121 protein-coding genes and 1 riboswitch (2 of these 122 only partly in view) are annotated in these 110,259 nt (G+C 57.7%); of the genes, 66 read left to right on the top strand and 55 right to left on the bottom strand.

The features are described 5' to 3' along the window. Both ABJM03_RS04295 and cynS read left to right on the top strand, forming a co-directional pair. Positions 1-1,514, top strand: partial view of a bifunctional protein-serine/threonine kinase/phosphatase gene (locus ABJM03_RS04295; protein WP_348415868.1) — the 3' portion only. Its footprint begins 208 nt before the window's first position; only the last 1,514 of its 1,722 coding nucleotides appear in the window; the start codon falls outside the window, past its left edge; it ends in the stop codon at positions 1,512-1,514. Positions 1,515-1,540: 26 nt separating this feature from the next. Next, positions 1,541-1,984 carry a cyanase gene (gene cynS / locus ABJM03_RS04290; protein ID WP_348415866.1) on the top strand — a complete coding sequence of 148 codons (444 nt, stop codon included), beginning with the start codon at positions 1,541-1,543 and terminating at the stop codon, positions 1,982-1,984. A gap of 103 nt (positions 1,985-2,087) precedes the next feature. Here the strand turns inward: cynS and ABJM03_RS04285 are convergent, their stop codons facing one another. The 18 genes from ABJM03_RS04285 to ABJM03_RS04200 form a co-directional block, all read right to left on the bottom strand. Beyond that, positions 2,088-2,738: a TenA family protein gene (locus ABJM03_RS04285; protein WP_348415864.1), complete on the bottom strand. Its 651-nt coding sequence runs from the start codon at positions 2,736-2,738 to the stop codon at positions 2,088-2,090. Between the two features lie 11 nt (positions 2,739-2,749). Beyond that, the gene (locus ABJM03_RS04280) at positions 2,750-3,499 is read right to left on the bottom strand and encodes an ABC transporter permease (protein ID WP_348415862.1); all 750 of its coding nucleotides are present in this window, start codon (positions 3,497-3,499) and stop codon (positions 2,750-2,752) included. Next, a complete protein-coding gene (locus ABJM03_RS04275; RefSeq protein WP_348415861.1) occupies positions 3,496-4,221 on the bottom strand; it encodes an ABC transporter ATP-binding protein in 726 nt (241 codons plus the stop codon). Before ABJM03_RS04275 ends, ABJM03_RS04280 begins: the two co-directional genes overlap by 4 nt. Then, positions 4,218-4,901, bottom strand: a complete 684-nt coding sequence (tenA, locus tag ABJM03_RS04270) for a thiaminase II (protein WP_348415859.1) — start codon at positions 4,899-4,901, stop codon at positions 4,218-4,220. The genes ABJM03_RS04275 and tenA overlap by 4 nt, the downstream gene beginning before the upstream one ends. Further along, positions 4,898-5,836, bottom strand: coding sequence for an ABC transporter substrate-binding protein (locus tag ABJM03_RS04265; RefSeq protein WP_348415857.1), 939 nt, complete (start codon positions 5,834-5,836; stop codon positions 4,898-4,900). Before ABJM03_RS04265 ends, tenA begins: the two co-directional genes overlap by 4 nt. Before the next feature lie 5 nt (positions 5,837-5,841). Then, complete coding sequence (locus ABJM03_RS04260; protein ID WP_348415855.1) at positions 5,842-6,846, bottom strand: HesA/MoeB/ThiF family protein; 1,005 nt, start codon at positions 6,844-6,846, stop codon at positions 5,842-5,844. Then, positions 6,825-7,421 (bottom strand): thiamine phosphate synthase, encoded by a 597-nt coding sequence (locus ABJM03_RS04255; protein WP_348415853.1) that lies wholly within the window; start codon positions 7,419-7,421, stop codon positions 6,825-6,827. The genes ABJM03_RS04260 and ABJM03_RS04255 overlap by 22 nt, the downstream gene beginning before the upstream one ends. After that, the gene (locus ABJM03_RS04250; RefSeq protein WP_348415851.1) at positions 7,418-8,191 is read right to left on the bottom strand and encodes a thiazole synthase; all 774 of its coding nucleotides are present in this window, start codon (positions 8,189-8,191) and stop codon (positions 7,418-7,420) included. Before ABJM03_RS04250 ends, ABJM03_RS04255 begins: the two co-directional genes overlap by 4 nt. Positions 8,192-8,194: 3 nt before the next feature. Beyond that, positions 8,195-8,392, bottom strand: a complete 198-nt coding sequence (gene thiS / locus ABJM03_RS04245) for a sulfur carrier protein ThiS (RefSeq protein ID WP_348415849.1) — start codon at positions 8,390-8,392, stop codon at positions 8,195-8,197. Next, positions 8,376-9,371 (bottom strand): FAD-dependent oxidoreductase, encoded by a 996-nt coding sequence (locus tag ABJM03_RS04240; protein ID WP_348415847.1) that lies wholly within the window; start codon positions 9,369-9,371, stop codon positions 8,376-8,378. Before ABJM03_RS04240 ends, thiS begins: the two co-directional genes overlap by 17 nt. Next, complete coding sequence (gene thiD / locus ABJM03_RS04235; RefSeq protein ID WP_348415845.1) at positions 9,368-10,177, bottom strand: bifunctional hydroxymethylpyrimidine kinase/phosphomethylpyrimidine kinase; 810 nt, start codon at positions 10,175-10,177, stop codon at positions 9,368-9,370. Before thiD ends, ABJM03_RS04240 begins: the two co-directional genes overlap by 4 nt. A 58-nt stretch (positions 10,178-10,235) precedes the next feature. After that, a riboswitch (TPP riboswitch) is annotated at positions 10,236-10,336 on the bottom strand. Between the two features lie 136 nt (positions 10,337-10,472). Further along, positions 10,473-11,732 (bottom strand): MSMEG_0569 family flavin-dependent oxidoreductase, encoded by a 1,260-nt coding sequence (locus tag ABJM03_RS04230; RefSeq protein WP_348415843.1) that lies wholly within the window; start codon positions 11,730-11,732, stop codon positions 10,473-10,475. Continuing rightward, the gene (locus ABJM03_RS04225) at positions 11,729-12,040 is read right to left on the bottom strand and encodes an MSMEG_0570 family nitrogen starvation response protein (protein ID WP_348415841.1); all 312 of its coding nucleotides are present in this window, start codon (positions 12,038-12,040) and stop codon (positions 11,729-11,731) included. Before ABJM03_RS04225 ends, ABJM03_RS04230 begins: the two co-directional genes overlap by 4 nt. Next, positions 12,033-13,037 carry a sll0787 family AIR synthase-like protein gene (locus ABJM03_RS04220; RefSeq protein WP_348415839.1) on the bottom strand — a complete coding sequence of 335 codons (1,005 nt, stop codon included), beginning with the start codon at positions 13,035-13,037 and terminating at the stop codon, positions 12,033-12,035. Before ABJM03_RS04220 ends, ABJM03_RS04225 begins: the two co-directional genes overlap by 8 nt. Beyond that, on the bottom strand, positions 13,034-13,549 hold the full coding sequence (locus ABJM03_RS04215) for an MSMEG_0567/Sll0786 family nitrogen starvation N-acetyltransferase (RefSeq protein ID WP_348415837.1): 516 nt from the start codon (positions 13,547-13,549) through the stop codon (positions 13,034-13,036). Before ABJM03_RS04215 ends, ABJM03_RS04220 begins: the two co-directional genes overlap by 4 nt. After that, positions 13,546-14,658, bottom strand: a complete 1,113-nt coding sequence (locus ABJM03_RS04210; RefSeq protein WP_348415835.1) for an MSMEG_0568 family radical SAM protein — start codon at positions 14,656-14,658, stop codon at positions 13,546-13,548. Before ABJM03_RS04210 ends, ABJM03_RS04215 begins: the two co-directional genes overlap by 4 nt. After that, positions 14,648-15,646: a Nit6803 family nitrilase gene (locus ABJM03_RS04205; RefSeq protein WP_348415833.1), complete on the bottom strand. Its 999-nt coding sequence runs from the start codon at positions 15,644-15,646 to the stop codon at positions 14,648-14,650. Before ABJM03_RS04205 ends, ABJM03_RS04210 begins: the two co-directional genes overlap by 11 nt. Positions 15,647-15,706: 60 nt before the next feature. Then, the gene (locus ABJM03_RS04200; RefSeq protein ID WP_348415831.1) at positions 15,707-16,189 is read right to left on the bottom strand and encodes an MSMEG_0572/Sll0783 family nitrogen starvation response protein; all 483 of its coding nucleotides are present in this window, start codon (positions 16,187-16,189) and stop codon (positions 15,707-15,709) included. 263 nt (positions 16,190-16,452) lie between these two features. Here ABJM03_RS04200 and ABJM03_RS04195 point away from each other — a divergent pair, with 263 nt between their 5' ends. Further along, entirely contained in the window at positions 16,453-17,823 is a 1,371-nt protein-coding gene (locus ABJM03_RS04195; protein WP_348415829.1) for a PLP-dependent aminotransferase family protein, read from the top strand. A 273-nt stretch (positions 17,824-18,096) separates the two neighbouring features. Here ABJM03_RS04195 and ABJM03_RS04190 read toward each other — a convergent pair whose 3' ends face one another. After that, complete coding sequence (locus tag ABJM03_RS04190) at positions 18,097-18,270, bottom strand: hypothetical protein (RefSeq protein ID WP_348415827.1); 174 nt, start codon at positions 18,268-18,270, stop codon at positions 18,097-18,099. Between the two features lie 437 nt (positions 18,271-18,707). On the opposite strand from ABJM03_RS04190, the gene ABJM03_RS04185 reads away from it, so the two are divergent. The 3 genes from ABJM03_RS04185 (at position 18,708) to ABJM03_RS04175 (ending at position 21,810) form a co-directional block, all read left to right on the top strand. After that, positions 18,708-19,505: a class I SAM-dependent methyltransferase gene (locus ABJM03_RS04185; protein ID WP_348415825.1), complete on the top strand. Its 798-nt coding sequence runs from the start codon at positions 18,708-18,710 to the stop codon at positions 19,503-19,505. After that, complete coding sequence (locus ABJM03_RS04180; protein ID WP_348415823.1) at positions 19,502-20,191, top strand: GNAT family N-acyltransferase; 690 nt, start codon at positions 19,502-19,504, stop codon at positions 20,189-20,191. Before ABJM03_RS04185 ends, ABJM03_RS04180 begins: the two co-directional genes overlap by 4 nt. Before the next feature lie 209 nt (positions 20,192-20,400). Continuing rightward, positions 20,401-21,810: a HAMP domain-containing sensor histidine kinase gene (locus ABJM03_RS04175; RefSeq protein ID WP_348415821.1), complete on the top strand. Its 1,410-nt coding sequence runs from the start codon at positions 20,401-20,403 to the stop codon at positions 21,808-21,810. 75 nt (positions 21,811-21,885) lie between these two features. On the opposite strand, the gene ABJM03_RS04170 is transcribed toward ABJM03_RS04175, so the two are convergent. Together ABJM03_RS04170 and ABJM03_RS04165 are read right to left on the bottom strand one after the other, a co-directional pair. Further along, complete coding sequence (locus tag ABJM03_RS04170) at positions 21,886-22,914, bottom strand: ABC transporter ATP-binding protein (protein WP_348415819.1); 1,029 nt, start codon at positions 22,912-22,914, stop codon at positions 21,886-21,888. Between the two features lie 86 nt (positions 22,915-23,000). Continuing rightward, positions 23,001-23,582, bottom strand: a complete 582-nt coding sequence (locus ABJM03_RS04165; RefSeq protein ID WP_348415817.1) for a YceI family protein — start codon at positions 23,580-23,582, stop codon at positions 23,001-23,003. A gap of 107 nt (positions 23,583-23,689) precedes the next feature. Here ABJM03_RS04165 and ABJM03_RS04160 point away from each other — a divergent pair, with 107 nt between their 5' ends. The 15 genes from ABJM03_RS04160 to ABJM03_RS04090 all read left to right on the top strand — a co-directional run bounded on the left by ABJM03_RS04160 (position 23,690) and on the right by ABJM03_RS04090 (position 38,569). Beyond that, on the top strand, positions 23,690-24,418 hold the full coding sequence (locus ABJM03_RS04160) for an endonuclease/exonuclease/phosphatase family protein (RefSeq protein WP_348415815.1): 729 nt from the start codon (positions 23,690-23,692) through the stop codon (positions 24,416-24,418). A 60-nt stretch (positions 24,419-24,478) separates the two neighbouring features. Further along, positions 24,479-25,213: a CDP-alcohol phosphatidyltransferase family protein gene (locus tag ABJM03_RS04155; RefSeq protein ID WP_348415814.1), complete on the top strand. Its 735-nt coding sequence runs from the start codon at positions 24,479-24,481 to the stop codon at positions 25,211-25,213. Then, a complete protein-coding gene (locus ABJM03_RS04150) occupies positions 25,186-26,814 on the top strand; it encodes a sulfatase-like hydrolase/transferase (protein ID WP_348415812.1) in 1,629 nt (542 codons plus the stop codon). The genes ABJM03_RS04155 and ABJM03_RS04150 overlap by 28 nt, the downstream gene beginning before the upstream one ends. Further along, on the top strand, positions 26,811-27,698 hold the full coding sequence (locus ABJM03_RS04145; protein ID WP_348415810.1) for a lysylphosphatidylglycerol synthase transmembrane domain-containing protein: 888 nt from the start codon (positions 26,811-26,813) through the stop codon (positions 27,696-27,698). The genes ABJM03_RS04150 and ABJM03_RS04145 overlap by 4 nt, the downstream gene beginning before the upstream one ends. Positions 27,699-27,712: 14 nt before the next feature. Next, complete coding sequence (locus tag ABJM03_RS04140) at positions 27,713-28,702, top strand: ABC transporter substrate-binding protein (RefSeq protein WP_348415808.1); 990 nt, start codon at positions 27,713-27,715, stop codon at positions 28,700-28,702. A gap of 14 nt (positions 28,703-28,716) precedes the next feature. Next, positions 28,717-29,448 (top strand): ABC transporter ATP-binding protein, encoded by a 732-nt coding sequence (locus tag ABJM03_RS04135; RefSeq protein ID WP_348415806.1) that lies wholly within the window; start codon positions 28,717-28,719, stop codon positions 29,446-29,448. Then, entirely contained in the window at positions 29,448-30,974 is a 1,527-nt protein-coding gene (locus ABJM03_RS04130; RefSeq protein ID WP_348415804.1) for an ABC transporter permease subunit, read from the top strand. Before ABJM03_RS04135 ends, ABJM03_RS04130 begins: the two co-directional genes overlap by 1 nt. Beyond that, on the top strand, positions 30,971-32,008 hold the full coding sequence (locus ABJM03_RS04125; RefSeq protein ID WP_348415802.1) for a glycosyltransferase family 4 protein: 1,038 nt from the start codon (positions 30,971-30,973) through the stop codon (positions 32,006-32,008). Before ABJM03_RS04130 ends, ABJM03_RS04125 begins: the two co-directional genes overlap by 4 nt. Positions 32,009-32,118: 110 nt before the next feature. Next, on the top strand, positions 32,119-32,796 hold the full coding sequence (locus ABJM03_RS04120; RefSeq protein ID WP_348415801.1) for a TetR/AcrR family transcriptional regulator: 678 nt from the start codon (positions 32,119-32,121) through the stop codon (positions 32,794-32,796). Positions 32,797-33,020: 224 nt separating this feature from the next. Further along, a complete protein-coding gene (locus ABJM03_RS04115) occupies positions 33,021-33,836 on the top strand; it encodes an ABC transporter ATP-binding protein (RefSeq protein ID WP_348415799.1) in 816 nt (271 codons plus the stop codon). A 10-nt stretch (positions 33,837-33,846) separates the two neighbouring features. Beyond that, positions 33,847-34,620, top strand: coding sequence for an ABC transporter permease (locus ABJM03_RS04110; RefSeq protein WP_348415797.1), 774 nt, complete (start codon positions 33,847-33,849; stop codon positions 34,618-34,620). 35 nt (positions 34,621-34,655) lie between these two features. Continuing rightward, positions 34,656-35,681: an ABC transporter substrate-binding protein gene (locus ABJM03_RS04105; protein WP_348415795.1), complete on the top strand. Its 1,026-nt coding sequence runs from the start codon at positions 34,656-34,658 to the stop codon at positions 35,679-35,681. A gap of 82 nt (positions 35,682-35,763) precedes the next feature. Then, complete coding sequence (locus ABJM03_RS04100) at positions 35,764-37,239, top strand: amidohydrolase family protein (RefSeq protein ID WP_348415793.1); 1,476 nt, start codon at positions 35,764-35,766, stop codon at positions 37,237-37,239. A gap of 16 nt (positions 37,240-37,255) precedes the next feature. Further along, entirely contained in the window at positions 37,256-37,681 is a 426-nt protein-coding gene (locus ABJM03_RS04095; RefSeq protein ID WP_348415791.1) for a nuclear transport factor 2 family protein, read from the top strand. Beyond that, positions 37,682-38,569, top strand: a complete 888-nt coding sequence (locus tag ABJM03_RS04090) for a polysaccharide deacetylase family protein (RefSeq protein WP_348415789.1) — start codon at positions 37,682-37,684, stop codon at positions 38,567-38,569. 33 nt (positions 38,570-38,602) lie between these two features. On the opposite strand, the gene ABJM03_RS04085 is transcribed toward ABJM03_RS04090, so the two are convergent. From ABJM03_RS04085 to ABJM03_RS04075, 3 genes are all read right to left on the bottom strand, one after another. Then, positions 38,603-39,286 carry an urea carboxylase-associated family protein gene (locus ABJM03_RS04085; RefSeq protein WP_348415787.1) on the bottom strand — a complete coding sequence of 228 codons (684 nt, stop codon included), beginning with the start codon at positions 39,284-39,286 and terminating at the stop codon, positions 38,603-38,605. Between the two features lie 62 nt (positions 39,287-39,348). Next, positions 39,349-40,473 carry an aminodeoxychorismate synthase component I gene (locus ABJM03_RS04080; protein ID WP_348415785.1) on the bottom strand — a complete coding sequence of 375 codons (1,125 nt, stop codon included), beginning with the start codon at positions 40,471-40,473 and terminating at the stop codon, positions 39,349-39,351. 5 nt (positions 40,474-40,478) lie between these two features. Further along, positions 40,479-40,772, bottom strand: a complete 294-nt coding sequence (locus ABJM03_RS04075; protein ID WP_348415783.1) for a Dabb family protein — start codon at positions 40,770-40,772, stop codon at positions 40,479-40,481. Positions 40,773-41,106: 334 nt separating this feature from the next. Between ABJM03_RS04075 and dctP the strand changes: the two genes are divergently transcribed. The 5 genes from dctP to ABJM03_RS04050 are packed head-to-tail and all read left to right on the top strand — an operon-like array spanning position 41,107 to position 46,471. Continuing rightward, positions 41,107-42,186: a TRAP transporter substrate-binding protein DctP gene (gene dctP, locus ABJM03_RS04070; RefSeq protein WP_348415781.1), complete on the top strand. Its 1,080-nt coding sequence runs from the start codon at positions 41,107-41,109 to the stop codon at positions 42,184-42,186. Then, positions 42,141-42,740, top strand: coding sequence for a TRAP transporter small permease subunit (locus ABJM03_RS04065; RefSeq protein WP_348415779.1), 600 nt, complete (start codon positions 42,141-42,143; stop codon positions 42,738-42,740). Before dctP ends, ABJM03_RS04065 begins: the two co-directional genes overlap by 46 nt. Continuing rightward, positions 42,727-44,052 carry a TRAP transporter large permease subunit gene (locus ABJM03_RS04060; RefSeq protein ID WP_348415777.1) on the top strand — a complete coding sequence of 442 codons (1,326 nt, stop codon included), beginning with the start codon at positions 42,727-42,729 and terminating at the stop codon, positions 44,050-44,052. The genes ABJM03_RS04065 and ABJM03_RS04060 overlap by 14 nt, the downstream gene beginning before the upstream one ends. Before the next feature lies 1 nt (position 44,053). Continuing rightward, on the top strand, positions 44,054-45,640 hold the full coding sequence (locus ABJM03_RS04055) for a gamma-glutamyltransferase (protein WP_348415775.1): 1,587 nt from the start codon (positions 44,054-44,056) through the stop codon (positions 45,638-45,640). A gap of 3 nt (positions 45,641-45,643) precedes the next feature. Continuing rightward, positions 45,644-46,471, top strand: coding sequence for a sulfite exporter TauE/SafE family protein (locus ABJM03_RS04050; RefSeq protein ID WP_348415773.1), 828 nt, complete (start codon positions 45,644-45,646; stop codon positions 46,469-46,471). Here ABJM03_RS04050 and ABJM03_RS04045 read toward each other — a convergent pair. The 5 genes from ABJM03_RS04045 to ABJM03_RS04025 form a co-directional block, all read right to left on the bottom strand. Beyond that, positions 46,468-47,124 carry a GntR family transcriptional regulator gene (locus ABJM03_RS04045; RefSeq protein WP_348415772.1) on the bottom strand — a complete coding sequence of 219 codons (657 nt, stop codon included), beginning with the start codon at positions 47,122-47,124 and terminating at the stop codon, positions 46,468-46,470. The genes ABJM03_RS04050 and ABJM03_RS04045 overlap by 4 nt on opposite strands. A gap of 332 nt (positions 47,125-47,456) precedes the next feature. Further along, positions 47,457-48,488, bottom strand: coding sequence for a ribosome small subunit-dependent GTPase A (gene rsgA, locus ABJM03_RS04040; RefSeq protein ID WP_348415770.1), 1,032 nt, complete (start codon positions 48,486-48,488; stop codon positions 47,457-47,459). 116 nt (positions 48,489-48,604) lie between these two features. Then, a complete protein-coding gene (locus tag ABJM03_RS04035) occupies positions 48,605-49,111 on the bottom strand; it encodes a copper chaperone PCu(A)C (protein WP_348415768.1) in 507 nt (168 codons plus the stop codon). 71 nt (positions 49,112-49,182) lie between these two features. After that, positions 49,183-49,536: a hypothetical protein gene (locus tag ABJM03_RS04030; protein ID WP_348415767.1), complete on the bottom strand. Its 354-nt coding sequence runs from the start codon at positions 49,534-49,536 to the stop codon at positions 49,183-49,185. 103 nt (positions 49,537-49,639) lie between these two features. Continuing rightward, positions 49,640-50,710: a Do family serine endopeptidase gene (locus ABJM03_RS04025; RefSeq protein WP_348415766.1), complete on the bottom strand. Its 1,071-nt coding sequence runs from the start codon at positions 50,708-50,710 to the stop codon at positions 49,640-49,642. Between the two features lie 137 nt (positions 50,711-50,847). Between ABJM03_RS04025 and ABJM03_RS04020 the strand changes: the two genes are divergently transcribed. From ABJM03_RS04020 to ABJM03_RS03955, 14 genes are all read left to right on the top strand, one after another. Continuing rightward, the gene (locus tag ABJM03_RS04020) at positions 50,848-51,519 is read left to right on the top strand and encodes a response regulator transcription factor (RefSeq protein WP_348415764.1); all 672 of its coding nucleotides are present in this window, start codon (positions 50,848-50,850) and stop codon (positions 51,517-51,519) included. Beyond that, on the top strand, positions 51,516-52,859 hold the full coding sequence (locus tag ABJM03_RS04015) for an ATP-binding protein (RefSeq protein WP_348415762.1): 1,344 nt from the start codon (positions 51,516-51,518) through the stop codon (positions 52,857-52,859). The genes ABJM03_RS04020 and ABJM03_RS04015 overlap by 4 nt, the downstream gene beginning before the upstream one ends. Positions 52,860-52,933: 74 nt before the next feature. After that, entirely contained in the window at positions 52,934-53,896 is a 963-nt protein-coding gene (locus ABJM03_RS04010; RefSeq protein WP_348415981.1) for an NADPH:quinone oxidoreductase family protein, read from the top strand. A 124-nt stretch (positions 53,897-54,020) separates the two neighbouring features. After that, positions 54,021-54,524 (top strand): carbon monoxide dehydrogenase subunit G, encoded by a 504-nt coding sequence (locus ABJM03_RS04005; protein WP_348415760.1) that lies wholly within the window; start codon positions 54,021-54,023, stop codon positions 54,522-54,524. A gap of 69 nt (positions 54,525-54,593) precedes the next feature. Then, positions 54,594-55,523 (top strand): ABC transporter ATP-binding protein, encoded by a 930-nt coding sequence (locus tag ABJM03_RS04000; RefSeq protein WP_348415758.1) that lies wholly within the window; start codon positions 54,594-54,596, stop codon positions 55,521-55,523. Next, positions 55,520-56,281: an ABC transporter permease gene (locus tag ABJM03_RS03995; protein WP_348415756.1), complete on the top strand. Its 762-nt coding sequence runs from the start codon at positions 55,520-55,522 to the stop codon at positions 56,279-56,281. The genes ABJM03_RS04000 and ABJM03_RS03995 overlap by 4 nt, the downstream gene beginning before the upstream one ends. Positions 56,282-56,330: 49 nt before the next feature. Next, the gene (locus ABJM03_RS03990) at positions 56,331-57,128 is read left to right on the top strand and encodes a S49 family peptidase (protein WP_348415979.1); all 798 of its coding nucleotides are present in this window, start codon (positions 56,331-56,333) and stop codon (positions 57,126-57,128) included. A 165-nt stretch (positions 57,129-57,293) separates the two neighbouring features. Next, a complete protein-coding gene (locus ABJM03_RS03985) occupies positions 57,294-58,256 on the top strand; it encodes a calcium/sodium antiporter (protein ID WP_348415754.1) in 963 nt (320 codons plus the stop codon). Between the two features lie 7 nt (positions 58,257-58,263). Beyond that, positions 58,264-59,043 (top strand): SDR family oxidoreductase, encoded by a 780-nt coding sequence (locus ABJM03_RS03980; RefSeq protein WP_348415752.1) that lies wholly within the window; start codon positions 58,264-58,266, stop codon positions 59,041-59,043. A 283-nt stretch (positions 59,044-59,326) separates the two neighbouring features. Continuing rightward, positions 59,327-61,189, top strand: coding sequence for an excinuclease ABC subunit UvrC (gene uvrC, locus ABJM03_RS03975; protein ID WP_348415750.1), 1,863 nt, complete (start codon positions 59,327-59,329; stop codon positions 61,187-61,189). A gap of 127 nt (positions 61,190-61,316) precedes the next feature. After that, positions 61,317-61,982 carry a CDP-diacylglycerol--glycerol-3-phosphate 3-phosphatidyltransferase gene (gene pgsA, locus ABJM03_RS03970; RefSeq protein ID WP_348415748.1) on the top strand — a complete coding sequence of 222 codons (666 nt, stop codon included), beginning with the start codon at positions 61,317-61,319 and terminating at the stop codon, positions 61,980-61,982. After that, a complete protein-coding gene (gene moaD, locus ABJM03_RS03965; protein ID WP_348415746.1) occupies positions 61,982-62,227 on the top strand; it encodes a molybdopterin converting factor subunit 1 in 246 nt (81 codons plus the stop codon). The genes pgsA and moaD overlap by 1 nt, the downstream gene beginning before the upstream one ends. Position 62,228: 1 nt before the next feature. Next, positions 62,229-62,678, top strand: coding sequence for a molybdenum cofactor biosynthesis protein MoaE (locus ABJM03_RS03960; RefSeq protein WP_348415744.1), 450 nt, complete (start codon positions 62,229-62,231; stop codon positions 62,676-62,678). A 67-nt stretch (positions 62,679-62,745) separates the two neighbouring features. After that, positions 62,746-63,192: a universal stress protein gene (locus ABJM03_RS03955; protein ID WP_348415742.1), complete on the top strand. Its 447-nt coding sequence runs from the start codon at positions 62,746-62,748 to the stop codon at positions 63,190-63,192. Positions 63,193-63,196: 4 nt separating this feature from the next. Here ABJM03_RS03955 and ABJM03_RS03950 read toward each other — a convergent pair whose 3' ends face one another. The 3 genes from ABJM03_RS03950 to ubiA all read right to left on the bottom strand — a co-directional run bounded on the left by ABJM03_RS03950 (position 63,197) and on the right by ubiA (position 66,459). Next, positions 63,197-63,523, bottom strand: a complete 327-nt coding sequence (locus ABJM03_RS03950; protein WP_348415740.1) for a hypothetical protein — start codon at positions 63,521-63,523, stop codon at positions 63,197-63,199. Next, positions 63,520-65,421, bottom strand: coding sequence for an OmpA family protein (locus ABJM03_RS03945; RefSeq protein ID WP_348415738.1), 1,902 nt, complete (start codon positions 65,419-65,421; stop codon positions 63,520-63,522). Before ABJM03_RS03945 ends, ABJM03_RS03950 begins: the two co-directional genes overlap by 4 nt. A gap of 63 nt (positions 65,422-65,484) precedes the next feature. Further along, a complete protein-coding gene (gene ubiA / locus ABJM03_RS03940; protein WP_348415736.1) occupies positions 65,485-66,459 on the bottom strand; it encodes a 4-hydroxybenzoate octaprenyltransferase in 975 nt (324 codons plus the stop codon). Positions 66,460-66,470: 11 nt separating this feature from the next. On the opposite strand from ubiA, the gene ABJM03_RS03935 reads away from it, so the two are divergent. Genes ABJM03_RS03935 through ABJM03_RS03925 form a run of 3 tightly spaced genes read left to right on the top strand, consistent with a single transcriptional unit; the run spans position 66,471 to position 69,173 of the window. Beyond that, positions 66,471-67,193, top strand: a complete 723-nt coding sequence (locus ABJM03_RS03935) for a 16S rRNA (uracil(1498)-N(3))-methyltransferase (protein ID WP_348415734.1) — start codon at positions 66,471-66,473, stop codon at positions 67,191-67,193. Between the two features lie 30 nt (positions 67,194-67,223). After that, positions 67,224-67,748 carry a hypothetical protein gene (locus ABJM03_RS03930; protein WP_348415732.1) on the top strand — a complete coding sequence of 175 codons (525 nt, stop codon included), beginning with the start codon at positions 67,224-67,226 and terminating at the stop codon, positions 67,746-67,748. Between the two features lie 54 nt (positions 67,749-67,802). Then, the gene (locus tag ABJM03_RS03925; RefSeq protein ID WP_348415731.1) at positions 67,803-69,173 is read left to right on the top strand and encodes a glutamate--cysteine ligase; all 1,371 of its coding nucleotides are present in this window, start codon (positions 67,803-67,805) and stop codon (positions 69,171-69,173) included. Here the strand turns inward: ABJM03_RS03925 and ABJM03_RS03920 are convergent. From ABJM03_RS03920 to ABJM03_RS03875, 10 genes are all read right to left on the bottom strand, one after another. Next, positions 69,170-69,745 carry a DUF805 domain-containing protein gene (locus ABJM03_RS03920; RefSeq protein WP_348415729.1) on the bottom strand — a complete coding sequence of 192 codons (576 nt, stop codon included), beginning with the start codon at positions 69,743-69,745 and terminating at the stop codon, positions 69,170-69,172. The two genes, ABJM03_RS03925 and ABJM03_RS03920, sit on opposite strands and share 4 nt — an antisense overlap. A gap of 157 nt (positions 69,746-69,902) precedes the next feature. Continuing rightward, positions 69,903-70,436: a MarR family transcriptional regulator gene (locus ABJM03_RS03915; protein ID WP_348415728.1), complete on the bottom strand. Its 534-nt coding sequence runs from the start codon at positions 70,434-70,436 to the stop codon at positions 69,903-69,905. A gap of 79 nt (positions 70,437-70,515) precedes the next feature. Continuing rightward, positions 70,516-71,175, bottom strand: coding sequence for a hypothetical protein (locus ABJM03_RS03910; protein WP_348415726.1), 660 nt, complete (start codon positions 71,173-71,175; stop codon positions 70,516-70,518). Continuing rightward, the gene (locus ABJM03_RS03905) at positions 71,172-71,450 is read right to left on the bottom strand and encodes a hypothetical protein (RefSeq protein ID WP_348415724.1); all 279 of its coding nucleotides are present in this window, start codon (positions 71,448-71,450) and stop codon (positions 71,172-71,174) included. The genes ABJM03_RS03910 and ABJM03_RS03905 overlap by 4 nt, the downstream gene beginning before the upstream one ends. Beyond that, positions 71,447-72,055 (bottom strand): glycerol-3-phosphate 1-O-acyltransferase PlsY, encoded by a 609-nt coding sequence (gene plsY, locus ABJM03_RS03900; protein ID WP_348415722.1) that lies wholly within the window; start codon positions 72,053-72,055, stop codon positions 71,447-71,449. Before plsY ends, ABJM03_RS03905 begins: the two co-directional genes overlap by 4 nt. Positions 72,056-72,070: 15 nt before the next feature. Next, on the bottom strand, positions 72,071-73,345 hold the full coding sequence (gene pyrC, locus ABJM03_RS03895; RefSeq protein ID WP_348415721.1) for a dihydroorotase: 1,275 nt from the start codon (positions 73,343-73,345) through the stop codon (positions 72,071-72,073). Positions 73,346-73,436: 91 nt separating this feature from the next. Further along, the gene (locus tag ABJM03_RS03890; RefSeq protein WP_348415719.1) at positions 73,437-73,868 is read right to left on the bottom strand and encodes a hypothetical protein; all 432 of its coding nucleotides are present in this window, start codon (positions 73,866-73,868) and stop codon (positions 73,437-73,439) included. Between the two features lie 97 nt (positions 73,869-73,965). Then, positions 73,966-74,499 carry a hypothetical protein gene (locus tag ABJM03_RS03885; RefSeq protein ID WP_348415717.1) on the bottom strand — a complete coding sequence of 178 codons (534 nt, stop codon included), beginning with the start codon at positions 74,497-74,499 and terminating at the stop codon, positions 73,966-73,968. Continuing rightward, the gene (locus ABJM03_RS03880) at positions 74,496-74,990 is read right to left on the bottom strand and encodes a hypothetical protein (RefSeq protein ID WP_348415715.1); all 495 of its coding nucleotides are present in this window, start codon (positions 74,988-74,990) and stop codon (positions 74,496-74,498) included. The genes ABJM03_RS03885 and ABJM03_RS03880 overlap by 4 nt, the downstream gene beginning before the upstream one ends. Further along, entirely contained in the window at positions 74,987-75,925 is a 939-nt protein-coding gene (locus tag ABJM03_RS03875; protein ID WP_348415714.1) for an aspartate carbamoyltransferase catalytic subunit, read from the bottom strand. The genes ABJM03_RS03880 and ABJM03_RS03875 overlap by 4 nt, the downstream gene beginning before the upstream one ends. 107 nt (positions 75,926-76,032) lie before the next feature. Here ABJM03_RS03875 and ABJM03_RS03870 point away from each other — a divergent pair, with 107 nt between their 5' ends. The 5 genes from ABJM03_RS03870 (at position 76,033) to ABJM03_RS03850 (ending at position 83,196) form a co-directional block, all read left to right on the top strand. Next, entirely contained in the window at positions 76,033-76,809 is a 777-nt protein-coding gene (locus tag ABJM03_RS03870; protein ID WP_348415712.1) for a uracil-DNA glycosylase, read from the top strand. Further along, positions 76,806-77,411 (top strand): LysE family translocator, encoded by a 606-nt coding sequence (locus ABJM03_RS03865; protein WP_348415711.1) that lies wholly within the window; start codon positions 76,806-76,808, stop codon positions 77,409-77,411. The genes ABJM03_RS03870 and ABJM03_RS03865 overlap by 4 nt, the downstream gene beginning before the upstream one ends. A gap of 3 nt (positions 77,412-77,414) precedes the next feature. Continuing rightward, complete coding sequence (moaB, locus tag ABJM03_RS03860; protein ID WP_348415709.1) at positions 77,415-77,957, top strand: molybdenum cofactor biosynthesis protein B; 543 nt, start codon at positions 77,415-77,417, stop codon at positions 77,955-77,957. A gap of 121 nt (positions 77,958-78,078) precedes the next feature. Continuing rightward, positions 78,079-79,539, top strand: a complete 1,461-nt coding sequence (locus ABJM03_RS03855) for an HlyD family efflux transporter periplasmic adaptor subunit (protein WP_348415707.1) — start codon at positions 78,079-78,081, stop codon at positions 79,537-79,539. Between the two features lie 3 nt (positions 79,540-79,542). Beyond that, positions 79,543-83,196: an efflux RND transporter permease subunit gene (locus ABJM03_RS03850; protein ID WP_348415705.1), complete on the top strand. Its 3,654-nt coding sequence runs from the start codon at positions 79,543-79,545 to the stop codon at positions 83,194-83,196. Here the strand turns inward: ABJM03_RS03850 and ABJM03_RS03845 are convergent. Further along, entirely contained in the window at positions 83,193-83,996 is an 804-nt protein-coding gene (locus ABJM03_RS03845; RefSeq protein ID WP_348415703.1) for a protein-disulfide reductase DsbD domain-containing protein, read from the bottom strand. The genes ABJM03_RS03850 and ABJM03_RS03845 overlap by 4 nt on opposite strands. Positions 83,997-84,052: 56 nt before the next feature. On the opposite strand from ABJM03_RS03845, the gene ABJM03_RS03840 reads away from it, so the two are divergent. Continuing rightward, positions 84,053-84,682: a YqgE/AlgH family protein gene (locus ABJM03_RS03840; protein WP_348415702.1), complete on the top strand. Its 630-nt coding sequence runs from the start codon at positions 84,053-84,055 to the stop codon at positions 84,680-84,682. Here the strand turns inward: ABJM03_RS03840 and ABJM03_RS03835 are convergent. After that, on the bottom strand, positions 84,679-85,623 hold the full coding sequence (locus ABJM03_RS03835) for an L-threonylcarbamoyladenylate synthase (protein ID WP_348415700.1): 945 nt from the start codon (positions 85,621-85,623) through the stop codon (positions 84,679-84,681). The genes ABJM03_RS03840 and ABJM03_RS03835 overlap by 4 nt on opposite strands. 138 nt (positions 85,624-85,761) lie before the next feature. On the opposite strand from ABJM03_RS03835, the gene ABJM03_RS03830 reads away from it, so the two are divergent. The 5 genes from ABJM03_RS03830 to ABJM03_RS03810 all read left to right on the top strand — a co-directional run bounded on the left by ABJM03_RS03830 (position 85,762) and on the right by ABJM03_RS03810 (position 89,861). Beyond that, positions 85,762-87,477 (top strand): acyl-CoA dehydrogenase, encoded by a 1,716-nt coding sequence (locus tag ABJM03_RS03830; protein ID WP_348415698.1) that lies wholly within the window; start codon positions 85,762-85,764, stop codon positions 87,475-87,477. 14 nt (positions 87,478-87,491) lie between these two features. Beyond that, positions 87,492-88,553 carry an MBL fold metallo-hydrolase gene (locus ABJM03_RS03825; protein WP_348415697.1) on the top strand — a complete coding sequence of 354 codons (1,062 nt, stop codon included), beginning with the start codon at positions 87,492-87,494 and terminating at the stop codon, positions 88,551-88,553. Further along, entirely contained in the window at positions 88,546-89,010 is a 465-nt protein-coding gene (locus ABJM03_RS03820; RefSeq protein ID WP_348415695.1) for a DUF6173 family protein, read from the top strand. Before ABJM03_RS03825 ends, ABJM03_RS03820 begins: the two co-directional genes overlap by 8 nt. 102 nt (positions 89,011-89,112) lie before the next feature. After that, entirely contained in the window at positions 89,113-89,247 is a 135-nt protein-coding gene (locus tag ABJM03_RS03815) for an aa3-type cytochrome c oxidase subunit IV (protein ID WP_348415693.1), read from the top strand. Between the two features lie 14 nt (positions 89,248-89,261). After that, on the top strand, positions 89,262-89,861 hold the full coding sequence (locus tag ABJM03_RS03810; protein WP_348415691.1) for a hypothetical protein: 600 nt from the start codon (positions 89,262-89,264) through the stop codon (positions 89,859-89,861). A gap of 13 nt (positions 89,862-89,874) precedes the next feature. Here ABJM03_RS03810 and ABJM03_RS03805 read toward each other — a convergent pair whose 3' ends face one another. Then, entirely contained in the window at positions 89,875-90,201 is a 327-nt protein-coding gene (locus ABJM03_RS03805; RefSeq protein ID WP_348415689.1) for an AzlD domain-containing protein, read from the bottom strand. Next, positions 90,194-90,913 carry an AzlC family ABC transporter permease gene (locus ABJM03_RS03800; protein WP_348415687.1) on the bottom strand — a complete coding sequence of 240 codons (720 nt, stop codon included), beginning with the start codon at positions 90,911-90,913 and terminating at the stop codon, positions 90,194-90,196. The genes ABJM03_RS03805 and ABJM03_RS03800 overlap by 8 nt, the downstream gene beginning before the upstream one ends. A gap of 53 nt (positions 90,914-90,966) precedes the next feature. On the opposite strand from ABJM03_RS03800, the gene ABJM03_RS03795 reads away from it, so the two are divergent. The 4 genes from ABJM03_RS03795 (at position 90,967) to glp (ending at position 95,162) form a co-directional block, all read left to right on the top strand. Then, positions 90,967-91,848 carry a formate dehydrogenase accessory sulfurtransferase FdhD gene (locus ABJM03_RS03795; protein WP_348415686.1) on the top strand — a complete coding sequence of 294 codons (882 nt, stop codon included), beginning with the start codon at positions 90,967-90,969 and terminating at the stop codon, positions 91,846-91,848. Positions 91,849-91,969: 121 nt separating this feature from the next. Beyond that, positions 91,970-92,572, top strand: a complete 603-nt coding sequence (gene mobA / locus ABJM03_RS03790) for a molybdenum cofactor guanylyltransferase MobA (RefSeq protein WP_348415684.1) — start codon at positions 91,970-91,972, stop codon at positions 92,570-92,572. Next, positions 92,569-93,060 (top strand): molybdopterin-guanine dinucleotide biosynthesis protein B, encoded by a 492-nt coding sequence (gene mobB, locus ABJM03_RS03785; RefSeq protein WP_348415682.1) that lies wholly within the window; start codon positions 92,569-92,571, stop codon positions 93,058-93,060. Before mobA ends, mobB begins: the two co-directional genes overlap by 4 nt. Continuing rightward, complete coding sequence (gene glp, locus ABJM03_RS03780) at positions 93,057-95,162, top strand: gephyrin-like molybdotransferase Glp (RefSeq protein ID WP_348415680.1); 2,106 nt, start codon at positions 93,057-93,059, stop codon at positions 95,160-95,162. Before mobB ends, glp begins: the two co-directional genes overlap by 4 nt. Positions 95,163-95,191: 29 nt before the next feature. Here glp and ABJM03_RS03775 read toward each other — a convergent pair whose 3' ends face one another. The 3 genes from ABJM03_RS03775 to ABJM03_RS03765 all read right to left on the bottom strand — a co-directional run bounded on the left by ABJM03_RS03775 (position 95,192) and on the right by ABJM03_RS03765 (position 97,242). After that, positions 95,192-96,232 (bottom strand): hypothetical protein, encoded by a 1,041-nt coding sequence (locus ABJM03_RS03775; RefSeq protein ID WP_348415678.1) that lies wholly within the window; start codon positions 96,230-96,232, stop codon positions 95,192-95,194. A gap of 14 nt (positions 96,233-96,246) precedes the next feature. After that, positions 96,247-96,717: a transcription elongation factor GreA gene (gene greA, locus ABJM03_RS03770; protein WP_348415676.1), complete on the bottom strand. Its 471-nt coding sequence runs from the start codon at positions 96,715-96,717 to the stop codon at positions 96,247-96,249. Between the two features lie 144 nt (positions 96,718-96,861). Next, complete coding sequence (locus ABJM03_RS03765; protein ID WP_348415674.1) at positions 96,862-97,242, bottom strand: VOC family protein; 381 nt, start codon at positions 97,240-97,242, stop codon at positions 96,862-96,864. A gap of 87 nt (positions 97,243-97,329) precedes the next feature. On the opposite strand from ABJM03_RS03765, the gene soxR reads away from it, so the two are divergent. The 4 genes from soxR (at position 97,330) to ABJM03_RS03745 (ending at position 102,295) form a co-directional block, all read left to right on the top strand. Next, positions 97,330-97,794 carry a redox-sensitive transcriptional activator SoxR gene (gene soxR, locus ABJM03_RS03760; RefSeq protein WP_348415672.1) on the top strand — a complete coding sequence of 155 codons (465 nt, stop codon included), beginning with the start codon at positions 97,330-97,332 and terminating at the stop codon, positions 97,792-97,794. 130 nt (positions 97,795-97,924) lie between these two features. Further along, entirely contained in the window at positions 97,925-99,577 is a 1,653-nt protein-coding gene (locus tag ABJM03_RS03755) for an electron transfer flavoprotein-ubiquinone oxidoreductase (protein ID WP_348415670.1), read from the top strand. Positions 99,578-99,789: 212 nt separating this feature from the next. Next, on the top strand, positions 99,790-101,511 hold the full coding sequence (locus tag ABJM03_RS03750; RefSeq protein WP_348415668.1) for a tetratricopeptide repeat protein: 1,722 nt from the start codon (positions 99,790-99,792) through the stop codon (positions 101,509-101,511). Then, positions 101,501-102,295: a 4-(cytidine 5'-diphospho)-2-C-methyl-D-erythritol kinase gene (locus tag ABJM03_RS03745; RefSeq protein ID WP_348415666.1), complete on the top strand. Its 795-nt coding sequence runs from the start codon at positions 101,501-101,503 to the stop codon at positions 102,293-102,295. Before ABJM03_RS03750 ends, ABJM03_RS03745 begins: the two co-directional genes overlap by 11 nt. Here ABJM03_RS03745 and ABJM03_RS03740 read toward each other — a convergent pair. Further along, positions 102,288-103,286, bottom strand: a complete 999-nt coding sequence (locus ABJM03_RS03740; RefSeq protein WP_348415664.1) for a polyprenyl synthetase family protein — start codon at positions 103,284-103,286, stop codon at positions 102,288-102,290. The genes ABJM03_RS03745 and ABJM03_RS03740 overlap by 8 nt on opposite strands. A 55-nt stretch (positions 103,287-103,341) precedes the next feature. On the opposite strand from ABJM03_RS03740, the gene ABJM03_RS03735 reads away from it, so the two are divergent. The 3 genes from ABJM03_RS03735 (at position 103,342) to ABJM03_RS03725 (ending at position 104,567) form a co-directional block, all read left to right on the top strand. Continuing rightward, positions 103,342-103,557 carry a DUF2007 domain-containing protein gene (locus ABJM03_RS03735; protein WP_348415662.1) on the top strand — a complete coding sequence of 72 codons (216 nt, stop codon included), beginning with the start codon at positions 103,342-103,344 and terminating at the stop codon, positions 103,555-103,557. Then, positions 103,554-104,294: a methyltransferase domain-containing protein gene (locus ABJM03_RS03730; protein ID WP_348415660.1), complete on the top strand. Its 741-nt coding sequence runs from the start codon at positions 103,554-103,556 to the stop codon at positions 104,292-104,294. Before ABJM03_RS03735 ends, ABJM03_RS03730 begins: the two co-directional genes overlap by 4 nt. A 108-nt stretch (positions 104,295-104,402) precedes the next feature. Then, complete coding sequence (locus ABJM03_RS03725; RefSeq protein ID WP_348415659.1) at positions 104,403-104,567, top strand: DUF465 domain-containing protein; 165 nt, start codon at positions 104,403-104,405, stop codon at positions 104,565-104,567. On the opposite strand, the gene ABJM03_RS03720 is transcribed toward ABJM03_RS03725, so the two are convergent. The 5 genes from ABJM03_RS03720 to ABJM03_RS03700 all read right to left on the bottom strand — a co-directional run bounded on the left by ABJM03_RS03720 (position 104,548) and on the right by ABJM03_RS03700 (position 109,645). Beyond that, positions 104,548-105,435 (bottom strand): EamA family transporter, encoded by an 888-nt coding sequence (locus ABJM03_RS03720; protein WP_348415657.1) that lies wholly within the window; start codon positions 105,433-105,435, stop codon positions 104,548-104,550. The two genes, ABJM03_RS03725 and ABJM03_RS03720, sit on opposite strands and share 20 nt — an antisense overlap. Continuing rightward, positions 105,432-106,370, bottom strand: coding sequence for a transcriptional regulator GcvA (gcvA, locus tag ABJM03_RS03715; protein WP_348415655.1), 939 nt, complete (start codon positions 106,368-106,370; stop codon positions 105,432-105,434). The genes ABJM03_RS03720 and gcvA overlap by 4 nt, the downstream gene beginning before the upstream one ends. A 323-nt stretch (positions 106,371-106,693) precedes the next feature. After that, entirely contained in the window at positions 106,694-107,416 is a 723-nt protein-coding gene (phbB, locus tag ABJM03_RS03710) for an acetoacetyl-CoA reductase (RefSeq protein WP_348415654.1), read from the bottom strand. A 78-nt stretch (positions 107,417-107,494) separates the two neighbouring features. Next, a complete protein-coding gene (locus ABJM03_RS03705) occupies positions 107,495-108,670 on the bottom strand; it encodes an acetyl-CoA C-acetyltransferase (protein WP_348415652.1) in 1,176 nt (391 codons plus the stop codon). A gap of 141 nt (positions 108,671-108,811) precedes the next feature. After that, on the bottom strand, positions 108,812-109,645 hold the full coding sequence (locus tag ABJM03_RS03700) for an EAL domain-containing protein (RefSeq protein WP_348415977.1): 834 nt from the start codon (positions 109,643-109,645) through the stop codon (positions 108,812-108,814). Positions 109,646-109,776: 131 nt separating this feature from the next. On the opposite strand from ABJM03_RS03700, the gene ABJM03_RS03695 reads away from it, so the two are divergent. Then, positions 109,777-110,259 carry the 5' portion of a DNA-3-methyladenine glycosylase I gene (locus ABJM03_RS03695; protein WP_348415650.1) on the top strand. The gene runs 87 nt beyond the window's last position, so 483 of the gene's 570 nt are visible here — the first part of the coding sequence; the start codon lies at positions 109,777-109,779; its stop codon lies off the right edge, out of view.

The following is a 110,259-nucleotide window of genomic DNA, read 5'->3' as shown; positions in this document are numbered from 1 at the left end:
CACTGCTGACAGATTATTACGCGACACCGGAAAGCTGGACAGCTCGCACCGCGGCTTCGACAGTGATCAATGCCACCAACAGCTGGCTGCGCGCGCAAACTGCTGGCTCGAACGGAGGGGATATCGACCGAGGTTATGTGTGCACTCTTGCTGCGATGATCCTCAAGGCGCGGCAGGCCCATCTGTTTCATGTGGGCGACAGCCGCATCTGGCGGGTATCAGGCCGCGCGTTGGAGCAACTGACCGAAGACCACCAAAGTATGGGGGTGCTGTCAGCGGCGCTGGGCGCACGCGATGTTGCAGAGCTTTCCTATAAATCTATCCCGTTGGAGCAGGGCGATGTATATGTGCTGACAACGGATGGGGTGCATGAATTCTGGTCGCCTGCCGATGTTCTTGAATTGATTGCGGGGGGCGATTTGCAAGCCGCCGCTGATGGTGTTGTCGGGGCGGCGCAGTCGGCGGGCAGTCCGGATAATATGACGGTGCAGATCGTCCGGATCGACAGCTTGCCCACAGGGCAAAGCGGTATCAACACCGATGACTTAACCCTGCCATTTCCGGATATTCCCAACGCCGGGGATATCCTTGATGGCCACGAGATCCTGCGGGCCTTGCACGGTAATCACCGGTCCCATTTGTTTTTGGCCAAAGCACCTGACGGCGTGAAAGTCGCCTTGAAGATCCCGGGGACGGACACACGTGATGACCCTGAACAGCTACGGCGTTTTTTGTTGGAGGAGTGGATTGCGAGGCGTCTGTCCAATCCTCATCTGCTTAGCGCGCCTTCGGCGCAGGAGGCCCCGCGCACCTACCTCTATTCCGTGACGGATTACATCGAGGGTCAGACTTTACGGCAGTGGATGGCGGATAATCCGCACCCGTCGCTTGAACAGGTCCGCGATATCATCGAACAGATCATCAAGGGGCTACGTTCTTTTCACCGGCGCGAGATGCTGCATCAGGACATCAGACCGGAAAACATCATGATCACCGATGACGGGGTGGTCAAATTGATCGATTTCGGCTCGGCCTATGTCGCGGGTGTTCAGGAGGCAGCCCCTTTTCCCGAAGAGGCGGGCATCCTTGGCACTTATCAATACACGGCGCCTGAGTATTTTTCGAATGAGGCGGTGAGCTTTCGATCCGATATGTTTTCTGTCGGCGTTATCGCTTACGAAATGCTTACGGGCTCTTTGCCTTATGGCACCCAGATCGCGAAAATCCGCAGCCCGCGTGACCGTATGGCATTGCGATACCGCACAGCACAAAGCGAGGCACGCGCCGTATCGCAATGGATGGACGAGGCGTTGTGTCGCGCAGTCCACGCGGATCCTTACAAACGGTACGACACGTTTTCGGCGCTGCTCATGGACCTGCGGACACCTTCAATCGCCTATCAAAACCGCAGTGCACGGCCATTGATCGAACGCAACCCGCTGAAGTTTTGGCAGGGCCTGTCGCTGGTATTGGCGATCACATGCCTCGCCTTGGCTATCCAGGTTTTAAAGTAACTGCATGCAACAAAATGGAGAACGCTATGCTGACTAAAGACGACGTAACCATGATGATCCTCGAAGCGAAAAAAGCGTCCGGCCTTGGCTGGGAAGATATTGCCGCAAAGATCGAGATGTCGCCGGTGTTCACCCACTCTGCCTGCGTTGGAATGAACGCATTCCCCGCTGACAAGGCCGCGGCATTGGGCGCGCTTTTGTCTTTGTCTGATGAGGCGGTCGAGGTCCTGACGGAAAGCCCGACAAAGAACTTTGCGCAGACGGTGCCGACGGATCCCTGTATTTACCGCTTTTATGAAATTGTGGGGGTTTACGGCCCGACGCTCAAAGCGTTGATCCATGAGAAGTTTGGCGATGGGATCATGTCTGCGATTGATTTTGATATGACGGTTGAACGGGTTGAAAACCCGAAAGGGGACCGTGTCAAAATCGAAATGAGCGGTAAATACCTTGCCTATAACACATGGTAAAACGCTAGGCTCTTGCTAAGGGCACAGCATGAGCATTTTCGCGGGGCGCGGGTTTACGCTGCACCCCGCGAAAGCGCGGCTGTGTTTCGGCAATCTGGTGAGGTTACCGATCTGCATATGCAGCGTCGAAAAAGGCCAGCTCACACATTACCGCAGCATTGAAAGCAGCCGTTGCGTCGCTTTTTTGCAGAGTGTCCAATCCTGCCCAAACGCGATCTAGCTGTGTGCGCAGGTGCTCTACGACGCTCTCGAACCCTGCGCCAGAGTGCAGATCAATCCATTCTGAAAACCAGAACGGCAAATCTGCATCATAGCTTTTATAACGATCTGCCCAAGACAGATAGCTCCACTCTGCGACGACCAGAACCGCGAGCATTTGTTCATAGCGACCGGATTCCCGTGCCGCCCGCATCAAATCCAAAAACGCCGCAGTTGCGGGGGCAAGCGCTGCGGTCTGTTCTTTTGGCGTGACGCCGAGCGCGGCAAAGCTTCGCAGGAAATAGGTGTTTTCCGTACTGGTCACGAGTCCCAGAAACTGGGCCATGGGGACGCTTTCTGCATGGGTCGGTGCATATGCTATGGCCGTTGCCAGCAGGCGCACGAATTCATCTATGAATTTATAGTCCTGAACAAGATACCACCGCATTTTGTTCACCGGCAGCGTGCCCTTGGCCAGCTCATGGCAAAAGGGATGGTCGGTTACGGCATCCCAATCGGTTTGGACTGCGGTTCTCAGGTGGTCGGTCGCGCGCATAATATTGCCTCTTATGATAGGGTTGTGCCTTGGGCGTAGCGGGTCAATCGGGTGGCCAGCGCCCCAACGGCGATATGTAAAATCACGGTGATGCAGGCCAGAACGATCAAACTGGCGAACATCAGATCAATTTTCGCCCGCCCGTTGGCGAGAAGCATCAGATACCCAAGCCCCTTTGACGCGCCGACCCATTCGCCGATAACAGCACCAATCGGTGCGTAAACTGCCGCAAGCTTTAGGCCGGAACCGAGGGCAGGCAGGGCTTGGGGAATTTGGATGTGCCACATGAAGCGCCATTTTCCTGCGCCCATGGAAGCCGATAAATCGCGGTAGCCATTGTCGATACGCCTCAACCCGTCGTGGAAGGCCGATGTGACGGGGAAGTAGATGATCAGCACGGCCATCACGATCTTTGATCCCATGCCATAGCCGAACCACAGGGTCAGCAGCGGGGCCAAGGCGAACACAGGCACTGCTTGCGTGAAGACAAGGATCGGCAACATCAGACGTTCGGCGGTCTTTGACAGCGCCAATTGGATGGCGGTGATCGCTCCGAGCAGCGTACCGATCACCAGACCCAACAGCACTTCGATGATCGTGACCCATGCGTTTTCGGCAATGGCTGCACGGCTGATGTAGCCGGCCTGTGCCACGCGCCACGGTGTGGGCAGAATGAAATGGGGCGCATCTGTCAGGACCGCTACCGCTTGCCACAGCCCAAGCCCGATCAGCACGGCAAATAGGATGTCTCGAAACCTCATGCGGCGCTCATGCGTAGGTGTTCAAGCAGCTTGGCCTGACAGGCGAGTGTTTCCGGCGCGTCGATCTCTCGTAGGGGCGTGGTGGGCGGCACTGGCCAGTTGCATGTCTGTCGGGCGGACATCACGGTGATCTGATGGCCAAGGCGCGCCGCCTCGGCAGGATTGTGGGTCACCAACAAAACCGTGCGATGCTCCAGAACCTCGGCGGCCAGTTCTTGCATGTCTGCGCGTGTGCCGGCGTCTAGCGCTGAAAAAGGCTCATCCAGAAAGACGATGGGACGGTTTTCGAACAATGTGCGCGCCAGTGCCGCGCGTTGCCGCATTCCGCCCGAAAGCGTAGCAGGTTTTTGTCCGGCAAATGCAGACAGGCCCACACGGTGCAAAAGCGCGACCGCCCGGTCGATGTCGGCAGTTTCACCGCGCAGCCGTGCGCCAAGAAGCACATTATCGCGGACCGACAGCCACGGCAGCAACAAATCCGATTGCGCCATGTAGCTTATGCGTCCGTCAAGCGGGGCCTCATCGGAGGCCTTGAATGTTCCGTCAAATGTGCCCCCCGTCTGCAAATCAAGGATCAACCGCAAGACAGTAGATTTGCCGACACCGGAGCGGCCCAGCAAGCAGGTCCATTTGCCACCGGGGATATCCAGATCAAGCTCGAATAAGGGCGTGCGGTTGATCCGGTGACGGCCTCTGATGGATATGCCCGGTGATAGGGTCATTGCGCGTTTAGTCCCATTTGCCAGAACCCGACCTCGAGCCGTGTCGCCATCGCAAAGCGGTCCTGAAGGGCTGTTGCACGGGGGGATTGTGATAGATCGCCAATCCGGCGGCTCACAGATGCATCAATCATCGCGCCTACATTGGTGCAAACGCTCTGATACTCGGGGTCCGCATATGTTGCGATCCAATCGGCATAGGGGGTGTCTGATGCCTGGCTATGTGCCAGCCGCGCCCCGATTTCGCCATAGCCCATCACGCAGGGGCTCAGGGCGGCCATCAGGTCCAGAAAATCCCCCTGAAGACCCGCGTCCATGACATAGCGCGTATAGGCAAGGTTTTCGACAGCTTCGGATGCCGCAAACAGGCTGGCCTCATCAATGCCTTCGGCGGCGCATGTCTTCACATGCAATGACATTTCATGGTTCACCAAGGCATCCACGGTTGCCGCGCAAATCTTCATTTCATCCAGAGTTTCGGATTTGACGACCGCCAAGGACCATGCGCGAGAGAAGTGAACCAAAAACACATAGTCCTGAATCAGGTAGTGTAGGAATGCAGCGCGGGGCAGGGTGCCATTGCCCAACCCTTCGACAAACGGGTGGCGGGTATAGGCGTGCCATGGCTCTGCCGCACCGGCACGCCACAACGCGAAGGTCTGTCCATAATCGGGGGCCATCATTTCACCGTCACATCAATTGCAATGTCGGACACTGGGTTTTGCGAGGGGATCAACCCAGCGCTGTGCAAGAAGGATTCAAAGGCGGCATAGCGGCCGTGATCCATCGCTGTGGGCCGCAAGGCAAACCGGGGCAACGTGTCGACCCATGCCTTGGCGTTCAGCTCGTCCTGCAGCTCGGCAGAGGTCCCCGAGAAGATTTTCCAGCTGTCTTCGGGGTGGTTCACGATGTACTGGGTCGCCTTTTCGGTCGCGGCCAGAAAACGGGCGATCATCTCTTTGTCCATCGTCTCGGTATTGGCGACGTAGATCAGCTCGTCATAGGAGGGCAGCCCCTCTTCCTCGACGAAAAAACACTTCCCCTTTACGCCTTCGATCTCCATCTGGTTGAGCTCGAAATTGCGATACGCGCCGATGACGGCATCAACCTGACCGGACATCAGCGAAGGAGAGAGTGACCAGTTCACGTTGACCAGCTCAACATCGTTCAGTGATAAATCATGGTGGCGCAGAATGGAGCCTAAAACTGCTTCTTCGACGCCGCCCACGGAAAATCCGACCTTTTTGCCCGCCAGATCCGCAGGGGATTGAACCGGACCGTCCGCCAGAACCAGCAGGCAGTTCAGCGGGGTTGCAACCAAGGTGCCGACCCGTTGCAGGGGAAGGCCTTCATGGATCTGCAGGTGCAGTTGTGGTTGGTAGGAAATAGCCAGATCAGCCTTGCCTGCGGCCACCAGTTTCGGAGGGTCGGACGGGTCTGCGGGGGCGATGATTTCGACTTCGAGATCCTGCTGTGCGAAATAACCCAGTTCTTGCGCCACAATGATGGGGCCGTGATCGGGGTTGATGAACCAGTCCAGCAAAACAGTCATTTCATCGGCAGCCATCAGCGGCGTTGCAGCAAAAGAAATCGCAGCGGTGAGGGAGGTCAGTTTCATGTCGTTTATCTTTCTGTTGAAGGCATGTCGCCCAGTGCAATCAATGAGATGTCGCCATCCCAATAAGACCGAAGGTGAGTGGCCGCTTGCCAGGCCCGCAGTCCGGATCGGCAGGCAAAAACGGCACGTTGACCGGCAGCGGGTTGGAGGCGCTGTTCGGCAAATTCCGCGACTGTCAGGCGCTTGGCATTTTCAGTCACTGGTTCAAGGGCTTCGTCCCTGCCGCGCAGCTCGATCACAAGGTCTGTTGCCGCGATATGGCTGGTGTCGATAAAGGCAAGGTCAGGTGCCGTATCGGCGACACCGTCGAAACGAAAGCTGCTCGACCGGAAGCTTTGCATGTCAAGTCGGATCATCTGTCCCAGAGGTGAGGGGGTTTGTCCGATTAGATGGGCCAAGGCCATCTGCGCTTGTGCAGCACCGATCATGCCCACGACCGGCCCCATGACACCGGCGGTTGCACAGGTCGCGGTGCGGTGGGGAAGATCGGGAAATACTGCGCGCAGTGAGGGGGCCGTGCCGCAAAAGCCACCCACGTAACCCCCGTACTCAAGCACCGAGGCGCTGATCAAAGGGATGCGCTGCGCCTTGCAATTGTCCGACAGAATATAGCTCAGCGCGAAGCTGTCGGCGCAATCCAGAACAATTGTGCTTTGCGCGACGTGTGCAGCCACATTTGCGGGGCTCAACATTGTTTCGAAGGTCTCGATGTGGCAGCCGGTGTTCAGCTCGCGCAGTGTTCGCGCCGCAGCAAGGGTTTTGGCTTGTCCAACGTCAGCCTCGCGAAACAGGGTCTGCCGCTGGAGATTGGACAAAGCCACAGTGTCCCCGTCCATCAATGTCAGTCTCCCGACGCCGGCTGCCACAAGATATTGCAATACGGGGGCCGCCAAGCCGCCCACGCCGACCACAAGAACATGTGCCGCCGCAATTTCCGACTGGCCTGTGCTGCCCACCTGAGGCAGGCAGATCTGGCGCGCGTATCTGTTCATCGTGTCGCTGCTATCCATGCGCGCACACGGTCCTCGGGGCATTTGTGCAAGGTGATGTCTGTAACTGCGGCGACCACATCCGCACCTGCGTCAAAGGCACCTTGGGCGCGGTCGATGGACATGCCGCCAATTGCGATCAAGGGCGTGTCGCCACATAGCTCGCGCCAACTGGTCAGTTTGGCGACACCTTGTTGGTGCCATTTCATCTTTTTAAGGATCGTCGGGTAAATCGGCCCCAATGCGACGTAGTCGGGTTCCAATGCCAAGGCACGGCGCAGTTCGGCCTTGTCGTGGGTGCTGATACCAATGCGCAGGCCCGCTGCGCGGATCGCGTTCATATCGGCATCATCAAGATCTTCTTGCCCGAGGTGGATATAATCGCAACCTGCGTCGATCGCGGCCTGCCAATAGTCATTTATGATCAAGGTGCAGCCGTGGTCGGCACAAACCGATTTCGCACGCAGAATATGGGCATCCACAACCTCGGGGGCGGCATTTTTTATTCTGAGTTGCACCAGCTTGATGCCAAGCGGGACCAGCCGCTCGATCCAGTCGGCGCTGTCGAAAATGGGATAGAAACGGTCGAGCGTCATTCCAGAAAGGCCTTTCCGATAACAGGGGTAGAGGGGGCGGCCATGTCGCGTGGCTCCATCGGGTCGGCGGTTTTGGCCAGCTGACCTGCGGCAATGGCGTTTGCAAAGGCCTCTGCCATGGCGGCAGGATCGCCGGCCTTGGCCACGGCAGTGTTCAGCAAAACCGCGTCAAACCCCAGCTCCATCGCCGCGGCGGCCTGTGAGGGAAGGCCAAGGCCTGCATCAATCACGAGCGGCACATCGGGAAAATGCGCCCGCATGGCCCGCAGTCCGAAGATATTGTTCAGCCCCAACCCGGAACCGATCGGTGCGCCCCAAGGCATGAGAACCTCACAGCCTGCGTGCAGCAGCTTATCGGCGACGACAAGATCCTCGGTGGTGTAGGGAAAGACCTCAAAGCCATCCTCGCTCAGGATACGGGCGGCTTCGACCAGCCCGAAAACATCGGGTTGCAAGGTATCTTCTTCGCCAATGACCTCTAGCTTGATCCATTTTGTGTCAAAGACCTCGCGGGCCATATAGGCGGTGGTCACGGCTTCCTTGACGCTGTGACAGCCTGCGGTGTTGGGCAGGATGTGAGTGCCGAGGCTTTGGATAAGTTTCCAGAAATCCTGCCCGGCGCGATCCTGTCCGCTTTCGCGGCGCAAGGACACGGTGGCGACGCTTGCGCGGCTGCGTTTGAATGCTTGGGCCAGAACCGTAGGGGAGGGGTACTGCGCGGTGCCCAGCATAAAGCCGTTGTCCAGATGTGTGCCATAGAATGCGCGCATAGCCTATCCTCCCTGCATGGGGGCAAGGACCTCGACGCTATCGCCGGGATGCAGAACATGCATAGTGCGGGCTGCGGCAGGGACAAAGCTGCCATTGACAGCCGTGGCCACCTTGGCTTCGCCCAGACCTTCTGCCTGCAGGAGGTCTGCCAATGTTGTGGCCTGTGTATCGGTCATGACGCCATTAAGCTGCAGTTTCATCCATCACCTCGGGGGTTGCGTGGTCAAAAATCAGATTTGCCACCATCATCGCGACGCTGGGGGCCAGCAGAAAACCATGCCGGAACAGACCATTGGCACAGATCAGATTCCCCTCGCGTCTGATGCGGGGCAGGTTGTCGGGAAAGGCAGGGCGGCTATCGACGCCGATCTCTATTACTTCGGCCTCGCCGAAGGCGGGGTTCAATGCATAGGCCGCACTGAGCAGTTCGAGCAGGGCGCGTGCGGTTACATGCTGGCCTGCCCGTCCTTCAATCATCGTCGCGCCCAGCATAAAAACATGATCGCCGCGGGGCACGATATACAAAGGCAGGCGCGGGTGCAGCATTCTGATCGGTCGGCTGAGCTGTACGTCAGGGCAGGATAAAACCAGCATCTCGCCTTTCACGCCGCGCAGATCGGACAGGTCGTTTCTGGCCTGAAAGCCGCGGCAATCCACGGTCAGGCCGCGCTGGGCGTATTGCGCGGGGTTGGCATTATCCTGCACAAATTGCGCACCATCTGCGCGCAGGCTGTCGCGCAACCGCGCCAGAGCTGCGCGCGGTGCCAGATGGGCTTCGGTGTCAAAGAATAATCCTCTGGAAAAGCGACCTCCCAGATCGGGTTCAAGATCGGATATCTCGCTGCCCGTCACCTCGCGGAAACCGGTTGTGCGGCGGGCAAAGCGCGCCAGATCGGATTTGTCCCGCGCCGCAGATACAACAAGCGATCCCTGCCGTTGCACTACGCCGGTTTTTGCTTGCCACCAATCGGCTGCTTGCTGGCCCAAACGCACGACTGGCTCTTCGGCGCTTTCGCCTTCGCAAAACGGAGCCAGCATACCGCCGGCCCACCATGAACAGGCATGAGGTCCGGTATCGTTGTGGCGGTCGACAAGGGTGACATCAGCACCACGGTCCAGCAATGCACGCGCCACACACAGGCCCGCAACACCAGCCCCTACGACGGTCACCACGGTCATTGCCACTGCCCATGGAAATGATGGACCGGCCCGTGACCTGTGCCGATTTTTAGACGGTCAGCGGCTTGGATCGCAGATTGAAGGTAAAAATGCGCTGCCTGTACGGCCTCCGCGAGGGGAAGACCCTTGGCCAGCTGTGCGGCAATGGCTGCGGAGTATGTGCATCCCGTTCCATGGGTGTTCCTAGTATCGATGCGGGGGGCGTTATAGCTGCTCACAATGCCATTTGCGTCCACAAGAACGTCTGTGCAGAGGTCGCCCGTGGCATGGCCGCCCTTCATCAAAACGGCCTTTGGTCCCATTGCGATCAGTTGCTGGCCCTGCGCGGCCATTTCTTCCGGGGTCTGTGCCTCGGAAGTATCGAGAAGTCGTGCCGCTTCGGGTAGGTTCGGGGTGAGAAGGCTCACATTTGGCAAGATGTGTTCGATCAGCGCGGCAACTGCTGCATCCTGTAACAGTGTATCGCCGGATTTGGCGATCATCACAGGGTCGGCAACAACGGGGCCTTCAAAGGCTTTTAGCCCTTTGGCGGTTGCTTTAATGATGGCGGCGCTGAACAGCATCCCCAGCTTGATGGCACCGACGTCGATATCGGATAAAACCGCGTCGATTTGCGCGGCAACAATGTCTGCAGGGACTTCATGGACGGCAGTAACAGCGCGGGTGTTTTGGGCCGTCACTGCGGTGATCACGCTGGCGCAATAGACGCCATTGGCGCAGACCGCCTTGATGTCTGCCTGCACACCCGCACCGCCACCGCTATCAGAACCGGCAATCGTCAGGGCAGTTGGTGTGGGTTTCGTCACGGGCACGCCTCCAGAATTTGGGCGTGCCGACGCAAGAATGAGCCTCGTGCGATCTTGGTCGCACAATCTACCCGTTCCCTACGCCGGCATGACCCGGATCAGGTTCGACGGGTCGGTGCTGGCACCTCTCAGCCCTGATGGGCTCCCCGACGGATAAGTTTGTAAATGCTGCGCCCGTGATCGGGCGAAGCAGTGGAATTCTTGGGCTACCCTAAGACAGGGAGCGGCCAACTGCAACGGCCGAAATGGTGGCCGCGCGGGTCAACGTACTACCGCTCGTATAGAAGACGGGTGACTATGACACCATCTTGGCGGCGCTGGCTCTTCGCTCTGAGATGCATTGAGCGAGATAGCCTGCATCCTCGCCAACGGCCAGAAAACGCCCTGACCCCCATGTATTCAGCCAGCCAAGGCCAAGGAAATAGGCCCCGGGAACCTCACAGACGCCGCGATCAAAGACAGGTCTGCCGTGGTCGTCAAAGACATCCAGATCAATCCAGCTATAATCGGGGCGGAAGCCGATGCACCACAGAATTGAAGTGATCCCCTTTTCGGCCAGATCAATCTGGGTGATCTCGGACTCCGGACGCCAGAGTTTTTCAAATGGGGGCTCGGCCGGAGCGTCGATGCCATTGCTTTCAATATAGGCGTCGATCGTTTCGCGGATACCACAATAGCTTTTGTCAGCATCATCAAGGTTAGCCTCCAGATCAGGGAGGAACCGGGCGGTGGTGCCTTCCAATCCGGCCAGCGAGCCATAGAGGTTAAGCCCGTCGCAGGCGAATCTCCTCAGGTCTATTTCATGCCCGCCATCACGGCCCGTCATGTAGTGGTTTGTCTTGGCGCGTGCTTCTATCCCCAAAGGATGCTTGTCTACGGTCAGCTCGTAATGGCCCATTTCATACAGCCAGTCAGTCGCATCGCGCCCGCGGTACATGCGCGGCGAGCGCGGCGCAGGACCAACGGCAAGGTGGACTTCGCGGCCGGCCACGCGAAGATCTTCCATCAACTGCACGCCGGATTGCCCCGTGCCCACAACCAGGGTCGCACCGTCGGGCATTTGCTCAGGGTTGAGATAATCGGTCGTTTGCAATTGCAAAATAGACGGGTCCAGTTTGGAGGCGTAGTCGGGAATGATCGGTTTGTCATAGCCGCCTGTCGCAATCACCACCTCATCGGCAATCCAGTCGCCCGCCGTGCTTTTCACGTCAAATCGCCCGTCAACGCGGCGCGATAGCTTTTGTACTGTTACCCCTTCGATAACCGGAGGGGAGAAGCTGTCGGCGAAGGCCTCGAGGTATTCTACGATCTCGTCTTTGAGCATATAGCCGTCAGGATCGCTCCCCTGATAGGGAAAGTCGGGAAGACGGCATTGCCAGTTGGGCGTTACCAGACAAAAGCTGTCCCAACGTTGGTTGCGCCATGCGTGGGCGATTTTGTGTTTTTCCAGAACCACGTGGTCGATGCCGCGCGCCTTCAGGTGATAGCTGGCTGAAAGGCCCGCCTGGCCGCCGCCAATAATGACACAGGAAATAGAGGTTGCTGACTGGCTCATGATCGGGCTCCGGTATGTGGTGTTGGGGACATCTCGAGGCAGGCAACAACGGCGGTATCGGCAAAAGAACCGTTTGCATAGCGCTGTTCAAGCTTGCGCACCTGCCCAAGTGCAAGACTGCAGGGGTGTCCATAAATCTGCTCGACCCGCTTGCTTGCTTGGGTCAACGCCTTGCGGGTGCGATCCATGAAATCGGCGATGGGGTAGTCGCGACCGGCAGATAGATATTGCGAGATTACCGAGGAGGGGGAGTAGCATTGCTCAACCGCTCCGTCAGGCCATCGGATGCGAAAGTGGACTTCAGGCATATGCAGGCTCCGTCGGGGAAAGGGTCATGTAGGGAGTTTGGCGATAGTCCCAGAAAAGGGCGCTATGACCATTTGCCGATAGGGTGACTTTGTTGCCTGTCGTGACGCGCCCGATTGGGGCGGCGCAGATGTCTCTATCGGTGAAGGTCTGGATCACAGAGGCTGCGTTCTCGGCTGTGGTTGTCATCAAAAAGCCAAAGCTTGGAAAACTGCGCAGCCATTGGGCGAGGGGCACATCGGGCGGTAGCGGGATGGAAGCCACGTCGATTTCGATCCCCGCGCCAGAGCATTCCGCCAGCATCAATGCTGTGCCGGGGATGCCTGCCTGACTGATGTCCTTGCAGGCTGTAACCATGCCTGTTGCCGCCAGTCTGGCCAGCAGTGCTGCGTCATCGCGCAGTCGTTGATGGGGCGCATCCAGCGCAGCCTGCCAATTGTCGAACGGGGCGCGGTATGCGCCACGGTGATCTATGGCACAGATCAGGACCTCTTCGGGGGCGGCATCAAAACTGGTCATCAGCTGCTTAGCGTGGCCAAGGATAGTTACCGACAGGTTCAGCTCGTCCGCGCCAAGGTTGCTATGGCCCCCGACGATCGGCACGCCATATGCCTGTGCGGCGGCGGCCATACCGGCAAGAACAGGCTGTGCGGCTTTGGCATCGGGTGCCCAGATGGCATTGACCACCGCCATAGGTGTGCCGCCCATTGCCAGCACATCAGAGATATTGACCATCACGCCGCACCAACCTGCAAACCACGGATCGGCGTTGACGAAACCGGGGATAAAGCCTTCGCCTGCGAACAGGGTCCAGCCGCCGTTGCCATCTGGTAGGGCGGCGCAATCATCGCCGGGATGGCCTGTGGTCTCTGGGCTGAGGCCCAAGGCGGCAACCGTCGCCGCGATGTCTGTTTTGCTTGTCACGCCACGTGCGCTGGCCAGCTGATCCGTCAGACCTTTCAGCCCCGCCTGGGTCGTGATGTCAAAATCGTCGTTCATTCAGCCACCAGTGCGCGGGGCAGCGGGTCTTTTGCCGGAGGGTAGGCTGCTAGATCGGCCTGCATTTTGACATGGGGAATACCGTGGTGATCCTCATAGGAAAGGCTTTGCCAGTTCAGCCGGTGAAAAAGCGGCTCGTTCTGGGTTTGGACATGAGCGAGGAATTGATCGCACCCGCGCGCATTTGCCGTCGAGACAGCACAGCGTATCAAATTGGCACCAAGCTGTGCGATGCGGCGATAGCGGCGGTCAACGGCCAGTCGTGATCCCCACCAGATCCTGTCGGCTTCTTGATGGATACGCACAGTGCCGACAACCACGCCTTGCGGGTCCAGTGCGACAATCGTGTCGGCATAGGCGTCGATATCGTCACGGTCATCGCTGTCGAAAAGCTGCTGCTCGTCGCAAAACACCGCACGGCGCAGGGCGGCTGCGGCGGCATGTTCGGCAACTGTTTCGGCGACCTTTACCTGATAGGTGATCAGGGCAGCGGGAAGGCTATGAAAGCTCATGCCGCCACCTCTTTGATGCGAAACTTCTCATAGGTCGACAGGGCCGAACATGCACCGCATTTGGCGCACCCTGCTTTGGCTTTTGTCGCGGCTAACCCGCTATCGATGATCATCTTCGAAAGAGGCTCGAGGATCGCGTTCATGAAATCGCTGCTGGGGGAGGGGTGGCTTTCGAGGGGGGTGCCAGACACGGGCACGAAGGGCACCACAAACGGATAGACGCCAATTTTCACAAGGCGGTGCGAGATATCAAGGATCTGTTCCACCGTGTCGCCAAGCCCTGCAAGGATATAAGTCGAAACCTGCCCGGGGCCAAAAATCGGAACGGCCGCTTTGAAGGATTGAAAGTACTTGTCGACGCTCACCTGTGCCTTGCCGGGCATGATCCTTTGGCGCACCTCATCCGATACGGCCTCGAGGTGCATACCCAGTGTGTCAACTCCTGCGTCTTTCATGCGCTGGAGCCAGATGTCATCTTCTGGCGGTTCGCATTGCGCTTGGAGCGGAAGGTCAACCGCGGCTTTGATCGCAGCGGCACTTTCGGCCAGCACGGCTGCGCCACGATCGGGCCCTTTGGGCGTGCCGGTGGTCATTACCATGTGTTTGACACCGTCAAGCTCGACCGCCGCCTTTGCAACTTCGGCCAATTGTTCGGGGGTTTTGTGCGCGATGGTGCGCCCCGCGGCGAGCGATTGCCCAATGGCGCAGAACTGGCAGGTTTTGGTGCGGCTTTGATAGCGGATGCAGGTTTGCAGAACTGTCGTGGCCAATACGTCGCGGCCGTGTAGCACTGCGATCTGGTTGTAGGGCACGCCTTCTGCGGTCACGAGGTCCGAGAATTTCGGTTTGGCCGGAAAAGTCACACGCGCGACGTCCTCGCCATTCTTGCGGATCACCGAGCTGCCGTCCGCGTCGGGGGCATCCACGACATAGGGGCTTTCGAAGGACGGAGCCGTGTGCACGGGGACCATCACGGTCATGTCGCCAATGGTCACGGCCTTATGGTCGGTCGGGCCGGCCCCGCCACGGCGGCTTTGATGGCCTACGGTCGGGTCGACAAGGCGCATGCCTTTGGTCTGAAGCTCGTTGATGAGTGTTTCATTGTACAATGGGGCTCTCCTCGAATGGGGGTTCCACAGGTGCTTGAGGTTCGGTGCCTTGCGTGCCGGTCATCTGGCGGGGCTGGGTGGGGGTTGTGTCGTGTACAAGGTGCAGTAACTCGGGGCGGGCGTAATGCCCGACGCTGTCCATCATGCGCTTGCGTTTGGTGATCAGCTTCATGTCCAGATCGCCGATCAGGATACCTTCGCCTTCGGTAAGCGGGGGCACGACGTGGCGGCCCTCGGGGGTGATCATGCAGGTCATGCAGCCGTCACGAAGCCCTTTTCGCAGCTTGGGGTCATCGCTGATGGAGGTGATTTGCTCTTCGCTCAACCAGCCTGTCGCGTTGATTACGAAACATCCGGATTCGAGCGCGTGGTGGCGCATTGTGACTTCGATCTGTTCGCCAAATATCGGCCCGACAAGGGAGCCGGGGAATTGTGCAACATGGATTTCTTCGTGCTGTGTCATCAGCGCGTAACGGGCCAGCGGGTTGTAATGCTCCCAGCAGGCCAAAGCACCGACGCGCCCCACAGCGGTATCAACGACTTTAAGTCCGGCACCGTCGCCTTGGCCCCAGATCATCCGTTCATGGTAGGTCGGGGTGATTTTACGCCGCTTGAGCGCGATCTGTCCGTCAGCGTCAAACACGATCTGCGTATTGTAAAGCGAACCCTTGTCACGTTCGTTCACACCGAGAACGGTAACAATTCCAAGGTCGCGGGACAGGGCGGAAATCGCGTCTGTTTCGGGAGAGGGGATAGTGACGGCTTCTTCGTAGAGGCGCAGATGTTCAGCGCCCTGAAGCATAGGCGGCAGCACAAAGGAGAAATAAGGATACCAAGGCACAAAGGTTTCTGGAAACACGACAATCTGGGCACCTTTGGCAGCTGCATCCGACATTGCATCTTTGACCTTGGACAAAGTGCCTGCCCGTGAGGTCAGGTCGGGTGCGATTTGCACGGCGGCAGCGCGAACAATTGAGGGGCCTGTCATCTGTGTTTTCCTTTTGTGGTCAGCAGAAACGGCGCGGACCATTGGCCCGCGCCGCAAGCGTCAGAGTGTCCAGGTGTCCAGAATGAACGCGTCATCCCGACGGTGAAGCAACACAATGTCGAGCACGTCCTGAGGTGCGATAGGGATGATGCCGGGCAACAACGACTGTTCGCCATGGCCATAAAGGGCCTGCAAGGCGAAGCGGCAGGCGTAGACTTTGCCGCCTTTATCCATGAATTTTTTCAGGTTGGCTGAAAAGTTCTGGTGGCCGGGGAAGGCGTCATCACCCAATGTCGGAAATCCGCGCTGAATACCCAGCGTGACGCCAGGGCCGTAAAGCAGGATCGAGGTATCGAAACCCTTTTTCAGCAGGCGTTGGCTGACAAGGATATTGACCAGACCGATCGAGCCTTCAAAGGCCACGGTGTGAAAGGTAACGAGTGCTTTTTCGCCGGGCTTGGCCTGCACATCCTCGAAGACTTTGTTTTCGTAATCTACAAAGTAGTCACCGTCCTTGTGTTTCTCCATCTTTACTTCGGGCATGCGGGCTATCTCCTTATCAAAAGTTGCGGCGCATGATTGTTGCGCTTGATTTAGGGAAACTCACCGGAGATTGTTTCACAATTGTATGTATGCCGTTTTCCTATCAATTAGCGTTTACTGCTATTTTTTAGGGCAATAAATTGAAATTTTAGATCTAAAATTAGGCAGTTATTGCCATTTTCTGTGGGGTTGCATTCAATCCATTCAATCTCTATTTAGCTGAATATTGCGTTATATTGATTTAATTGTATGGAGTTGCTGTCATGGATGGCTGGATACCAGAGATTCCTGATTCGACAGGCCCGGTTTATCTCTTGATTGCGGATGCGATCGCGCGCGACATGGAGACAGGGCGGCTTCAATCAGGCGACAGGCTTCCGCCGCAGCGCAGGCTGGCGGATTTGCTGGGGTTGGATTTCACAACCGTATCGCGCGGCTACAAAGAGGCGGCGCGGCGTGATCTAGTCGAAAGCCATGTCGGTCGGGGGACGTTTATTCGAGGAGCCCGTGCAGAGGGGCGGGAAGATGACCCCGTGCGCACCGCGCAGGTGGATCTGTCGATGAATCTGCCGCCGGAGCCTGATGATCCTGATCTTGTCGACCGGATGCGTGGCGGTCTGATGGATGTTTCTGCCAATATGGTGTCGTTGTTGCGTTACCAGTCGGGTGTGGGGAGCGATAAGGATAAGGAGGCGGCCTCGGTCTGGCTGTCTATGCGGGGTATGGTGCCGCGGCTTGACCGTGTGGCGATCACGCCGGGGGCGCATCCTGCGATTATGGCGGCGCTTGGGACATTGACCCGTCCGGGGGATACAATCGCCTGCGAGGCGATCACCTATCCCGGCATTCGCAGAATCTGTAAGCAGATGCGGCTTAACCTTGTGGGTATCCCTTTTGATGATGAAGGTATCTTGCCGGATGCCCTATCGGAAGTGATCGCGGCCCATGGCCCGCAGGCCTTGTATTTGAATCCGACGTTGAACAATCCCACCACGCGCACGATGACGATCGAAAGGCGTATGGCAATCGCTGAGATCTTGCGCCGCCACGGCTTACCTCTGATCGAAGATGACGCCTACGGGTTCGTGCCCGCCCGTGCGCCTGCGCCTTTGGCGACAATGGTTCCCGAGCTCACGTGGCATATCGGTGGGCTGGCAAAATGCATTGGTGCGGGGCTTCGGCTTGCTTATGTGGTGTCGCCAGACAGCCGACAGGCGCTGTCCCTCGAGCAGAACATCAAAACGATGGCGGTGATGGCGTCGCCTGTAACAATGGCGATTGTCACGCGGTGGATATCTGATGGAACCGCCGACCGCATCCGCCGCTTTGTGCGCAAGGAGGCCTCGGCACGGCAAAAGATCGCGGTTACTTGCCTGCCGAACGCGAATTTTGTCTCTGACCCGGAGGCGTTTAACATCTGGCTGACCTTGCCACACGGTTGGCACCGCGCCGATATTCTGGCGCGGATGGCTGGTCGCGGTGTGGGGATTGTGCCCAGCGATGCCTTTGTTGTGGCGGGGCAGGCGCAGGAGCAACTGCGCATCTGTCTTTGCGGGCCTATCGGGCGTGACCAGTTACGCGAAGGGTTAGAGTATCTGGGGCACACATTGGACTATGGACTATGGGCCGAATGAATTGACGGGAATGTTGGGCCGAGGACACATTCCGGTCAGTCGATGTTTCTGCGCGATTTCTTCTAGGCTTGATCGGATCGGGCAGGTGCATGGCTTTGCATCCGTCCGTTCTGTTTCCAGTAGGCTGACACGCCGTAGCGGCAAGGGTGTGCGTCGCAACGTGGCGCTCGTGGCTTTGGGGTAATTTGGTTCGGAGCAGGTAGCCAAGCGCCGCCTCAAAGCCTCATGGGGATCTGGCAACAAACATGCATCTGCGCGATTGTTTATAGGGATTTAGCTGTTTTCGGCGGTAGAGCCGGTTTTGGCGGTCTTCAATACTGAAGGGGCCGCGTTGACATTATCATGGGTCGCAATGCCAAGAAAATGCGCAACCAGATCCAGAGCGCAGTCGCCGCCCAAGCCAGTTTTCAACATGTCTGGGTTGTCGAGGATTGTCAGGGTTTTCATTGCGGCTCCAAATTGATTGCGGTCTCTCGCTTGGGCCATGCATGGCGGGAAATCTGGGCCGAACTTTGTTCTAAACGTGGAATTCCCGAGTGGTGATAAACATTGTGGCGCGGGTCAGGGGCGCTTTGAATGCTGCAGATCGGGCATTGGAAGCAGGTTTTCATTGTGGGTCGAGTTAGCACCTTTGGGTTGTTTGCATCCTTTCGCGGATATTAAGGAAATTGGGTAGGGAGGGGCGATAAACAATCGTATTGCCAATAAATTGTTCAAATCCTCAGTCGTAAGCACTCTTCTTGTGGTAGATTGAATGCGATTGGACGGAAAAGCCCCAAGGGAGGGAATTTAGTCTTGTAATGCCGGTTTTCAAGCGGCACCCTTCAAACATAAACCTCTTGCATAACAAGTAATGCTCGTTTGAGCTTTGGAGTAATTTCCCTATGTCCTCACGCCCCCGTGCTGAGAAAACAGCTTCCCCAGAGACTGATGTTTCCGAAGCAATCGATCAGTCACAACGTGCCGATTGGAGTGCATACGCCAAGGCCTATGATCTTCTATCCCAGCACAACCCAGAGTATCTTGCGATACAGCAGGATTTTGAAAAATACCTCGGGACGATCGAAACACCCCGACGCATTTATGACATCGGTGGGGGCACCGGTAATTACACTGAAATAGCAGCGCGGGTCTTTCCAGATAGCGAAGTGATCCTGGCCGAACCTGACCCGGGTATGATTGCCGCGGCACGTGCGAAATTGGCGCATTACGAAAACGTGCGATTTGAGAACACCGGTCTTGAGCATCTAGAGGCGGATGGCATGGCTGATCTGATCGTCTGCGTGCATGCGCTTTATGCGATGCCGGGGCAGGAACAGCGTCTTGCCGATTTGCACCGTGTGTTGCGTCCGGGTGGCTTGATCTACCTTGTTGATCTGGGGCGCTACATGGATGTCGCGGATTGGCGCCGATATTTGTTTGCAAGCCTGCGGAAAGAGCGTGGTTTGATTGGTGCGCTCAAGGTCATCTGGGATGGTCGCGAAATTGCCAAACAGAACACGGCGATTTTCGAGGCGCAAAAGAAAGGCGTCTATTGGACCCATTCGGAGGAAGAGTTTGCATCGGCCGCGACTGCGGCAGGCTTTGAGATTCTCAGACAAGACACCGTTTATCGGGGCTACAGCGACCTGCTGGTATGCCGGGCTAAAAATAACTGCATCGGGGGCGAGATAGAACAATGAACGAGCAAGTCATCGAAGCGTTAAAGAACGTCCGCTATAAAGTCATGAGCGATGATAACGACCTCGAAGAAGTTTACCGGCTGCGCTACAAATGCTACCGCGCAGAGCGTACCATCCCACAAAATGACCTCGGGATTATGACAGATCCCTTCGACGAGACCAAGAATTGCGTTCATGTGGCCGTTGAGATGGAAGGGCGATTTGTGGCGTCCATGCGTATCCATTTGATGTCAAAGCTCTCGCAAGAGTCTCCCACATTGGAAGTCTTTCCCGAGATCATGGAGAATATCGAGCGAGGCAAGACAGTTGTCGATCTGACCCGTTTTGTGATTGATCCGGCCGCGCGAGAAAAACATGTATCGCTGCATTTTCTGGTATTGCGGATCCCGTTTTTGGCAGCCTCTTTCTATGATGTAGATGTGGCTCTTGCGCCGGTCAGGACCGAGCACACCGCCTTTTATCGGCGCTATCTTGGCTATAAATCCGAACTGGAGCCGCGCAGTTATCCAGGTTTGCGAAAGCCGATACAGCTTTTGACTGCGCAATTTCGGGAACAACGTGACGCTGTTCTCAAGCGCACACCGGTTTTCGGCCCTGTGGATAGCATCCCCAGCTCCCGAATCGATTTTCCCGATATGTCTGCGGTCTATGAGGCATCCAAAAATGGCCGCTTCGCGGCAGCCTGAATTTTCAATTATCTCGCTACAGTAGAAAGCTGCGCCGCAAAGCCTGTTTGCGGCGCCTCGCAGGCGGCGAAAGGACCGGCCGGCGGAGCTATTTGATACAAGTTGTCTTAAAGTAAGGGCAATAAAAAGCCCGGATCGCCTTAAGATCGGCCTAATTTTAACAAGGTTAGATTGTATCTTTCTATCTGTGAGTTCCGGTAGAGGTGAACATGCAGGACCTGAGAAAATATTGGGCGGCGCGGGGCGACTGGTTCAGCTCCCGAGGCCGTGAAGAGCGCATCAAGGATTATATTGCGCTTGCCAATCAGCTTGTCTGGAAGCGGCAGGTGAGCCTTTTGGCTGCTGCGGTTCTGGCTGCGCTCTATCTGGATGCGTTTACTATTTTCACATATTACGCAGTGGTGGCCATCAGTGAAATGCTGGACCTCTACCTTGGCTACAAGGCCAAGGACTGGGACGGGAAGAACCCCGTAATGGGCGGCCGTATTCTCAAGCGTATCGTGTTGAACACAGCTGTTAGTGGCGTAGCGATTTCGGCATTCACGATCAGTATCGCGGTCCAACAGCCCGCCGTCGGGCATTTTCTGCCGCTCTTTTTCCTGTTCTCGGCAGCTGTTTTTGCGGCAATGTACAATAGCCAGATGATGGGCGTCTTGGTCTTGCGCCTGTCTATCTATGCTTTGGCATTCCTGTACATCGCATGCCTTGATGTGATGCGCTACCTGCCACCGCTCAGCTCTCCGATATGGCTGGAATTTTTCACCACTATTTTTGTGCTGTATTTTATCTGTGACATCTCGATGAAATTTTATTCAAATTATCAGGATCGTCTTAGGCAGATGAAATTGCTGCGCGATGAAAATGAGCGTACCAAAGCCGCCTTGGAGGTGAAGTCGCAATTTCTGGCAACGGTCAGCCATGAGCTGCGCACGCCCTTGACGTCGATCATCGGTTCGCTTGAGCTTATCAAGGCCGATAAACGGCAGATCCTTCCCGACGGGTTGAAGCCGGTCATCGGTATCGCTGCGCGTAACGGACAGCGGCTTGCTGCGTTGATCGAAGATCTGCTCGACTTACAAAAGCTTGAGGCGGGCGAGATGGCCTTCCATTTCCAGCCCCTTGATGCGAACGAACTGGTGTCCGAGGCTGTAGACTCAACAGCGGGCTATGCAGGCAAGCTGGGCATCGAAGTGACGACAGCGTTTTGCCCTGAAAGCTGCAGGATCGCCGGAGACCACAACCGCCTCATTCAGGTGATGAGTAATCTGTTGTCCAATGCTTTGAAGTTCTCGCATGATGGCGGGGCGGTACATGTGCGGGTTGAAGTCATTAATTCGCGTGTCCGTATTGCGGTGCAGGATAACGGTGTGGGTATTCCCGAGGGTGCCGAGGAATGCGTTTTCGGCAAATTCAGTCAAGTCGACTCCTCCGATGTGCGCAAGGTCGGCGGTACAGGTCTGGGCCTGAATATTACCAAGCAGATCATCGAGCGTCACAATAGTACGATCAACTATGTCAGCAAATTGGGCGTTGGTTCCACATTCTACGTCGAATTCGACCGGCTGACAGCGGGCGATGGGTCGGACAATGTCACCGATTCACTTGCGAAAGCCGCCTAAATCAATCAACAACCTGTGGGGGCCGGGCCCGGTAACACGGCCATACCTGTAGGAACCGCTGATGCCATGATTGCGCTAGGCGTTTGAGGTGCTCTTGCGTGGTTTTTTGAGGACGGGCATCGGCTCTTTTACCTCGGGATCGATGTTCTTTGGAAAGCTGTCGTTGAGTATTTTGTACCGCATACGCGCGTCCGTGATTGCCCCGTAAGAGGCGATCAATTCACGTATAGGCCCCCCTAGTCGTTCAAGCCCTGAGACAAATGCAAGGATGACGCCGACCTCCGCTTCTCCCTGAATGACCATGTAGCCGCCCCATGCGATCACCCCGAATGGCCCAAGCGAGATCAGGAGGTTGTTGATTGTTTTCATGATGTTTTTTGTCATCAGAAAACGTGTGCGTAGTTGCAAAATGTGGTCAGTGATTTGGGTAAACCCTTCGGGTGGGGGCTTGTCCAGCAGGTCCGGTTCGGCGTTATCTACGATGTAGTTGCCAAGGGCTCGCACGGTGATGGCCTTTTTCGCTGAAAGCTTGTTCATACGTGCCTGAAATATCGGAACGATTACGAACTGTGGCGAATAAAGCGCCAGCGCGATCGCAGCGACTGCGGGTTCGATATAGAACATATACCCCAACACGACAAAAAGCGTGCCAATCTGCAAAAGCGGACCGGAGATGGCGGCACCGGCAAAACCGCCCAGCTTTTCTGTCTCGCTGGACAGCATTGAAACGACGGTCCCCTCATCCACCACATCTTCGCCTTGCTTGCTGGCCTGTAACAAGGCGGGCGGCGTGACCGTATAAATGCAATAATAGACCGAGCGTCGCAGCGCATGCACAATGCGGGCCGATATAAGCTCGCGTTGTACACGCATCGCAAATTTGACACCGGCGGTCAGTAACAAGGCGGCCACGTAAAGTGCGCCCAGCTGTACCAACAATGCGACGTCCTTATTGGCAACCGCATCGTCAAGCAGCCTACGCTGCAGCTCTAATGGCACGGGGGCCAGCGGCAGCAAGGCAAGTGTCAGGCAGATCACGACAACCTGCTGCCACTTCGAGTATTGGAATATATAGCGATAGACGGAAGTCGGCATGGTGGGCATGAGGTTGGTTTTACCTGTTTAGTGTGACCAGCAGAGGTTGGTCGGGAAAGGTGCCGAGGCAGGTCAAAATATCTTGGACGCTATAGCTATTCGATCTTCATCGCTTCAGTTTCGATCGCGATTGCGACCTTATCGCCCACAAGGCCGTTTTCAACAGCATAGGTCATGCCAAAATCCTTGCGTTGAATCTCGGTGCTCATGGATAGGCCCAACACGTCCCGCTTGTGGCCAAACGGGTAGGGTGCCGCCTTGTTGAGGGTAACCTCCAGCGTTACGGGGCGTGTTTGCCCCAAAATGGTCAGATCACCTGTGACCGTCCCATTTGTTGCGCTTGCCGCCTTGCCGCTGGTGGCAGTGAAGGTGATCGCCGGATGGTTATCCACGTCAAGGAAATCACTGCCACGCACATGACCATCACGCGCCGCATTAAAGCTTTCGATGCTGGCCGCATCAATGCTCACATTCACTTCGCCGAGTTCTTGGGTTTCGGCATCGTACATGAATTCGCCGGAGATGTTGGTAAACAGGCCCAGTGTTTTGGCATATCCGATGTGCTCGACTGTAAAGTAGACTGTCGTATGCTTGGGATCGAGCTGGTAGTTCGCCATTTCGGCCTGTGCGGCAGTTGCGATCAGGAATGCGAGTGCAGATGTAGTCAAAAGATGCATAAGTGCTCCGGCTGTTCAGGTCGCCGGCATGCAGGTCCGTCCGGCGTTTGTACCAGTTTACACTAAAAAAACGTTGTAGGCTTCAATCTACCGTGAGGGAGGATATTTTGGTCGATCTATGCTGTTCCACATGGAACATTCATCGCGCAAAGGGGGCGGACGGGCGCGTTGATCCGGAACGTGTTGTGGCAGCTATCGGTTCTGTTCTCGCGCCGCGCGGGTTGGACATTCTGGCACTTCAGGAAGCTGACGAAGAATGCCGCCCCCATGCCCGCATTGTCGATACTGCGCGTATCGCGTCGCTCACGGGGCTTCGTTCGGTTCACAACAGGGCTGAGCTGCGGTGGGGGCCCGAAAGCGACGGTTTTCTGGGAACGATCCTGTTTGTGCATCCGGCGCTTCAACAGACACATGCGGATGTGATTGACTTGCCCGGTCATTGCCACCGTGGTGCCATCAGCATCGAGACATCGCGGGAGGGGCGTAATTTCAGGGTTATGTCCACGCATTTGTCATTGTCTCAACCTCTGCGTATTCTCCAGATGCGGATCATCGGCCAATACCTACGCCGCCGCCCCAAGATGCAGACGATTTTGCTGGGTGATCTTAATGAATGGCGCCCGTGGGGTGGGCTTTGCTTTGCGCCTCGGCTGGTTGGGGCGCGGTTCGAGGGGCCTGTCCGGCGGACGTTTCCTGCTGCATGTCCTTTGCTGCCTTTGGACCGTATTTTGACAGATGCGCCTGGCGGTGTGCGTGATGTCGAGGCGATTAATACGCCTGCGACAAATGCGGCCTCCGATCATCGCCCTCTGGCGGGGGTGGTCACGGTTGTTTAATCTGTCCGGATGCTGGCCTGTTGCATTGGCCAAACCTTTGAGGTGCACTAGGTTAGGCGCATGAAAGCCAGAATGATCCCGGAAGCAACTCTGCACCGCGCGCCCAAATCCGACCGCCTATCCAATCCGGCCTCGGTATTCGGTGTTGTGGCCGCTGGCCTGTTGTTGGGCGTTGCGGTCCTTTCCGAGCTCGCGTTTTCCGCGCCATTGCGGCCTATTCTTTTGTTTCTCGCAATCTCGGGCCTGTGTTTGCGCGGATTGATGAGCAGCTATCCACACTCCAAGCTAGGAAGCTGCAATATCGTGACGTTGCTACGCGCTGCTCTTGTGTCAGTTCTGGCGGGGGCAATTTTTGCGCCAGCGCCGGCTTGGGCGGTGTTTTTTATCGCTGTTCTGGCGTTCTTGAGCGATGGAGCCGATGGTTGGCTGGCGCGGCGTTCGGGCCTAAGCTCTGACTTCGGGGCGCGGTTCGATATGGAAATGGATGCATTGCTGGGGGCGGTTCTGGCGCTTGTTCTATTGGGGCATGGCTTGGTTGGTTTCGGTATTCTTGTTTTGGGGTTTACGCGCTACGTCTTTGTGCTTGCTGGTCTGATCTGGCCTGCGCTTCGGGGGGATTTGCCCGAGAACTACCGGCGCAAGACCATTTGTGTCGTTCAGATCGCAGCATTGATTTTGCTGGTGTTCCCGCTAACCCCATCGGCCGTGGCCCCGTTGATCACCTCTGTGGCAGCTTGCCTGCTTTTGTACTCCTTTGCTGTTGATGCATGGGCCCTGATGCGGCGTGGCGCATGAAGGCTGCGGGCTACCTTGTTTTTGCTGCGCTACTTGTTTTTGTGCTGCTGGCCATGCCTAGCCATCCCGACAGTGTGGGGTGGGGCGCGCTAGGGCGCGCGCCGCTTGAGTTGCCGGTGATCCTGTTCGCGGTGATCGCGTTTGGGCGCAATTGGGGGGTGCAGTTGGTGATTGCGGCGTTGCTGGTGACAGTGACGTTTATCAAACTTGCCGACATCGGAATGTTCACCGCCTATGACCGCAGCTTTAATCCGATTTTGGACACTTTCCTGATAAAGGCCGGTTTGGGATTGCTTCGCGATAGTATCGGTATGCCGCTCACAGTTTTGGCTGTAGCGGGGGCGGCTTTGGCGACGGTGCTGTTGTTCTACATCCTGATGCAGGCGCTGCGGCTTTGGGCGGAAATGTCGGTGCCGCGGTTAGGGCGGCTTGTGGCTGCTGCGGGCGCATTGGCGTTTGCAGGATTGGCTGTGGCTAAAGTGGGGCCTGAGCCTGACCACTGGCGTTTTGCACAAAGCCTGCCGGGGAGTGCGAAAACATCCGCGTTGGCCTTTGCACGGGTATCGCAGATGCGCGAAACAGCGCTCGATCTGGTGCAGTTCCGCGCGGCCGCCGCTCAAGACCGCTATGCGGATGCCACGGGGTTGCTTGACCGGCTGCAAGGTCAGGACGTGATCATCATCTATATCGAAAGCTATGGACGGGCCAGTTTCGAGAACCCGCTGTATGCGCCCACCCATACCACGACATTGCAAGCGCAGCTTGGGCCGCTGCAAGAGGCGGGATTTGCCGTGCAAAGTGGTTGGCTCACCTCGCCCACAGCAGGCGGGCAAAGCTGGCTGGCACATGGGACGCTGTCCAGCGGATTGTGGGTATCAGATAACGGGCGTTACAGCGCAATGTTGGCGAGCGGGAACAAAAGCCTGTTCCATATCGCCCAAGAGGCAGGGTTTCGCACCGCTGCTGTTATGCCTGCCATTACGTTGGCTTGGCCCGAAAGTGAGGCAATGGGGTTCGACGTGATCCTTCCGGCCGCTGACATTCCCTATAAAGGTGCGCGGTTCAATTGGGTCACCATGCCTGATCAATTCACGCTGGCGACCTACCCGGACCTGTTGCCAAAGGATGCGCGCAGCGACTTTATCCAGATCGCGCTGATCTCTTCGCATGCGCCTTGGGTGCCTGTGCCGGATATGATCCCATGGGAAGATGTGTCGGATGGCACTGAATTCAACGAAATGGCCGCTCGCGGGCCAACGCCACGAGAGCTGTGGAAAAACCGCGATGACGTCCGCGAGGCGTATCGGCAGGCGATTGATTACTCCCTGCAGGCCACCTTTTCGTATATCGCCCGCCTTGGCGCTGACGCGCCTTTGGTTTTTGTGCTTGGGGATCATCAGGCTGCAGGGTTTGTTGCAGGCAGTGATAACCGCGATGTGCCCGTTCATGTGGTGGGGCCACCCGAGGTGGTAGAGCGGTTGAACGGCTGGGGATGGCAGGACGGGCTTGTCCCCGGTGGGCCGGTGCGGCGGATGGATCGCTTTCGGAATGATTTCATCGCAGCTTTCAGCGATGAAACCCTAGCGGAGGCCGTGGAATGAAGCGCGCGCTCAACGTGATCGGGTCGCTTTGTGTGCTGGGCGTGCTGTTTTGGTGGGCGGATGCACAAGCCGTGATCGCGCAGCTGCGAGGTGTTTGTACGGGGTGGGTCGCGGCGGCTGTGGCTGCGTTGACAGGGGTGACCGCGCTGATGGCCAAACGCTGGCAGATGCTGGCGCGCAGCTTTGATATCGAAATCGACTACCGCCGTGCGCTGGGCGAATATTACCTTTCACAAATGGTGAATTTTGTCCTGCCGGGGGGCGTGGCCGGTGATGTGACCCGTGCCGTGAGGTTGCGCCAGAACACCACGCTTGTGCGGGCAGCGCAGTCGGTGATGGCCGACAGGATATTGGGGCAGGGGGTTATGTTCGTGCTGCTGGGGGGCGCATTGACGGTTGCCTTGCTTTGGCCGGGGGGCCTCAACTGGCCAAAGGCCGCTTGGGCGGGGATTGGTTTTGGGGCGCTCGCCGTTGTTATCCTGGGTTTTGTTGCGCGCGGCGACCATGGCACAGGGCGCTTCCTGCTCGAGGTGGGGCGGCTTTTCGGCCAGATGCGGTTATGCATATTATCGCTTGTTATAGCGGGTTTGCTGATCTTTTCGTTTTATGCCTGCGCCCGGGCAGCGGGTACCGATATTCCGCCGGCGGGATGGCTGACGGTAATTCCGCTGGTTCTATCGGCCATGCTGATCCCGTTGTCCGTCGGAGGGTGGGGGTGGCGCGAAGGCGCGGCGGCGGCTTTGTTTCCACTTATCGGAGCACCAGTAGCCGCTGGCATTGCAACCGGTATCGTCTATGGCGCTGCGATGATGCTCGCCGCGCTTCCGGGCCTTTATTTCGCGTGGCGCGTTGCTCCGGTGCCATCGCCCGCACATCAACACTAGCAAGGAAAATGACCATGACGAATTTGATTAATCCTACGCGCCGTACCGTCCTGCAAGCAGGGCTGGCGATTGGCGCAAGTGCTGCAATGCCCGCATTCGCCCAAGCACAAACGCCAGTCAATTTTCAGTTGTCATGGCTTCACTCGGTGCAATTCGGGGGCAGCTATATCGCGCAGAACAAGGGTTATTGGCGGGATCTGGGGTTGGACGTATCTTTGACCCAAGGTGGGCCAAACGCCCCTGTCGAGCCGCCTGTTGTTGCGGGACAGGCTTTGGTCGGGATCTCTGCTGCGGATTATACGGCCTCGGCTGTGGCGCAGGGCGCGCCGTTCAAGATTATCGGCGTTGCGATGCAAAAGAACCCGTTTGCCATCACTTCGCTGCCCTCCAATCCGGTCAACACCCCCGGGGATTTGATCGGTAAGCGTATCGGCATGGCTGTGGCCAATACGCCGGTGTTGCAGGCGCTATGTACGATCAACAACATCGACATCAACGAAATTGAAATTGTCCCGACGCAGTATGATCCTGCGCCACTTGTGGCAGGGCAGGTGGATTGTCTGTTGAACTGGGAAACCGATCTGCCTGTGGCCATGACCATTCAGGGGGTGGATAATGTCACTATGTTGTTGGCAGATCATGGCTATGCACTTCATTCCCAAACCTACATCACGACCGAGGATAGTATTGCCAATCGCCGTGCCGATCTTGTGAAGCTCCTAAAGGGGGAGGTCATGGGGTGGAATGACTACTACGCTGATACTGATGCTGCTGCGGATTTGGCGGTCAGTATGTTCCCGGATGCAGGGCTCGATTTGCCGACGCAACAGCTTCAGGCGCGCCGGCAAGTGCCGTTGATGTACTCTGAATTGACGCAGGCGCATGGTTTCGGCTGGTTCACGGAAGAAACGGTCGCAGACAATATAGAAACGCTGGCGCTGCTGGGTCTTGAGGTGGACGCGGGGCTTTGGGACCGGTCTGTGTTGGCTGAAGCCTTGGCATAGGCACCTTGGGTAGGATGGACATTCGCTGCAATCAGGTTGCGAAACGTTTTGGCGATCTTGAGACTGTAGCGCCGATGACGTTGACCTTCTCGGCAGGGCAGACCACGGCATTGGTCGGCCCTTCGGGGTGTGGGAAATCGACATTGTTGCGGATGATCGCAGGGTTGGAGCAGCCCAGCCAAGGGGCAATCCATATTGGTGAACAAACACCGCGTGCTTTGGCCAAACGTGGCGGGCTGGCGATGGCGTTTCAAGACGCGTCATTGTTGCCGTGGCGTTCGGTGCGCGCAAATATTGCTCTTGGTGCGACATTGGCGCGTAAACCTTCAGGGGCTGTGGATGATCTTATCTCACTCGTCGGGTTGGAGGGGTTTGAGGATGCGCGTCCCGCCGCGCTATCAGGCGGGATGCGTCAACGTGTTGCGATTGCACGTGCGTTGGTTTCAGACCCCGACGTGTTGCTGCTGGACGAGCCTTTTGCATCGGTGGATGCAATCACCCGTGCGCGCCTGAACGCCGAGCTGCCTGCGCTCTGGCGGGACACGACAACGGTTCTTGTTACCCATTCCGTGATCGAGGCCGTGCTGTTGTCTGATCGTGTGATTGTCTTGTCCAGACGTCCGGCGCAAATCACGTTGGATATTTCGGTCACGCTTGACGGTCCGCGTGATGAGGCGATGACCCGCACGCAGCCGTTCAAGGACTTATGTGACAGGGTTTTGGTCGCCCTTGAGGACAACGGCTGATGCGGCGTGTGTTGCCGGTTGTGATCGGTTTCCTTCTGTGGGAGCTTTTTGCGCGCCTGAGTGGCCAAGGGGTGTTGATCACTGGCCCTACTGCGATTGGTGTCCATTTGTATCAAAACGCAGGTCTGCTGGCGCGCGCCAGCCTAGAGACCACCCAAAACGCGGCTTGGGGTATCGTTTGGGGCAATCTGGTGGCCGTTGTGTTGGCCATGTTGGTGACGCTCATTCCGCGCAGTGCCCGCGCTGTCGGGTCATTGTCACTGCTGGTGTTCTGCTTGCCGCTTGTGGCAACGGGGCCGATCCTGCGGGTGCTTTATGGCCCTGGAAACGGGCCGCAGATTACATTGGCGGCTCTGGCGGTGTTTTACACAACCTTCCTTTCGCTGCGCATTGGCCTGCGGGCGATCCCGCAGGCGTGGGGTGATCTGGTCCGTCTTTACGGGCGCGGCCCTTGGACGATGTTGTGGTTGATCCGGATGCGGGCCGCTTTGCCCTACCTTTTCGTGGGTCTGCAAATTGCGGCACCTGCCGCCTTTCTGGGGGCGATGATCGGAGAATTCACCGGTGCCGAACGCGGGCTTGGAGTGCTCACGTTGCGGGCGATGCGCGGTTTGGATGTGGATGCGACTTGGTCGCTTGCGGTTATCGCGGCAGCGGTTTCGATACTGACCTATGCCGCGGTGGGGCGGCTGGCAAAAGCGGTCATAGGTTACGCTCCGGTTGTCTTGCTCACGCCGCCACGTGCGTCCGTGCGCAACGTCTGGTGGAAGCAAATGACCGAGTTGGTGCTGGTGGTGCTAGCAGTGCTGACCATTTGGCAGTTTGGGATGGATGCCTTCGGGTTGAGCAGCTTTTTTGCCAAACGCCCGGCTGATGTCTGGGCGTACCTGGCACAACCAGATCCTCGCGCCACTTTGCTTGCCGCGTTTGGGGAAACCCTGATGATGACCATCCCCGGTTATTTGGCGGGATTAGCGCTTGGCGTGGTGACGGCCACAGTGCTTGTGCTGAGGCCGGCGTTGTCGCATGGCGTTCTACCGCTGGCGGTGGCCTTGCGTGCGGTGCCAATTATTACCACCGCACCTTTGATCGTGCTGGCGCTGGGGCGCGGGGCGGCGGGGACAATTACGATCATCGCGGTTATGATCTTTTTCCCGACGCTGGTGGCCTGCCTGCAAGGGCTGCGACAAACGCCGGGGCAGATTGTGGATGTGTTCAACAGTTATGGCGCAGGACGCATTCGGCTTTTGTTGAGCGCACAAATCCCCGCAATGCTACCCGCCTTCTTTGCAAGTGCGCGTATGGCTGTGCCTGCTGCTTTACTGGCTGTGACCACGGCCGAATGGCTGGCCACGGGCAAAGGCATCGGCGTCTTGATGGCTCTGACCGCAAGCACATCGAATTATAATATGCTGTGGTCTTGTGTTGCGCTCTTGTCGCTCGCAGCGGTGGCAGGATATGCCGTGGTCGCGTGGATCGAGCGCGTGGTGCTACGCATCTATGCGAGCGAGCAGGTGACAGGATGAAGGCGGTTTTTGCGATCCCGGGCGACAAGGATCGCCGTACCGGTGGGTTTATCTATGAAGCCACAGTATTGCGGGAACTGAACGCACTGGGCCATGCCACGCAGCATATGGAGCTGCCCGATAGCTTTCCCGATCCTACACCCGAGGATATGGCCGAGACATTGGCAATGCTGCGGCGCGTGCCCGCCAGCTGCCCGATTATTCTGGATGGGCTGGTATTCGGGGCGATTGATCCCGACGGGCTTGCCACGGTGCAGGCACCTTTGATTGCGATGATCCATCACCCATTGGGGCTCGAGACGGGGGTGGAGGCTGCGCGGGCGCAGGTTTTGCTGCATAATGAGGCGGCAGCATTACAGTATGCAGCGCATGTGATCGTACCAAGCCCGCATACCGCGCGCATTCTTGTACATGATTTTGGCGTCGACCCCGCAAAGCTGACAATCGCGCAGCCGGGATTTAACCGGCCAGCAGGGGACAGCGCGCCGGTGGACCCTCCGTTGATCCTGTCTGTGGGGTTGTTGGCTCCGCGCAAGGGACATGATGTTTTGCTTGATGCGCTGGCGCGGATCAAGGATCTGCCATGGCAAGCCGAGATCGTTGGTCGGGCGCATGACATGGACACAGACAGGGCACTTGCACAGCAATGCGAGAGGCTGGGGCTGTCGGAGCGGGTACATTTTATGGGCGAGCTGGCCGCCGAACGATTGGACTGTAGATTTCGCGCGGCGTCCGTCTTTGCGCTGGCCACCCGCTACGAAGGGTATGGCATGGTTCTGAGCGAGGCGATGTTATACGGGTTGCCGGTGGTCAGTTGCAGCGTGGGCGCGGTGCCTGAAACCGTCGGAGAGGCGGGCGTGCTTGTCCCTGCGCAGGACGCCGGTGCTTTTGCGGACGGGCTGCGCCGCGCTTTGCGCGACCGCGAGCAACTCGGAGCCCTTTCTTTGGACAAAAGCCGTTCACTGCCGACATGGAAGCAAACCGCAGGGCATTTCATTACGGTTCTGGAGGGATTTGAGCGGCAAAAACGTTAGAGGGAGCAGTCGAAAGCGGGGAGGCGGGCTTTACGCTTTCATTTACAACCGGCTAAATGTGGGGGGCAGGACAGTAATGCCGCACATGCAGGGGCTAAAAACGTAGGAAGATGACCGGAAAGCAATCCAAACAGCCCAAGACCCCAAGCAAAGGCACAAAGTTTAGAAGCCGCGATGCGGCACGCACGCAGGCCGAAATTCTGGCCGTGGCAGTGGATGAATTTGCCGAGCACGGCTTCCATGGTGCGCGGGTCGACCGGATCACAAAAGCGGCGAAATGCAATTCGCGCATGATCTATCATTACTTTGGCGGCAAAGAGCCGCTTTATATCGCGGCGCTGGAAAGCATATTCCGCCAGATACGTGATCAGGAAGCCGAATTGAATTTCAGCGACGGCGACCCTGCAATAAAGGCCCGCGAGCTGGTCACGTTCACCTTTGATTATTTCAAGAATAACGCCAATTTCCGCAAGATGGTGCGGAACGAGAACGCATTGAATGGTGTGTATATCGCGCGCTCGGCGGCAATGCGCGATATGTCAGAGCCACTTATCGCCGCTATAAGCGATCTGATCGAGCGTGGCTTTTCAAGTGGCGTGTTCACGCGAAAACCTGACCCCGGCCAGCTGTATCTCAGCATCGTCGCGCTGTCCGCTCATCATCTGAATAATGCCGCGACATTGGGGATTGTGGTCGGGCAAGACCTGTTCGATGAGGATTGGCAGCAGGCGCGCCGCGAACACGCAATCGAGATGACACTCGGCTATCTGGGCATCCAGAATCGGTAACGATAAAGACTCTAGTTATGGTTGTGCCGCGAGAGCCGCGGCCGCACTACCTCCTTTCAAGCCATCGAGACGTGCCTAAATTCAGAGCGAGAAATTAGGTTTCTGCCTGCTTTTTGATCTCTGAATTTTAATTCTAAATATTTTTACTTAATTCCGTTTATCGCTGCAGCGCGCTGCCGTTTCATGATCTCATGAACATATCAAATCATGCACAGGGGGCTGTTATGGCCCAAAAAGTAAATGCAGCCCCCTACCGTCATGCGGTCGAGCTACAGGGCGCTTCCGTGGTTTTCGGAAACGGAGAGGGGGCTGTAACGGCGCTTTCGCCGACGTCCCTCAAGATGGGGTCGGGGGATTTTATCGCGCTGGTTGGCCCGTCGGGATGTGGGAAATCCACTATTTTGCGGCTGGTCAGCAACCTGATCCAACCTTCGCAAGGGGTCGTCCTTGTCGGGGGGCGTGAAGCCTCGGCCAAGCAGTTGCGCATCGGCATGGCATTTCAGAACCCGACCATGCTGCCTTGGCTGACGATCGAACAGAACGTCATGATGCCCTTGAAAATTGTCGAGCCGTTCAAGGCGACGTACCGCACGGATCGCAAGGGTGCGTTTCGGGATCGTGTCCATGATTTGCTCAAACAGGTGGGCTTGCAGGATTTTGCAAATCATTACCCATGGCAGTTATCGGGTGGGATGTTGCAGCGATCCAACCTGTGCCGCGCGCTAATCCATGAGCCCGACCTATTGCTACTGGATGAACCATTCGGCGCTCTGGATCAGTTTACCCGCGAAGAACTGTGGCAAATTCTTCAGGATTTGTACCTCGACCGCAAGCCGACTGTGCTTTTGGTCACCCATGACCTGCGCGAGGCGGGGTTTCTGGCCAAACGCATCTGCGTGATGAGCGCGCGGCCCGGCAGGATTATTTCGGACGAAGCGGTGGGCATCCCGCAGCCGCGTGAAATCAGCATGATCTACAGTCCCGAATTTGTTGAAATGACCCAAGGCCTACGCGAGCTGATCGCACAGGTCCGTAAATAGGATGCCAGCCATGACCGAGAAAAACCGCATCAGAGTGATGTCATTTTCCCTGATTTTCGGGTTCTTCCTCATGTGGGAGATCCTGTGTGTTTTGCTGAATGTTTCTGACCTTGTCCTGCCGCGGCCATCGGAGATTCTTGTGACGCTATGGGTCAAGTTTCCGATTTTGTTGCCCCATATTTTGCAGACCCTTTATTCGACCCTCACGGGTTTTGTGCTGGGGGTCGCAATCGGTACAGCGCTTGGCGTGATGGTTGGCACGTCCAAGGTTGCCTATGCAGTGGCCTATCCGCTGCTGGTGGGCTTTTCCTCGATCCCCAAGGTCGCGGTGGTGCCGATTTTCGTCTTGTGGTTCGGGTCCGGCACAACGCCTGCAATCCTGACCGCGATGGTCATTTGTGTGTTCCCGATTGTGGTAAATATCGCCACTGGTCTGGCAACAACTGAACCCGATCTCGAGGATGTGCTCAAGACACTTGGTGCCTCCAAGAAGGAAATACTGTGGAACGTCGGTCTTCCGCGTACAATGCCCTATTTCTTTGCTGCGCTGAAGGTGGCCATCACGCTGTCTTTTGTCGGTGCAGTCCTGTCCGAGACGGTGGCCTCTAACCGTGGCATCGGGAACGTCATGATGACCGCATCATCAAATTTTCAGGTCTCTCTGGTGTTCGCCGGTCTTATTATTCTCGCCCTGTTAGGCGTTGCGCTTTACGCATTGTTTTCCTTGCTGGAACGGCGGGTCACAGGCTGGGCAACACGGGGCAATGACATCTCGATCTCGTAAATTCTCCTCCTCACACCAATACAAGGAAAGCTGAAATGAAGCATATTCTTATCGGGGCCGCGGTCTCCCTTTTTGCAGGTGTCGCACCACTGCTCGCCGAGACTACTGATATCCGGTTCACGCTTGGTTGGAAGACCCAAGGCTCGGATGCGCCCTTTCTGGTTGCGCTGAACAAAGGGTATTTCGAGGACGAAGGCCTGAATGTTTCCATTGATCAGGGCGAAGGCTCTGCGGCGACGGTGACGCGTATCATGGGCGGGGCCTATGATGCGGGATTTGGCGATATTAACGCCATCATCCAGAACGCTGCCGCGCGTCCGGGCGAGGCACCTGTAATGGTGTACCAGTTGTGGAACCGCCCTCCGTTCGCGATCGTGACACCCAAGACTGCCGGCATTGAAACGCCCGCCGATTTCGAAGGCAAAACCCTTGGTGGTGCGCAAGGCACACCGACCACACGGCTGTTTCCCGTCTTTGCCGAGATCAACGGCGTTAACCTTGAAGAGGTTAATCAGGAAAGCATGGCGCCAAACCTGCAAGAACCGATGATGATCCGCGGCGATATCGACGGGGCTTTTGTGTTTACCTCGACCAGCTGGTTCAACCTGATCGCAAACCGTCAAGATCCGGCAAATGACTTTAACTGGTTCAATTTTGAAGAGTTCGGCATGGACTTGTATTCCAATGGCATGATGGTCTCGCAAAAGCTTCTGGCCGAAAATCCTGAAGCGGTCGCCGGGCTTGTACGTGCGTTGAACAAGGCAACAAAGGAAGTTGCACAAAATCAGGACAGTTCTGTCGAGGCGATCATGGCCTATGACAATCTGGTGGACGCCGATCTTGAGCGGGCACGCCTGGAATTCGCGCTGACCAAATTGATGAATGCGCCCGAAGTGGAAAGCATCGGCATGGGGGATCTGGTGGATGAACGTTTGACCCGCTCGATTGCTATTGTCGCAAAGGGCTATGACCTTGACCGTTTGCCCGAAGCCTCCGAAATCTTTGATCGCTCGTTCTTACCTGCGATCGAGGAGCGTAAATTCGAGACGACAATCAACTGATCATAAAAACACTGTGCGGCGGGTCGATGCCTGTCGCACGGTTTCTATTTTGCATTCTCGCATATCTTTCTCAGGGCGAATAATGAGTACAGGTCAAAAACTGCTCAAAGGCGGTTATGTTCTGGTCGACAATGACCGTTTCGAACATGTCTCGATCCTGATCCGCGATGGGGTCATTGCCGCCCTTCTTGCGCAAGGTGAGGCGGGGCCGGAAGCTGCAGAGCATATTGACGTAAGCGACCGCCTGATCTTGCCGGGGCTGGTCAACGGGCACACCCATTCGCATGGTGCTTTGGGGCGTGGTGGCGTTGCCGGTGATCTGACGCTCGAGTCCTTCTTGTCGGGATGTGCATGGTTGAACGGTTCGCGCCGCACCGATGATTTGCGCCTTGCGGCGGAGTTGTCTGCGGTTGAGCTGATCCGCAAAGGCTGTACCGCGTGTTTTGATCTTTTCATCGAATTACCTGCGCCGACAGTTGCCGGAACCCATGCCGTTGCCGAGGCCTATCATGATGTGGGGTTGCGGGCGGTTGTTGCCCCCATGATTGCGGATCAGACGATTTATCAAGCCTTGCCGGGATTGCTGGACAGTTTCCAGCCACCATTGCGGGATCTGGTTGCAGCGATGCGGATGCCGGACTGGCAGGATATTATGGCGACCTGCGCAGAGGCTTTTGCCAGTTGGCCTGTGCCTACACAGCGCGTGCGCCCCGGCCTTGGGCCGACAATCCCGCTGCATTGCACAGACGGGTTTTTACGCGCTTGTGGCGTGATGGCCAAACATGAAGGCCTACCACTTCAGACCCATCTGGCCGAGACCCGCACGCAACAGGTGATGGCGGGCCGCAAATACGGCACCTCCCTGACGGCACATCTGGATCAGCTGGGCGTGCTTGGCCCGCAATTCAGCGGCGCGCACGGTGTGTGGCTGTCGCACGGCGAAGCCGATACTCTGGCCAGTCATGAGGCCTGTATTTGCCACAACCCGATGAGTAACCTACGCCTTGGTTCTGGCATAGCGCCCGTGCGTATGTTGATGGACAGTGGTGTTGGTATGGGCGTGGGAACAGATGCCTCCAATACCAGCGACGGGCAAAATATGTTTGAGGCGATGCGCCTTGCTGCGACCCTGAGCCGTGCCATGACACCGCAATGCGAGGATTGGGTTTCGACACGCGATGCCTTTTCCATGGCGACCACGGGCAGCGCGCGGATTATGGGGCTGAATAAGGTGGGTGCAATTTCCACGGGGTGGGCCGCTGATCTGCTGTTTCTGGATGCCGGCTATTGTCACTACACACCTTTGCGCAACCCATTAGAGCAAGTTGTCTTTTCGGAAAACGGTGCCGCATTGCGTGAGGTGATGATCGCGGGCGAATATGTTTTTGCCAATGACCGTGTGCTGACAATTGACGAGGCGGCGCTTGCAGCCCGCGCCAATGAGGCGGCTGCGCGATTGGACGGCGCAACAGCCGAAACGCGCCTGATGAACGAAGCCGCATCAGCTGTTGTCCAAAGTTTTTGCCGTGCGGCCTGTGCGGCACCCTATCCACAATAGATTGGAAAATAGGACGATGAACCAAAACCCAGATCCCGTAGCTGCTGCAAAAGCACTTGTTGAGACCTATCTCGAGCTTTCGATGGTGCCTGATCCGGAAGGGGCGGCGAAATATGTGAGCGAGGATTTCAAGCTGGTCTTTACGGGCGGGCGCCAGTTTACCGATCCTGCGCAAAGTGCTGGCTTTAATGCCAAAAGATATGCTTGGGTCAAAAAACGGTTCTTGCGCACGGATGCGGCGCTGGATGATGTGACGGGCGATGTGCATGTCTACAATACCGGCTATCTTTATGGTGAGTGGAAAGACGGCACAACGTTCGAGACGAACCGCTATATGGACAAATTCGTTGTGCGTGGTGACAAGATTATCAGCACGGATGTCTGGAACGATAGCGCTGAAATTATCCTGCACAAAGCAGGGCTGGCAGAAGCGGAGCTTTGAATGATGCCGACCGAACACGGCCGTTATGGCTATTCTCCGATCACCCGCCGCGCGGATTATTGCTGGCCGCAGGGTAGGCGGCTGGCCGTCTACATTGGTCTGAACCTCGAGCACTTCGCCTTTGGTGAAGGGCTGGGGGCAGAGCTGGCACCCGGTGGGCCGCAGCCGGATGTGCTTAATTACGCGTGGCGTGACTATGGCAACCGCGTCGGCGCATGGCGTTTGTTAGAGATGTTTGATGCGTTGGACCTCCCCGCGAGCGTGATCGCGAACAGTGCAATGTATGATTATGCGCCTGAACTTATGGCCGCCTTTCGGTCGCGCGGGGACCATGTCGTCGGTCATGGGCGTACAAATTCGGAACGGCAAAGCGATCTGGACAAATCTGCAGAGGCTGCGCTGATTGCCGAGGCGACAGAGGTGTTGACCACAGGCGAGGGCGCACAACCAAAGGGCTGGCTGTCTCCGTGGATCGCAGAAAGCCACGACACGCCCGAGCTATTGGCGCAGGCGGGATATAAATACACGTTGAACTGGTGCATGGATGACCAGCCTGTGTGGATGGCCACCCGTGAGGGGCGTATATTGGCTGTTCCATACCCGCAGGAAATCAACGACATCCCCTCTATTGTCGCACGCAAGGATGGTGCGGCAGAGTTCGCGGATATGATCATTGGCAATTTTGACGAGATGCTGGAGCAATCAGTGCAACAACCGCTGGTCATGGGAATTGCGCTACATCCCTACCTTGTGGGGCAACCTTACCGGCTGCGCCAATTGCGGCGTGCGTTGACCCATATTGCGGCACAACGTGACAAGATATGGCTAACCACCAGCGATGCCATATCGGATTATTGCTATGACGAGATTTCCACTATGATCCCGTGATCTGTTTCGGGGCGGCGGATAGCTCTGCCCGTCCTAATCTACGTGGAATTCAAGCTCGGCAGGCTGCACCCCTATGCCGTTGACCGGGGTCATATCCTGCGGGCAAGCTGACATGACAAAGACCGCATCCGCCAACGCCTTGAGCCTGATGTAATCGCCAGGGCGCGAAACCGGAGGCTCCCAAGTGAACGCGCCCGACTCCGAGACGGGAATGTTCATCCAGATATTGAAGGGGCTTGGCACGTGTTTGGCCTGAAGGCCGATGGCCAATAGGCTGCGGCGAAAATTATCGGCGCAATTGTCATGGTAGCCCTGCGCACCAAGCTGTTGATAGCGATGTTGGTCGCAGCAAGCGATCAAGATGTCATGAACGCCGGCAGAGCTGTCTTCGACGATTTCCACAAGCGAACGGCGGCGGTTGGTCACAAGCACGTCTGATTGCTGCACATAGATTCTCCCAAGGGCCGTGCGGCAATGCTCCATTGATAGGAATTCGGACTCCGATCCGTCGGTCAGGGCAAAGAAATCGCAGACCTGATTGCCTTTGGGATTGTACAGGGTAAGCGTCTGACCCGCTTTCATGCGCACGGCGCATCCTTGGCGCGCGGGGATCCTGTAGCGCTTTGCCAGATCGGGGATGCCATTGCCCGGCACCGGATTGTGAAAGGGACCGGTCGCGCCGTCCGGGGAGGATGGATCATAGGGCGGGCAGGGCATGGTTGTTCTTTCGATTGGATGCTCTGACGGGCGGGGCTCTTTCATCGTGCCCGAAAAGCAGGTTACAGCCCCAGATCGGTAAAGCGGGATTTCAACAAGGCTTCGTCATATTCATCGCGTGCGGTACTGTCGTATACCACGCCGCCGCCTACGTTCATAAGCACGGTATTGTCTGGGCGGCATTGCAAGGTGCGGATGGCCACGTTGAATTCCATAGAACCGTCTGGGGCGATCCAGCCGATCGAGCCGCAATAGGCCTCACGCGGTTGTGCCTCGATCTCGTGAATGATTTGCATGGCCCGCACTTTGGGGGCTCCGGTGATCGAACCACAAGGGAACAGTGCTGCAAACAGGTCTTTGAAGCTTGTGCCTTTGGTGATCTTCGAAGTTATGCAGGAGGTCATCTGGTGCAGGGTCTCGAACCGCTCAACCGCAAAAAGTTCGGGAACGGCAACGCTGCCGATCTGTGACACGCGGCTCATGTCATTGCGCAGCAGGTCCACAATCATCAGGTTCTCTGCGCGGTTTTTTTCGGATGTGTATAATGCATCGCGGATGGCATCGTCCTGGGCAGAGGTATTCCCGCGCGGTGCCGTGCCCTTCATCGGGCGTGTGGTGAGCGTGCCATCCGTAGATAGGGAAAAGAACAGTTCGGGAGAGCGCGATAGCAATGCTGTGCCACCCAGATCAACAAACGCGCCATGGGGGACCGGCTGGCGTTGTTTTAATTGTGCGTAAAGCTGCTCGGTCGATCCTGTGAACTGCGAGGTCAGGGGGAAGGTCAGGTTGGCTTGGTAGATGTCTCCGGCCACGATGTAGTCATGTACAGTTTGAAACGCCTCTTCATAGCGGGGAAAATCCCAAACCGGTTGCGGGCGGTCCAATGTCGCGGGGGGGGCATCCGGTAGGGCCTTCTGTGCGGTTGGCGCGTCATAAACGCCGAAATGCAGCAACGGCAGCTCTCGGATGGCAGGCAGTAGCGGTTCAAGCTTTGGCGACGCCAGATAGCCGAATTCATATGACAGATAGCCCGCCAGCCATTTACCGTCCGATTGCGCCTGCTGCATGGCGGCAAAGGCACTGTCAACTTCTGCGGGGGTATGTGCCGTTATTATGGCTTGTGGCGCGGTGAACGCGGTCCCGCCTGCGATAGGGCCGCGATCAAACAGGACCTTTGCGTCAGCCATCCGTGTCAAAAGTCCGCAGCGATCCGCATTTCACGTAGCGGCCGTACAACATCGATTGATTGCTGGTAAATCGGATGCGCCTTGTAGGCCTGGAGCGCGGCATCATCGGCAAACTCCCCATAGACGACCACATCTACTTCGCCTGACAGTGCATCAACACGGCTGTTTTGGGTGATCTCGAGAACGGATGCATGCGGAATGTCTTTGAGCAGCGACAGGCCGGCGATGATGCGGTCGACATCTTTTTTGTCTGCCGCGCTGAAAAAGACCACGTGCCGAATGAATGTTCTATCTGACAAGGCGAGACCTGCTTGTTTCTACCATAAAAATTTCTCGGATATTTGCCGGACTAGGGGCGGAGTTGCAATAGACCCGTTGTCGCGGGCAGGGCGTTTGATGCAGGCGGCACAGCGATAGGGGCAGCGATGGGGTGCTTTGCGGTTTTCTTGTGCGCTCTGATTCATGCAGTGGTGCTTTGCTAATCGCACACTTTGTATGCGTTATTTGATTTATGTGAGTATTTTGTATACAATTCGGGGGTGCTTTTTGGTTTAAAACCATCCATAGCTTGTTCTGTCGGGAATCTGGCCCCTAGAGATGAGGGAGCTTCAATCACCCTCTAGGAGACTAACAATGGATCGTCGTAAATTTATCGCCTCCGGTGCAACCTTGGTTGCTGCCCCTCTCGCTGCGCCTTCCATTGCGCAAGCGCAAACAACCTTTTCATGGAAAATGACAAACGCTTACGGGCCGGGATCGCCTTTTTATGTTGAAGGTCCCGGTAGCCCGACCGACTTTTGTAAAAAGGTCGAAGCAATGTCGGATGGCCGGCTGAAAATCCAACACTTCGCCGCGGGTGAGCTGATCCCGGCGTTGGAAGGTTTTGACGCTGTGCGCTCTGGCGTGGTGGAGATGAACGCTGCCAACGCATATTTCTGGGCAGGCCGTATTCCCGCTGCGCAGTATTTCACGACCGTTCCCTTTGGCATGAACTTTCAGGGTACGAACGCATGGTTGTATCATGGCGGCGGTCAAGAACTTTGGGACGAGCTTTATGCGCCGCTGGGCCTCAAGGCTTTGCCGATGGGCAACACCGGCGTTCAGATGACCGGCTGGTTCCGTGATCCGATCGAATCTGTGGCCGATTTCGAAGGTCTCAAAATGCGTATTCCGGGCCTCGCGGGTAAGGTCTATGCCGAGCTGGGCGTTGATGTGAAATTGCTGCCGGGCGGTGAAATCTTCCCCGCGCTAGAGCGTGGCGTGATCGACGCGGCAGAATTCGTGGGCCCTTATCAGGACCGTCGCCTTGGCCTTCAGAACGCGGCCAAATATTACTACACAACCGGCTGGCACGAGCCGTCCAACACAACCGAGCTTTTGATCGGGAAGGCCGCATGGGACAGCTTGCCTGCAGACCTGCAGGCGATCGTGACAACCGCTGCAATGGCCGCCAACCTCGAAAGCCACACATGGTCCGAAGCCAATAACGCCGCAGCGCTCAAGGATCTGGTGGATAACGACGAGGTAATTGCGAACACATTGCCTGACGATGTTGTAGCCGAGCTGAAAGCCGTGACAGACCGCGTGCTGGAAGAAGGGGCGGCAGCCGATCCGGCAACGCGCAAAATCCACGACGCCTATATGGCCTTCAAAGCGGAACACAGTGCATGGGCCGACGTGTCCGAAGCACCTTTGTTCAAGCTGCCCGGCTGATTGTGATGGTGAAGGGTATCCAGATTGTGACGGACGTGGCTTCGGCCATCGTCCGTCATATCGGTCATATCAGCGCGTGGCTTGGCCTCGCGCTGGTATGTGTTGTGAGTTTTAATGTTATCTCGCGGTATTTGTTCGGTTTCGGCAACGTGGGGATGCAAGAGGCCGAGTGGCATCTGATGGCTGTTGGAGCTTTGATGGGGATGTCTTACGGGCTGAACCAAGGTGGTGAAGTGCGGGTCGACATATTCTACGCGCGTTTCAGCCCGCGTTTGCAAGCGTGGGTCGATCTTTTTGCAACGCTGCTGCTTGTGGCCATCGCGCTCATCATTGCGTGGCTCAGCATCAAATATGTCCAAAATAGCTATACGATCAACGAAGGCTCACCTGATCCCGGTGGCTTGGCGTATCGTTATGTACTCAAGGGATTTATCCCCCTGTCTTTCGTCCTTCTTGCCATTCAGGGCGTCGCGATGACGGGCCATGCACTTCTTACAATTCTGGCTCCCGCGCGGACAGACAAACACGATGGGGCAGATCATGCCATACACTGAAATACTATCGCTGGTCATGATTGGCAGCTTCTTCATCATGCTGCTGGTGGGCTTTCCGGTGGCTATCTGCTTGGGGACAACGGGCCTTGTTTTCGGCTTTTTGGGGTTCGGAACCTCGCTGTTCGGCCTATTGCCTGCGCGCATATTCGGGGTTGTGACGAATTACACGCTGTTGGCGCTGCCGCTGTTTATCTTCATGGGGATCATGCTGGAGAAATCCAAAATCGCGGAGAGCCTCATTGAAGTCATAGGCTTGGCCATGGGTGGCCTGCGGGGCGGTATGGCCTTGGCGATTATCATCGTCGGTGTCCTGATGGGGGCGGCTTCGGGTGTTGTGGGGGCGACTGTGGTAACGATGGGTCTGATTGCCTTGGGGCCATTGATTAACCGCGGATATGACACGGCTGTTGCCTCGGGGGTCATCTGCGCCTCGGGCACATTGGGCCAGATCATCCCGCCCAGCCTTGTGTTGATCCTGCTGGCTGACATCATGGGCGAATCCGTAGGCACGCTGTTTGCTGCCGCGCTTTTCCCGGGCTTGATCCTGTCGGGCATGTTCGTCGCCTATATCCTGCTTTTGGGTGTGTTCAGGCCGCATCTTGTGCCTGCCATCCCGAAGGAAGAGCGGGCGCTCACATCGCGCCGCGAATTGGGGATGAAGCTGCTCAAGGTCGTCCTGCCGCCCATCGCGCTCATTGTATTGGTGCTGGGGTCGATCATCGGAGGCATCGCCGCCCCGACCGAGGCCGCATCCATGGGCGCGCTGGGCAGTGTTGTTCTGGCTTTCATGACGGGGCGTTTGAGCTTTGCCATTCTAAAATCTGCCGTGCGCGGTGCGTTTGTAACCAGTGCGATGGTATTTCTGATCCTTATCTTTGCACAACCTTTCGGGCTGGCGTTTCGCGGTCTGGGCGGTGAGCGGTTGGTGCAGGACGCATTTGCGCTGGTCCCCGGCGGGCTGGAGGGGCAAATTTTCTTCTTGATGTTCATCCTGTTCATTTTGGGCTTTTTCCTGGAATGGATCGAAATCTCCTACATCGCGCTGCCGCTGTTCTTGCCGATCTTTCATCAGGCAGGGGCCGATATGGCATGGATCGCAATTCTGGTTGCGGTGAACCTTCAGACGTCTTTCCTGACGCCGCCTTTCGGCTGGGCCTTGTTCTTCCTCAAAGGGGTGGCACCGCCAGAAGTATCGACAGGTGCGATTTATCGCGGGGTGCTTCCCTTTATCGGAATACAATTACTTGGTGTGGCATTGGTGTTTGCCTATCCCGGTCTGGCACTTTGGTTGCCACAAGCAATAGGATGGTAATGTGCTGAAATCTTCATTGGGTCTAAATGGCGGCATGACCGCACCGCACCGCGCGGCGGCCTTGGCAGGGCGCGATGTCCTTGCGCAAGGCGGCACCGCGATCGAGGCGATGGTCGCGGCCGCTGCGACCATTGCGGTTGTCTATCCGCATATGAACGGCATTGGCGGCGACGGCTTCTGGATCATCCACAGGCCGGGACAGGCCCCTGTCGGCATCTCGGCCTGTGGCACCGCTGCTGCATTGGCCACCTCCGAGTTTTATGCGGATAAAGGGCATGTGGATGCGATCCCTGCACGTGGCGGTTTGGCCGCCTTGACCGTACCGGGCACGATCAGCGGTTGGGACGCGGCGCTGTCGCTGGTGCCGCAGGAACGGCGTATCCCGCTGTCGCGCCTGTTGGCCGATGCGATTGGTCATGCGAAAAACGGCATTGCCGTGACCGGTAATCAGGCCGATTGTACCGTTGCCAAGCTTGACGGTCTGCGCGATGTGCCGGGGTTTGCAGAGACATATCTGGTTGACGGCAATCCGCCGCAGGCGGGCGCGAAGCTTGTGCAGAAGGCTTTGGGGGAAACGCTCGAGCATTTGGCCGAAAACGGGCTGCGCAGTTTTTATGAAGGCAAGATTGCGCAAACCCATGCTGCATTTCTGGAGCAGAACGGCAGCCCGCTGCGTCTTGGTGATTTCGAGGGTTTTAACGCGCAAAACGTGACCCCCTTAACGGTCAAAACCTCGCAAGGGCAGCTATTCAATATGACCGCGCCCACACAAGGGGTGGCGTCGCTGATGATTTTGGGGCTGTTCGATCGGCTTGGTGTCACGCAAGGCGAAAGCTTTGCCCATGTTCACGGGTTGATCGAGGCGACCAAACAGGCCTTTATCCAGCGCAACGCCGAGCTGGGTGACCCGGACCATATGGCCACCCATGCGCAAGAGTGGTTGACGGATGAAAAGCTGGACGCGATGGCTGCACGCATCGACCGCGAAGGGGCGCTGGATTGGCCGTATGATCCCAAGCAGGGCGATACGATCTGGATGGGCGCGTCTGACAGCGATGGCACTGTCGTCAGCTTTATTCAAAGCGTGTTCTGGGAGTTCGGATCGGGCCTGACCTGCCCCGAAACAGGCGTATTTTTCCAAAACCGGGGGGCGGGTTTTTCTTTGGCGCCGGGACCGAACCAGCTTGGCCCAAACCGCAAGCCCTTCCATACACTTAATCCGGCGCTTGCCCATTTGAATGACGGGCGCATCATGGCCTACGGTACGATGGGCGGCGAGGGGCAACCGCAGACGCAATCTGCTATATTCACACGCTATGCCCAATTCGGGATGGACCTGCAGGCCGCTGTAACCGCGCCGCGCTGGCTATTGGGTAAAACTTGGGGGGACGACACGATGACATTGAAACTGGAAAGCCGATGCGAGCCTGCGCTTGTTGCGGCGCTTGGCGCGGCGGGGCACGATGTCGAAATGCTGCCGGAGTTCAGCGATCTCACAGGACATGCCGGCGCGGTTGTCGTGCATACAAACGGGTTGGTAGAGACCGCCACAGATCCCCGCGCCGATGGCGCAGCATTGAGTATTTGATCCATGGACACACTTACACTTCAACAGGGTCTTGTTATCCTGATCGGGCTGATCGGCTCTTCTGTTCTGGCGGGTATTCTCGCGGGTCTTCTGGGCGTGGGCGGTGGTATCGTTCTGGTGCCTGTGCTGTTCTGGATTTTGGCGCTGGTCGATTTCCCTGCGGATGTCTCGATGCATATGGCGGTTGCGACATCGCTGAGCACCATCATCTTTACGTCCATTTCCTCAGCCCGCTCGCACCACAGGCGCGGCAACATGGACACCAGCATTCTCAAACTCTGGGCTCCGGGTATTTTGGTCGGCGCCTTAGGGGGCGGATTGGCTGCGAAATATGTTGATGCGAACGCGCTCAAGACGATCTTCGGAGTGATCGCAGTTCTGGTGGCGATAAATATGATGCGCAAGAACGTCATCGTTCTGCGCGACGCGCTGCCAGCGTCCAAAGCGACAAATGGGGTGATCTCAGTGCTGGCGGGCTTGTTCTCGGCGCTGATGGGGATTGGTGGTGGCACCTTGGCCGTGCCGATCCTGTCCAGCTTTAGCGTGCCCATTCGCAAAGCTGTGGGGACGGCGTCGGCCATGGGATTCTTGATCGCAGTGCCTGCCACGCTCGGCTTTATATGGGCGGGGTGGAGCGTTCCGGACCGGCCTTTCGGATCGCTTGGCTATGTGAACCTGATCGGGACGATTATTATTCTGCCGTTCACGGTTGGCTTTGCGCCGGTGGGGGCTTCCCTGTCCAGCCGCATTTCTACCGTCTGGGTAAAGCGGTGTTTCGCCGTTTTCCTCGGGATTACCGGCATGCGCATGTTGTTGACCGTTCTGGGCTAACCCATCTGGGATAGAACTTCGCTTGCTGCGCTGACCATGTGTCGGCGCAGCGCCTTCTCTGCTGCTTTGGCGTCGCGGTCCAATAGGGCTGTGACGATTTTATCATGTTCCTTTGAGGATTGGTGCATGCGCTTTTCGGCGCGCAGCTGGGATTTTCGGAATGGCGCAAGCTTCAGTCGAAGTGTCTGCGCGATTTCGATCATGTCCTCATTATGGGTCGCCTCATAGATGCTTTGATGAAAGATGGTATTGGCGGCCTCATAAGCCTCAATTTCTTTCTGCTCTTCCAGTTCGTTCATCTGATTATGCAGTATTTCGAGCTGGGCGCGTTCCCCTATGGTCATCCGCTCCGCTGCGAAGCGCCCGCAAAGCCCCTCGATTTCGCCCATGGCCTCGAACATCTGCTCAACCCGCGGGCGGCTGAGGCTTGCGACCAACACACCTTTGTAGGGGATCCTGTCAACCAGTGAACGTGAGGCCAGCGCGTGCAACGCTTCGCGAACGGGCGTGCGGGAGACGCCGAACCGTTCGGTCAGACTATGCTCATCCAGCTTGGAGCCTGCAGGCAGGTTGCCTGAAATGATCTCGGAGGCAAGTTGGTCCGCGATCGTTTCGCTTTGCAATTTCTTCAATGGGATTGCCGCATCTGTCATTGGATCAATCTTAATGTTCTTGTGGCTAGGGGCATCACAAAACAACAGTAGAGGCGGGAGGGTAGAAAGAAAAGCATTACAAATCCGATGTTTGTAAATATTCCGGCACGTTAGGTGGCAAAGGCGGCGATTTTACGTCAGCTTTAGCGCGGTCATATCGGAAAACATCGCCTGCATGGCCAAGGGAAAACTGCGACGGGAATTCAGATTCTCGACGATTGGTTTGACGCGCTGAATGGCTTGCCCTGCTTGCAAAACGGGCGGTCCACGAAGCGAGGGGCGGCGGATATTTATATGACGCAGGAAAATGCAACCAAAAGCGGGCGGCTGTTTTAACGGCGTTTTTTAGGGGCGGGCCGTTTGTTGTTGCGTGCCCCTGTGACGACAGGGGTGTTGGCGCGGTTTTCATCGTCCAGCTTGCGCCAACGGGCCAGCCGCTCGGGGTCAAGGGTGCCTTCATCCGCAGCGGCCTGCACAGCGCAGCCCGGTTCATGCCGGTGAGTGCAGTCGCGGAAACGGCACTGCGGGGCAAGCTCGGATATTTCGGCGAAAAGGACATCAAGTCCGGCAGAGACATCGCTCACATGCAAGGTCCGCATGCCGGGCGTATCTATCACCCAGCCGCCTTGCGGGATAGGATGCAGAGAGCGGGAGGTGGTGGTGTGCCGCCCTTTTGCGTCATCTTCGCGGATGCCACCGGTTTGTTGGGCGTCATCACCGGTTTTACGGCTGAGTAAATTCAGCAGGGTGGATTTACCCACGCCCGACGACCCGACCAAGGCAACGGTTTGGCCCTGTGCGCACCACGGTGCAAGGGTCGAGATGGCAGAGGCGTCTTTGGCGTTGACGACCACGACCTGTAAATCGCGCTGCAACGCTTTTGCATCGCGCACAAAAGACGTGTGGTCGTCGATTTTATCTGCCTTGGTCAGCACAATCACTGGGGTTGTATCGGCTTCATTGGCCAGTGCGAGATAGCGCTCAAGCCGGGCAGGATTGAAGTCGTCGTTGCAAGAGGTCACGATAAACAATGTGTCGAGATTGGCGGCAATGAGTTGCGGGATATCGCTTCCTGCGGTCTTGCGTTGCAAGAGCGAGTGGCGATCAAGCCTGCGTAATACGGTGTTGTCGTCGGGATCAATAAGCACCCAGTCCCCCACCGCAAATCCCGCAGTGGTCGTTTTGGCTGGCAGCCGCAATTTCACGCGGCCTTGCCCGCTGATGCCGGACATGCGCGCGCGATGCACCGTTGCAATCCGCACTGGATGGGCGTTGTGCTCTGTTGACCCGATTTGGTCATCAAAGAACGGTGTCCAGCCAAGCGAGGGCAGAGGAATGTCGTCAGGATCGGTTTGCTTTTTCACACCTGACTGAATGGCTTGCTGGCGCGAATTTTGCAAGCTCGGGCTGGCGGTTGCTATTCACCGTTTCAAATAGCGAGTGGCGGGCCAGAGAAAATTCTGGCCTGCCATTTGGCTGGTTACTCGGATTTTTCTTCGTGCTTATGCTCTGAATGACCGGAATGGTCGGCATGGGTTTGTGTGCTGCGTTCCTCAACCGTGAATTGGACAGACAGTTCGCCCGCAGATTGGAAAACCAATGTAGCGTCGATTTTTTCACCCAATTCAAAGGGATCGTCGCGCAGCCCCATGAACATCACATGCAAACCGCCGGGTTTCAGCGTAACAGTTTCGCCGGCGGGGATCGTAATGCCATCCTGTTTGGCCATGCGCGCAACGCCGTTTGCGTCGGTTTCCGACAGGTGTAATTCGACCCGTGGAATACCTTCTACGAGGACTTCTTTGAGCACATCATCCGTGCTGCCCGTGTTGGTGATGATCATATAGCCGCCACCGACATTTACATTTGGCGCAGTTTCAAAGGCCATCGGGTGATCAATGCTGAGAGAACCGGCAGTGTATTCATGTGCAAAGGCACTACCCACAGAAAGGGTCGCCGCGATTGCGGCGCAGATCAGGGTTTTCATAATCGTATTCCATAAATTGATGCCACTGTCATAGCGGCGTGATGTGATGTTTGTGAGCGTGGGGTCGTCTGTCACATCATAGGTGGTGCGCGGGCGGGTGGGCTTTGGCTTCTGCGTCGTTTGGGGGCCGAAGGCCGATCCTGCGCCACGCGCAAGACCGCCGACACTTGTGCTGCACGCCATTCCACCACGGGCGGGACCAACAACATTGTATCGCCAATCCTGCAGCTTTCGCAGCCCCCAGCCGGCGCTGTGCCGGTCTCGCCACACAGTTCGGCCACTGTGCCGCCCATCGCGAGATATTCGGCCATTTCAGGGGTGAGGGGCTGGGCACCTGTACGGTGCGCAAAAGGCAAGCTGAGCAAGGCTACCGAGACGAGACCCAGCAGAAAACGGTATAAGGATATTTGGATCAAGGCGCTCATCGGCTGGCAATCTAGCCTGCTTCGCAGGGAGCGACCAGTCAAATAGCTGCGGCAAAGCCGCGCCGGGAGAACCTTCCCCCGGCGCGGTAAGGAGAGACCTGTATCAGGCTTCTTGAGGTGCCAGTGTTCCGATGGTGATATCTAATGCGAGCTCTTTACCCCGGCGCAGTACGGTCACGGTTGCGGTGTCTTCCGGGGCTTTGGAAGCGACCGCACGGGTGAGATCACGCAGGTCGCTGATCTCGGTCTGGTCAAAGCGCAGCACAATGTCGCCTCGTTGTAGGCCGCCCTTATCGGCGGGGCTGTCTTTGCTCACACCGTCTATGACGGCTCCTTTGGATTGTGTATAGCCAAGCACCTGAGCTACTTCGTCGCTCATCGGTCTGATGCTGACACCCAGCCAGCCGCGAGTGACTGTGCCGTCGTCAGATAGATCGGCAACCACATCCCGCACCAGATCTGAGGGCACGGCAAAGCCGATCCCGACAGAACCACCACCGGGTGAAATGATGGCGGTGTTTACGCCGATGACCTCGCCTGCGTTATTAAACAACGGGCCGCCGGAATTGCCGCGGTTGATGGCGGCGTCAGTTTGGATGAATTCGTCGTAAGGACCAGCGTGTATGTCGCGCGCCATGGCCGAGATGATGCCACTGGTCACGGTAGAACTAAGGCCAAAGGGGTTGCCTACGGCCACGACTTCATCGCCTGCACGCATCTGGTCGGAATCGCCGAAGCTGACAAAAGGAAGGTCCACATCGGCTTTGATGGATAGCAGTGCAATGTCAGTGGCCGGATCACTGCCGATCACCTCGGCGTCGAACTTGCGCCCGTCGGCCAATGTAATCTCGACCAATTGCGCATTTTCGACGACATGGCTGTTGGTGACGATCTGGCCTTCATTTGAAATGATAAAGCCGGAGCCAAGCCCGTGCGCCTGTTTGTCTTGGGGGTTTTGTTGCTCAAACCGCTTTCGCAGCTCTTCGGGCAGATTGCGGGGAAGATTATCTGCGGCGGGGCGTGTGCTTGTGACTTCAATGAAAACGACAGCGGGGCCGACCTGCTCAACAAGGTCGCCGTACCCGCCGGCAGGCACCGCAAATGCAAGCGCAGGCGCAAGCGTGAGGGAGGCGGTCAGCGGGAGAAGAGCGTTTCGGGTAAGCAAAGATGTCATTATATGTCCTCGTGCTTGTGGTTGTTGATGAGGTACATTTGGGCGCACAGGGATTACAGCACAGCCTGCAAACGCTATACAAAGATGTAATTTCGCGCAGGGTGCAGTGACGCGGTGCAGGGCTTATATGGGATGCCATGAAGATATTAGTCATCGAAGACGACGCCACCACCGGCACCTATATCGCGCGCGGTCTACGCGAGGAGGGGCATGTGGTCGATTTGGTAACGGACGGGCGCGAGGGGCTGGTGGCGGCTACTTCAGCTGCGCATGATGTGTTGATCGTAGACCGGATGTTGCCGAATGTGGACGGGCTGACCGTGCTGAAAACCCTTCGCGGGGCAGGGAACTGCACGCCGGTATTGTTTCTGACCGCGATGGGGTCGGTCGAGGATCGCATCGGCGGGTTAAATGCCGGAGCGGATGATTATCTGGTCAAACCCTTTGCCTTTGGTGAGCTGTCGGCACGGGTTGCAGCCCTTGGCCGCAGGCCACAAACCTCCGAGCAAGAGACAGTACTGGAAGCAGGAGACCTAACGCTGGATTTGCTCACCCGCAAAGTCGTACGGGCAGGTCAAGAGCTGGACCTGCTGCCACGAGAGTTCGCATTGTTGGAGTTTTTGCTACGCCGCAAAGGGCGTGTGCAGACGCGGACCATGTTGCTTGAGGGGGTGTGGGACCTATCCTTCGACCCGATGACCAATGTGGTCGAAACCCATGTGAGCCGCCTGCGGGCCAAGGTCGATAAGCCCTTCGGCTCCGAACTGATCAAAACCGTGCGCGGAGCAGGCTACAGGATCGACGGGTGACTCGGCTTTGGCGCTCGATGCCGCTGCGGCTGGCTTTGGTGTTGGTGGTGATTTTCGGCACGGTTAGCCTGTTCAGCCTTGCGGCGAGCTATGCTTTTACGCGCTCTGTGTTCGAACAGGGCATCCGTGATGATCTGGCACAGGATCTGGCGGGTTTTCGTGCCGCGCCGTCTGCGCGCGCAGTGGCGCTTTTGGTGCAGGGGGAATCCTCGGGCACGAACCCGGACCGCGTCGTGCTGAGCTATGTCTCCCCCTCTGGCCAGATCTATGGCAACGGGGCCATTGCACGCGGGGATGAAGGCTTTCACATTATTTCGCTGGACGAAGGGCATTCCACCTTTGATGGCGATTACCTTGCGCTGAATGCGCGGTTGTTCGGCGGGCAGCTGACCATCGCGCGCAGCCGCGCCGAGATCGAGGCGTTGCGGCCTGTGTTCCTCAATATTCTCTGGATCAGTCTTATCCCGACGGTGTTGATTGCCTTGTCTGGCGGTCTGATCCTTGCGCGGCGTTCGCAGCGGCACGTCGAGGTGATCCGCGCGACGCTTGAACGGGTAACAAGCGGCGATTTGGCGGCGCGTGTAGTCACAGGGGCGGGTTGGTCGGATGATTTGCTTCGCATCGGGACATCCGTGAATGACATGGCCGGGGCGCAGGAACGTTCGGTGACCGCATTGCGTCAGGTGTCATCCGATATTGCCCATGACCTCAAGACGCCGGTTCAGCGGGTATCATTGCAGCTTGAGGAACTGTCACAGGTGCTGGATAGCGCAGAGGCGACCGAGCTGGTGGATCGCGCCCGCGCGGAGGTCGAAGGCATCTCGGCTGTGTTCGCGTCCTTGTTGCAATTGGCGCAGGTTGAAGACGGTGCACTGAAGGATAAATTTGCACCAGTCGATCTTGCGGGGCTGTGCCGGACGATGGTCGAGTTGTATGAGCCGAGCGCCGCAGCACGCCGGCAGACGCTTTGCTTTGAAGGTCCCGAAACCTTGGTGCTGCAGGGAGAGAAGACCCTGCTGGGGCAGCTGTTGGCCAATCTGATCGAGAACGCGCAGCACCATACCCCGGAGGGGACCGCGATCACGGTCTCATTGGCACAAGCGCAAGGCGGTCCGCTGCTGTGTGTGTCGGACACGGGGCCGGGCATCCCCGAAGCCGAACGTGCGCGGGTGACGCAACGTTTGTACCGTCTGGACCGCAGCAGAAATACGCCGGGCAATGGTTTGGGGCTAAGCCTTGTTGAAGCGGTGGCGCTTTTGCATGGTGCGGATTTCACCTTTGAGGATGCGCAGCCGGGGTTGCGGGTCGCCTTACAGTTCAGGCCGCAGACCGCCCTATAACGATAACGGGCGTCTTGCATGTGTGGCTATGGCAGGCCAGTCTGATGGCCGGTTCTAATGTAAGGGGCATGGCCATGCGCGCGATGCAATTGATCGCATATGACACGGATTTGCAGCTGAGCACAGTTGACGTCCCCGAGCCTGCCGCAGGCGAGGTTGTCATCCACGTGGCGGCCTGCGGGTTGAACTTTGCCGATACGTTGATGATCAAAGGCAGCTATCAGGAAAAACCGCGACTTCCCGCGACCCTTGGTCTGGAGCTGGCAGGGACGGTCAGCGCGGTTGGCGCCGGGGTGACCGGCTTTGAGGTAGGGGCGCGGGTGGCAGCCTATGCTGGCGGGGGAGGCCTGGCCGACTATGCGGCGGTGCCCGCAAAGCTGTGTGTGACGATTCCGGACAAGATGCCTTTTACCGATGCGGCAGGGTTTTTGATCGCTTACGGCACCAGCCATCTGGCGCTGCACGATAGGGCGCGTATGCAAAAGGGTGAGCGGTTGCTGGTTCTGGGTGCTTCAGGGGGTGTTGGGCTGACTGCGGTCGAGCTGGGTCATTTGATGGGTGCCGAAGTGGTCGCCTGCGCGCGCGGCGCGCAAAAGCTTGAGCTATGCAAAGAGATGGGCGCGGACCATCTGATCGATTCCGACACCGATGACATACGCGACAGGGTCAAGGCGCTGGGCGGGGCGGATGTGGTGTATGACCCGATCGGCGGTGAGCAATTCACCGCAGCCATGCGCGCCTGCAATCCCGGTGCGCGGTTGTTGCCGTTGGGTTTTGCCAGCGGGAAGGTTGCGCCCATTCCCGCCAATATCCTGTTGGTCAAGAATATGAGCGTTCTGGGCCTTTATATCGGTGGCTATGCCAAGCTGAACCCAAAGGCACTGACCGACAGTTTCGACACGCTGATCGGCTGGTATAACGAGGGGCGGATTGCGCCGCATGTGAGCAATGTGCTGCCTTTGGAAGATACGAACGCGGGGCTGGACCTGCTGCGCAGACGGCAGGCTACAGGCAAGGTCGTGATCGCAGTTAACTAGAGGCGGCGGGCGGCCGGTTGTGGCGTAGGAAAAGCCGGTCGGGTTTGTCGTGGTGATCAACACCGTTGCAGCAAGGCATAAAAATCCATAGCCTGACAAAGAGGAATTTGAGGAGGACGCCCCGATGCAGATGTCAGATACGCGCCAGATTGCGGCCACGCCGGCACAGGTTTACGCTGCGCTGCTTGATGCTGAAACGCTTCTGGCCTGCGTGCCGGGTGCCACTCAGGTGGCGGGATCCGCCGAGGAGGGGTTCATCGCCACGGTGGTGCAGAAAGTCGGGCCGGTAAAGGCCACTTTCAAAGGAGACGTCAATCTGACTGATCTGGTGCCCAACACTTCCATGCGGATCGAAGGGTCCGGCAAAGGTGGTGCTGCGGGTTTTGCCAAGGGCGGTGCAACGGTGCAGCTTGCGGCACATGAAGGTGGTTGCACGCTTAGTTATGATGTGGATGCCAAGGTTGGCGGCAAGCTCGCGCAGCTGGGTAGCCGGATTATTGACGGCTTTGCCAAAAAGATGGCCGAGCAATTCTTCTCCAATCTGCAAGAGCATCTCGAAGGCCCGGTAGAGCCTGCCGCGGAGGCACCCGAGGCCAAGAAGGGTTGGTTCGGACGCGATAAATCCTGACGTGCGGTTGCTCTTGTTGTACTGGCGTATTCCGGTCTAGGGTCCCGCTGGCCCAAGCCGGAGACTGCAATGCCCCCCATCGTCGAAATATCCGCCCTGCGCAAAGCATATGCAAACGGGTTTGAAGCGCTTAAATCTGTTGAATTGCAGATCGAGGAGGGGGAAATCCTTGCGCTGCTCGGGCCGAATGGCGCTGGTAAAACCACTCTGATCTCAACAATTTGCGGCATCACGACAGCGACCAGTGGCACGGTGCGTGTGGGCGGACATGATACCGTTTCGGATTTCCGCGCCGCGCGTGCCATGATCGGTCTGGTCCCGCAAGAGATCAACCTCGAGCCGTTCGAGCGGGTGCATAACACTGTAAAATTTTCCCGTGGGCTGTTTGGTAAATCGCCCGACAACGCGTTGATCGAGAAAATTCTGCGCCAATTGTCGCTATGGGACAAACGTAACAGCCAAATACGCGAACTGTCGGGCGGCATGAAGCGGCGGGTGCTGATCGCCAAGGCGCTAAGCCACGAGCCGCGCGTGCTGTTTCTGGATGAACCCACCGCAGGCGTAGATGTCGAACTGCGCCGCGATATGTGGGAAATCGTGGCCGAGCTGAAAAAGGCTGGGGTCACCATCATACTTACGACCCATTACATCGAGGAAGCCGAGGCCATCGCCGACCGTATCGGTGTGATCGCGCATGGCGAGATCCTGTTGGTCGAAGACAAAGACAAGCTGATGGCGCGCATGGGCAAGAAGGAGTTGGAGGTCCAGCTTTCTGCGCCAATCACCGCGCTGCCCGAGCGGTTGAAGTCGGATGCTGTGCGCCTGAGCGATGACGGCAGTGCAATTATCTACACCTATGACACGATGGGTGAGCGCACGGGGATCACCACACTGTTGTCCGAAATCTCAGCCAGCGGTTTGGTGTTGCGGGATGTAGTCACGCGGCAATCAAGCCTTGAGGATATTTTTGTAGGTTTGCTGGAAGGGGATGCATCATGAACTGGACAGCCGTAAAATCCATATACGTGTTCGAAATGGCGCGTTTTTTCCGCACAATCGCGCAAAGCTTTATCTCGCCTGTGTTGTCCACATCGCTATATTTTGTCGTCTTCGGCGCAGCCATCGGCAGCCGGATCGAAGAGGTCGAAGGCGTCAGCTATGGTGCGTTTATCGTGCCGGGCTTGATCATGCTCAGCGTGATCACGCAGTCGATCTCGAATGCTAGTTTCGGCATCTACTTCCCTAAATTCATCGGCACGATCTTCGAGTTGTTATCGGCTCCGGTGAATTTTCTGGAGATCGTCATGGGCTATGTCGGTGCCGCGGCAACCAAGGCGCTGTTTATTGGCACGATTATCCTAGGCACGGCCTATCTGTTTGTGGACTTCGAGATACGGCATCCCTTTGCCATGGTGGGATTTCTACTTTTGACCTGCATCAGCTTTTCGTTAATGGGCTTTATCATCGGTATCTGGGCCGGTAATTTTGAACAGCTACAACTGGTGCCTTTGCTGATCGTCACACCATTGGTGTTCCTTGGCGGATCCTTCTATTCGATCACGATGTTGCCGCCGGTGTGGCAGGTGATTTCGCATTTTAATCCGGTGGTCTATCTGATTTCGGGCTTTCGTTGGTCGTTTTTCGGGGCAGCGGATGTGCCGATTGGCCTAAGCCTTGTGGCCATCGCAGGCTTTACAGCAGTTTGCATGGGGGTGATCTGGTGGATTTTCAAAACCGGCTGGCGCATCCGGCAATAATCTTGGACATCGCCTTGTTGCCGGACGCGGGGGCCTCTACATGTTGCCTATGAAACAATGGCTTCCTTTTATGAAAAGCGACCCCAGCGTCGCAGTGATCCGCCTGTCAGGGATGATCGGCACTTCGGGGCGCGGCGCGCTCAATGACGCAAGCCTCGCTCCGGTGATCGAACGGGCCTTTTCCAAAGGCAAGCCGGTTGCAGTGGCGCTTGAGGTGAACTCCCCCGGTGGGAGCCCTGTGCAGTCTTCGCTCATTGGTGCGCGCATCAGGCGTCTGGCCGAAGAAAAGAACATCCCTGTCATCGCCTTTGTCGAAGACGTTGCAGCCTCGGGCGGTTATTGGTTGGCCGCAGCTGCGGATGAGATTTACGCAGACCCAAGTTCGGTCGTAGGCTCCATCGGTGTGATTTCCGCCAGCTTTGGTTTGCACGAGTTGATGGCGAAAAACGGGGTGGAGCGGCGCGTGTATACGGCTGGCAATTCCAAATCCATGCTTGACCCGTTCCGCCCCGAGAAGGCTGAAGATGTCGCGCGGCTCAAAGAGCTGTTGGAGGATATCCACGTCAATTTCAAAGACCACGTGCAGACCCGCCGCGCAGGCAAGCTGACGGAGGACCGCGATCTGTTCACCGGAGAGATATGGCTGGCACGCAAGGCAATCGAGGTCGGACTTATTGACGGGATTGACCACCTCAAGCCACATCTGACCAGACGCTTTGGCAAGAAGGTAAAACTGCGCCGCTTCGGCGCTAAAAAAGGTCTGCTGAGCCGTTTTGGCGCGCAGATCGTCGGGGATGCGCTGCATGGCATCGAAGAACGTGCGCAATTCGCGCGTTTCGGGCTGTAGTATGATCTTTAAAATCGTGGCTCTTTTCCTCGTCTTTATTGGCGTATTGGGGTGGTTTGGTAAAATGCACTGGATAGGTGGCAAGACATTGAGCCAGAAAAAGTGCAAAAGCTGCGGCCGTTACCGGATTGGTAAAGGACCGTGCAGCTGTGGAGGGAAACGGGGATGATTACTGCGTGGTTGCTGTCAGGTCTTGGCTTGCTGATTTTGCTTTTGGCAGGCGATGCGCTTGTGAAAGGCGCGGTAAACCTGAGCCTGCGGATCGGAATTCCGGCTCTCATCGTGAGCCTGACAATCGTGGCCTTTGGTACCTCTGCACCCGAGCTTTTGATCGCGATCAAAGCGGTGATGGATAATGTGCCGGGCATTGCGTTGGGGAATGTCGTCGGTTCCAATACCGCAAATATCCTGCTGGTTCTGGGGATTCCGGCCTTTCTGGCCACGATGCACACATCCGAGTGCAACACCAAGAAATCGTTTAACCATATGATCGCAGCCACACTGCTGTTCATCGTACTGGCGTACCGCGGTGTGTTTGATTGGATTTCTTCGGTGATCTTGTTGGTGGCCCTTGCGGCGATACTGTTTGACGCTGCGCGTGACGCGTTGGCGCATCAACGTGAGGCAAATGGCGCCCCCGCCATAGACGAAGAAGAACTGGAAGGTGTCGACCCCGAAATGCCCGGCTGGCGTATCGGGGTTTTCTTGTTGCTGGGGCTGATCGGCCTGCCTTTGGGCGCGTCGTTGCTGGTGGATAATTCTACGATCATCGCCAAGGCATTTGGCGTGAGCGATACGGTCATTGGATTGACCTTGGTGGCGATCGGCACCTCATTACCAGAGCTTGCGACCACGGTGATGGCGGCCCTGCGCCGTCAGGCAGATGTCGCATTGGGCAATGTTATCGGCTCTAATATGTTCAATTTGTTGGCGATTATCGGTGTGGCTGGCCTTGTTGGGCCGATACATGTTGATCCGGCGTTCCTGCAATTTGATTTGTGGGTGATGCTTGGCGCTTCGTTGTTGCTGATCCCGTTTGTTTATCTGTGCAAAAACATCACCAGGCTGTGGGGAATTGCGCTGACCGCGCTATATGCTGCTTATCTATTTGTGGTTTTAGCGGGCTAGACACTTCATGAAACGAGCATTGGTAACTGGCGCAGGACAGCGTCTTGGGCGTGCTATGGCACTTTATCTCGGGACGCGCGGATATGATGTGGCCGTGCATTATGCTACCTCGGATACTGGCGCACAGGAAGTAGTGGCCGAGCTGGAGGCGATGGGCCAGCGCGGTGTTGCCTTGCAGGCGGATCTGCTGGATGTCGCACAAATGGAGGCTTTGCTGCCTGAAGCTGCCCGCGCACTTGGTGGGCCGGTGACCTGTCTGGTCAACAATGCCTCGGTTTTTGAATATGACACGATCACCACAGCCACGTCCGAGAGTTGGGACAGGCATATCAACTCAAACCTACGGGCTCCCTTTGTGTTGACCCAAGCCATGGCCGCACAGGGATTGAGTGCGCAGAAGGATGCGCAGGGGGAAGCCATCGCCTGTGGTCTTATTGTTAATATGCTCGACCAGAGGGTGCGCAAGCTAACGCCTGAGTTTATGACCTACACGCTTGCCAAAATGGGGTTGTGGGCATTGACGCAAACCACCGCCCGCGCTTTGGCTCCGCAGATCCGGGTGAATGCGATTGGCCCGGGGCCGACGTTGCAGGGTGAACGGCAAACGCAAGACCACTTTGATGCACAACGGGCTGCGACGGTTCTGGAACGGGGTTCAAATCCTGAAGATATCACTGCTGCGCTTGGCTATTTTCTGGATGCTCCGGCGGTGACAGGACAGCTGTTATGCGTAGACGGCGGGCAACATCTGGGATGGAAGACACCGGACCTGATCGGGGTCGAGTGATGGATAGGGCAAAAAGTTCTGCACGGTCAGGGGCCAGCAGGCGCAGAAACGCCTTATTTTATGGTGTTATTGGCATGGTTACAAAACCTAAATAAAAATAGCACGCGAAATCAGTTGCTTGCGTACGTGCCTAAAAAGTAGACAAATTAACGAAGCGTTTACAATTCAACGGAAAATACACTCCAGACAGAAGTTATATGCAGAGTTATCCACAGGAATAGTGGACATGTTTTTGGTTGCAGCAGCTGCTAAAACATGAGGAGTAAAAGGGAATCATAGACCCATGCCCGAGATTGAAGCAGTCCCTACCGGTCACGCCGTTATTCAGGGTTATCTCAAAACGCTTGATGGCTCGCCAGGCGTCTACCGGATGCTCGATAGTGAAAGCCGTGTGCTTTATGTAGGCAAGGCACGCAATCTGCGAATGCGGGTCAGCAACTATGCCCGCCCCTCGGGACATAGTGCACGGATCGCGCGGATGATCGACAATACTGCGTCGATGATGTTCCTTACCACGCGCACAGAAACCGAGGCGCTTCTGCTTGAGCAAAACCTGATCAAACAGCTCAAGCCCAAGTTCAACGTGCTGCTGCGGGACGACAAAAGCTTTCCCAATATTCTGGTCACAGACAGTCACGATTACCCGCAGATCAAGAAACATCGCGGCGCGAAAAAAGAGAAGGGATCGTATTACGGTCCTTTCGCCAGCGCGGGGGCCGTGAACCGCACGCTGAACCAGTTGCAGCGCGTGTTCTTGTTGCGCGATTGCAGCAATGCCCAATTCGAGAGCCGCACGCGCCCGTGCCTGCAATACCAGATCAAGCGATGCTCGGCACCTTGCGTGGGTAAGATCACTGCCGAAGATTACCGCCAGACGGTGCAGGACGCGCAGAAATTTCTTACGGGCAAAAGCACAGGCATCCAGACGCGGCTGGCGCAAGAAATGTCAGAGGCATCCGAGCAGATGGAGTTTGAGCGCGCCGCCGCCTTGCGTGACCGGATCAAGGCGCTGACCCAAGTGCAGACAACCCAAGGCATCAATCCCAAAGGGGTGTCAGAGGCTGATATCATCGGCCTGTACATGGCCGATGGGCAGGCCTGTGTGCAGGTGTTCTTTATCCGCTCGGGTCAGAACTGGGGCAACCATGATTACTACCCGCGCGTGGGTGATGACGTGGAGGCACCAGAGGTGCTTGAGGCCTTTATCGGGCAATTCTATGATCAACGCGAACCACCGCGACAATTGATCCTGAGCCACGGTTTGGAGAATACCGAACTGATGGCCGAAGCCTTGGGCAGCAAGATTGACCGCAAGGTTGAAATTCTGGTTCCACAGCGTGGTGAAAAGGTCGAGCTGGTCGAGGGCGCGCTGCGCAATGCCCGCGAAAGCCTTGCGCGCAAAATGGCGGAAAGTGCGACACAGACCAAGCTTCTCAAAGGGTTGGCGGATGCGTTTGAATTGCCAAAGGTCCCCGAACGTATCGAAATCTACGACAACTCCCACATTCAGGGGGCGTTTGCGGTGGGGGCGATGGTCGTCGCCGGCCAAGAGGGGATGCTGAAAAGCCAGTACCGTAAATTTAACATCCGCGGGGATGAGCTCACCCCCGGCGATGACTTTGGCATGATGAAAGAAGTGCTCAAGCGTCGGTTCAAGCGCCTGATCAAAGAAGACCCCGACCGTAAAGAGGGGCATTGGCCTGATCTTTTGTTAATTGACGGCGGCGCAGGGCAGGTGAGCGCCGTGCGTGAGATTATGCGCGAATACGGCGTTGAGGATATTCCGATGATCGGTGTCGCCAAAGGTGTGGACCGTGATGCGGGTAAGGAAGAATTCCACCGCACGGGCAAGCCGGTCAAGGCGTTACGGCATAATGATCCTGTGCTTTACTTCGTGCAGCGGATGCGTGACGAGGCACACCGCTTTGCCATTGGCACACATCGGGCCAAGCGGGCCAAATCGGTTGGCGCGACGCCGTTGGACGAGGTGCCGGGCGTCGGGGCTGCACGCAAACGCGCGCTGTTGGCGCATTTCGGCTCGGCCAAGGCGGTTGCCCGCGCAAACTTGCACGATCTGAAAGCGGTTGAAGGGGTGTCTGATGCGTTGGCGGATACGATTTATGCGTATTTTCACGAAAAAGGTTAGCTTGGGGTCAAACGGCACCCGCTTTGCGGGTGTGGCAGGAGGAAATAGTGAAGGGATCGTCGATCTTGTGATCATGCAGTTCGCCTTCGTGCTTTTACGTATTTGCGACGCAGTGTAGGGTGTTTGCATGAATTGGAACTTGCCTAATATCCTTACGGTCATTCGCTTGCTCGCTGCGCCGGGTGTGGCGGTGATGTTTTTGTACTTCACCCGCCCCTATGCGGATTGGTTTGCGCTGATGTTGTTTGTGTCAGCTGCTGTGACAGATTGGCTTGATGGTTATCTTGCACGTGCGTGGCATCAAGAAACCAAATTGGGCGCAATGCTGGACCCGATTGCCGATAAGGCGATGGTGGTCATCGCGTTGATGGTCATCATAGGCTTTTCCAGCTGGTCGCCTTCATTGGTGCTACCCGCGACGGTAATTCTGTTCCGCGAGGTGTTTGTTTCCGGCTTGCGCGAATATCTGGGTGATACGGCAGGCACGTTGAAGGTTACGAAGCTGGCCAAATGGAAGACGGCACTCCAGATGACAGCGATTGCCGTGCTGTTCAGCCAGGGCGTGTTCGAGCATTATCTGGGGGCCAGCATTTACGGCATGGATAGCGCGCTGGTGCAGGACATTCTCAACGGTGTCGAGGAAGACGTGTTGGGCCTGGCGTGGAAAGCAACAGCAATGGAATGGGCTGGCCGGATCGGCGTCTGGTTGTTGTGGTTGGCTGCAGGGCTGACCGCGATTACCGGCTGGGATTACCTGATGAAGGCGATGCCTCACTTGAAGGAGACCCGCTGATGGATGTCGTATACTTTGCATGGGTACGAGAACGGATCGGCCTGCCGCGCGAAGTGGTCGATACGCAGGCGACAACGGTCGCTGGCCTTGTGGATGAGCTGCGCGCCCGTGAAGAGCGGTATGCCTTGGCCTTCGAAGACATAAGCGCATTGCGCGTTGCGCTTGACCAAGAGCTTTCGGATTTTGATGCCCCGCTGGCCGGTGTGCGCGAAGTGGCGTTTTTCCCACCGATGACAGGCGGCTGAGATGCGGATAAGTGTACAGGCCGACAGCTTTGATCTGGGCGCTGAATCCGCTTCCTTTGCCGCCGGTCACCGCGATATGGGGGCGATCGTAACCTTCACAGGTATCGTGCGTGATCTGCCTGATGACCCGCTTGAGGCTATGGAGATCGAGCATTACCCCGCCATGACCGAAAAGGCGATCACAGCCATGGTTGTCGAGGCGATTGAGCGGTTCTCGTTGGGCGATGCATTGGTGATCCACCGCCACGGGCGTCTGGTTCCGGGCGAGATGATCATGATGGTTGCCACTGCTGCGCGGCACCGCAGACACGCCTTTGAGGGGGCTAGCTTTTTAATGGATTACCTCAAGTCGCGCGCGCCTTTCTGGAAGCGCGAAATCTCGGCCAGCGGTGCTGCATGGGTCGCTGCAACCGACGCGGATGAGGATGCCTTGTCACGCTGGGAGCGTTGATACAGATCAAAGTCGGAACCGGCGATATACGATAGGGTACATGTATTATCACATAGGAGGATAAGGCATGATTTCATCCATTGTTGTCGGTATCGACGGTTCTGATGCAGCAGGTCGCGCACTGGAGATGGCATGTAGTTTTGCCAAACAGTTCGGTGCTGCGCTCCATATTTGTCATACCCCCCGCGAGGAAACCGTCACTTACGCGGCCGAAGCGATTTCGGGATTTTATGTCGGGCCAAATCCGGCAGAGCATGAATTGCTTCGCGAGGCTGCGCAAAAGATTGTTGAGGCGGGCCGCGCATATGCGGTTGAGCAAGAGATCACCAAAACAAGCACGCATATCGGCCATGGTGATCCCGCGCGTGACCTGTTGGAGCGCGCAGAGGCCGTGCATGCCGATCTCATTGTGACAGGGCGTAGAGGTCTGGGTGATTTGGGTGCCTTGGTGCTTGGCAGCATATCGCATCAGGTCAGCAAACACGCCAGCTGCGCCTGCCTTACCGTGCCATAAACTGTTAACCTGCGCGCTGGCTTTCGATGTAGGCGCGCATTTCCTCGGCTTCGTGCCGCGCATCGCGCAGACCGTCCATTGCGGCGCGCAGCTCGGCTTCGGTTTGGGACAGCTGGTTGGTCAGCTCTGCTTCGCGCTGCTGCAAATAGGTGATCGCCTGATCGCGGGTTTCTTCGGCTTCATGCAGCTCTTGGCTCATGCGATCAAGCTGGGCCACATCATCCGCGGCGACGCGGGTAAAACGGTGCAAAAGCCAGTTCGCAAACCAACCCATGCAGAAGGCCACAAATAGAATGATGGCTGTCGCAATGACAAATTCAAATCGGCTCATTCGGTAGCGCTTTCTTCGGTCGGCGTGTCATTGCCTGTATCACCTGTTTCGGCGGTGGATTCCAGCGTTGTTTGCCCTGGCGTTGCAACTGTATCCGGGCGGATCAGGCGGAACTCGATGCGGCGGTTCGCTTCGCGGCCTGCTTCGGTGTCATTGTCAGCAACAGGAGCTTCTTCGCCGTAGCCGGTTGCGGCATAGGATGAGGTCGGCACGCGGCGCGCGCGCAGTTCGTTGAGAACCGATTCAGCGCGGCTTTGGCTGAGGGCGAGGTTCATCTCTTCACGGCCTTGGCTATCGGTATATCCTTGGATTTCGAGGGGCAGATCACCGCAGCGTTTGAGTACGTCCGCAATATCATCCATCGTTCCCAATGCAGACGCATCAATAGTCGCCGAGCCGGGTTCAAAGTTGATTTTACCCGCTGCGACAATCGCTGCGACTTCGGCTTCACATTCCTCAGGGGAGGGCAGTCCCAGCACCGGATCCAGTTTTTTCTGATAGGTAACATTCACGTCGAAAGCAGCACCTTCGCCCAGCTTGCCCGCCAGCAGGGAAGTGATTTCATTGGAGGCTTCAGGATTGCCGGTGTTGCCCGTCAGTTGCAGATGGTTTGGCGTGACGGTCACGGCACCGTTGCTGAGCTGCCCGAGCCCTTCAAGACCGGCCAGCACACGGGTGGCCCAATCCATCGGCAGGTCATCCACCACACGTGTGGCGGTATAGACGCTGTCCGAGCCAAATCGTGCCTTGGCAAAGCTGGTAGCTAGCTCACGCAGGGCGGTGTCATTGACGCGCCCACGCAGCTGCACCTGCCCCTCGGGGCTCAGGGTCGCGGTGAATTCTGGCGGGCCTGCATTCGGGTCTTGCGCCTTGGGAAGGTCTGCTTTCAGAGCAAAAACCGGAGGCAGAGCATTTTCGAGCTCGCCCACGACGGTGTCAAACTCTGACTGGCTGACAGTTTCGGCTGCGATTAAAGAAATATCGGCATCTGCGATGATAAAGGATGATCCCGCCCCCAGCTTGTTCAGGGCGTTAATCGAAGCCGTGACAGCATCCGCCCATTTCGGGCTGGGAACGCCAAGGCCAACCGTGCATTGGGGATTCGCTGCACCGGCGGATTTGGCCGCTGCAATGATGCGTGCGGCCGCCTGTTCAGTGTCGGCCGAGCAGGCATCAAAGCTTGCGCCGTCTTCAGTGATCTGGAACCGCGTCGTGAAAGGGGTGATCACGGGACGCGGGGCGGAAATGTTCATTTCCAGCGTCAGATCGTCAGTGGCCATGCGCCGCAAAGTCTGTTCAAGCCGCGCTTTCTCTGCTGCGCTGTCGGTGATGGCGGTGATGGCTACATGGTCAGCCTTAACAGAGATTTTGGCGCGCGGCAGATTTGTCATAGCCGAAAGCGCAAAATCCATCGCGCTGGTCCAGCCGTCGGGAGCGGGGTAATCTGCTGTCTCGAGCAGATCGGTCACACCGCTACTCCCTTCGAGGCTGTTGAACCGCGCTACCAAAGCGTCGCGGTCTGTTGCCGTCGGAATAAGTCCGATTACGGAAAGCCCGCTGTCGTTCCGCAAAATTTCAGCTGAAAAAGTCGGGGCCGCCAGTGCTTCTTGGGCGACGACACCCATATCGTCGATCACACGGGCCGCATCCACCACAGAGCCTGCGGTGGTCAGCGCCGAGAACCGTACGGCCTCGGTTGGTGCCGTGCCTGAAAGGGACACCTGTAGGCCGTTCGCCTCGACTTCGGCCCAGGTCATGCCTTTTTCATCCAGTGCGTCACGCACGCCAATTTCGGAGCTGTCCTCAATCAGGCTCACCGAAAAATTTGCAGCCACCATGGCAATGACTGCGGCGGCGGCAAAGGTCAAAAAGATGGTGAGAAGTGACGAGAGGCGCATAGGCACTTTCTAAATCGTTTAATAATTAATCACGGTGATACGATGCTGGCGGCGGGGGTGCAATCAAAGGAGTAGAGCTATGGCAAAAAACAGCAAAGGAAGTATGCCGGTATCGCGATTAGCTCTGAATAATTGCAACATTTTGCCAGTATCGTGAATATCAAGCCCGCGCAGCTGCCATGCCATATGCCAACCCATCGCCCAAGGTCCGACCAGTGCGAATACCATCGCGAGTGGGGATGCCGTTGGTAATGCTGCATATATGACGGCTATTCCCATCAGGCCGACCGTGGCCATCAGAAACCGGCGCAGCCATTTTCCCGAGTTCTCGCCAAATAGGCGTGCAGTCGATTTTACGCCGATCAGCGCGTCATCCTCGGTGTCCTGATGGGCATAAATCGTGTCGTAAAACAGCGTCCACGCGATCCCCGCCAGATAGAGCACCACTGCAGGCGCATCGAGCTGGCCGGTATGCGCGGTCCACGCCAGCAGCGCACCCCAGTTGAATGCAAGCCCCAGAAACATCTGCGGCCACCATGTAAAACGTTTGGCAAAGGGATAAATCGCCACGGGGAGCAGCGCCAGCACGCCCAACCGGATTGCCGCGGCATTAAAGCTGAGCAGGATGGCGAATGAAATCAGCGCCTGTAATACCATCCAGACCGCAGCGCCTTTGACCGAAACCTGACCGGACGGGATCGGGCGCGAACGGGTGCGCGCAACCTGTGCGTCTATGTCGCGGTCGGTGATGTCATTCCACGTACAACCTGCGCCGCGCATCAAAAACGCCCCCAGGGCGCAGCCGATAAAGACCCACAGATCATACCATGTGGCCTGTCCGTCATACAGCATCGCCAGCGATAATCCCCACCAGCAGGGCAGCAACAACAACCAGGTCCCGATAGGCCTGTCAGCGCGGCTTAACCGCAGATAGGGGCGGGTCGCGGCAGGGGCGTATTGGTCCACCCAGTTGCGCGCATAGGCGTCAGCGACGGCTCCATTTTTCAGGGGCTCTGGCGGAGTGGCGTTGTCTTGCATATATCCATCCCATGGATGCGAAAATCAGATTGTATGTAGAGCACCCGCTAGGGGCGGGGCAATCGGTTCCTTTGGACCGTGGGCAGGCACATTACCTTTTTGGCGTGATGCGACAAGCCGTTGGCGCGCCGGTGTTGTTGTTTGATGGACACAATGGCGAATGGCTGGGCCGTGTGGTCGAAGCGGGCAAACGCGGCGGGGTGATTGAATGCGAGCAGCAGACGAGGCCTTTGCAGATGCCACCGGACCTGTGGCTGTGTTTTGCACCTATCAAAAAGGCGCGGACCGATTTCATTGTCGAAAAAGCAGCCGAGATGGGAGCTGCTCGAATCGTGCCGATGCAGACCGAATTTACGAATTCGGGCCGTATCCAGCGTGATCGCTTGCAAGCCCATGCCGTAGAGGCTGCTGAGCAATGCGGTGGCACCTATGTGCCTGAAGTGGCCGAGCTTGCGCGCTTTGGCCGCTTGATTGATAGATGGGACCCTGCGCGCCGCATCATGTTCTGTGACGAGACGCTGGCCACGGCGCCTAAGGCGCTGACCCTCGCGGGCGCGGGGCCATGGGCTATATTTATCGGGCCAGAGGGCGGTTTTTCGGACCGCGAACGCGAAAAGCTGCACAAGATGGAGGCGGCCACTGCGGTCTCGCTTGGGCCGCGTATTTTGCGTGCGGATACCGCAGCGGTTGCTGCGATGACGCTTTGGCAGCAGGCCTTGGGGGATTGGGCATGAGGCTTTCATCCGGTGCTTTGGGGGGCTGCGATGTTTTTTAGACCCGAAGCCAAAGCCGCCCTATGGCGTTGGCGCGAAGTCCTTGTGGCTCTCGCAGTGAGCCTTTTGGGGCTTTGGTGGATTGTCGGGCCGGGGCGGTTGCTTGCTGTGCCGGGCTGGGGGTTGCTGTTGGCTGGCGGCGCACTGGGATTTATCGGATTTCAGCGATCGCGCTTTCGCAGCAATGGTGACGGACCCGGAGCGGTGCAGGTGAATGAGGGCCAGATTGCCTACTTTGGCCCGCTCACAGGGGGCGTTGTTGCCTTGCAGGAATTGGAACGCCTGAGCCTTGATACGCGGCCCCATCCGCCTCATTGGCGGTTGGATGTGCCGGGACAGGACGCGCTGTTGATTCCTGTTAATGCGGCCGGAACCGAAGGGCTTTTTGATGCCTTTGCAACTTTGCCGGGTCTGCGCACCGAACGTATGCTTGCTGAATTACGCAGCGGTCAAAGCCACGCAGTTGTGATTTGGGAGCGCAAGCCCTTGCGTCCAGCCCATGCGTTGCTGCATTGACGCTCCTAAGAAACTCCGCAAGGCTGCGGACGACACACTAGCGGAGAGCCCGACATGTCCATTCCCCAATCCGGCGGCGGCCCGATCGAGAACTTTGACCAGCTGGCGCAATACCTTGCGGATGGCTGCAAGCCAAAGGATCAGTGGCGCATCGGTACCGAGCATGAGAAATTCGGCTATTGCAAGGATACGTTGCTGCCTTTGCCTTACGAGGGCCCGCGTTCGATTCGCGTGATGTTGGAAGGCCTGCGCGACAAACACGGCTGGGCCTCCGTCGAAGAGGGCGGCAAGCTGATCGGGCTGGAGAAAGACGGCGCGAATGTCTCGCTTGAGCCGGGCGGTCAGTTGGAACTATCCGGCGCACCGGTCGAGACAATTCACGAAACCTGCGACGAAGTGAACAGCCACTTGCGCGAAGTGCAAGACGTTGCCGATGAAATCGGCGCGGGCTTTATCGGTCTGGGTGCTGCGCCCGAGTGGACCCATGAACAAATGGATCTGATGCCCAAGGGCCGCTACAAGCTGATGAACGACTATATGACCAAGGTGGGCACCATGGGCCGCGTGATGATGCGCCGGACCTGTACGGTGCAGGTGAACCTTGATTTCGGCTCCGAAGCGGACATGGTGCAGAAAATGCGCGTTGCTGTGGCCTTGCAGCCGGTGGCGACAGCTCTTTTTGCCAACTCCCCGTTTTTTGAGGGCAAGCTGAACGGTCATAAATCATGGCGTAGCCGTGTGTGGCGCGATCTGGATGCCTCGCGCACCGGCATGATCCCATTTGTGTTCGACGAGGGCTTTGGCTTTGAAGCTTGGGTGAATTACGCGCTCGATGTGCCGATGTATTTTGTCTACCGCGATGGCAAATACATTGACGCACTGGGGCAGTCGTTCCGTGATTTCATGCAGGGCAAATTGCCTGCGCTCCCCGGTGAAACGCCCACGCTGAGCGATTGGGCCGACCACCTGACCACCGCCTTCCCCGAAGCGCGGATGAAGAAGTTTATCGAGATGCGCGGTGCCGATGGCGGCCCGTGGCGCCGCCTGTGCGCACTGCCTGCTTTCTGGGTTGGCCTGATGTATGATCAAAATGCGCTGGATGGCGCATGGGATCTGGTAAAGGGCTGGGATGCCGAAATGCGTGAGGAATTGCGTGTTGCAGCATCCGTGGACGGGCTTCAGGCAGAAGTGCGTGGGGTCAAAATGATTGATCTGGCACGTGAGGCAGTCGCGCTGTCTGATGCCGGCTTAAAGGCCCGCGCGCGTACCGGTTCTGACGGTTTGGTGCCCGATGAGACACATTTCCTGAATGCGCTGAAAGAAAGCGTTGAGACCGGAAAAACCCCCGCCGACGAGCTGCTTGATTGCTATAACGGCGAATGGGGCGGGGATCTAAGCCGGATCTACGCGGATTATTCCTATTAAGCAGAGCTTGCAGGCTTTAAGACTTTGGTCCGGTAATAGTCTGAAATCTCGGCCTTTCGGGCCGCCTGCACCTCGGCGCTGACGGGTTTGTCCTTTTCAAACAGCACGGCATAGCCCTGCATGGCGCGCTTGTGCGCGTCAACGGTGACGGGCTTGCCTGATGGATCTGCCATGGGGCGGGACGCCGGCGCGCCGTAGTGGGTTCTGTTGTTCTGGCTGGGCAGCATGTACAGGATAAACAATGCAAACCCCGCAAGAGGGATGAAGCTCAATAGCAACCAGAATCCGGAAAACCCTGCGTCATGCAACCGCCGGACGCTGAGCGAAATCATGGGAATGGAAAATATCAAAACAGCCCAAGGGGTGAACAGATCGAAGGGGGAGAGGGCGGCAAACAGCAAATCGCCTTCGACCTGATGGCGCATGAAAAGCGCGGTAACGTCGAACGCGATTGCAGCAAGGTTGACAAGACAGCTGAAGAGGAAGACCCACCAGTATTCGCTCCGGCTTGCACGACCGGAAAAGTTCAGTGTCTTTGCGAACGCGGTGCCCACTGCGGAAATTGGTCCCATGTCTCTTCCATCTATTGAATTGGTGTATTCTCACGTCCGTCTGATTGTACAAACTGGTGTGGCACCAAAAGGGGCGCATTAGGGCAAAATAATGGTCGTGCAGGTCAGGGTTGTGCAGGCCACGGATAGGTCGACCCTGTGGAATGCCCGAACTGCCTTAACTGTCTTTGCCTTTTGGCAAAAAGCGGGCAATGCGCCCTCCCAGCTTGAGCGCGGCCATTTGCACGCTGCGGGGCAGTGCCATGACGTCAGTATACCAGTTGTCAAACATCTGCATGGTATCGAGTGTTTCTGCGATGCGGGCCTTGACCTCGGGCGGGGTGGCGTCTGTTTCGGCCTCGCGTTGGACTTCTTCGAGGGCTTGCAAGGTGGGCAGGTATTCCCGTTCGCGGCGGGTCTTGATCACTGTTGTGACCAGATCAAACATGTCACGCACGGAGGTGAAATGATCACGCCGGTCGCCGAGCTTGCGCTGGGATTTGACCATGCCGAGGCTTTGTAGCTCCTTCAACCCGTTAGAGACATTCGAGCGGGCGAGGTTGAGTAGCTCACAAATCTGATCGGCGCTTAACGGTTCAGGTGCGATATGTAGCAGTGCATGAATTTGCGCGACCGAGCGGTTGGTGCCCCATTTCGCCCCCATATCACCCCAGTGAAGGATAAAGTTCTGCATGGCAGGTGTGAGATGCATGAGGAAGCTCGCTTATGGTTTCTGTAATGACAGAAATATAAGAATGCAGTTCTGGGGCAAGGAGAATTTCTGTATCGGTCTATTCGTCGCGGGTAAGGCGCAGGCGGAACGGACCTGACGAGACTGCAAGTTCGCGCAGGTTTTGCTGGTCGCCAGCCGTATCATAGCTCAGCTGCATCTTGGCCGATGAGATGCCCAGTGGAGACAGGTGGCCTGGCCCTTTGGTCACAGCATAGCGCAAATTGCAGGTCAGAGTGGCACCGTCGCGGCTTTGCCCGTCGGGGGTGAGGGTCACATAACGGCGCCCGTCATACATACGCATGGCCTTGGGGCAGCCCTGTGCGCGAAACAGCGCGCCCATTGCGCGTACAGGATCGCGCGCACCGGCAGGCACCAAACTCACATCTGACAGTTCGGTCTGCTCTTTTTGGGGCGTGATCCTGGTGCTTTTAGCGCGGCCGTTTGCGATGTCGACAATCACTGCACGCGATTTGCGCGAGGAACGGCTTTCGCCGGTGAAGGTGCTTGTTGCGGCGTTTCCTGTGCTGGATCCGTGGAAGGTGCCGTTGAAAACACCCAGCGGTGTGTTGTCGAGGGTCGACCGCAAAGTGGCCGCATTGCCGTTTGTTGTATAGTCCAGATGTCCAAGCATCTTGTTCCCCAAGATGACGCTATAGGTGTCGGCCAATGCGGCAGGCGCTGTCAGCACAGCGGCGCAAAGGAGGGCTAGTCGTGTCATTCGGGAGGCTCCGGTTGGTAATTCATCACAAAGGCGATGACCTTGTCATGGGGCATTTCACAGGGGGCCAGTTGGGGACCGTTTTCCAGATCGTAAAAGTTCAGGCTTATGTAATCTGTACGGTCCAAGGCTTCTGCCACCAGCTTGATGGATTTTCCGACGTTAAAGTCGCTGCGTGTTGCAGTGTAGCGCCGGTTGTGGAAATGGCCCCAAGAGGTGCCTTGCGGAATAGCCCGCAATGCAGTGGCAAACCCCGTGGGAGCCGCCTTTCTCACCCTTTTTGGCCAATCTTTGGTTCAGTTCCGGCGCGGAGCCGTTGCAGGTTTTCCCGGTGCCGCCAGATGACAATTACTGTCAGGGCAACACATAGCAGATAGGTTGAGCCATACCCCAGCACCACGACCAATATGGAAGAGGCCGCAGCGCTCACAATGCCGCCGACCGAGGACATGCGCGATATCGCCACTGCAACAAGCCAGACCACACAGCAGGCAATCCCCACGGGCCATGCGAGTGCCAGCAGAATGCCAAGGAAGGTCGCGACCCCTTTGCCGCCCCTGAACCTGAGCCAGACAGGAAAGCAGTGCCCCAACATCGCGGTCAGCGCGGCCAGTTGCGCGGCATCTTCACCGGCCGCTGCCCGCGCGATCAGCAGGATCACGGCACCTTTGCCCGCATCCAGCAGTAGCGTTGCAATCGCCGCCGGTTTTGATCCGGTACGCAAAACATTGGTGGCCCCGATATTGCCTGACCCGATCTCCCGCAGATTGCCAAGGCCAAAGAACCGCGTCAGCACGATGCCAAAGGGTATTGATCCGGCCAGATAACCAAGCAGGGCCCAAAGCAACAGCACAGGCAGGGTATTTTCAATTAGCGGCATATGGGGCCTTCCAAATTAGACAGTATAGACGCAGTTGCCTGCGACATAGGTTGACAGAATCTTACCCTGCATCCGCACGCCATCAAAGGGTGTGTTGCGCGATTTCGAGCAGAGTGTGGCCCGGTCCATGACAAATGGCGCATGCGGGTCAAACAGTACCAGATCCGCAGGTGCGCCAACGGCCATGCGACCCGATGGCAGGCCCAGCCGCATGGCGGGATTCAACGACATCGCGCGCCATAGCACAGGCAGCTCGATCATTTCGGCATGCCACAGGCGCAGTGCTGCGGGCAGCAGTGTCTCAAGCCCGACAGCGCCAGAGGCGGCTTCTTCGAATGGCAGGCGTTTGCTTTCTTCATCCTGAGGCGTGTGCATCGAGCAAACAATATCAATCACCCCTGATGCAACGGCGTTCACCATAGCAATGCGGTCTTCTTCGTCCCGAAGGGGTGGTTTCAGTTTAAAGAAAGTGCGGTAGTTGGCCACGTCCAACGCGTTGAGCGTCAGGTGGTGGATGCCGATCCCCGCTGTGATATCCAGCCCGTTGGCTTTTGCGCGTGAGAGGGCAGGCAGGGCGCGGGCGGTCGTGATCTGGTCGGCGTGGTAGCGCGCGCCGGTCATTTCGATCAACGCGATGTCACGGTCCAGCCCCATGCGTTCTGCCATGGGGGACACGGCTGGCAATCCGCGCAGCGAGGCAAATTTGCCCGAGGTGGCAGCAGCGCCTTTGCTCAGGATAGGTTCTTGAGGGTGGGCAATGACCAGCGCGCCAAGGCTGCGCGCATAGGTGAGCGCGCGGGAAAATACCTTGGTATCCGTGATGACATGGTCGCAGTCGGTAAAGGCCACAGCCCCGGCATCCATGAGAAAACCAATTTCGGTCATCTCTCGGCCGGCGCGGTTTTTCGTCAGCGCAGCCATCGGCAGCACATGCACAGGAGCGGCGTCATTGGCGCGGCGGGTGACAAATTCCAATGTTTCCGGGCTGTCGATGGCCGGATCTGTGTCAGGGCGCGTGATCATGGTCGTCACGCCGCCTTTGGCCGCGGCCTGTCCGGCTGAACGATAGCTTTCTTTATGGCGCTCACCGGGTTCGCAGACTTTCACGCCCAAATCGACAAGGCCAGGGGCCAGATATTTGCCGCGGCAATCAATCACTTCGCCTTTGGGATCGGTCAGGCCGCCCTCGACAACAGCAGTGATGCAGCCCTCGTTAACGGTAACCGATCCCTCGAAGCTGCGTGCGGTTTCGGGGTCAACCACGGTGGCGTTGGTAAAATGAAGCGTCATGTCGTCTCTTTCTGCATCTGCCGCGTCAGGCCATAGGTTCTTTCAATAGTGTAAATGCGCATGTAAGCTCTGCTGCGCAACGCGAAACCGCTCATGGGGTAAGCCGGTCCCGGGCGGCCAATATCTGGCGGACAACTTCGGCGGGGTCTTCGACATAGGCTATTCTTACCCGTAAGCCGCCCTTGAGATAGACAACCACATTGCCGCCCAAGCGTTTGCGCACATTAATCACATCGGCCAAAGGAAGACGCGCTTCGCCCTCGGGGCCGACGTGCAGCAGGGCGTCACTGCGAAGATACCAATGATTTTCCCGCGCAGCGCGCCAACGGGCTGGATCTTCGAAGCCGATATTATACGCCAGTGCCAGAACTGGTGCGACATACATCAATTGATGAAATCCGGTGATCCCGCCAATGACCCAACCGGCAATAGCCAGCACAACCAATGTGATCGCGCCGACAATTACACTGCGGCGCAAAAAGACCCGAAATTTCGGGGTCCATGCTGCCAATGCCTCGCTCATCCCGCCATCCAGACCATGCCAGCGGCCACTGCAAAGGCGACCAATAGCGCAATGGTAGCAATGCGGCCTGACATTTTCGGATCGGGTTTTGGTTCTTTCATCGAACTATCCACCATATAAATAAAACCGCTAGCAGTAAAATAGCGCCTGTGATCATGCTGCCGCTGCGTAGATTGGGTGTGGATGCCTCTTTTCCCCCAACGCCCGAGTGTAGCTTGGCAGCTTCTGATGCGGTGGGCCCGGCGGCCTGCTGGACCCATGGTTCGCGGTAGGTGCCGATCAGAGTTAAATCCTTGCCAGGGGTTAAGGTCACTGTGCCAGTGTTGGCGACGTTCGAGAGGAGCAGCAAAACATAGCCATCCAACGCCTCTAACCGCGCGCGATCTGCATGCAAGGCCTCCGCTTCGACAGCATAGCCGTCGCTCAGGTATCGGAGCAGGCCCAGCCCCGCCAAATCCGCAAGGGCAAAGAGTTCAATGTCGCTATCAGTAACTTCATGCCCTAACAACTCGGACGCGACGATGTTTTTGCCTGATTGGCGCAATGCACGTGCCATGTCGGCCATAGGTCGCGAAATGGCAAAAACGCGTACAACGCCTGTTTCATGCTGTGAGATGTGCAGCGTGCTCATTTCGGATGACCTTGAAGATGGTCCAGCAATTCGTCACTGCGGGTGATGTAGTCGAAGCTGACAATGCGCCGTGCCCCGCCGTGCTCGCCCAGAAAACCGATGCTGGGGGGTGACGTTTTGCGAACCTTCGGCGGAATAAACGCATCCACCGGGTAGTATTTCACGCGGGTACCCTCGGCTTTGATATCGAAAAACAGCGCATGGCGGTCTGTTAGAGCGTAGCGCGTGGTCGCATAATTTTTCAATTGGCGTCGCGATACATTGGCTGGGACAATTGCAGCGACCGCCAGAAAAACCATCAGCCACATATCCGTCTGTGTGCCGAGTTTTGACAAGATGAACCATCCCGTGCCCAGTAGGCAAACAGCACTAAACAAGGGGGCACCAAACAGCTGCCAATTGCGCCAATGTACGCGCGGCTCGGGCTTGCCTACCCATAGCAGGGTCTCATCCTGCTCTAACACGTTATGCCAGAAGTCGGTGTCGCTCATGTGCGGTTGCCCGTCAGATTTTGCGCCAGAAGATCCATTGCGGCCATGCGGACGGCCACGCCCATCTCGACCTGATCCTGAATGACGCTGCGGTTGATGTCATCGGCCAGCGTGCCGTCAATCTCGACGCCGCGGTTCATCGGGCCGGGGTGCATGATGATCGCGTCCGGCTTGGCGTGCGATAGCTTTTCCGCATCCAGCCCGTACCGGTGGTAATATTCGCGCTCGCTGGGGATAAACCCGCCATCCATGCGCTCTTTTTGCAGGCGTAGCATCATCACAACGTCCACATCCTTAAGCCCTTCTTCCATGTTGTCAAAGACCTCGACGCCGAATTCGCCGATGCCCGATGGCATCAGGGTGGGGGGGGCGATCAGGCGGATGCGGTTCTCCATCTTGCCAAGCAAGATGATGTTGGAGCGTGCTACACGGCTGTGCGCGATATCGCCACAAATCGCGATCGACAGGCGGTGTAGACGGCCCTTGGCGCGGCGAATGGTCAGCGCATCCAGCAAGGCCTGCGTTGGGTGTTCGTGCCGCCCGTCACCGGCGTTGAGCACGGCGCAGTTCACTTTTTCGGCCAAAAGGTCCACCGCACCCGATTGCGGATGACGCACAACCAGCAAATCGGGATGCATGGCGTTCAGGGTCATCGCGGTATCAATCAGGGTTTCACCCTTTTTGATGCTGCTGGCCTGCATGGCCATATTCATTACATCAGCGCCCAGACGTTTGCCCGCGATCTCAAAGCTGGCTTGCGTGCGGGTCGAATTCTCGAAGAACATGTTGATCTGCGTGAGCCCTTTGAGGGCACCGCCATGTTTGTCGCGTTGGCGGTTGAGATCAGCATAACTGTCCGCGAGGTCCAGTAATGTGGTGATTTCGGTGGGATGCAGCGGCTCGATGCCAAGCAGGTGGCGGTGGGCAAAACTCATGAGGGGACCTTACGCTGTTTGCCCCGTTATAGGCGCGCAGGCACAGCGCGGCAAGAAGCGGCGCGTGGGGCATTTTTATCCTGTGCGCACAGGCGTAGAGTGGCGGCATGGAATCAGTGGATTTTCACACAGCGCGTGCGCTTTTGGAGTGGCAGATGGAGCTGGGCGCGGATGAGTGCATCAGCGATACCCCTGTGGATTGCTATAGCTTGCCCGCGACACTGGCCAAGCCCAAGGCCGAAAATCCCAAACCGCATCTGACACGGGGCCCCATCAGAACGGCCACGCAGGATCCCGTTGGGGTGGCCCAGAAGGCAGCGGATGCCGCCGACAGTCTCGATGCGTTAAAGGCGGCGATGCAGGCCTTTGATCTGTGCGATTTCAAGCGGGGCGCGCGCAATATGGTGTTCTCTGACGGTATTGCCGGTGCGCCGGTGATGGTTATTGGCGAGGCACCGGGACGTGAGGAAGACCGCATTGGCAAGCCTTTTGTCGGGGCCGCAGGGCAACTGTTTGACCGGATGTTCGCAGCTGTTGATATGGGACGCGAGCGTGCTGATGCGCCTGTTTATATCACTAATATATTGCCGTGGCGCCTGCCGCAAAATCGCGACCCCAAGCCGGACGAGATCGCGATGATGAAGCCTTTCTTGCTGCGCCACATCACATTGGCAAATCCCAAGGCGGTGGTGCTTATGGGTAATTGGTCCTGTCAGGCGCTGTTGGGTAAACGCGGGATTTCGCGGATGCGCGGCACATGGACCGAAGTGGCGGGCAAGCCCGCCTTACCCATGTTCCATCCAGCCTACCTGCTGCGCAATCCCGTCGCCAAGCGCGAGGCATGGGCGGATTTGTTGAAACTCAAAACGAGTGTGAGTAAATGATTGACCCTGTTGTTTTGCTGGCATTTGTGCCGGCTGCTCTTGCGCTTAACGCGACGCCGGGGCCGGATATGATGTTGTGTTTGGCGCAGGGGATGCGGTCGGGGCATCGCGCGGCTTGGGCGGCAAGCGCCGGTGTCAGCACGGGGTCCATGGTGCATGTTGCGATAGCGGGCTTGGGATTGGGCGCGGTGATCGCGGCCTTTCCATGGGCGTTCGATGTTATTCGCTGGATCGGCGTGGCATATCTTTTGTATCTGGCGGTGCAGGCTTTTCGCAGCTCGGGTGTCAAGGCGCGTGGCGAAGGGTTACGTCCTGCGCAGGCCTACCGTGCGGGATTGTTCACCAACCTGAGCAATTTCAAAGTGATTTGGTTCGTCCTGGCCTTTATTCCGCAATTTGTCGTGCCCGATGCCGGTCCGGTGTTTTTGCAGTTTCTGGCCTTTGGCGGCATGATTGCGCTGGGCGGGTTCGTGATCAATGGGCTGGTGGGCAGCTACGCGGGCACGCTTGGGGCGCGGTTGCTGCGCTCCAGCAAGGTGTTGGGATATGTCACAGGCAGTATTTACGCGGCCCTTGCGGCGCGGTTGGCAGTTATGGAGTAGGGTATGAGCCGAATTGACGAGACAAAAGAGTTCATCCCTGTTCGCATTGCTGTGCTGACGGTTTCGGATACCCGCAGTCTGGCCGAGGATCGCTCGGGCGATGTTCTGGTTGCGCGCCTGCAAGAGGCAGGACACCAGTTGGCAGATCGCAAGATGCTGACGGACGAGCGTTCCGAGATTGCCGCGCAATTGCGTGAATGGTGTGCCGATCCGCAGATTGATGTGGTGCTGTCCACCGGGGGGACGGGGCTGACAGGCCGTGATGTCACTGTGGAGGCACACCGCGATGTTTATGAAAAAGAGATCGACGCCTTCGGGACGGTCTTTACTATCGTATCCATGCAGAAAATCGGCACCAGTGCGGTGCAGTCCCGCGCGACGGGCGGCGTGGCAAACGGGACCTACCTGTTTGCGCTGCCCGGCAGCCCAGGTGCATGCAAGGATGCATGGGACGAAATTCTGGTCAAACAGCTCGATTACCGCCACCGGCCCTGTAATTTCGTCGAAATTCTGCCGCGTCTGGATGAGCATCACCGGCGCAAATAGCCCGCCGGTTGGGCGGACTGCCGGAAAAGTGACAAAGAGCGAGGGCGCGAATGTGTAAACTACCGTGCGGATGTGGCGTATCGTGCTATATTCGCAATGTGGTACAGCATTCGGGTTACTCATGCGGTTTCTAAGACAAACAATGATGGGGCTGTTTCTGGCGGCTATGACGCTGGGCCTATTGGTCTGGGCGGTGCAGATCGTGGGCGGGGCGGTACAGACGCGCCTTGCGGACAGCCCCGCGGCTCCACCTGCGCGTGAACGCGCTTTTGCGGTGAATGTGCTCACGGCACAGACCGGCACACAGACGCCGATACTCGACAGTTATGGCGAGATTGCCAGCCGTCGCACGCTGGAGCTGCGCGCGGCAATCGGCGGGCGCGTGATGGAATTGGCCAACGGGTTTGAGGACGGCGGCAAGGTGCGCGCCGGCGATGTATTGGTTCGGCTGGACCAAGCCGACATGCAATCTGCGTTTGAGCGTGCGCAAAACGATCTGGCTGATGCAGAAGCCGAACAACGTGATGCCGCCCGCGGCCTTGCGCTGGCGCGTGACGAGGTTGTAGCGGCGCAAGAACAGGCAGACCTGCAAGCCCTTGCTGCGCAACGTCAGGCCGACCTCGCAGAGCGCGGTGTGGGCACTTCTGCCGCGCTTGAGACAGCGCAGCTTGCCGCGTCGGCAGCGCGACAGGGCGTGTTGGCGCGTCGTCAGGTATTAGCACAAGGAGAGGGGCGCGTAGATCAGGCGCGCACCCAGACGGCGCGCGCGCGGATCGCTTTAGCCGAGGCCCAGCGGCGGTTGGATGATATGATCATTCGCGCGCCCTTCACCGGTGTTCTAAGTGAAACAACGGTGGTCGAGGGCCGCCTTGTCTCGGGAAATGAACGGGTGGCAGAGCTGATTGATCCCGATGATCTGGAGGTGTCATTCCGTCTGTCTACTGCGCAGTTTGCGCGGCTGCTGGATGCAAGCGGGCAAATTGTCCAAGCCGAAGTCGAGGTCACGCTGGATGTGGCTGGCATCGACATCGCCGCGCAAGGACGTATCACGCGCACCTCGGCTGCGGCGGGGGACGGGCTGACGGGGCGGCTTGTTTTTGCCGCGCTGCATGAGGCCGCAGGCTTTAAACCCGGCGATTTTGTGACTGTGCGGGTGCAAGAACCGGCGCTTGCGGAGGTGATCCGTTTGCCCGCGTCGTCGGTAGATGCGGCGGGGGGTGTTTTGCTGCTGGGGCCGGACAATCGGTTAGAAGCCGCGGTCGTCGAGGTTTTGCGCGCGCAGGGCGACGAGGTATTGGTGCGCGGTGATATCGTGGGCCGCGAAGTGGTTGAGTCGCGCTCGCCTTTGCTGGGCGCGGGTATCGCGGTGAAACCACTGCGCAAAGAAGGCGAAGGCAACAGCGCGCCAAAGACACCCGAGATGGTCGAGTTGAGCGCCGCGCGCCGCGCAAAGCTGGTCGCATTCGTCGAGGCCAGCAACCGGATGCCCGACGCGGCCAAAGCCCGCGTGTTGGCGCAGCTTTCACAGCCGCAGGTCCCTGCGCAAACCATCGAGCGGCTGGAAAGCCGCATGGGAGGTTAGAGCGTGGCGCGCGAAATCTCCAAGACGGCAAGCGGCCTTCTGTCCTATTTCACGCGCCACAAAACGCTGGCTAATTTATTGCTGGTTTTGATGCTGATGGCCGGATTTGCCGCAGCGCCCAATATGCGTGCCCAGTTCTTCCCTGATGTCGTTCTGGACAGTGTTTCGGTCACCACTCTTTGGGAGGGAGCAGGGGCCGAAGACGTCGACGAGGCCGTGAGTCAGGTGCTCGAGACTGCGATGCTCAATGTCGAAGGGGTCGAAAGTTCGGAGAGCACATCGCGTGAGGGGCGCAGCGTGGTCGAGCTTGAGTTCGAGCCGAATTGGGATATGGCGCGGGCTGCTGCGGATGTGCAGACAGCGGTGGATGTTATCACCACATTACCCGAAGAGGCCGAAGATCCGGTTGTGCGTCGTGGCGCATGGCGTGACCGCGTGACGGATGTTGTAATTACAGGCGATGTGGGGCCTGATCAATTGGGCCGCTTTGCGGATGAATTCGTTGTGCGCCTGTTTGCCGAAGGGGTGACGCGCAGCACCATTCGCGGCGTGGCCGCGCCCGAAACATTGGTCGAGGTGCCGTCCTCCAAACTTATCGCATTTGATGTGACGATGGCGCAGATCGCCGAAGCCATCGCCGCCGAGACAGACGCGGATCCGGCAGGAGATGTCGACGGCGCAAATGCCCGCGTCCGCACTGGTACTGCCAAGCGTAGTCCGCAACAGATCGCAGGGATCACCTTGCGCACCAATCCCGATGGCTCAAGCCTGCTTGTCTCTGATGTGGCGGTTGTGCGTGCCCAAGGCATTGACCGCAACGTGGGCTTTTTTGTGGGCGATGATCCGGCGATATCGGTGCGGGTGGACCGTTCTGACCGTGGCGATGCGATTGGTATTCAGGCGACTGTGGAAAAGGTCGCGGCTGAGCTTCAAGCAGGATTGCCTGCGGGGGTGAGTGTCGAACTCATACGCACACGAGCCGAGGCGATTTCCGGTCGGCTTGATTTGTTGATCTCCAACGGGCTGATGGGGCTGGGCCTTGTGGTCGGGCTTTTGTTTTTGTTCCTGAATGCGCGCACGGCGTTCTGGGTGGCTGCGGGGATTCCTGTGGCCATGGGGGCGGCAATCGCATTGATGTATGTGGGCGGCCTGACGATCAATATGATCTCGCTTTTTGGTTTGATCATTACATTGGGCATTGTGGTGGATGACGCTATTGTCGTGGGCGAACACGCCGATCACCGCTACCGCCTAGGAGGAATAAGCGCGGCGGAAGCTGCCGAGGGGGCAGCGCAGCGAATGGCAATGCCGGTTGTGGCGGCCACGCTTACGACGTTGATTGCATTCTTTGGTTTGACAGCAGTGGGCGGGCGGTTTGGTAATCTGATCAAGGATATCCCCTTTACGGTGATTGCGGTGCTGATTGCCTCACTGATCGAGTGTTTCCTGATCCTGCCGCACCACATGAAAACCGCATTAGACGGGACCAGCAAACGGTCCCGATTTTCTTTGGGCAAACTGGTCGTCGGAGGGGTGGCAAGCGCAGTCGTGGTGACGGTGCTTACCATAGCCTTTCTATATGGCGTAATCTGGTTGTACCTGAGGGCCACCGGTGCGGATGTGGCGCAGGTTTACGGGCTGCTTTACGGTGGCAGTGCGGCTATTGCGGGTGTCATGCTGGTGCTGATAGCCGGCTATGCGCTAACCCGTCCGGCGCGGATGCGCGATGCGTTCTATGCGATCGGGCAGCACGGGATCGACACGCCGTCTGTTGTGATTAACGGCGGTTTTGTCTGGCTCCGCGAGCGTCTGTTCCGGCCTTTCATGGCGGGGGTGATCGCAGCGCGCTATGTGGTGCTGGCAGGGGTCATAGCCATTCTGGCAAGCCAGATCGCCGTGTTTATCCGCGGCGATGTGCAATGGCGGTTCTTTAACGCGCCTGAACGCGGGTCGGTCACTGGTAACTTTATTATGGCCGAGGGAGCCACGCGCGCAGATACCTTGGCCATGATGCGCGAGATGCAGCGCGCCACTGAGGTCGTCGGCGCGAGATTGGAGGCCGAACACGGCGCCAACCCGCTTGATTATGTCATGGCGCAGGTTGGTGGTAACGGCGGGCGCGGCTTGGCGGCTGCGGATGGCAAGGACGGCGATCTGTTGGGCGGCATCGCGATTGAGCTGATCGACGCCGACCTGCGGCCTTATTCCAGTTTTGCCTTTGTGGCGCAGTTGCAGGAGGAGGTCGTGAACCATCCGCTGGCCGAAATCGTCAGCTTTCGCGGCTGGCGCTCTGGTCCGGGCGGGGATGCGTTGGATGTGCAGTTCTATGGGGCCGCGACACAAACGCTCAAAGATGCATCCGAGGCGCTGCAGGTTGCCTTGCTTCAGTTCCCCGAGGTCAGCGCGGTAGAGGACAATCTGGCCTACGATAAGGAAGAGCTGATCCTTGATCTGACGCCGCAGGGGCTGGCCCTTGGTTTTACGATCGACGAACTGGGGCGTGTGCTGCGCAATCACCTCGGCGGGATTGAGGCGGCGACATATCCGGACGGTCCACGCTCGGCTGCGATCCGCGTGGAGCTGCCCAGAAATGAGCTGACAGCAGATTTTCTGGACCGGACACAGATGCGCACGCAGGAAGGTAATTATGTGGCGCTGGGCGATATTGTAAGCGTTGTACAGCGCACAGGGTTCAGCACCGTCCGCCGCGAGAACGGCATCCGTCTGATTTCGGTCACTGGTGATATTTCCGAAGACAACCCCGCCCGCGCAACCGAAATCAACACCGCATTGGCTGAAGATATCCTACCGCGCATCGCCTCGGAATTGCAGGTCGAATACCGCCTTGCGGGGCTGAGCGAGCAGGAAGACCAGTTTTTGACAGATGCGCTCACGGGGCTGATCCTTTGTCTGGCGGGGATTTTCCTTGTGCTTGCTTGGGTGTTCGGTAGCTGGACGCGGCCTTTGGTGGTGATGGCGATCATTCCTTTCGGTCTGGTTGGCACGATTTACGGCCATAACCTTTGGGACGTCCCGCTGAGCATGTTCACTGTGGTGGGCTTGTTGGGAATGACAGGGATCATCATCAACGATTCAATCGTGCTGGTGACCACAATTGATGAATATGCGGCCACGCGTGGTTTGTTGCCTTCGATCATTGATGGGGCGGCGGACCGTTTGCGACCAGTAATGCTGACAACGCTGACGACTGTGTTGGGCATGGCTCCGCTGTTGTTCGAGCGTAGCCAACAGGCGCAATTCCTCAAGCCCACGATTATCACGCTGGTCTACGGTCTTGGTTTTGGGATGATTCTGGTGCTTTTGGTGGTGCCTGCGCTGGTGGCAGCACAGCATGATGTGGCCCGACAGATCGCGGCGATGCGCCGCGGCTTGCGCACGCGGGCGCGGGGTTTGCAGTTGGGATTGATTGCGCTTTGGGTGATGATATCGGGCTGGGGGGTGGCGACCATGGGCGTAGCCGCATGGAGCGGCGCGCTCTACCCGCCGCTTGCCAAGGTGCTGCCCTCAGCAGCCGCTGCGATGCCCGCTATGCCGGTTGCGTTTTTGCTGTTCATAGGTGGGGCGGCGGTGTTGGCACTGGCTGGCTACGTCCTCGGAGGGATTTTGCTGGCTGTGCGTAAACCGACAGACGCTTAACCCGATGTGCAGCCGTGCAGGTCAACAGCGTAAGAGCTGCCCAGAACTGTGAACCGCATTGCAGAGCGGTCCAGACCCAGCGCACCTGTAGTCACGGGGACCATCTCGGATGTGGCGGTGAGGGTCTTGCCGTTGCGGCTGGTAACCGCTTCCGACACCCAGACGTCATCGCGGCCGGTTTCAATCACCACATGTTCTGTCCCACCCGTGGAAGGTAGTTGCAATGTGGCAGTGATGTTCAATCCGTCCTGTGAGGGCGACATTGTGCATGTCACATTCCCGGCACCGGCCTCTGAGGCGGAGTAGGGGCGTTCGGCCAGCGCAGCAGCAATAGCCGAGACAGGGGTGGCGGATTGCGCATCCATTGTGCCGCTCAAAGTCAGTTTTTCCGGCACGCAGATGTCGGCGCATACGCCGATGTCCATGCTCAGCTCAAGATCAACGGGTTGGGCTGCATTCTTGGCAGAGATGACCAAGGGCAGGATCACTTGATTGGAATAGCCCACCGACCGCATGCCATTTTGGTCAAACACTTTGGGTGTTGGCCATTGCACTTTGATGCCCGCCATATTTTGCGAGCCTTTCCAGTCAAATTGCGGCGGGATGCCCGCATCGCCCGGTACCCGCCAATAGGTTTTCCACCCGTCTGCAAGCGTGAGGCGGATGGCGCTCACGCGTGTTCCATCCGCTTGTTGCCACCCGTCTAGCAGCTCGGCTGTGACGGGAACGTCAAAAGGATCGGCCGCATGGGCGGCGGAGACAGAGGTGAGGAGCGCAGTGGCGCAAAGGAGCGTTTTCATCATGGCTCTTGTCTGCCGCGTGCAGATGGATTTGCCAAGTCACAAGTAGGTTAGCCATGTTTCGCCGATCCCGCTTGCAGCGGGGCGGAGGGCTGGGCAAGGTACAGGAAGTAGATGAATGGGAAACGCATATGGATTTGACAGGCCAGTTGTTAATCGCAATGCCGGGCATGGGGGATGCGCGGTTTGACCGCTCTGTTGTGTTGATCTGCTCTTACTCGGATGAGGGGGCGATGGGGCTGATCCTGAATAAACCCATGCCGAATATGACCATGCGGGATGTATTCGAGCGGCTGGAGATGACGGTGACCTCTGGCCCTGCGGACGTGCAGGTGCATATCGGTGGTCCGGTCCAGACCGAGCGCGGTTTTTTCCTGCATTGCGACGGGACCCGTACCACCGGAGAGCCCATGACGATTCCCGGCGGTTATATGCTGAGTGCCACACAAGGTATCTTGCGTGACACCGGTTTGGGCGATGGACCTGATCCATTTGTTTTTGCGCTTGGTTATTCCGGCTGGGGGCCGGGGCAGCTTGATCACGAAATTTCGCAAAATGGTTGGCTGACCGCGCCTGCGCGTGCCGATCTTGTGTTTGCCGGCGATGATGACGCCCTCTGGGAGGCTGCGCTGCGCAGCATACGGATCAATCCAGTGAGCCTGTCTTCGGCTGCCGGTCGGGCCTAGTCGCGCGGTGCGGCAGCGCGTTTCAGCCTGTCGTTGATGGCAACACCCAGTCCGATCTGGGGGATAGGAGCCACCGCAATGGGGCCTCCTAACGCGTCAAGCCGGTGCAGGCAGTCAAACAGATTCGCCGCAGCCTCGATCAGATCACCACTGCGCGACAGGGACAGTGTGCCTGCCACCGGACCAAAGCCCAAAAGGTTTTCGCCCGCGCGCGCGGTTGTCGCATTCAGACGGACCGCGCCGCGCGGCGCGTAATGCGACAGCATCTGTCCGGGTGCGGTGATGCTGCTGCCTTGGCCAGCCAGAAGCGACTTGCCCAGGACGGCTTCGATGTCCTCGGCCGCTACACCGCCTGCGCGCAGCAAAGTAGGCTTGCCCGCTTCAAACCCGATGATTGTGCTTTCCACGCCTACCGCGCAGGCTCCTCCGTCGACCACTGCAGCGATTCTGCCTTCAAGACCGTCCATCACATGTTCCGCCGCTGTGGGGCTGATCCGGCCGGAAGGGTTGGCCGATGGCGCGGCGACTGGGCCGCCAAAGGCGCGCAGCAAGGCCTGCGCGGCATCCTGCGCAGGCACCCGCAAACCGACCGTTTCCAACCCCGCCGTCACCAGCGATGACAGACCATGACCTTGGCGCAATGGAAGCACAAGCGTCAGCGGCCCGGGCCAGAATGCTTTGGCCAATGTTTGCGCCGTGTGAGGCCATTCAACCAATTCCTGTGCCTGCGCAGCGTCCGCCACGTGAACAATCAACGGGTTAAACGAGGGGCGGCCCTTGGCCTCATAAATGGCCGCGACGGCTGTGCTATTGCGTGCATCGGCGCCCAGACCGTAGACTGTTTCTGTCGGGAAGGCGACAAGCGCGCCTGCGCGCAGGAGGGTTGCGGCATCGTTCAGGCCATCGGGCGAGGCGCTGAGGCGTTTTGTGGGGGCGACCATGGTGGTTCCTTCCGGGCAATGACGCGGCGTTTTAGTTGCGCTTGGCGCTGGTGATCTACATCCTTTACCCAAGGGTAGCAGGGGGTCAATCGAGGCTTTTTGTGCAACCTGTCGCAGTATGATGTGAGGAAGACTAGTATGACGTATAGCGCTCCTGTTGAAGACTACAAGTTCCTGTTCGAACACGTCGTTCCTTTGGGCGATCTGCGCGGAACCGAACGGTTTGCCGATGCGACTGATGATGTAACGGTTGCGATTCTCACCGAGGCGGGCAAAGTCTCTGAAGAAGTGCTCGCTCCTTTGCAGCGGCCCGGAGATTTGCACCCCGCGCGGTTGGAGAATGGCGTGGTGCGCTGTTCGCCGGGTTTTCAGGAAGGTTATGAGGCGATTGCCCAAGGCGGATGGGTCGGCATGGCAGCGGCACCTGAATATGGGGGTATGGGACTGCCCATGGCCTTAACTGCCGCGGTCGGCGAGATGATGAGCGGCGCCTGTATGGCGCTTCAGTTGGCACCGATGTTGTCGCAAGGCCAGATCGAAGCACTGGAGCATCATGCAAGTGACGCGATCAAGGATCTGTACCTGCCCAAGCTGATCAGCGGTGAGTGGACGGGCACGATGAACCTGACCGAACCGCAGGCAGGATCGGATGTAGGGGCGCTGACCACCAAGGCCGAAGACAATGGCGATGGCACCTATGCCGTGACAGGTCAGAAGATTTACATCACTTGGGGCGACCACGATATGGGCGGCAACGTTTGCCATCTGGTGCTTGCGCGCTTGCCGGATGCACCGGCAGGTGTGAAGGGCATCAGCCTGTTCATGGTGCCCAAGTTTTTGCCCGATGAGGATGGCAATCCGGGAGAACGCAACACGCTTGGCGTTGTAAGCCTCGAACATAAGATGGGCATTCACGGATCGCCGACCTGTGTAATGCAATATGACGGGGCCAAAGGCTGGCTTGTCGGAGAGCCGCAGGGTGGCATTGACGCGATGTTTACCATGATGAACAATGCGCGTTTGGGTGTTGGCGGGCAGGGCATCGGCGTAGCCGAGGCTGCCTACCAACATGCACTGGCCTATGCGCAGGACCGGAAACAGGGCAAGACAATGCCATCGGTGGTTGAGGATACGATCCTTGGACATGCCGACGTGCGCCGCATGTTGACCACGATGAAAGCGGATATTTTCGCCGCGCGTGCAATCGCCATGAGCAACGCCGTAGCGATTGATATGGCGCGGGCGACTGGCACGGCTGCGTGGAAGGCTCGTGCTGCCTTGCTGACCCCGATTTCCAAATCTTTCGGGACAGCAACAGGGATCGGCGTGGCAGATATGGGCGTGCAGGTGCATGGCGGTATGGGCTTTGTCGAAGAAACCGGTGCCGCGCAATTTTGCCGCGACGTGCGTGTGACGGCGATCTATGAGGGCACCAACGGCATTCAGGCAATGGATCTGGTGGCACGCAAGATGATGGATGGCGGCGAAGCGGCAATGGCGTTGTTGGACGAAGTGGCCGAGGATGTCGAAGCTGCACGTGCGGTCTTTCCGCGTTTGGCCAATGCCGTTTGGGAAGCTGTTGAAAGTATGCGCGAGGCGACCGAGTGGCTTGTTGCACAAAGCGATTTGCAAGATCGTTTTGCCGGTGCTGTGCCTTTCCTCCATGCATTTGCCCGGGTATTGGGCGGGCATATGCACCTCAAGGCGGCCTTGGCCGACCGTGGCGGCGCACGTGAAAAGCTGGCACGTTTTTATATTCAGCGCATGCTACCCGAACATCTGGCCTTGCTGGCCCATGCGCAGGCGGGGGCTGAGGGGCTTTTTGCGCTGACGCCTGAAGAGTTGGCGCAGTAAGGGCGGACTATTCCATGGCTGATAAAGCCCAACACCAAGGCCTGCGCTACCCATGGGATACACCGCCTGAAGGGGCAGAGGCGATTGAGGTCGCACCGGGCGTCTTTTGGTTTCGCCTGCCTCTGCCGATGAAGCTGGACCATGTGAATATTTATGCGCTTGATGAAGGCGACAGCTGGACCATCATCGACACGGGTTTTGCCTCGAAAAGGACTAAGGCGCTTTGGGCGCAAATCATGGCGGGGCCGCTTGCGGGCAAACCGGTGCAGCGCGTTGTGGTCACGCATCATCACCCCGACCACATCGGCCTTGCGGGCTGGTTCCAGACCGAGCACGGCGCAGAGCTGGTTACCACGCGCACGGCGTGGTTGACGGCGCGGATGCTGACGCTGGATGTGCAAGACACCCCATCCCCCGAAAATCTCGCGTTTTATCGCAGCGCTGGCATGGCCGCTGACATTTATGCCAAACGCGCTGTGGACAGGCCCTTCAATTTTGCCGATGTCGTGGCACCGCTGCCGCTTGGCTTTACGCGTATTAGACAGGGTGACACCATCCGGATGGGCGGTCGCACATTTGACGTGCATATCGGAAACGGCCACGCGCCCGAACATGCGACCTTTTGGAGCCGCGATGATAATCTGGTGATTGCGGGCGATCAGATCCTTTCCTCGATCAGTCCGAATGTGGGCGTTTATGCGACCGAACCCATGGCCGATCCCCTTGGGGAGTGGCTCGAGGCATGTGAGCGGTTTGCACTGATGGGGCGTGACGATCATCTGGTTCTAGGGGGGCACAAACTGCCGTTTACCGGCCTGCCGCTGCGCATGCGCCAATTGATCGAGAACCACCATGGCGCGCTTAGACGACTTGCAAATTACATTGAAACGCCCAAAGCGGCGGGCGATGTTTTCGCTTCGTTGTTCAAAAGGCCCATCGGAGAGGCGGAATATGGCCTCGCACTGGTTGAAGCTTTTGCGCATTTGAGCCACCTTCACCAAACGGGCCAGGCCACGCGCAGCATGCGCGAGGATGGGGCATGGGTGTATCAGTACAAGGGTTCAGACAATGGGTGACCAGATCAAGACAACGGCAGAAGCCGCAGAAGAGCAGGCCATGCCACGCGTGCATGAAGTCCATAATGATCCCGACGCGAAAAATGCCAGCGATCAACAGGTGCCAAAGGGCGTCAGTGGTAAGCCCGTAGAACAGAAATCTGCCGCGCAATGGGCCTATGAGCGCACCGTGCTCTACCTCAAAAAGTTCGAAGAGGGCCTTGATGACGAGCATGAGATCGCCATGGGCTTTGCCGGTGCGGATGCAGGGGTGCTCAAGATCGAGGGCATGGGGTATTTTGATCCTGACATCGTGACGTTTTACGGTGCGGATACGTCGGGCACCAAGATGCAGCTGGTGCAGCATGTCAGTCAGCTTAACGTGCTGTTTCGCGCAGTGGCAAAAGAGAAAAAGGCCGCAACCCCTAATCGTATCGGTTTCAAGCTGCTCGAAGACCTCGACCGGGAGCAAAGCTAGACCGGGCATCTTGTGCGCGCTTTAAATCCGGCGTGACAGAAGGCTTGAAATACCGTAACTGCACAATAACGCTTCGCCCATCCAGACGAAAAGGACACTCCAATGGCCGATCACCAACATGGCAGCATGGACAGCTCAGCAAACGAAAAAATGTACAACAGCTTTATCACCTTTGTGACACGCGGTGTTGTTGTGATTATTGCGATCCTTCTGTTTATGGCGTTATTCGCCCGCTAATCAGGCGATTATTCATGCTTAAAACTGTTACTTCCCTGTTGCTCGCTGCGGCGGTCCTTGCCGGATGCGCAGAAAAAGGGAAAGAATCCTCCACTCGCGAAATCGAGCAGGCGGTGTACCTCAATGAGGGGCCAACGCGGCTGACGTTGATCACGATGGTCAACAACCGCTCTGGCGCGGGTGCCCATTCGGCCTTGTTGGTGGAAAGCACACAATCGGTATTGTTCGACCCTGCCGGTTCATTCGAGCATGAGCTTTTGCCTGAACAGGGTGATGTGCTTTATGGTCTGACGCCTGTTTGGGTCGATCGCTATATCTCGGCCCATGCCCGCTCCCAATTTCATGTGGTGCGTCAGGAGATCGACGTGACCCCGGCCCAAGCAGCGCGCGCGCTGCAATTGGTACAGGCCAGAGGGCCGGTGCCGAGTGCGTTTTGCACGAATGCAACCTCTGGCGTGCTCAAGCAGATCCCGGGTTTCGAAGGAATTAGCCAAAGCTTTTTCCCGCTCAAGCTGATGGAGCAGTTCGAACAGCTCCCCGGTGTGAGAACCACGCGGGTCTATGAAGATGACGATGGTGGTGTGCGGGACGGTGTGGCCAACCTTGGCAATTAGGTGGCCGCCGCTGCTAACCGATCAGATACAAAAGCGCGTATAGCGTCACAGCCCCGCTGAGAATGGCAATCAGAACATTCTTGGTCACCAACCCGACCAAAAGTGTAACCGCCGCTGCGGCGGCCCGTGGGATATCAAAGCTGCCGCCCGTGGCTGTGGGCCAGATGACCTGAGGTGCCACAAGCGCGGGCAGGATCGCCACCGCTGTGTAGCGCAGGTGCCGCAGCAGCCATGCAGGCATCGGGCGATCGCCCACAAATCCGGTAAACACAAAGCGAAGTCCGAAGCTGCCTAGGCCCAGCAGAAGGATAACGGTCCAGAGTTGGGTCGTCTCAGTCATTTTGCGTTTCCCGTTTTTCCATCAAAAGCTCGGTGTGTGCCCCTGCCATCATCCCCGCGATCCCTGCGATTAACAGGCCTAGCGAATAGGGGATGTCGGCCGCGATCAAGGCCACGACGACAGCGACAAAGGCGGCAACCAAATGGGCCAGCGTGCGAAACATCGGCGCGATCATGGCGAGGAAAGTAATCGGAAGTGCGAAATCCAACGCAAGACTATCGGGTACTTGCGCCCCCAAAAGTGCGCCGACCAATGTGAAAATATACCACAAAGGCACAATAGGAGTCACCGCACCTAGGAAAAAGCTGACACGCTCGGGCACGGTCATGTCCGGCTCTTTCTCGAATTTGGCCACGCCTACGACATAGGATTGATCGACCGTCATATAGGCGCAAAGGGCGCGCTGCCACAAAGGCGCGGCACCCAGATAGGGGGTGAGCGATGCCGAATACATCGCCATCCGCAGGTTCACCGCTAAAGCGGAAAGGATCACAATTGCGGTAGGTGCGTTGTCTTGCATCAATTGCAGTGCTGTGAATTGTGCTGCACCCGCAATAACCACAACCGAGAAGGCCATCGTTTCGAATACGTTCAACCCTGCTTCTGTGGCAATCACGCCAAACAGGGTCGAGAAGGGGATGATCACCAACACAAATGGCAGGCTGGCAATAACACCTTGGCGATAGTAGGATTTGCGACTGGTAGAGGTCATGGGATGCCCTTAGATTACCTGTACTGCGTAGCGTGTTGCCGAAGGGGGCGCAATTGTCTGAATTAAATGATTTGTCAGAGTACCTTATCGCACCGGACCCGAATGCCACACGCCTCACGCGGGCTGTGACCGGCACGGACCATACGGGCGCGCGCCAACAGATCAATGTGGTCGAGGAACGGCCCTTGACGATCTACCTCAATAGTCAGGAAATCGTGACGGCGATGACCATCGGTGATTACCCCGACTACCTTGCGTTGGGCTTTTTACGCAATCAGGGCATGGTGAGCGCTGAAGACGAGATCACCGGCGTGGACTATGATGAAGAGCTTGAGGTCGTTGTGGTGCGCACAGCACGGCAGACCGACTACGAGGACAAGATGCGCCGAAAGACCCGCACCAGCGGTTGTGCGGTTGGCACGGTGTTCGGCGATATGATGGAGGGGTTGGAGGGCGTTGTCCTGCCGCGAACCCCAGTGCGGACTTCGTGGCTTTATGCACTGTCGGCCAAGATCAACCGCACGCCTAGCCTTTATCTACAAGCGGGGGCAATTCACGGCACAGTGCTGTGTCAGGGGGATCGTCCACTGGTGTATATGGAGGATGTGGGGCGGCACAATGCAGTGGACAAGATTGCCGGCTGGATGCTGTCCGAAGGCGTTGGCGCGCAGGACAAGATTCTCTACACCACAGGCCGTCTGACATCGGAAATGGTGATCAAGACCGCGATGATGGGCATTCCTGTGCTGGCCTCGCGGTCGGGTTTTACCGCATGGGGCGTCGAGATTGCGCAGAAATTGGGGCTGACACTGATTGGCCGGATGAAGGGGCGGCGGTTCATCTGTCTCTCTGGCGAGACGCGGCTTTTGCGTGACGCCGATCCTGACAGTATTGCGGATGAGCCAAAGCGCGCAGGCCGAAAGGCATCCTCATGAAGGATGCGCAGTTGCAGCTTGCGTTGGCTCCAGCCGCAGCCAGAGTTCATGAGGCGATAGCCCTTGCCGGACATTCTGTTCTGAGTGGCCGGTGTGGCGATCAATGGTGGGAGGCAGCGTGATGAAACAACCACTTGGGGTGATCCTTGCAGGCGGACAAGCCACGCGGATGGGCGGCGGCGACAAGGGCTTGCGGATGCTGGGCGGGCAAAGCCTGCTTGCACGGGTAGAGGCGCGGCTTGCGCCGCAGGTGGGCGGGATGGTGTTGAATGCGAACGGGGACGCCGCGCGCTTTGACGCTGTGGGCCTGCCGGTCGTTGCAGACAGTATCGAAGGGTTTGCCGGACCGCTCGCCGGAGTGCTGGCGGGTCTCGACTGGGCTGCAGAGCAAGGGGCGGATGCGATCGTGACGGCGGCGGCTGACACGCCGTTTTTCCCGTGCGACCTGGTGCCACAGCTCTTGCTGGCGGGCGAGGGGATGACACATCCGCTTGTGCTTGCCGCGACGCCTGACGCGACCCGTGGCCGTGCGCGCCATCCGACCTTTGGTCTCTGGCCGGTGGCGCTGCGCGATGATCTGCGGGCAGCTCTGCAAGGCGGGCTGCGCAAGGTGGTGTTGTGGACACAGGAACACGGCGGGCGCGAGGCGCTTTTCCCTGATGAAGATGCGTTTTTCAACGTCAACACGCCGGATGATCTGGCCCGTGCGGAGGCTATGTTATGAGGGTTTTTGGTGTGGTCGGCTGGAAGAACGCGGGCAAGACCGGCCTGATGGAGCGTTTGGTGACCGAAATCACGGGACGTGGTTTCACTGTCTCGACTGTGAAACACGCGCATCACAACTTCGACGTTGATCATGAGGGAAAAGACAGCTTTCGGCATCGTACGGCAGGGGCTTCACAGGTATTGCTGGCGTCGCGTAACCGGATTGCGCTGATGCATGAGCTGCGCGGCGCGCCCGAGCCGCCTTTGGTGGAGCTGCTGGCGCAATTGGCACCTGTCGATCTGGTGCTGGTTGAGGGATATAAACGCGATGCCCATCCAAAGGTCGAGGCCCACCGTGCTGTCACGGGCAACCCGCTTATCGCGCCCGAGGATCCGACCATTCGTGCATTGGCTTCGGATACGCCGCTTGCGCTGGACCGTCCTGTTTTCGATCTGAATGATACGGTCGCCATCGCTGATTTCATCCTTGCCGAGGTGGGGCTGTGAGGGCATTCGATACCATCCTTGTCGTGGATTGGTCCGCTGGCAAGCGGGCAGGGCCTACGCCGCGCAAAGATGCGATCTGGTTGGGTGTCACGCGTGACGGGCGGTCTGATATGCCGCTGTATTGCCGCTCCAGACAGGATGCCGAAGCGCAGATTAGCCAACTCATTCAGGCCGAGCAGGCGGCTGGTCGGCGCGTGCTTTGCGCTTTTGATTTTCCCTTTGGCCTGCCACGCGGATTTGCACGCCATGTGACCGGTTCAGATGATCCATTTGGCGTTTGGGATTGGTTTGAGGCACATATCCAGGATGCTCCTGATGGCACGAACAACCGTTATGATGTGGCCGAACAGCTTAATGCGATGTTTGCAGGGCAGGGGCCATTCTGGGGCAAGCCGCAGGCAGATAAATGGCCAGGGGTCCCGTACCGCAAGGAAGGGATCGTCTTTGATGTGATGTCCGAGAAGCGGGTGTGTGACGCGATCTCCAAGGCCTCTTCTTCGGTTTTCCAGCTCGCTTTTCCGCCTACGGTGGGCGGGCAGATGATGATGGGTTTGCCGATGCTCAATCGCCTGCGCCGTTTGGCTGGCGTGGCTGTCTGGCCATTCGATGCATGGCAGGATGCGCCTGTGGTGCTTGCCGAAGTTTGGCCCGGTGTGATCGAACCCGCGGTGCGGGCGCAGATGCAGGGCAATGACGAGATCCGCGACCGTGTACAGGTGCGTTTGCTGGCGAATGCATTGGCGCGGTTGCCTACCGTTGATTTGGAGCAGCACATGGGCGACGTCCCGCTCGAAGCACAAGAGGAAGCCTGGATTTTGGGCGCGGGCCTGTCCGAGCGGCTGAGCGCGCTGGCGCTGGATGTGCCCGTGCTGCGCAATGACTGCTTTGCCTTACCGCAAGGGGTGCATTGGACCCCCGTGGAGGAGGCGTTGGCGTTGCTGCGTGCGCGGCTGGTGGCTGTGACACAAGAACAGGTTGTTCCCTTGGCGCAGGCGTGCGGCCGCATCGCCGCGCGGGATGCGGTTGCCGCACGCGCCAATCCTCCGCTACCCAATACCGCGGTTGACGGCTACGGTTTTGCCGGAGCACGGATGGAAGGACTGCACCGGTTGCCGCTTGTTCAGGGGCGTGCAGCGGCAGGGGACGCACCGGCAGATGTGCCTGAAGGTTATGCCATTCGCGTGCTCACTGGCGCTGCTTTGCCCCGCGGGGTGGATACGGTTATTCTGCAAGAGGACGTCAACGTTGCCGAAGGGCATGTCAGCTTTAGCGGTGCGGTGAAGCAGGGGGCCAATACCCGCAAGGCCGGCGAAGACGTGGAGGCGGGTGATGTCATCCTGCGCGCAGGCCGGATCATAACACCTGCCGATCTTGCGCTATTGTCGGCCACTGGCCTCTCCGAGATCGCGGTGCGCAAACCATTGCGCGTCGGTGTCCTCTCCAACGGGGATGAGCTGGTAGAGGCGGGAGAGATGGCCGCCGACGGTCAGATTTATGATGCCAACCGGCCCATGCTGTTGGCTCTGCTTGAGGCGTTTGGCCATACGGCCATCGATCTGGGGCGGGCACCGGACAACCGTGAAGGGCTGCGTGCACGGCTTGATATGGCAGCGACGCAGGTAGATGCAATTATCAGTAGTGGCGGCGCATCCGCAGGGGACGAGGACCACGTTTCAGCCCTGTTGCAAGAGGCCGGTACCATGGCGCTTTGGCGCATCGCGATAAAGCCGGGCAGGCCGCTGGCGTTGGGCTTGTGGGACGGAGTGCCGGTATTCGGCCTGCCGGGCAATCCGGTGGCGGCGATGGTCTGTAGCTTGATCTTTGCGCGTCCGGCGCTGGCGCAGCTGGCAGGGGCCGCTTTCCCCGAGCCCCAAGGATTTATGGTGCCTGCGGCCTTTGTCAAACGAAAGAAAGCAGGCCGGCGGGAATATCTGCGTGCACGCCTGCGCGGCGGTGCCGCAGAGGTTTTTGTCTCTGAAGGGTCGGGCCGTATATCCGGGCTCAGCTGGGCCGAGGGGCTGGTCGAACTGGACCAGGACGCCCGCGATATCGCACAAGGGGATCTGGTACGGTTTGTACCGTTCAGCAGCTTTGGACTGTAACGCGTGCGTGCGGCTAGGCGGGGAAGCGGTTAGTCGAAGGTTCCGGCGACCCGACCCAGCAGCATAAAGGCCCGCGCACTGCGCGTGTCTGCCATCGCCGAAACTTCGGCATCGGTGGCCACTTTTTCAAAATTCGAGAACAATTTGTCAAAGCGGCGCAAGAAGTGGTGCGCGGCATCGCGAAAAATCGGGTCTTGCTTCATCCGCCCAGCGGTCAGGGCCAGCGAAGACCGGTCACGGATACCGCCCAACGCGGCAATCGCACGGCCACGGGTGCCTTGACCGAACATGCGCCAAACCTCGGGTCGTGCACGGTCAGGACGTAGATCATCCATATAGATACCATCCTGGCTGAGCAGGGTCAGAATATCCTGAGCGGCCTGAATAAGCTGGGCCGCTTGGCGGTCCTGCATGGCGCGGCGCAGGGCGGCAAAGCCTTCTTCGTCCTCGGCGGTTTCGGGGAAATTCAGCGCGCGGATCAGGTCGTCGCCCTCGACCGGCGGCACCATGTCGGTGCTTTGGGTCCCGAGGGCCAGTGCTGGTTGATCATCGGCTGGCGTTGCCGCTGCTGGCGGCGCGATGGCGCGTGGCGCTTCTTCGCGGCGCGTAGAGAATGTGGCAAGGGCCGTTTCGGTTTTGCGCGTGGCGGCGGCAATCTCGTCGAGCTTTTTGTTTACGGATGTTCCAGCGTTTCCTTGCTGCTGGGCAATATACGCGTGGCGGATGGCATCAATCGCGGCCTGCAAGCGCTGGCTTTCTTCACGCATAACACGGCTGGCGCGTGCGGCAGTCGCCCCGACCCAGATCATCGCGACCGGCATGAATATGGCTAGCATCGTCATCAAAAACCGCAGGCCGCCTTCTCCTTCTGGGGCGGGCGCGCGAGGTACAAAGACGAAAAAGATCAGACATGCCAGAAGCCATACGGCCGACAGGATAACAGCGGTGATTTCGATCCCCGTTACACCGCCGCGGCGGTTTTTGTCATAGATGCCAAGCGGCGTCGGACGGCCGGAGGAGGCTTTACCGGTCGCGGGCCGAGGGCTTGGAGGGTCCGTGATTTCAGTCATGCTGCGTGCTCCGCTCAGGCGTAGACGATTTTGAGAACCTCATAGGACTTCAGGCCCCCCGGTGTGCGCACTTCAACGCTGTCACCTTCATCCTTACCGATCAATGCCCTTGCGATGGGCGATTTGATGTTAAGCATACCGTTTTCGATATTGGCCTCGTATTCGCCAACAATCTGATAGGTTTTCTCTTCTTCGGTGTCTTCGTCGACCAGTGTCACACGGGCACCGAATTTGATCGTGCCTGACAATTTAGCGGGGTCGATGACATCAGCGAGGGAGATCACACCCTCAAGCTCTTTCACGCGACCTTCGATAAAGGACTGTTTTTCCTTGGCGGAGTGATATTCGGCATTTTCGGACAAATCGCCATGTTCGCGCGCCTCTGCAATCGCAGTGATGATGGCGGGACGCTCAACAGTTTTGAGGTGCTTGAGCTCGGTTTCAAGCGCGGTGTGACCCGCGCGGGTCATAGGAATCTTTTCCATTGCAATCATGTCCGTCATACTAAGGCGCGCCCCGAAGGTATTTCGGGGCGCGTGTTTGGGTCTGCAATACCTGACCCAACTCGGGCAACAAATGCAAGTGGATAAGGGGCCCGCTCTGGCGTGGTTTCGCCGAGGTAGGCGGATTTAGTCGTATTGCACCACTTCATATTCGATGCCGTCGTCATCCTGAAAATAAAAGCGCCGACCGGGTTCATAGTCTTGGTGGCTGTGTGGTGCGAAACCGTGATCGCGCACGGCGCTTTCGGTCGCATCAAGGTCTGTGACCACGACCGCGATGTGATTGAGACCTGCAATGCCGGTGTAGGTATCGGGTTTAGGGGCAGGCTTAATTGCGGGGGTATATAGCGCGAGATAGCAATCATCAGTGCCCACATGCACGCTATGCCCGCCGTGAATGGATGCGCCCTCCCATCGAATGTGCCAACCGAATAGTTTGACCATCCATGCGGCGGTCGCGGCAGTGTCTGAAACGGTATAATTTGCGTGTTCTAGTCGTGCGGTCATGGGGTCGTTCCCTTTCAAAAATGATGTGACCCTCAGAGAGGTAATTGCTAAACTTAACTTTAGGTCAAGGTAATTCTTGGAGGTCGCATGGCACTGAATGAGGGGCTTACCATCGGCGCGTTGGCGAGGCGCACGGGGCTCGCGGTTTCGGCAATCCGCTATTACGAGGCACAAGGCCTGATCAAACCATGGCGCAACGGGGGCGGGCAACGCCGGTTTGCGCGCGCGGATTTGCGTCGGTTAAGTTTTGTCATGATTGCGCAGCAACTGGGGTACAGCCTGCCCGAAATCCGTGCGCTGCTGGAAGGGTTGCCACAGGGCCGTACACCGACCAAAACCGATTGGGCAAAGTTGAGCGCGGGTTTTCGTGAAGCTTTGAATGCGCGGATTGATACGTTGACGCAATTGCGGGACAATCTTGACGGATGCATCGGTTGCGGCTGTTTGAGCCTCGAGGTCTGTGCGCTGTATAACCCCAAGGATTCTGCCGCCGATCGTGGGCAGGGGCCGCGCTATTTGATGGGCGATAGGCCGGCAACGCGGGCAGGTTAGCGCCAACAGAAAATGCGATTTTTTCGAAAAGGGATTTCGATAGGGGTTTTAACGCCTCGTCGTGATTGCCAAGACGCCTTACAGTCGCTACCCAATTTTAAACCGTTTTTACGCGAAGGGAGCGCTGGGTATGGCTGAGATTGAACGCGAAGCGATGGAATATGACGTTGTGATCGTCGGGGCAGGCCCTGCGGGTTTGTCCGCGGCCATCCGGCTGAAACAACTTGATGCGGACTGCAATATCGTCGTGCTTGAAAAAGGCTCGGAAGTGGGCGCGCATATCCTGTCGGGTGCCGTGCTTGACCCTTGTGGCCTGAATGCGCTGATCCCTGACTGGAAAGAAAAAGGCGCGCCGCTGAATGTGCCGGTGATTGAGGATAACTTTTACGCTCTGGGTGCGCAGGGCGAAATCCGCATCCCGAACTTTCCCATGCCGCCGCTGATGAACAACCACGGCAATTACATCGTCTCGATGGGCAATGTGTGCCGCTGGATGGCCGAGCAGGCCGAAGAAATGGGCGTGGAAATCTTCCCCGGTATGGCCTGTTCCGAAATCGTCTATGGCGAAAACGGTGAAGTCAAAGGTGTGGTTGCCGGCGAAATGGGCGTCGGTCCTGATGGTACGCCCGGCCCAAACTATGAACCGGGCATGGAGCTGCACGGCAAATATGTCTTCCTCGGCGAAGGTGTGCGCGGCAGCCTGTCCAAGCAGGTGATCGAAAAATACGATCTGGCCAAGGGCAAAGAGCCACAGAAATACGGCCTTGGCATGAAAGAAATCTGGGAAATTGATCCCGCTAAGCACAAAGAGGGCTCTGTCACCCATACGATGGGTTGGCCTTTGGGTAAGAAGGCGGGGGGTGGTTCGTTCATCTACCACCTCGAGAACAATCAGGTCTATGTGGGTTTCGTGGTCCACCTTGGTTATAAAAACCCGCATGTTTTTCCTTACATGGAATTCCAGCAGTTCAAACATCACCCGATGGTGGCCGAGCTTCTGAAGGGCGGCAAACGCGTGGCCTACGGCGCACGCGCGATCACCGAGGGCGGATATCAATCCATGCCCAAGATGGTGGCCCCCGGTGTGGCGCTGCTGGGCTGTTCGGTGGGTATGGTCAACGTGCCGCGCATCAAAGGCAATCACAACGCCATGCTGTCCGGCATGGCCGCGGCAGAGGCCGCTCATGCTGCGATGGCTGCGGGCCGCTCGGGTGATGAGCTGCCTGAGTATGAGACCGATGTGCGCGAGGGCGAGATTGGCAAGGACCTGTATAAGGTGCGCAACGTAAAGCCGCTGTGGTCCAAGTTTGGCCTGACGGCTTCGCTGGCCATTGGTGGTTTCGACATGTGGTGCAACACGCTGTTTGGTGGTTCGCTGTTGGGCACGCTGTCGCACGGTAAATCCGATGCCGAGGCGACCGAACCTGCAGACCAGCATGAGAAGATCGACTATCCTAAACCCGATGGCACGCTCAGCTTTGACCGTCTGACCAATGTGGCTTTCTCCTTTACCAACCACGAAGAAAGCCAGCCCGCGCATTTGACGTTGAAAGACGCCAGCGTGCCGGTTGAGGTGAACCTGTCCAAATACGCGGGTCCCTCGGCGCGCTATTGCCCTGCGGGTGTGTATGAGTTTGTCGAAGAGGCAGGTAAAGACACGCGTTTTGTCATCAACTTCCAGAACTGCGTGCATTGCAAAACATGCGACATCAAGGATCCCAGCCAGAATATTGTCTGGACCACGCCACAGGGGGGCGATGGGCCGAACTATCCCAATATGTGATCGGCTTGGGGTTATTGAAATACTCAGGCGTTGTCCGGCGAGGTCGGACAGCGCCTAGGGTTTGGCGCTGGTCGCTGTCGCGCTTGTATCCATAAGCATATTCCCGCCTTCACGGTCCGGGCAGCTCTTCACGGGGCTGTGTGTTCGCCCTGCTACCATTGCACAGGCGCGCAAACGTGCTAGCCTAGCGAAAACAGCCGAGGCCAGAGCATATGAAGAATTTCCTGAACACCGTGAGCGCCGCCGCCCTTGGATTTGGGGTGCTATTAAGCGCGCCGCTGAGCGCCGAGACATTGTCAGGCGCCTATCTGGCCGGACGCAGTGCCGCAGCCAATAATGATCTAGCCGCTACTGCTGCCTATTCTGCAGCGGCACTTGCCCGCGATTCAGGCAATGTTGCGCTGATGGAAAATGCTATCCATGCATATCTGGCATTGGGAGAGTTCGACCGCGCAAAGCCATTGGCCGAGGCATTGTTGTCCGAAGGGCAGCGATCGCAAGGGGCGCGGATGGTGGCGACCGTAAGGCTGATCGACGACGGCGAGTTTGACGCATTGGCCCAACGTGAAGTGCAAGCCGAAGGTATTAGCCCTTGGGTCGATGGGTTGGTCAAAGCATGGGCATTGATCGGGACCGATGACATCGACGCCGCAATGGCACAGTTTGATACCGTGTCGACCGATGCAGGCATGAGGGGCGTTGTCGCCTACCACCGGATGCTTGCCCTTGGCACGCTTGGCCGGTACGCCGAAGCCCAAGCACTGTTCGAGACAGGTGCCCTTGGCACAACTGCTCGCACGCGGCGCGGTGTGATTGCCTATGTCGAAATTCTGTCCCAGCTTGACCGCAATGCGGATGGCGTCAAAGCAATCACAGAAACCTTCAACGGTGCCACCGATCCCGAACTTGACGTGGTGATTGAGCGGCTTGAGTCCGGTGAAAAACTGCCCTTTGCAACGGCTCCGACGGTGCGCGCCGGTCTAGCAGAGGTGTTCTATACCTTCGCTTCGCTGTTGCAGGCCGAGCAGGCCAGTAATTATTACACGTTGCTTTACGCCCGGGTCGCCCGCCACCTGCGCCCTGATCACGTGGATGCGCTTTTGTTGACGGCGGAACTGTTGGAAAGCCTTGGACAGAACGAGCTGGCCATTGCTGAATACCGCTCTTTGCCCGCGGATGATCCCTCTTATCATGTGGCCGAATTGGGTCGCGCAGCGGGCCTGCGCCTGTTGGGTAAGGTGGATCAGGCGGTCGAGGTATTGGAGCAGCTGACGCGCAGCGACAAGGAACTCGCGGTGGCCTACTCTACGCTTGGGGATATTCTGCGCAGCCAGAATAAAGAGCCTGAAGCCATTGCCGCCTATTCACAGGCGCTTGATTCAATCACGCAAGAGGACCCGCGCGCATGGTTTTTGCATTTCTCGCGCGGCATTGCATATTCGCGGAATGGTCAGAATGTAGAGGCCGAAGAAGACTTCCGCGCGGCGCTTGCCGTCAATCCGGACCAGCCTCAGGTGTTGAATTATCTCGGGTATTCGTTGGTCGAAGAACAACGCAAGCTGGATGAAGCGCTTGATATGATCGAGCGTGCGGTCGCTGCCAGCCCTGATAGTGGCTATATCGTGGATAGCCTCGGGTGGGTTTATTACCGTCTGGGCCGTTACGAAGAAGCAGTCGCGCAAATGGAGCGGGCTGTAGAGCTGGAGGCAGTGGACCCTGTGGTGAATGACCATCTGGGCGATGTCTATTGGGCCGTGGGCCGCAAACGCGAGGCACAGTTCCAGTGGCGGCGCGCCCTGTCGTTTATCGAATTCAGCACCTCTGACACCGAAGCAGAACCGGACCGTATCCGCCGTAAGCTTGAAATCGGGCTGGATGCTGTGCTTGAGGAAGAAGGGGCCGCGCCGTTAGAGCAGGTCGCCCATGACGACTGAAGGCTTTGCTCCTGCAAAGGTAAATCTCGCGCTGCATGTCACGGGTGTTCGGGACGACGGGTATCACCTGCTTGATAGCCTCGTGGTGTTTGCGCAGATCGGAGATCGTCTGACGTTTAGCTCTGCGCCCGATATGCAGATCACGGTCGATGGCCCTTTTGCCAATGGCGTCCCATGTGATGCGCGCAATCTGATTTGGCAGGCGGCTGAAATTTCCGATTGGACGGGGCATGTCCATCTGACAAAGAACCTGCCGCATAGTGCGGGCATCGGTGGCGGCTCTGCTGATGCGGCGGCTGTGCTGCGTGCCTTTGGCGGTCACGAACGCGCCGCCAGCCTTGGCGCGGATGTACCTGTCTGTCTGAGCGCGAAACCCCAACGGATGAGCGGTATTGGCGATGTGTTGACACCTGTCGCCCCGCTGCCGGCGCTGGAGATTATCCTGATCAATCCCCGCGTCGAGGTGCCTACAGGCACAGTGTTCAACGGTTTGGCGGAAAAGCAAAATGCGCCCATGCCAGAGGTCTTTCCTGAATTCGGTTCGGCCGGGGGGTTTTGCCAGTGGTTGCGCGCACAGCGCAACGATCTCGAGGCTCCGGCACGCCATGCAGCCCCACAGATCACCGAAGTGCTTGCCGCGCTGGACACCGCGCTTTTGGCGCGGATGTCAGGCTCTGGTGCGACGTGTTTCGGGCTTTACCGCGAGGGCGCAAGCAAAGAGGCAGAGCGGCTGCGCCGGCTGCACCCTGATTGGTGGATCGCCGCAGGCAAGCTGCTTAGCTAAGGCGGCTGACCACGTAATCGGCCAGATCGATCAACATATCCTTGATGTCATGCGCCGGCAGCGGAGCAAGGGCGGTTTTGGCGCGGCCGGCCCATGCTTTTGCGTCTGCCTGTGTTGAAACCAGCGTGCCGTGCTTGTGCAGCAATTCCAAAGCATGCTCGAGATCGCCGTCTTCCTGTTTGCCCTTTTCAATGGTCCGCTTCCAGAACGCGTGTTCTGTCTCATCGGCCAGTGCCACGGCCTTGATGACGGGCAGAGTCAATTTGCGTTCGCGGAAATCATCGCCGATGTTTTTACCAGTGGTGCCCGTGTCGCCCTGATAATCAAGAAGGTCATCGACAATCTGGAAGGCAATCCCGAGCGCGTCACCATAATCATACAGTGCTTTCACGATGGCCTCATCGGCATCTGCGATCACGCCGCCGACTTCAGTCGCCGCAGAAAACAGGGCGGCTGTTTTGCCGCGCACAACCTGAAGATAGGTGTTTTCATCGGTGGACAGGTTTTGCGCTGCTGTCAGTTGCAGAACTTCGCCCTCGGCAATGGTCGCGGCGGCGTTTGACAGGATCTGCATCACCCGCATTGAACCCGGTTCGGTCATCAACTGGAAGCTGCGTGCGAACAGATAGTCACCCACCAGAACCGATGACTGGTTGTCCCACAACAGGTTCGCCGTGGGCCGCCCGCGCCGTTGTTTACTCTCATCCACCACATCATCATGCAATAGTGTCGCGGTGTGAATAAATTCGACCGTGGCGGCCAGATGGATGTGAAAGGGGCCGGTATAACCGCATAGTGTGGCCGCAGCGAGCGTCAGCATGGGGCGCAAACGTTTGCCGCCTGCACCCACCAGATGGGCGGTGACCTCGGGGATGCGCGGGGCGTGTTTGGACGCCATCCGCTCGCGGATCATTGTGTTGACAGCTTTCATATCAGTGCTCAGCACAGCGGCGAGACGGTCATGGGGTTTGTGGCTTTGCGGGTTGCTCATATTTCTCGCATCCTGGCGCTCGACAAGGGGGCACGCCCCGGATTACATCATTACTATGAAAGAACTTTTGCGCAGCACTGACCCTACGATCATCGCCTTTGCCTCAGCTCTGTTGCAGGGCGAGGATATAGACTGCTTTCAGATGGACGTAAATATGAGCATCCTTGAAGGTGGAATTGGTATTTTCCCGCGCCGGTTGATGGTGCATGAGGACGATCACGATGCCGCTTTGCGCGTCATCCAGGACAACGAGATTCCTCTGGGCCGGTGAACGATAGCAATCTGACCCATGACGCCTTTCTGGGCGGGCTGTTGCACCTGTGGCAACCCAGGGCGGGATACCGTGCAGGTGTCGATCCTGTTCTTCTTTCTGCTACAATTCCAGCGGCTTATGGTGAAAGTGTGCTTGAATTGGGCTGTGGTGTCGGGGCGGCGGTGCTATGTCTTGGGGCGCGGGTGCAGGGGCTTGATCTTACCGGGGTTGAGCGTGAGCCATCCTATGCTGCCTTGGCCCGTCGTAACGGGGGGGATGCGCTCGAAGTGGTTGAAGCGGACATCGTCTCGCTACCGCTTACGTTGCGTCAGCGACAATTTGACCACGTTCTTGTGAACCCGCCCTACTGGCGGCGCTCGGCCTCGGTTGCCGCGCATGACCCTTTGCGTGAAACTGCATTGGGAGAGGTGACACCGCTGGCCACATGGATCAGCGTCGCCGCCAAGCGTCTTGTCCCGCGCGGATTGCTGCATGTCATTCACCGCGCCGAGCGGCTGCCGGATCTTTTGGCTGGATTGCCAAAGGATATGGGGAGTATCGAAATTCTGCCCATTGCAGCGCGCACGGGGCGCGCGGCCGAGCGTGTGATTATGCGCGCGCGTAAATCGGGGCGGGCGGATTTCCGGCTGCACGCACCGCTTATTCTGCACCGCGGAGCTGACCATCAAGACGGGGATCAATACACAGAGCAAGTGCGTGCCGCCCTGCGTGGCGGTTCTATGCTGGAATTCTAACCTGCGTTAAGCAACTATTTACCACCTCTCATGTTATGCTGCATGGCGGCGTGACTTTGAAAATAGATCATGCTTCACTAACCTCACACTTTAACAACTGGAGGAAGTATGGCCCTAACATCACATCTCGAGACGTTGAAAAAGAAACACCGGGACATGAGTGAGGCGATTGACGTCGCCCAACGTGCACCTGGCATTGACGGCCTTCGACTGGCCGACATGAAAAAGCAAAAACTCCGCCTGAAAGAAGAAATTAACCGTTTGTCGAATTAGCAGACGTTTGTTTGAGACTGGTGCGCGCGGCGATGGCTGCCCCGCCGGTGATCAACAGAGCGGCCCAAAGCAATGTCATGCTGGGGGCCGCGACCCCGACGGTAATAAGCACGAGCGTCGATAGCAGGGGGGCCGCATACGAGCTGGTACCAAGCAGTTGGATGTCGCCCTTTTTACAGCCGATATCCCAGACATAAAACGCAAATCCTACGGGCCCTAACCCCAAACCTGCAATGCTGGCCCAACCAAGTGTTGTGGAGGGTAAGACGGTTTGTTCGAAAAACAGGTGCAGGGGCAGCGATAGCGCACTGGTGCCAAGGCAGAATATGGCCACGCTCGCTGTTGGTGCCTCGCTGACACGGCGGGACAGGACGGAATAGCTTCCCCATGTAAAGGCGGCCATGAGAGCCAGTAAATAGCCTGTCAGCGACGCGCTGCCAAAACGGGTGCCGCCGCCCGTAATGATCAAGGCAGCCCCGGCAAAGCCCAGAACTGCACCGATGATGTGCCCGGCGCGCAGCTGTTCGCCCGGTAGGAGGCCGGAGAAAATCACGATGAGCAGGGGCCACAGATACGCGATCAGCCCTGCTTCTGCCGCAGGGGCTAACCGCAGTGCGGAAAAATACAGCAGATGATAAGCGAATAACCCCAAGGTCCCAAAGATATACACCCGCAAAGGTACCTGTCGCATCCGATCAAGGCTTTTTGTTGCGATGGCCCAAACCAGCCCCACAATCCCGCCGATCCCGAAGGCCAGCGTATTGAGCAGTAGTGGCGGTGTTGGTGCGGAGCCGACTGTGAACAGGGCCAGTAAGGCCCAAAGCAGGACAGCCATAAAGCCAATAGCGGTTGCTTGCATGCGGTTCATGAGACTTTAAAATCCAATAAGGTAAGGTTGTCGGTGATATGTGCCGTTTTTTCGATTTCGGTAACGATCCAATCGCGAAAAACAGCGATTTGCGGGCGTTTTTCCATCCCTTTGATGCAAAGAAAGCTGAACCGCCCGCCGGTGCCGATCGCCGTGGGGAATGGGGCGACCAATCGGCCCTCGTCAAGGTCTTTGACAACCAACGCGCGGCGCCCCAGCACCACGCCGACGCCTGCCAATGCCGCATCCAGCGCGTGATCGGCCTGTGAAAACCTTGGGCCGTGTGTTGGCGTAAAGGGGGTGCCCATTGCCTCGAACCATTCGGGCCATCCTACTTTCTTGGGTAGAAAGTTAAGTGAATCGTCAAATATGATCGGCGCTTTTCTCAGGCTCTCGACGGTGGGATAGCGTTTGGCCAATGCGGGGGCCATGACGGGCATGACCCATTCCTCTGCCAGCGGCAGGGCATAAAGTTCGGGGCTGGTAGTGTCGCCAAAGCGGATGGCCACATCCACATTATCGCGCGATAGATCCATCCGGTGCAGACCTGCGGCAAAGCGCAGTTCGACCTCGGGATGGCTGCGTGCAAATTCATACAGGCGCGGCGCAAGCCATTTGGCGGTGAACGCGGGGCCAGCGGTGACAGTAAGGGTTTGTGTGTCTTGTGTGCGCTGCGCTGCACGCCATGCGGTCGCCAGTATCTGAAATCCCTCGGCGGCCCCTTGGGACAGGGCGATACCTGCCTCGGTCAGCTCAACCGCGCGGTTGAGCCGGTGGAACAATGGCGCGCCCAGATGTTCCTCAAGTGACTTGATTTGAAAGGATAAAGCGGCCGGGGTGACGTTCAATTCATCGGCTGCCTTTGTGAATGACATATGCCGCGCTGCGGCATCAAAGGCGCGTAATGCAGTGAGAGGAGGCAGGCGAATTGGCATGGCTCAGTTAAGTACAGCTTAACTGAGGCTTTGAAAAGTCTCGTTTGTCACAGACAGGGTGGAGGCGCATATTAGGTTCAAGAAAGACACATTGATCCGAACCGGGTCGCACACTCAGGAGATCGACATGTTGGAAGCCACAACAAACCCCGCCGCCCGTACCGCAATGAACAGCGCCCATGCTGCACGTGGCCGCATGTTTGCCGATTTTATCGCTTGGTTGCGTGGATAAGGTTTTCCGCTGGCCCCGTGCACAGGGCCTTACGGAATGCAAAAGGGCCGGTAGCATCTGCTACCGGCCCTATTTTTATGCTTTCTCGAAGTCAGGAGAAATACTGGGCCCCGTTGGCAGAGATCGTCGAGCCGTTGATAAAGCCCGCATCATCAGAGACAAGGAAAGACACTGCACGTGCAATTTCCTCCGGCTCTCCTAAACGGCCTGCCGGGATTTGCGCGATAATGCTCTCTCGCACTTTTTCGGGTACGGCCATCACCATATCGGTGCCGATGTAGCCAGGGCAGATTGCATTGGCCGTGATATTGGCGCGCGCGCCTTCTTGGGCCAAAGATTTCACAATACCCAGATCGCCCGCTTTGGTCGCGGCATAATTGACCTGGGCAAACTGACCTTTCTGTCCGTTGATCGACGAAATCACGACAACGCGGCCGAACTTACGTTCCCGCATGCCTGGCCAGATCGGGTGTACGGTGTTGAAGACGCCGGTCAGGTTGGTGTCGATCACGTCATTCCATTGCTGGGGGGTCATTTTGTGGAAAGGCGCGTCGCGGGTAATCCCTGCATTGGCGACAACCACTTCGATGGGGCCAAGATCGGCTTCGACTTGGGCAATACCTGCTTTAGAGCTGTCGTAATCGGCCACATTCCATTTGTAGGTCTTGATGCCGGTCTCGGCCGTGAAGGCCGCAGCGGCCTCGTCATTGCCGGCATAGGTGGCCGCGACGGTGTAGCCTTTGCTTTTGAGTTCCTTGGAAATGGCGGCCCCGATCCCCCGGCTGCCTCCTGTGACTAGTGCGACGCGCGACATGTGATTCTCCCGATGGTTCTGGTAACGTTATTGTTCTGATTTCGGTTGGCGCGCAATTATATTACGCACCAGTCCTGTTTAAGGCCGTTCCAGGCACATGGCAACACCCATGCCGCCGCCAATACACAAGGTCGCCAGACCCTTTTTCGCGCCGCGGCGCTTCATTTCGAATACTAATGTGTTGAGGATGCGTGCGCCCGAGGCCCCGATGGGGTGGCCGATGGCGATGGCGCCGCCGTTGACGTTGACGATCGCCGGATCCCATCCCATGTCCTTGTTAACAGCACAGGCCTGCGCGGCAAAAGCCTCGTTCGCTTCGACCAGATCAAGGTCTTCTGGTTTCCAGCCTGCTTTCTCCAATGCCTTGCGCGATGCGAAAATAGGACCTGCGCCCATGATGCTGGGGTCAAGGCCAACGGTGGCGTAAGACGCGATGCGTGCCAACGGTTCGATGCCGCGCTTTTCAGCGTTATCAGCGCTCATCAGCAGGGCACCGGCAGCGCCATCATTGAGGCCCGAGGCATTGGCGGCTGTGACTGAGCCGTCTTTGGTGAAGGCGGGGCGCAGTTTCGCCATCGCGTCAATGGTTGCGCCGTGGCGGATGTATTCGTCCGCGTCCACAATGGTATCGCCCTTGCGGCCTGGCACGGTGTAGGCGAAAATTTCATCCTTGAAGCGGCCCGCTTTTTGCGCTGCTTCGGCTTTATTCTGGGAGGCGACGGCGAATTCATCTTGCTGGTCGCGGGAGATTTCCCATTTTGCGGCGACATTCTCGGCTGTCTGGCCCATGTGATAGCCGTTGAAGGCGTCCCACAATCCGTCTTTGATCATCGTGTCGATCAGCTTCATGTCGCCCATTTTCTGACCCGCGCGCATGGCTTGGGCATGGGGGGACATGGTCATGTTTTCCTGACCGCCGGTGGCGACGATATCGGCATCGCCTAGCTGGATGTGCTGTGCGCCAAGTGCAACGGCCCGCAGGCCGGAGCCGCAGACCTGATTGATGGACCACGCTGCCGATTCAATGGGCAGACCGGCATTCACATGCGCCTGACGTGCGGGGTTTTGCCCTTGGGCGGCGGTAAGGACCTGGCCCAGAATGGTTTCCGAGACGTCGGCAGCATCCACGCCTGCGCGCGCTACGATTTCTTTGAGCATTGCCGCGCCCAGATCATGGGCGGGGGTGCTGGCAAAGGAGCCACCAAAGCTGCCCACAGCAGTGCGGGCGGCGGAGGCGATAACGACATTGGTCATGGAAAACTGTCCTCTTGATATTGCAGGGCGCAGAGGACGCATAATCGCGCGGTGCGATGTGGCACACCATCATTCCTCCGCAATATGGAATGGATACCGCATCAACTGCTACACAGCAAGAACGCAGAGCTTGGGCCTGCTTCAGGCGCTTTGCGCGGGGGCAGAATTTCTAAGCCAGTCGGGCATCGTTGTCGGGGCTGCAAAGTAATATCCTTGGAGGCAGTTGATGCCGATCTCCATGATGACGGCAGCGTCCGCAGCGGTTTCAACCGACTCTGCTACTGTGAACATCTCGAACTGTTCGGCAATGCCGTGCAGCGCCCGCACGACGGCCTGATTATCCGGGTTTCGGGCGATGCCGCGGATGAACTGGCCTGATATTTTAAGGATATCAAAATCGAAATCCTTGAAATAGCGGATCGCAAGGTTGCCGGATCCGAAATTATCCAGTGCAAAGCAGATGCCATTGGGTTGTAGCCGGTTCATGAAGTCGATCACCAGCTCGGGCACAGTCATTGTGGATGCCTCGGAAATCTCGAGGATAAGACGCTCCCCGATATGGGGGACTTCGTTGAGGAACCGGTTCAGGCAATTCATCCAGGGCCGGTACCCGATAGAGCGCGCAGACATATTGATAGACAGGCGAATGCCGGGATTATTGCGCAGTGTGGTCAAGCCGTGGCGCAGGGCCAGCACATCAATCTGGCGGCCGATCTCGGTATCTTCTATCCGGCCCATGAACTCCCCCGCGGGGATGACGCGCCCTGTGGCGTCCAGAACGCGGATCAGCCCCTCGTAGAAGGCCGGTGTGGTGCGGTTGATGCCATGCATTACCGGTTGAAACGCGAGGAGTGTCTGGTTGTGTGTGATGGCTTCCTGCACCATTTCCATGGTGCTTTGGGATTGATTTGCGATGACATATTCCAGCGGGCTCCGCTCGCTGGAGGGGATATTCGCAATCATTCGTTTGTTCATGCCTTTCACGGTCGTATCCTTTGCGTCAGCTGCCCCGATGCGGGTGATGCGACCTTGCTGTGTGCCACCTAAAAAGGTGTTAACCGGCTAATTTTGTGCCAATTGTAGAAAAAGCTTAAAGGAGCAGGCGAATGGAGCGATGTGCATGGGCGGGGCCAGAGCAAATTTACATTGATTATCATGACACAGAGTGGGGCGTGCCAGAGTATGACAGCCGCGCGTTGTGGGAAAAGCTGATCCTTGACGGGTTTCAGGCAGGGTTAAGCTGGATCACGATCCTTAAAAAGCGAGACGCTTTTCGCGCAGCATTCGAGGGGTTTGATCCTCACGTTATTGCGACTTGGGGAGAGCATGACGTGCAGCGCCTATTGGGCAACGCCGGCATCATCCGCCACCGCGGCAAGATAGAGGCGGCCATTACCAATGCGCAGGCTTGGCAGCGCATTGAGGCCGGGCAGGGGTTTGATCGTTTCATGTGGGATTACGTCGGGGGTAAGCCGTTGCAAAACAAATTTAAAACGCAGGCCGACGTCCCGCCAAAGACGGCTTTGTCCGAGCAGGTGTCGAAAGACCTCAAGAAGGCGGGCTTCAAATTCTGTGGCCCGACGATTGTC

The sequence above is a fragment of the Sulfitobacter sp. genome, assembly GCF_039977885.1.
Classification (GTDB): domain Bacteria; phylum Pseudomonadota; class Alphaproteobacteria; order Rhodobacterales; family Rhodobacteraceae; genus Sulfitobacter.
This window is presented reverse-complemented; position numbering and strand designations above follow the sequence as displayed.

Bases quoted from the DNA above. Each gene is read 5' to 3' on its own strand.
- cynS (WP_348415866.1), top strand. From the start codon at position 1,541: ATGCTGACTAAAGACGACGTAACCATGATGATCCTCGAAGCGAAAAAA.
- ABJM03_RS04285 (WP_348415864.1), bottom strand. From the start codon at position 2,738: ATGCGCGCGACCGACCACCTGAGAACCGCAGTCCAAACCGATTGGGAT.
- ABJM03_RS04280 (WP_348415862.1), bottom strand. From the start codon at position 3,499: ATGAGGTTTCGAGACATCCTATTTGCCGTGCTGATCGGGCTTGGGCTG.
- ABJM03_RS04275 (WP_348415861.1), bottom strand. From the start codon at position 4,221: ATGACCCTATCACCGGGCATATCCATCAGAGGCCGTCACCGGATCAAC.
- tenA (WP_348415859.1), bottom strand. From the start codon at position 4,901: ATGATGGCCCCCGATTATGGACAGACCTTCGCGTTGTGGCGTGCCGGT.
- ABJM03_RS04265 (WP_348415857.1), bottom strand. From the start codon at position 5,836: ATGAAACTGACCTCCCTCACCGCTGCGATTTCTTTTGCTGCAACGCCG.
- ABJM03_RS04260 (WP_348415855.1), bottom strand. From the start codon at position 6,846: ATGGATAGCAGCGACACGATGAACAGATACGCGCGCCAGATCTGCCTG.
- ABJM03_RS04255 (WP_348415853.1), bottom strand. From the start codon at position 7,421: ATGACGCTCGACCGTTTCTATCCCATTTTCGACAGCGCCGACTGGATC.
- ABJM03_RS04250 (WP_348415851.1), bottom strand. From the start codon at position 8,191: ATGCGCGCATTCTATGGCACACATCTGGACAACGGCTTTATGCTGGGC.
- thiS (WP_348415849.1), bottom strand. From the start codon at position 8,392: ATGAAACTGCAGCTTAATGGCGTCATGACCGATACACAGGCCACAACA.
- ABJM03_RS04240 (WP_348415847.1), bottom strand. From the start codon at position 9,371: ATGACCGTGGTGACCGTCGTAGGGGCTGGTGTTGCGGGCCTGTGTGTG.
- ABJM03_RS04230 (WP_348415843.1), bottom strand. From the start codon at position 11,732: ATGAGCCAGTCAGCAACCTCTATTTCCTGTGTCATTATTGGCGGCGGC.
- ABJM03_RS04225 (WP_348415841.1), bottom strand. From the start codon at position 12,040: ATGCCTGAAGTCCACTTTCGCATCCGATGGCCTGACGGAGCGGTTGAG.
- ABJM03_RS04220 (WP_348415839.1), bottom strand. From the start codon at position 13,037: ATGAACGACGATTTTGACATCACGACCCAGGCGGGGCTGAAAGGTCTG.
- ABJM03_RS04215 (WP_348415837.1), bottom strand. From the start codon at position 13,549: ATGAGCTTTCATAGCCTTCCCGCTGCCCTGATCACCTATCAGGTAAAG.
- ABJM03_RS04205 (WP_348415833.1), bottom strand. From the start codon at position 15,646: ATGACAGGCCCCTCAATTGTTCGCGCTGCCGCCGTGCAAATCGCACCC.
- ABJM03_RS04200 (WP_348415831.1), bottom strand. From the start codon at position 16,189: ATGCCCGAAGTAAAGATGGAGAAACACAAGGACGGTGACTACTTTGTA.
- ABJM03_RS04195 (WP_348415829.1), top strand. From the start codon at position 16,453: ATGGATGGCTGGATACCAGAGATTCCTGATTCGACAGGCCCGGTTTAT.
- ABJM03_RS04190 (WP_348415827.1), bottom strand. From the start codon at position 18,270: ATGAAAACCCTGACAATCCTCGACAACCCAGACATGTTGAAAACTGGC.
- ABJM03_RS04185 (WP_348415825.1), top strand. From the start codon at position 18,708: ATGTCCTCACGCCCCCGTGCTGAGAAAACAGCTTCCCCAGAGACTGAT.
- ABJM03_RS04180 (WP_348415823.1), top strand. From the start codon at position 19,502: ATGAACGAGCAAGTCATCGAAGCGTTAAAGAACGTCCGCTATAAAGTC.
- ABJM03_RS04175 (WP_348415821.1), top strand. From the start codon at position 20,401: ATGCAGGACCTGAGAAAATATTGGGCGGCGCGGGGCGACTGGTTCAGC.
- ABJM03_RS04170 (WP_348415819.1), bottom strand. From the start codon at position 22,914: ATGCCCACCATGCCGACTTCCGTCTATCGCTATATATTCCAATACTCG.
- ABJM03_RS04165 (WP_348415817.1), bottom strand. From the start codon at position 23,582: ATGCATCTTTTGACTACATCTGCACTCGCATTCCTGATCGCAACTGCC.
- ABJM03_RS04155 (WP_348415814.1), top strand. From the start codon at position 24,479: ATGAAAGCCAGAATGATCCCGGAAGCAACTCTGCACCGCGCGCCCAAA.
- ABJM03_RS04150 (WP_348415812.1), top strand. From the start codon at position 25,186: ATGGGCCCTGATGCGGCGTGGCGCATGAAGGCTGCGGGCTACCTTGTT.
- ABJM03_RS04145 (WP_348415810.1), top strand. From the start codon at position 26,811: ATGAAGCGCGCGCTCAACGTGATCGGGTCGCTTTGTGTGCTGGGCGTG.
- ABJM03_RS04140 (WP_348415808.1), top strand. From the start codon at position 27,713: ATGACGAATTTGATTAATCCTACGCGCCGTACCGTCCTGCAAGCAGGG.
- ABJM03_RS04135 (WP_348415806.1), top strand. From the start codon at position 28,717: ATGGACATTCGCTGCAATCAGGTTGCGAAACGTTTTGGCGATCTTGAG.
- ABJM03_RS04130 (WP_348415804.1), top strand. From the start codon at position 29,448: ATGCGGCGTGTGTTGCCGGTTGTGATCGGTTTCCTTCTGTGGGAGCTT.
- ABJM03_RS04125 (WP_348415802.1), top strand. From the start codon at position 30,971: ATGAAGGCGGTTTTTGCGATCCCGGGCGACAAGGATCGCCGTACCGGT.
- ABJM03_RS04120 (WP_348415801.1), top strand. From the start codon at position 32,119: ATGACCGGAAAGCAATCCAAACAGCCCAAGACCCCAAGCAAAGGCACA.
- ABJM03_RS04115 (WP_348415799.1), top strand. From the start codon at position 33,021: ATGGCCCAAAAAGTAAATGCAGCCCCCTACCGTCATGCGGTCGAGCTA.
- ABJM03_RS04110 (WP_348415797.1), top strand. From the start codon at position 33,847: ATGACCGAGAAAAACCGCATCAGAGTGATGTCATTTTCCCTGATTTTC.
- ABJM03_RS04105 (WP_348415795.1), top strand. From the start codon at position 34,656: ATGAAGCATATTCTTATCGGGGCCGCGGTCTCCCTTTTTGCAGGTGTC.
- ABJM03_RS04100 (WP_348415793.1), top strand. From the start codon at position 35,764: ATGAGTACAGGTCAAAAACTGCTCAAAGGCGGTTATGTTCTGGTCGAC.
- ABJM03_RS04095 (WP_348415791.1), top strand. From the start codon at position 37,256: ATGAACCAAAACCCAGATCCCGTAGCTGCTGCAAAAGCACTTGTTGAG.
- ABJM03_RS04090 (WP_348415789.1), top strand. From the start codon at position 37,682: ATGATGCCGACCGAACACGGCCGTTATGGCTATTCTCCGATCACCCGC.
- ABJM03_RS04085 (WP_348415787.1), bottom strand. From the start codon at position 39,286: ATGCCCTGCCCGCCCTATGATCCATCCTCCCCGGACGGCGCGACCGGT.
- ABJM03_RS04080 (WP_348415785.1), bottom strand. From the start codon at position 40,473: ATGGCTGACGCAAAGGTCCTGTTTGATCGCGGCCCTATCGCAGGCGGG.
- dctP (WP_348415781.1), top strand. From the start codon at position 41,107: ATGGATCGTCGTAAATTTATCGCCTCCGGTGCAACCTTGGTTGCTGCC.
- ABJM03_RS04065 (WP_348415779.1), top strand. From the start codon at position 42,141: ATGGGCCGACGTGTCCGAAGCACCTTTGTTCAAGCTGCCCGGCTGATT.
- ABJM03_RS04060 (WP_348415777.1), top strand. From the start codon at position 42,727: ATGCCATACACTGAAATACTATCGCTGGTCATGATTGGCAGCTTCTTC.
- ABJM03_RS04050 (WP_348415773.1), top strand. From the start codon at position 45,644: ATGGACACACTTACACTTCAACAGGGTCTTGTTATCCTGATCGGGCTG.
- ABJM03_RS04045 (WP_348415772.1), bottom strand. From the start codon at position 47,124: ATGACAGATGCGGCAATCCCATTGAAGAAATTGCAAAGCGAAACGATC.
- ABJM03_RS04035 (WP_348415768.1), bottom strand. From the start codon at position 49,111: ATGAAAACCCTGATCTGCGCCGCAATCGCGGCGACCCTTTCTGTGGGT.
- ABJM03_RS04030 (WP_348415767.1), bottom strand. From the start codon at position 49,536: ATGAGCGCCTTGATCCAAATATCCTTATACCGTTTTCTGCTGGGTCTC.
- ABJM03_RS04025 (WP_348415766.1), bottom strand. From the start codon at position 50,710: ATGACATCTTTGCTTACCCGAAACGCTCTTCTCCCGCTGACCGCCTCC.
- ABJM03_RS04020 (WP_348415764.1), top strand. From the start codon at position 50,848: ATGAAGATATTAGTCATCGAAGACGACGCCACCACCGGCACCTATATC.
- ABJM03_RS04010 (WP_348415981.1), top strand. From the start codon at position 52,934: ATGCGCGCGATGCAATTGATCGCATATGACACGGATTTGCAGCTGAGC.
- ABJM03_RS04005 (WP_348415760.1), top strand. From the start codon at position 54,021: ATGCAGATGTCAGATACGCGCCAGATTGCGGCCACGCCGGCACAGGTT.
- ABJM03_RS04000 (WP_348415758.1), top strand. From the start codon at position 54,594: ATGCCCCCCATCGTCGAAATATCCGCCCTGCGCAAAGCATATGCAAAC.
- ABJM03_RS03995 (WP_348415756.1), top strand. From the start codon at position 55,520: ATGAACTGGACAGCCGTAAAATCCATATACGTGTTCGAAATGGCGCGT.
- ABJM03_RS03990 (WP_348415979.1), top strand. From the start codon at position 56,331: ATGAAACAATGGCTTCCTTTTATGAAAAGCGACCCCAGCGTCGCAGTG.
- ABJM03_RS03985 (WP_348415754.1), top strand. From the start codon at position 57,294: ATGATTACTGCGTGGTTGCTGTCAGGTCTTGGCTTGCTGATTTTGCTT.
- ABJM03_RS03980 (WP_348415752.1), top strand. From the start codon at position 58,264: ATGAAACGAGCATTGGTAACTGGCGCAGGACAGCGTCTTGGGCGTGCT.
- uvrC (WP_348415750.1), top strand. From the start codon at position 59,327: ATGCCCGAGATTGAAGCAGTCCCTACCGGTCACGCCGTTATTCAGGGT.
- pgsA (WP_348415748.1), top strand. From the start codon at position 61,317: ATGAATTGGAACTTGCCTAATATCCTTACGGTCATTCGCTTGCTCGCT.
- moaD (WP_348415746.1), top strand. From the start codon at position 61,982: ATGGATGTCGTATACTTTGCATGGGTACGAGAACGGATCGGCCTGCCG.
- ABJM03_RS03960 (WP_348415744.1), top strand. From the start codon at position 62,229: ATGCGGATAAGTGTACAGGCCGACAGCTTTGATCTGGGCGCTGAATCC.
- ABJM03_RS03955 (WP_348415742.1), top strand. From the start codon at position 62,746: ATGATTTCATCCATTGTTGTCGGTATCGACGGTTCTGATGCAGCAGGT.
- ABJM03_RS03950 (WP_348415740.1), bottom strand. From the start codon at position 63,523: ATGAGCCGATTTGAATTTGTCATTGCGACAGCCATCATTCTATTTGTG.
- ABJM03_RS03945 (WP_348415738.1), bottom strand. From the start codon at position 65,421: ATGCGCCTCTCGTCACTTCTCACCATCTTTTTGACCTTTGCCGCCGCC.
- ubiA (WP_348415736.1), bottom strand. From the start codon at position 66,459: ATGCAAGACAACGCCACTCCGCCAGAGCCCCTGAAAAATGGAGCCGTC.
- ABJM03_RS03935 (WP_348415734.1), top strand. From the start codon at position 66,471: ATGGATGCGAAAATCAGATTGTATGTAGAGCACCCGCTAGGGGCGGGG.
- ABJM03_RS03930 (WP_348415732.1), top strand. From the start codon at position 67,224: ATGTTTTTTAGACCCGAAGCCAAAGCCGCCCTATGGCGTTGGCGCGAA.
- ABJM03_RS03925 (WP_348415731.1), top strand. From the start codon at position 67,803: ATGTCCATTCCCCAATCCGGCGGCGGCCCGATCGAGAACTTTGACCAG.
- ABJM03_RS03920 (WP_348415729.1), bottom strand. From the start codon at position 69,745: ATGGGACCAATTTCCGCAGTGGGCACCGCGTTCGCAAAGACACTGAAC.
- ABJM03_RS03915 (WP_348415728.1), bottom strand. From the start codon at position 70,436: ATGCATCTCACACCTGCCATGCAGAACTTTATCCTTCACTGGGGTGAT.
- ABJM03_RS03910 (WP_348415726.1), bottom strand. From the start codon at position 71,175: ATGACACGACTAGCCCTCCTTTGCGCCGCTGTGCTGACAGCGCCTGCC.
- plsY (WP_348415722.1), bottom strand. From the start codon at position 72,055: ATGCCGCTAATTGAAAATACCCTGCCTGTGCTGTTGCTTTGGGCCCTG.
- pyrC (WP_348415721.1), bottom strand. From the start codon at position 73,345: ATGACGCTTCATTTTACCAACGCCACCGTGGTTGACCCCGAAACCGCA.
- ABJM03_RS03890 (WP_348415719.1), bottom strand. From the start codon at position 73,868: ATGAGCGAGGCATTGGCAGCATGGACCCCGAAATTTCGGGTCTTTTTG.
- ABJM03_RS03885 (WP_348415717.1), bottom strand. From the start codon at position 74,499: ATGAGCACGCTGCACATCTCACAGCATGAAACAGGCGTTGTACGCGTT.
- ABJM03_RS03880 (WP_348415715.1), bottom strand. From the start codon at position 74,990: ATGAGCGACACCGACTTCTGGCATAACGTGTTAGAGCAGGATGAGACC.
- ABJM03_RS03875 (WP_348415714.1), bottom strand. From the start codon at position 75,925: ATGAGTTTTGCCCACCGCCACCTGCTTGGCATCGAGCCGCTGCATCCC.
- ABJM03_RS03870 (WP_348415712.1), top strand. From the start codon at position 76,033: ATGGAATCAGTGGATTTTCACACAGCGCGTGCGCTTTTGGAGTGGCAG.
- ABJM03_RS03865 (WP_348415711.1), top strand. From the start codon at position 76,806: ATGATTGACCCTGTTGTTTTGCTGGCATTTGTGCCGGCTGCTCTTGCG.
- moaB (WP_348415709.1), top strand. From the start codon at position 77,415: ATGAGCCGAATTGACGAGACAAAAGAGTTCATCCCTGTTCGCATTGCT.
- ABJM03_RS03855 (WP_348415707.1), top strand. From the start codon at position 78,079: ATGCGGTTTCTAAGACAAACAATGATGGGGCTGTTTCTGGCGGCTATG.
- ABJM03_RS03845 (WP_348415703.1), bottom strand. From the start codon at position 83,996: ATGAAAACGCTCCTTTGCGCCACTGCGCTCCTCACCTCTGTCTCCGCC.
- ABJM03_RS03840 (WP_348415702.1), top strand. From the start codon at position 84,053: ATGTTTCGCCGATCCCGCTTGCAGCGGGGCGGAGGGCTGGGCAAGGTA.
- ABJM03_RS03835 (WP_348415700.1), bottom strand. From the start codon at position 85,623: ATGGTCGCCCCCACAAAACGCCTCAGCGCCTCGCCCGATGGCCTGAAC.
- ABJM03_RS03830 (WP_348415698.1), top strand. From the start codon at position 85,762: ATGACGTATAGCGCTCCTGTTGAAGACTACAAGTTCCTGTTCGAACAC.
- ABJM03_RS03825 (WP_348415697.1), top strand. From the start codon at position 87,492: ATGGCTGATAAAGCCCAACACCAAGGCCTGCGCTACCCATGGGATACA.
- ABJM03_RS03820 (WP_348415695.1), top strand. From the start codon at position 88,546: ATGGGTGACCAGATCAAGACAACGGCAGAAGCCGCAGAAGAGCAGGCC.
- ABJM03_RS03815 (WP_348415693.1), top strand. From the start codon at position 89,113: ATGGCCGATCACCAACATGGCAGCATGGACAGCTCAGCAAACGAAAAA.
- ABJM03_RS03810 (WP_348415691.1), top strand. From the start codon at position 89,262: ATGCTTAAAACTGTTACTTCCCTGTTGCTCGCTGCGGCGGTCCTTGCC.
- ABJM03_RS03805 (WP_348415689.1), bottom strand. From the start codon at position 90,201: ATGACTGAGACGACCCAACTCTGGACCGTTATCCTTCTGCTGGGCCTA.
- ABJM03_RS03800 (WP_348415687.1), bottom strand. From the start codon at position 90,913: ATGACCTCTACCAGTCGCAAATCCTACTATCGCCAAGGTGTTATTGCC.
- mobA (WP_348415684.1), top strand. From the start codon at position 91,970: ATGAAACAACCACTTGGGGTGATCCTTGCAGGCGGACAAGCCACGCGG.
- mobB (WP_348415682.1), top strand. From the start codon at position 92,569: ATGAGGGTTTTTGGTGTGGTCGGCTGGAAGAACGCGGGCAAGACCGGC.
- ABJM03_RS03775 (WP_348415678.1), bottom strand. From the start codon at position 96,232: ATGACTGAAATCACGGACCCTCCAAGCCCTCGGCCCGCGACCGGTAAA.
- greA (WP_348415676.1), bottom strand. From the start codon at position 96,717: ATGGAAAAGATTCCTATGACCCGCGCGGGTCACACCGCGCTTGAAACC.
- ABJM03_RS03765 (WP_348415674.1), bottom strand. From the start codon at position 97,242: ATGACCGCACGACTAGAACACGCAAATTATACCGTTTCAGACACTGCC.
- soxR (WP_348415672.1), top strand. From the start codon at position 97,330: ATGGCACTGAATGAGGGGCTTACCATCGGCGCGTTGGCGAGGCGCACG.
- ABJM03_RS03755 (WP_348415670.1), top strand. From the start codon at position 97,925: ATGGCTGAGATTGAACGCGAAGCGATGGAATATGACGTTGTGATCGTC.
- ABJM03_RS03750 (WP_348415668.1), top strand. From the start codon at position 99,790: ATGAAGAATTTCCTGAACACCGTGAGCGCCGCCGCCCTTGGATTTGGG.
- ABJM03_RS03745 (WP_348415666.1), top strand. From the start codon at position 101,501: ATGACGACTGAAGGCTTTGCTCCTGCAAAGGTAAATCTCGCGCTGCAT.
- ABJM03_RS03740 (WP_348415664.1), bottom strand. From the start codon at position 103,286: ATGAGCAACCCGCAAAGCCACAAACCCCATGACCGTCTCGCCGCTGTG.
- ABJM03_RS03735 (WP_348415662.1), top strand. From the start codon at position 103,342: ATGAAAGAACTTTTGCGCAGCACTGACCCTACGATCATCGCCTTTGCC.
- ABJM03_RS03725 (WP_348415659.1), top strand. From the start codon at position 104,403: ATGGCCCTAACATCACATCTCGAGACGTTGAAAAAGAAACACCGGGAC.
- ABJM03_RS03720 (WP_348415657.1), bottom strand. From the start codon at position 105,435: ATGAACCGCATGCAAGCAACCGCTATTGGCTTTATGGCTGTCCTGCTT.
- gcvA (WP_348415655.1), bottom strand. From the start codon at position 106,370: ATGCCAATTCGCCTGCCTCCTCTCACTGCATTACGCGCCTTTGATGCC.
- phbB (WP_348415654.1), bottom strand. From the start codon at position 107,416: ATGTCGCGCGTCGCACTAGTCACAGGAGGCAGCCGGGGGATCGGGGCC.
- ABJM03_RS03705 (WP_348415652.1), bottom strand. From the start codon at position 108,670: ATGACCAATGTCGTTATCGCCTCCGCCGCCCGCACTGCTGTGGGCAGC.
- ABJM03_RS03700 (WP_348415977.1), bottom strand. From the start codon at position 109,645: ATGAACAAACGAATGATTGCGAATATCCCCTCCAGCGAGCGGAGCCCG.